The organism is Fischerella sp. JS2 (assembly GCF_032393985.1).
GTDB lineage: Bacteria > Cyanobacteriota > Cyanobacteriia > Cyanobacteriales > Nostocaceae > Fischerella.
This window is the reverse complement of record NZ_CP135918.1, coordinates 6,632,230-6,747,572: the sequence shown is the minus strand read 5'-3', so window position 1 is coordinate 6,747,572 and position 115,343 is coordinate 6,632,230. Positions and strand designations below refer to the sequence as shown.

Annotated in this window: 95 protein-coding genes, 1 other RNA gene and 1 pseudogene (2 of these 97 only partly in view); 51 read left to right on the top strand and 46 right to left on the bottom strand. The window is 41.6% G+C overall.

The window, feature by feature from the left end:
* The 3 genes from RS893_RS28925 to RS893_RS28915 all read left to right on the top strand — a co-directional run.
* Positions 1–2,505, top strand: the 3' portion of a protein-coding gene (locus RS893_RS28925; protein ID WP_315789002.1) for an AAA-like domain-containing protein. Its footprint begins 1,899 nt before the window's first position; the window shows 2,505 of its 4,404 coding nt (coding positions 1,900–4,404); the start codon falls outside the window, past its left edge; it ends in the stop codon at positions 2,503–2,505.
* A 467-nt stretch (positions 2,506–2,972) separates the two neighbouring features.
* A complete protein-coding gene (locus RS893_RS28920) occupies positions 2,973–3,557 on the top strand; it encodes a thylakoid membrane photosystem I accumulation factor (RefSeq protein ID WP_315789001.1) in 585 nt (194 codons plus the stop codon).
* Between the two features lie 192 nt (positions 3,558–3,749).
* Positions 3,750–4,361: a hypothetical protein gene (locus RS893_RS28915; RefSeq protein WP_396336392.1), complete on the top strand. Its 612-nt coding sequence runs from the start codon at positions 3,750–3,752 to the stop codon at positions 4,359–4,361.
* Positions 4,362–4,466: 105 nt separating this feature from the next.
* Here the strand turns inward: RS893_RS28915 and RS893_RS28910 are convergent.
* Together RS893_RS28910 and RS893_RS28905 are read right to left on the bottom strand one after the other, a co-directional pair.
* Positions 4,467–6,180 (bottom strand): annotated as a pseudogene (locus tag RS893_RS28910) (diflavin flavoprotein).
* Between the two features lie 179 nt (positions 6,181–6,359).
* Positions 6,360–8,081 (bottom strand): diflavin flavoprotein, encoded by a 1,722-nt coding sequence (locus tag RS893_RS28905; protein WP_315789000.1) that lies wholly within the window; start codon positions 8,079–8,081, stop codon positions 6,360–6,362.
* An 852-nt stretch (positions 8,082–8,933) separates the two neighbouring features.
* Here RS893_RS28905 and RS893_RS28900 point away from each other — a divergent pair.
* From RS893_RS28900 to galT, 6 genes are all read left to right on the top strand, one after another.
* Positions 8,934–9,308, top strand: a complete 375-nt coding sequence (locus RS893_RS28900; RefSeq protein ID WP_315788999.1) for a hypothetical protein — start codon at positions 8,934–8,936, stop codon at positions 9,306–9,308.
* Complete coding sequence (locus RS893_RS28895; protein WP_315788998.1) at positions 9,295–11,286, top strand: sensor histidine kinase; 1,992 nt, start codon at positions 9,295–9,297, stop codon at positions 11,284–11,286. Before RS893_RS28900 ends, RS893_RS28895 begins: the two co-directional genes overlap by 14 nt.
* Positions 11,287–11,312: 26 nt before the next feature.
* Positions 11,313–14,816, top strand: coding sequence for a PAS domain S-box protein (locus RS893_RS28890; RefSeq protein ID WP_315788997.1), 3,504 nt, complete (start codon positions 11,313–11,315; stop codon positions 14,814–14,816).
* A gap of 14 nt (positions 14,817–14,830) precedes the next feature.
* Positions 14,831–15,211 carry a response regulator gene (locus RS893_RS28885; RefSeq protein ID WP_315788996.1) on the top strand — a complete coding sequence of 127 codons (381 nt, stop codon included), beginning with the start codon at positions 14,831–14,833 and terminating at the stop codon, positions 15,209–15,211.
* A 361-nt stretch (positions 15,212–15,572) separates the two neighbouring features.
* Positions 15,573–16,412 carry a dienelactone hydrolase family protein gene (locus RS893_RS28880; RefSeq protein WP_315788995.1) on the top strand — a complete coding sequence of 280 codons (840 nt, stop codon included), beginning with the start codon at positions 15,573–15,575 and terminating at the stop codon, positions 16,410–16,412.
* A gap of 148 nt (positions 16,413–16,560) precedes the next feature.
* Complete coding sequence (gene galT / locus RS893_RS28875; protein ID WP_315792133.1) at positions 16,561–17,667, top strand: galactose-1-phosphate uridylyltransferase; 1,107 nt, start codon at positions 16,561–16,563, stop codon at positions 17,665–17,667.
* Between the two features lie 69 nt (positions 17,668–17,736).
* Here galT and RS893_RS28870 read toward each other — a convergent pair whose 3' ends face one another.
* The 4 genes from RS893_RS28870 to RS893_RS28855 form a co-directional block, all read right to left on the bottom strand.
* The gene (locus RS893_RS28870; RefSeq protein WP_315788994.1) at positions 17,737–20,208 is read right to left on the bottom strand and encodes a filamentous hemagglutinin N-terminal domain-containing protein; all 2,472 of its coding nucleotides are present in this window, start codon (positions 20,206–20,208) and stop codon (positions 17,737–17,739) included.
* A 721-nt stretch (positions 20,209–20,929) separates the two neighbouring features.
* Positions 20,930–21,241 (bottom strand): hypothetical protein, encoded by a 312-nt coding sequence (locus RS893_RS28865; protein ID WP_315788993.1) that lies wholly within the window; start codon positions 21,239–21,241, stop codon positions 20,930–20,932.
* Positions 21,242–21,569: 328 nt separating this feature from the next.
* Positions 21,570–22,778, bottom strand: a complete 1,209-nt coding sequence (locus RS893_RS28860; RefSeq protein WP_315788992.1) for a glycosyltransferase — start codon at positions 22,776–22,778, stop codon at positions 21,570–21,572.
* Positions 22,779–22,923: 145 nt separating this feature from the next.
* Positions 22,924–24,558, bottom strand: coding sequence for a cyclic peptide export ABC transporter (locus RS893_RS28855; RefSeq protein WP_315788991.1), 1,635 nt, complete (start codon positions 24,556–24,558; stop codon positions 22,924–22,926).
* A gap of 260 nt (positions 24,559–24,818) precedes the next feature.
* Here RS893_RS28855 and RS893_RS28850 point away from each other — a divergent pair, with 260 nt between their 5' ends.
* Both RS893_RS28850 and RS893_RS28845 read left to right on the top strand, forming a co-directional pair.
* Positions 24,819–26,471 (top strand): B12-binding domain-containing radical SAM protein, encoded by a 1,653-nt coding sequence (locus RS893_RS28850; protein WP_315788990.1) that lies wholly within the window; start codon positions 24,819–24,821, stop codon positions 26,469–26,471.
* A 524-nt stretch (positions 26,472–26,995) separates the two neighbouring features.
* Positions 26,996–27,988 carry a glycosyltransferase gene (locus tag RS893_RS28845; RefSeq protein WP_315788989.1) on the top strand — a complete coding sequence of 331 codons (993 nt, stop codon included), beginning with the start codon at positions 26,996–26,998 and terminating at the stop codon, positions 27,986–27,988.
* A gap of 244 nt (positions 27,989–28,232) precedes the next feature.
* On the opposite strand, the gene RS893_RS28840 is transcribed toward RS893_RS28845, so the two are convergent.
* Positions 28,233–29,228 (bottom strand): glycosyltransferase, encoded by a 996-nt coding sequence (locus RS893_RS28840; RefSeq protein WP_315788988.1) that lies wholly within the window; start codon positions 29,226–29,228, stop codon positions 28,233–28,235.
* 372 nt (positions 29,229–29,600) lie between these two features.
* Here RS893_RS28840 and RS893_RS28835 point away from each other — a divergent pair, with 372 nt between their 5' ends.
* The gene (locus RS893_RS28835) at positions 29,601–30,533 is read left to right on the top strand and encodes an NmrA/HSCARG family protein (RefSeq protein WP_315788987.1); all 933 of its coding nucleotides are present in this window, start codon (positions 29,601–29,603) and stop codon (positions 30,531–30,533) included.
* Here the strand turns inward: RS893_RS28835 and RS893_RS28830 are convergent.
* The 5 genes from RS893_RS28830 to holB form a co-directional block, all read right to left on the bottom strand.
* The gene (locus RS893_RS28830; RefSeq protein WP_315792132.1) at positions 30,518–30,604 is read right to left on the bottom strand and encodes a hypothetical protein; all 87 of its coding nucleotides are present in this window, start codon (positions 30,602–30,604) and stop codon (positions 30,518–30,520) included. The genes RS893_RS28835 and RS893_RS28830 overlap by 16 nt on opposite strands.
* A gap of 101 nt (positions 30,605–30,705) precedes the next feature.
* On the bottom strand, positions 30,706–30,963 hold the full coding sequence (locus tag RS893_RS28825; RefSeq protein WP_315788986.1) for a hypothetical protein: 258 nt from the start codon (positions 30,961–30,963) through the stop codon (positions 30,706–30,708).
* Positions 30,941–31,162: a hypothetical protein gene (locus RS893_RS28820; RefSeq protein ID WP_315788985.1), complete on the bottom strand. Its 222-nt coding sequence runs from the start codon at positions 31,160–31,162 to the stop codon at positions 30,941–30,943. The genes RS893_RS28825 and RS893_RS28820 overlap by 23 nt, the downstream gene beginning before the upstream one ends.
* A 49-nt stretch (positions 31,163–31,211) precedes the next feature.
* On the bottom strand, positions 31,212–31,430 hold the full coding sequence (locus tag RS893_RS28815; RefSeq protein ID WP_315788984.1) for a hypothetical protein: 219 nt from the start codon (positions 31,428–31,430) through the stop codon (positions 31,212–31,214).
* A gap of 151 nt (positions 31,431–31,581) precedes the next feature.
* Positions 31,582–32,547: a DNA polymerase III subunit delta' gene (holB, locus tag RS893_RS28810; protein WP_315788983.1), complete on the bottom strand. Its 966-nt coding sequence runs from the start codon at positions 32,545–32,547 to the stop codon at positions 31,582–31,584.
* 251 nt (positions 32,548–32,798) lie between these two features.
* On the opposite strand from holB, the gene RS893_RS28805 reads away from it, so the two are divergent.
* Positions 32,799–34,379 carry a M48 family metallopeptidase gene (locus RS893_RS28805; protein ID WP_315788982.1) on the top strand — a complete coding sequence of 527 codons (1,581 nt, stop codon included), beginning with the start codon at positions 32,799–32,801 and terminating at the stop codon, positions 34,377–34,379.
* 249 nt (positions 34,380–34,628) lie between these two features.
* The gene (locus RS893_RS28800) at positions 34,629–36,086 is read left to right on the top strand and encodes a GTP-binding protein (protein ID WP_315788981.1); all 1,458 of its coding nucleotides are present in this window, start codon (positions 34,629–34,631) and stop codon (positions 36,084–36,086) included.
* Between the two features lie 86 nt (positions 36,087–36,172).
* On the opposite strand, the gene RS893_RS28795 is transcribed toward RS893_RS28800, so the two are convergent.
* Complete coding sequence (locus RS893_RS28795; RefSeq protein ID WP_315788980.1) at positions 36,173–36,454, bottom strand: DUF3288 family protein; 282 nt, start codon at positions 36,452–36,454, stop codon at positions 36,173–36,175.
* Between the two features lie 318 nt (positions 36,455–36,772).
* On the opposite strand from RS893_RS28795, the gene RS893_RS28790 reads away from it, so the two are divergent.
* The 3 genes from RS893_RS28790 (at position 36,773) to RS893_RS28780 (ending at position 40,148) form a co-directional block, all read left to right on the top strand.
* Positions 36,773–39,232 carry an ATP-dependent Clp protease ATP-binding subunit gene (locus RS893_RS28790; RefSeq protein ID WP_315788979.1) on the top strand — a complete coding sequence of 820 codons (2,460 nt, stop codon included), beginning with the start codon at positions 36,773–36,775 and terminating at the stop codon, positions 39,230–39,232.
* Between the two features lie 294 nt (positions 39,233–39,526).
* Positions 39,527–39,850, top strand: coding sequence for a hypothetical protein (locus RS893_RS28785; RefSeq protein WP_315788978.1), 324 nt, complete (start codon positions 39,527–39,529; stop codon positions 39,848–39,850).
* Entirely contained in the window at positions 39,840–40,148 is a 309-nt protein-coding gene (locus RS893_RS28780; protein ID WP_315788977.1) for a hypothetical protein, read from the top strand. The genes RS893_RS28785 and RS893_RS28780 overlap by 11 nt, the downstream gene beginning before the upstream one ends.
* A 1-nt stretch (position 40,149) precedes the next feature.
* Here RS893_RS28780 and RS893_RS28775 read toward each other — a convergent pair whose 3' ends face one another.
* Positions 40,150–40,497: a hypothetical protein gene (locus tag RS893_RS28775; RefSeq protein ID WP_315788976.1), complete on the bottom strand. Its 348-nt coding sequence runs from the start codon at positions 40,495–40,497 to the stop codon at positions 40,150–40,152.
* A 12-nt stretch (positions 40,498–40,509) separates the two neighbouring features.
* Between RS893_RS28775 and RS893_RS28770 the strand changes: the two genes are divergently transcribed.
* Both RS893_RS28770 and RS893_RS28765 read left to right on the top strand, forming a co-directional pair.
* Positions 40,510–40,815 (top strand): type II toxin-antitoxin system Phd/YefM family antitoxin, encoded by a 306-nt coding sequence (locus RS893_RS28770; RefSeq protein ID WP_315788975.1) that lies wholly within the window; start codon positions 40,510–40,512, stop codon positions 40,813–40,815.
* Positions 40,787–41,104, top strand: coding sequence for a Txe/YoeB family addiction module toxin (locus RS893_RS28765; RefSeq protein ID WP_315788974.1), 318 nt, complete (start codon positions 40,787–40,789; stop codon positions 41,102–41,104). The genes RS893_RS28770 and RS893_RS28765 overlap by 29 nt, the downstream gene beginning before the upstream one ends.
* Before the next feature lie 45 nt (positions 41,105–41,149).
* On the opposite strand, the gene RS893_RS28760 is transcribed toward RS893_RS28765, so the two are convergent.
* The 3 genes from RS893_RS28760 to RS893_RS28750 all read right to left on the bottom strand — a co-directional run bounded on the left by RS893_RS28760 (position 41,150) and on the right by RS893_RS28750 (position 44,941).
* Positions 41,150–42,247: an AI-2E family transporter gene (locus RS893_RS28760; RefSeq protein ID WP_315792131.1), complete on the bottom strand. Its 1,098-nt coding sequence runs from the start codon at positions 42,245–42,247 to the stop codon at positions 41,150–41,152.
* A gap of 118 nt (positions 42,248–42,365) precedes the next feature.
* A complete protein-coding gene (locus RS893_RS28755) occupies positions 42,366–44,117 on the bottom strand; it encodes an ABC transporter ATP-binding protein (protein ID WP_315788973.1) in 1,752 nt (583 codons plus the stop codon).
* Positions 44,118–44,290: 173 nt separating this feature from the next.
* A complete protein-coding gene (locus RS893_RS28750; RefSeq protein ID WP_315788972.1) occupies positions 44,291–44,941 on the bottom strand; it encodes a hypothetical protein in 651 nt (216 codons plus the stop codon).
* A 304-nt stretch (positions 44,942–45,245) separates the two neighbouring features.
* Between RS893_RS28750 and galE the strand changes: the two genes are divergently transcribed.
* The gene (galE, locus tag RS893_RS28745) at positions 45,246–46,244 is read left to right on the top strand and encodes a UDP-glucose 4-epimerase GalE (protein WP_315788971.1); all 999 of its coding nucleotides are present in this window, start codon (positions 45,246–45,248) and stop codon (positions 46,242–46,244) included.
* 114 nt (positions 46,245–46,358) lie between these two features.
* Here galE and RS893_RS28740 read toward each other — a convergent pair whose 3' ends face one another.
* The gene (locus tag RS893_RS28740; protein ID WP_315788970.1) at positions 46,359–46,949 is read right to left on the bottom strand and encodes a hypothetical protein; all 591 of its coding nucleotides are present in this window, start codon (positions 46,947–46,949) and stop codon (positions 46,359–46,361) included.
* A 491-nt stretch (positions 46,950–47,440) separates the two neighbouring features.
* Positions 47,441–48,634 (bottom strand): FtsW/RodA/SpoVE family cell cycle protein, encoded by a 1,194-nt coding sequence (locus RS893_RS28735; protein WP_315788969.1) that lies wholly within the window; start codon positions 48,632–48,634, stop codon positions 47,441–47,443.
* A gap of 678 nt (positions 48,635–49,312) precedes the next feature.
* On the opposite strand from RS893_RS28735, the gene RS893_RS28730 reads away from it, so the two are divergent.
* The 3 genes from RS893_RS28730 to RS893_RS28720 all read left to right on the top strand — a co-directional run bounded on the left by RS893_RS28730 (position 49,313) and on the right by RS893_RS28720 (position 55,590).
* Positions 49,313–49,933, top strand: a complete 621-nt coding sequence (locus RS893_RS28730) for a cysteine hydrolase (RefSeq protein ID WP_315788968.1) — start codon at positions 49,313–49,315, stop codon at positions 49,931–49,933.
* Between the two features lie 275 nt (positions 49,934–50,208).
* Complete coding sequence (locus RS893_RS28725) at positions 50,209–51,672, top strand: PAS domain-containing sensor histidine kinase (protein ID WP_315788967.1); 1,464 nt, start codon at positions 50,209–50,211, stop codon at positions 51,670–51,672.
* Between the two features lie 135 nt (positions 51,673–51,807).
* Positions 51,808–55,590 (top strand): carbamoyltransferase C-terminal domain-containing protein, encoded by a 3,783-nt coding sequence (locus tag RS893_RS28720; RefSeq protein WP_315788966.1) that lies wholly within the window; start codon positions 51,808–51,810, stop codon positions 55,588–55,590.
* Between the two features lie 227 nt (positions 55,591–55,817).
* Here the strand turns inward: RS893_RS28720 and RS893_RS28715 are convergent, their stop codons facing one another.
* The 5 genes from RS893_RS28715 to RS893_RS28695 all read right to left on the bottom strand — a co-directional run bounded on the left by RS893_RS28715 (position 55,818) and on the right by RS893_RS28695 (position 62,399).
* Positions 55,818–56,021 (bottom strand): phycobilisome linker polypeptide, encoded by a 204-nt coding sequence (locus RS893_RS28715; RefSeq protein WP_009457010.1) that lies wholly within the window; start codon positions 56,019–56,021, stop codon positions 55,818–55,820.
* A 226-nt stretch (positions 56,022–56,247) separates the two neighbouring features.
* Positions 56,248–56,733: an allophycocyanin subunit beta gene (gene apcB / locus RS893_RS28710; protein WP_102149729.1), complete on the bottom strand. Its 486-nt coding sequence runs from the start codon at positions 56,731–56,733 to the stop codon at positions 56,248–56,250.
* Between the two features lie 65 nt (positions 56,734–56,798).
* Positions 56,799–57,284 (bottom strand): allophycocyanin subunit alpha, encoded by a 486-nt coding sequence (apcA, locus tag RS893_RS28705; RefSeq protein WP_102149730.1) that lies wholly within the window; start codon positions 57,282–57,284, stop codon positions 56,799–56,801.
* 470 nt (positions 57,285–57,754) lie between these two features.
* Positions 57,755–61,168: a phycobilisome rod-core linker polypeptide gene (locus tag RS893_RS28700; protein ID WP_315788965.1), complete on the bottom strand. Its 3,414-nt coding sequence runs from the start codon at positions 61,166–61,168 to the stop codon at positions 57,755–57,757.
* A 499-nt stretch (positions 61,169–61,667) separates the two neighbouring features.
* Entirely contained in the window at positions 61,668–62,399 is a 732-nt protein-coding gene (locus RS893_RS28695; protein WP_315788964.1) for a 2-phosphosulfolactate phosphatase, read from the bottom strand.
* Between the two features lie 237 nt (positions 62,400–62,636).
* Between RS893_RS28695 and RS893_RS28690 the strand changes: the two genes are divergently transcribed.
* The 10 genes from RS893_RS28690 (at position 62,637) to ssrA (ending at position 71,037) form a co-directional block, all read left to right on the top strand.
* Positions 62,637–63,821 carry a class I SAM-dependent methyltransferase gene (locus RS893_RS28690; RefSeq protein ID WP_315788963.1) on the top strand — a complete coding sequence of 395 codons (1,185 nt, stop codon included), beginning with the start codon at positions 62,637–62,639 and terminating at the stop codon, positions 63,819–63,821.
* A 191-nt stretch (positions 63,822–64,012) separates the two neighbouring features.
* Positions 64,013–64,471, top strand: coding sequence for an ATP synthase subunit I (locus tag RS893_RS28685; protein ID WP_315788962.1), 459 nt, complete (start codon positions 64,013–64,015; stop codon positions 64,469–64,471).
* A gap of 98 nt (positions 64,472–64,569) precedes the next feature.
* Positions 64,570–65,325 (top strand): F0F1 ATP synthase subunit A, encoded by a 756-nt coding sequence (gene atpB / locus RS893_RS28680; protein WP_016866288.1) that lies wholly within the window; start codon positions 64,570–64,572, stop codon positions 65,323–65,325.
* 283 nt (positions 65,326–65,608) lie between these two features.
* Positions 65,609–65,854, top strand: coding sequence for an ATP synthase F0 subunit C (gene atpE, locus RS893_RS28675; protein ID WP_009457001.1), 246 nt, complete (start codon positions 65,609–65,611; stop codon positions 65,852–65,854).
* A gap of 197 nt (positions 65,855–66,051) precedes the next feature.
* A complete protein-coding gene (locus tag RS893_RS28670) occupies positions 66,052–66,483 on the top strand; it encodes a F0F1 ATP synthase subunit B' (RefSeq protein WP_315788961.1) in 432 nt (143 codons plus the stop codon).
* 156 nt (positions 66,484–66,639) lie between these two features.
* Positions 66,640–67,185, top strand: a complete 546-nt coding sequence (locus RS893_RS28665; protein WP_315788960.1) for a F0F1 ATP synthase subunit B — start codon at positions 66,640–66,642, stop codon at positions 67,183–67,185.
* A gap of 2 nt (positions 67,186–67,187) precedes the next feature.
* Positions 67,188–67,742 (top strand): ATP synthase F1 subunit delta, encoded by a 555-nt coding sequence (atpH, locus tag RS893_RS28660; RefSeq protein ID WP_315788959.1) that lies wholly within the window; start codon positions 67,188–67,190, stop codon positions 67,740–67,742.
* A 167-nt stretch (positions 67,743–67,909) separates the two neighbouring features.
* Entirely contained in the window at positions 67,910–69,430 is a 1,521-nt protein-coding gene (gene atpA, locus RS893_RS28655) for a F0F1 ATP synthase subunit alpha (protein ID WP_315788958.1), read from the top strand.
* A 99-nt stretch (positions 69,431–69,529) separates the two neighbouring features.
* Positions 69,530–70,477, top strand: coding sequence for a F0F1 ATP synthase subunit gamma (locus RS893_RS28650; protein ID WP_315792130.1), 948 nt, complete (start codon positions 69,530–69,532; stop codon positions 70,475–70,477).
* A 171-nt stretch (positions 70,478–70,648) separates the two neighbouring features.
* Positions 70,649–71,037: a transfer-messenger RNA gene (gene ssrA / locus RS893_RS28645) on the top strand.
* A 267-nt stretch (positions 71,038–71,304) separates the two neighbouring features.
* Here ssrA and RS893_RS28640 read toward each other — a convergent pair.
* The 3 genes from RS893_RS28640 to petB form a co-directional block, all read right to left on the bottom strand.
* Positions 71,305–71,748, bottom strand: coding sequence for an anti-sigma regulatory factor (locus RS893_RS28640; protein ID WP_315788957.1), 444 nt, complete (start codon positions 71,746–71,748; stop codon positions 71,305–71,307).
* A gap of 610 nt (positions 71,749–72,358) precedes the next feature.
* Entirely contained in the window at positions 72,359–72,841 is a 483-nt protein-coding gene (gene petD / locus RS893_RS28635; RefSeq protein ID WP_016866281.1) for a cytochrome b6-f complex subunit IV, read from the bottom strand.
* A 271-nt stretch (positions 72,842–73,112) separates the two neighbouring features.
* Positions 73,113–73,760, bottom strand: a complete 648-nt coding sequence (gene petB, locus RS893_RS28630; protein ID WP_102152826.1) for a cytochrome b6 — start codon at positions 73,758–73,760, stop codon at positions 73,113–73,115.
* Positions 73,761–74,332: 572 nt separating this feature from the next.
* On the opposite strand from petB, the gene ctpA reads away from it, so the two are divergent.
* Positions 74,333–75,580, top strand: coding sequence for a carboxyl-terminal processing protease CtpA (gene ctpA / locus RS893_RS28625; protein WP_315788956.1), 1,248 nt, complete (start codon positions 74,333–74,335; stop codon positions 75,578–75,580).
* A 63-nt stretch (positions 75,581–75,643) separates the two neighbouring features.
* Here the strand turns inward: ctpA and RS893_RS28620 are convergent, their stop codons facing one another.
* A complete protein-coding gene (locus tag RS893_RS28620) occupies positions 75,644–76,330 on the bottom strand; it encodes an MBL fold metallo-hydrolase (RefSeq protein WP_315788955.1) in 687 nt (228 codons plus the stop codon).
* Between the two features lie 155 nt (positions 76,331–76,485).
* On the opposite strand from RS893_RS28620, the gene RS893_RS28615 reads away from it, so the two are divergent.
* Complete coding sequence (locus tag RS893_RS28615) at positions 76,486–77,976, top strand: site-2 protease family protein (RefSeq protein WP_315788954.1); 1,491 nt, start codon at positions 76,486–76,488, stop codon at positions 77,974–77,976.
* A 72-nt stretch (positions 77,977–78,048) separates the two neighbouring features.
* Entirely contained in the window at positions 78,049–78,198 is a 150-nt protein-coding gene (locus tag RS893_RS28610; RefSeq protein WP_315788953.1) for a hypothetical protein, read from the top strand.
* Between the two features lie 276 nt (positions 78,199–78,474).
* Here the strand turns inward: RS893_RS28610 and RS893_RS28605 are convergent, their stop codons facing one another.
* The 3 genes from RS893_RS28605 to RS893_RS28595 form a co-directional block, all read right to left on the bottom strand.
* Complete coding sequence (locus tag RS893_RS28605; RefSeq protein WP_009455349.1) at positions 78,475–79,038, bottom strand: phycobiliprotein lyase; 564 nt, start codon at positions 79,036–79,038, stop codon at positions 78,475–78,477.
* Positions 79,039–79,186: 148 nt separating this feature from the next.
* Positions 79,187–79,867 carry a HEAT repeat domain-containing protein gene (locus tag RS893_RS28600; protein WP_315788952.1) on the bottom strand — a complete coding sequence of 227 codons (681 nt, stop codon included), beginning with the start codon at positions 79,865–79,867 and terminating at the stop codon, positions 79,187–79,189.
* A 325-nt stretch (positions 79,868–80,192) separates the two neighbouring features.
* Positions 80,193–81,650: an MFS transporter gene (locus RS893_RS28595; RefSeq protein ID WP_315788951.1), complete on the bottom strand. Its 1,458-nt coding sequence runs from the start codon at positions 81,648–81,650 to the stop codon at positions 80,193–80,195.
* Between the two features lie 77 nt (positions 81,651–81,727).
* On the opposite strand from RS893_RS28595, the gene RS893_RS28590 reads away from it, so the two are divergent.
* Positions 81,728–82,240, top strand: coding sequence for a phosphoribosyltransferase (locus tag RS893_RS28590; protein ID WP_315788950.1), 513 nt, complete (start codon positions 81,728–81,730; stop codon positions 82,238–82,240).
* A gap of 172 nt (positions 82,241–82,412) precedes the next feature.
* Positions 82,413–82,790: a type II toxin-antitoxin system HicB family antitoxin gene (locus RS893_RS28585; protein ID WP_315788949.1), complete on the top strand. Its 378-nt coding sequence runs from the start codon at positions 82,413–82,415 to the stop codon at positions 82,788–82,790.
* A 55-nt stretch (positions 82,791–82,845) separates the two neighbouring features.
* On the opposite strand, the gene RS893_RS28580 is transcribed toward RS893_RS28585, so the two are convergent.
* Complete coding sequence (locus RS893_RS28580; protein ID WP_315788948.1) at positions 82,846–83,772, bottom strand: AEC family transporter; 927 nt, start codon at positions 83,770–83,772, stop codon at positions 82,846–82,848.
* 101 nt (positions 83,773–83,873) lie between these two features.
* Here RS893_RS28580 and RS893_RS28575 point away from each other — a divergent pair, with 101 nt between their 5' ends.
* Positions 83,874–84,671: a D-alanyl-D-alanine carboxypeptidase family protein gene (locus tag RS893_RS28575; protein WP_315788947.1), complete on the top strand. Its 798-nt coding sequence runs from the start codon at positions 83,874–83,876 to the stop codon at positions 84,669–84,671.
* Between the two features lie 71 nt (positions 84,672–84,742).
* Here RS893_RS28575 and RS893_RS28570 read toward each other — a convergent pair whose 3' ends face one another.
* On the bottom strand, positions 84,743–85,231 hold the full coding sequence (locus RS893_RS28570; RefSeq protein ID WP_315788946.1) for a GNAT family N-acetyltransferase: 489 nt from the start codon (positions 85,229–85,231) through the stop codon (positions 84,743–84,745).
* Positions 85,232–85,509: 278 nt separating this feature from the next.
* On the opposite strand from RS893_RS28570, the gene RS893_RS28565 reads away from it, so the two are divergent.
* Positions 85,510–86,103: a restriction endonuclease gene (locus tag RS893_RS28565; protein ID WP_315788945.1), complete on the top strand. Its 594-nt coding sequence runs from the start codon at positions 85,510–85,512 to the stop codon at positions 86,101–86,103.
* Between the two features lie 18 nt (positions 86,104–86,121).
* On the opposite strand, the gene RS893_RS28560 is transcribed toward RS893_RS28565, so the two are convergent.
* The 3 genes from RS893_RS28560 to pcrA are packed head-to-tail and all read right to left on the bottom strand — an operon-like array spanning position 86,122 to position 89,800.
* The gene (locus tag RS893_RS28560; RefSeq protein WP_315788944.1) at positions 86,122–87,108 is read right to left on the bottom strand and encodes a site-specific DNA-methyltransferase; all 987 of its coding nucleotides are present in this window, start codon (positions 87,106–87,108) and stop codon (positions 86,122–86,124) included.
* A gap of 44 nt (positions 87,109–87,152) precedes the next feature.
* Complete coding sequence (locus tag RS893_RS28555; RefSeq protein WP_315788943.1) at positions 87,153–87,425, bottom strand: helix-turn-helix domain-containing protein; 273 nt, start codon at positions 87,423–87,425, stop codon at positions 87,153–87,155.
* Between the two features lie 38 nt (positions 87,426–87,463).
* On the bottom strand, positions 87,464–89,800 hold the full coding sequence (pcrA, locus tag RS893_RS28550) for a DNA helicase PcrA (RefSeq protein ID WP_315788942.1): 2,337 nt from the start codon (positions 89,798–89,800) through the stop codon (positions 87,464–87,466).
* 207 nt (positions 89,801–90,007) lie between these two features.
* Between pcrA and RS893_RS28545 the strand changes: the two genes are divergently transcribed.
* Complete coding sequence (locus RS893_RS28545; protein WP_315792129.1) at positions 90,008–91,294, top strand: sensor histidine kinase; 1,287 nt, start codon at positions 90,008–90,010, stop codon at positions 91,292–91,294.
* Positions 91,295–91,369: 75 nt separating this feature from the next.
* Here RS893_RS28545 and RS893_RS28540 read toward each other — a convergent pair whose 3' ends face one another.
* Complete coding sequence (locus RS893_RS28540; RefSeq protein WP_315788941.1) at positions 91,370–92,074, bottom strand: phosphatidate cytidylyltransferase; 705 nt, start codon at positions 92,072–92,074, stop codon at positions 91,370–91,372.
* A 148-nt stretch (positions 92,075–92,222) separates the two neighbouring features.
* Between RS893_RS28540 and RS893_RS28535 the strand changes: the two genes are divergently transcribed.
* Positions 92,223–93,575, top strand: coding sequence for a lipid-A-disaccharide synthase-related protein (locus tag RS893_RS28535; protein ID WP_315788940.1), 1,353 nt, complete (start codon positions 92,223–92,225; stop codon positions 93,573–93,575).
* A 165-nt stretch (positions 93,576–93,740) separates the two neighbouring features.
* Here RS893_RS28535 and RS893_RS28530 read toward each other — a convergent pair whose 3' ends face one another.
* Positions 93,741–95,456 (bottom strand): sensor histidine kinase, encoded by a 1,716-nt coding sequence (locus tag RS893_RS28530; protein WP_315788939.1) that lies wholly within the window; start codon positions 95,454–95,456, stop codon positions 93,741–93,743.
* Positions 95,457–95,741: 285 nt separating this feature from the next.
* Here RS893_RS28530 and RS893_RS28525 point away from each other — a divergent pair, with 285 nt between their 5' ends.
* Entirely contained in the window at positions 95,742–97,307 is a 1,566-nt protein-coding gene (locus RS893_RS28525) for a GTP-binding protein (protein WP_315788938.1), read from the top strand.
* Between the two features lie 8 nt (positions 97,308–97,315).
* On the opposite strand, the gene RS893_RS28520 is transcribed toward RS893_RS28525, so the two are convergent.
* Both RS893_RS28520 and RS893_RS28515 read right to left on the bottom strand, forming a co-directional pair.
* Complete coding sequence (locus tag RS893_RS28520) at positions 97,316–99,235, bottom strand: KAP family NTPase (protein ID WP_315788937.1); 1,920 nt, start codon at positions 99,233–99,235, stop codon at positions 97,316–97,318.
* A gap of 193 nt (positions 99,236–99,428) precedes the next feature.
* Entirely contained in the window at positions 99,429–100,898 is a 1,470-nt protein-coding gene (locus tag RS893_RS28515; protein WP_315788936.1) for an MFS transporter, read from the bottom strand.
* Between the two features lie 923 nt (positions 100,899–101,821).
* Between RS893_RS28515 and RS893_RS28510 the strand changes: the two genes are divergently transcribed.
* The 5 genes from RS893_RS28510 to RS893_RS28490 all read left to right on the top strand — a co-directional run bounded on the left by RS893_RS28510 (position 101,822) and on the right by RS893_RS28490 (position 106,886).
* Complete coding sequence (locus RS893_RS28510; RefSeq protein WP_315788935.1) at positions 101,822–102,604, top strand: sterol desaturase family protein; 783 nt, start codon at positions 101,822–101,824, stop codon at positions 102,602–102,604.
* Between the two features lie 156 nt (positions 102,605–102,760).
* Positions 102,761–102,982 carry a hypothetical protein gene (locus tag RS893_RS28505; protein ID WP_315788934.1) on the top strand — a complete coding sequence of 74 codons (222 nt, stop codon included), beginning with the start codon at positions 102,761–102,763 and terminating at the stop codon, positions 102,980–102,982.
* Positions 102,983–104,236: 1,254 nt separating this feature from the next.
* A complete protein-coding gene (locus tag RS893_RS28500; RefSeq protein ID WP_315788933.1) occupies positions 104,237–105,208 on the top strand; it encodes a GTP-binding protein in 972 nt (323 codons plus the stop codon).
* A 190-nt stretch (positions 105,209–105,398) separates the two neighbouring features.
* Positions 105,399–106,454: a WD40 repeat domain-containing protein gene (locus RS893_RS28495; protein WP_315792128.1), complete on the top strand. Its 1,056-nt coding sequence runs from the start codon at positions 105,399–105,401 to the stop codon at positions 106,452–106,454.
* 156 nt (positions 106,455–106,610) lie between these two features.
* Complete coding sequence (locus tag RS893_RS28490; RefSeq protein WP_315788932.1) at positions 106,611–106,886, top strand: hypothetical protein; 276 nt, start codon at positions 106,611–106,613, stop codon at positions 106,884–106,886.
* A 293-nt stretch (positions 106,887–107,179) separates the two neighbouring features.
* Here RS893_RS28490 and RS893_RS28485 read toward each other — a convergent pair whose 3' ends face one another.
* On the bottom strand, positions 107,180–107,491 hold the full coding sequence (locus RS893_RS28485) for a hypothetical protein (RefSeq protein WP_315788931.1): 312 nt from the start codon (positions 107,489–107,491) through the stop codon (positions 107,180–107,182).
* 323 nt (positions 107,492–107,814) lie between these two features.
* Between RS893_RS28485 and RS893_RS28480 the strand changes: the two genes are divergently transcribed.
* The gene (locus RS893_RS28480; RefSeq protein WP_315788930.1) at positions 107,815–108,219 is read left to right on the top strand and encodes a CHAT domain-containing protein; all 405 of its coding nucleotides are present in this window, start codon (positions 107,815–107,817) and stop codon (positions 108,217–108,219) included.
* 305 nt (positions 108,220–108,524) lie between these two features.
* On the opposite strand, the gene RS893_RS28475 is transcribed toward RS893_RS28480, so the two are convergent.
* A complete protein-coding gene (locus RS893_RS28475; RefSeq protein ID WP_315788929.1) occupies positions 108,525–110,330 on the bottom strand; it encodes an N-acetylmuramoyl-L-alanine amidase in 1,806 nt (601 codons plus the stop codon).
* A gap of 162 nt (positions 110,331–110,492) precedes the next feature.
* On the opposite strand from RS893_RS28475, the gene RS893_RS28470 reads away from it, so the two are divergent.
* Complete coding sequence (locus RS893_RS28470; protein WP_315788928.1) at positions 110,493–112,130, top strand: CTP synthase; 1,638 nt, start codon at positions 110,493–110,495, stop codon at positions 112,128–112,130.
* A 132-nt stretch (positions 112,131–112,262) separates the two neighbouring features.
* Positions 112,263–112,688 carry a hypothetical protein gene (locus RS893_RS28465; RefSeq protein WP_315788927.1) on the top strand — a complete coding sequence of 142 codons (426 nt, stop codon included), beginning with the start codon at positions 112,263–112,265 and terminating at the stop codon, positions 112,686–112,688.
* 123 nt (positions 112,689–112,811) lie between these two features.
* Here RS893_RS28465 and RS893_RS28460 read toward each other — a convergent pair whose 3' ends face one another.
* The 4 genes from RS893_RS28460 to prfB form a co-directional block, all read right to left on the bottom strand.
* Complete coding sequence (locus RS893_RS28460) at positions 112,812–113,267, bottom strand: diacylglycerol kinase family protein (RefSeq protein WP_315788926.1); 456 nt, start codon at positions 113,265–113,267, stop codon at positions 112,812–112,814.
* 146 nt (positions 113,268–113,413) lie between these two features.
* Positions 113,414–113,941 (bottom strand): rRNA maturation RNase YbeY, encoded by a 528-nt coding sequence (gene ybeY / locus RS893_RS28455; protein WP_315788925.1) that lies wholly within the window; start codon positions 113,939–113,941, stop codon positions 113,414–113,416.
* Positions 113,942–113,981: 40 nt separating this feature from the next.
* Positions 113,982–114,137 (bottom strand): DUF3285 domain-containing protein, encoded by a 156-nt coding sequence (locus RS893_RS28450; RefSeq protein WP_315788924.1) that lies wholly within the window; start codon positions 114,135–114,137, stop codon positions 113,982–113,984.
* Positions 114,138–114,314: 177 nt separating this feature from the next.
* The gene (gene prfB / locus RS893_RS28445) for a peptide chain release factor 2 (RefSeq protein ID WP_315788923.1) occupies positions 114,315–115,343 on the bottom strand; it runs 91 nt beyond the window's last position. Within the gene, positions 114,315–115,343 belong to an annotated coding region that runs on past the window's edge; the region does not span the whole gene.

Sequence of the window (115,343 nt, the reverse complement as noted above, 5' to 3'; positions counted from 1 at the left end):
AGTGATAATACAATCAAACTTTGGGATCTCACTACAGGTCAAGTTATCAAAACTCTGAGTGGTAATGAAAGTGAAAAAACCATTGCGTTTAGCCCCGATGGCAAAATAATTGCTTCTGGCGGTTATGACAAAACCATCAAACTTTGGGATGTTACTACTGGTAAAGTCTTCAAAACCCTATCCAGTCAAAATAATTCGATTTATGAACTAATATTTAGTCCTGATGGCAAAATCCTTGCTTCCCGCAGTCTTAACAACATTATCCAACTTTGGGATCTCGCTACAGGTAAAGTCATCAAAAACCTCTCCGAACATACTGATTTGGTAAATAGCATTGTATTCAGCCCCGATGGCAAAATCCTTGCTTCCGGTAGTTCGGACGATACAATCAAACTTTGGGATGTCACTACTGGTAAAGCGATCAAAACTCTGACTGGGCATGTCGATAGGGTCACTAGTGTAGCATTTAGTCCAGATGGCAATATGATTGCCTCTGGTAGCGATGACAAGACAATCAAACTTTGGGATGTTACCACTGGTAAAGCCAAAACTTTCACAGGAAACAGCAGTTCAATCAATTCTGTAGCATTTAGCCCTGATAGCAATACTATTGTTTCTGGTAGTTATGACAAAACAATCAAACTCTGGGATGTCACTACTGGTAAAGCGACCCAGACCATAAATGGGCATGATAGTAGTGTCACAAAGGTAGCATTTAGCCCGGATGGTAATCTGATTGCTTCTACTGGTTACGACTACAAGATTAAAATTTGGGACTTCACCAATAGTCAAAATATTAAAACCTTAAATGAGCATGAATCTGGGATCAGTAGCATCGGATTTAGTCCAGATGGCAAAATACTTGCTTATAGTATTTCTGACAACAGGATCAAACTCTGGATCAAACTCTGGGATGCCAATACTGGCAAAGCTACTAATAGCCTTTTAGAAGATAGCGCTGGTGTTATAAGTGTTGCATTTAGTCCAGATGGCAAAACAATTGCTTCTGGTAGTGGTGACAAAACCATTAAACTCTGGGATGTGACTACTGGCAAAACCATCACAACTCTAACTGGGTATGATTCTTATATTAGTAGTATTGGATTTAGCCCGGATGGCAAAATACTTGCTTCTGGTAGTTACAACAGGATCAAACTCTGGGATATTGCCACCAGCAAGGAAATTTTCAGTTTATCTGATCACAGTGGTGCGATCGCAACTCTCAAATTCAGCCCAGATGGCAAAATACTGGCTTCTGGTAGTGATGACAAAACCATCAAACTTTGGGATATTGCCACTGGTAAAATCATCAAAACCCTCACCTATGGCAGTTCGGTGACAAGCATTGCATTTAGCCCGGATGGTAAAATACTTGCTGCTGGTAGTTCTGATAAAACAATCAAACTCTGGGATATCGCTAGTGGAAAAGTTATTCAAACTCTCACTGGACATAGCAATCTTGTCAAAAGTGTCGTGTTTAGTCCAGATGGCAAATTTGTAGCTTCCGGTAGCAATGACAATACCATCAAACTTTGGAACGTCGCCACTGGCAAAGAAATTCGCACCCTCACAGGACATACTTCTTTTGTCACCAGCCTTGTATTTAGCAGTGATGGTAAAGTCCTCGCTTCTGGAAGTGCTGATAAAACAGTCAAACTTTGGCGTTTAAATATAGATGATGTCCTCTCGCGGGGTTGCAGTCAGTTACAACAATATTTCATTTCTCATCCAGAGACTTTAGAAAAACTCAAAGTTTGTCAAAATCAATCTTTGTTTTTAGCAGCAGCCCCTACTTTAGTTGCCCAAGGTGAGAAATTAGCAACAGAGGGTAAATATGAAGAAGCAGTTGCTAAGTTTCAAAAAGCGAAAAAGTGGGACTCTAAGTTAGATATTAATCCCGAAGTCAAAGCAGCCCCTGCTTTTGTGACTCAAGGTATTGAACAGGCAATCCAAGGTGATTTTTCTGGTACTTTCAAAAGCTTGAAACAAGCACAGAAACTCGACCCTAAAATCGATCTTGATCCATATACTGAAGGTGTGCAAGATAACGCTGAATTCGTTGCCAAACAGCTAACAGCAGAAGGTTTAATTAATAAACAAAATTTAATTCCTAAAGCACAAGAGTCTTTAAAACAGGGTGATTTCACAAAAGCTGTGGCAACACACACAGAAATTGAAAAATTACAACCATCCAAACAAACCTTGGCTATTTCTTGGAATAGTTTGTGTTGGGAAGGTAGTTTACGTGGTTACGCTAAAGATGTGATGTTTGCCTGTGAAAAAGCTGTGTCCCTCGTACCTGATGATGGTAATATCCGTGATAGTCGCGGTTTGGCAAGGGCATTAACTGGCGACACCAAGGGCGCTATTGAAGATTTTGAAGCATACATCAAATCAATTGATGATCCCCAGGCGAAAGTAAAACGGCAAAGTTGGGTAAAAGATTTAAAGGCTGGTAAAAACCCGTTTACACCTGAGGAGTTGCAGAAGTTGCAAGGCGAGTAGAGGAGGTGGGGAGGTGGGGAGAAAACAATTCAAAATTCAAAATTTAGGAAGAGGGTGGGGGGAGTGTGAGGGGTGATGGGGAGGTGGGGTGATGGGGAGATGGGGAGAGATCAGAAGCGATCGCACTCTTAAAAAACAAGGCAGAAAGCGATATCATTCCCCATAAAAAAATTTCAGCACCAAGCATGAAAAAACCTCACCCCATCCTATCGAATACCCCTCTCCTTAGCAAGGAGAGGGGCTAGGGGTGAGGTTACTTTCTAGGCTACAAGGGAAAAAGATTTGACTTGTTTTTCTATTCATAGCGGGTGGGATTCGCCGCCAGTCGGGTAATTTCATGAAAAATAAGCGATCGCGTCAATCCCAGCACAAGAAGCGTTATCTTAAAAATTGGTAGCAAGCGTCATAATATGATGTGCTGAATTCAGCATCCACTGACAAAAATAGAGGTTAAAAGGTTCCTTTTGATGAAAGGCATAAAGTTGCAATTTTTACCAATTTTTTTTCTTAACTGGCAGTGTTTTTTGTCCGTTTTTTTGCTGCTTGTGTGCCTGTTTTTCCTAAGTACGCCACCAGCTTTTGCAGGTCTTAAAGATGACAAGTATGATGGCAACGTCTTTGTAGTTTATGCTGGTAATGGTTCACTGGTTCCACCCAGAGCTACACTAGCAACAGCCTTAAAGGAACATAAACCAGCATTATTGGTTTTCTATGTTGATGACAGTAGTGATTGCAAAGAATATGCAATTGTTGTCTCACGTTTGCAAGCATTTTATGGTATTGCTACAGAGATAATTCCTGTCAATGTAGATACGATTTTACCCACGCAAACCTATAATTCCACAGAGCCAGGTTATTATTACTCTGGTAGCGTTCCACAAATTGCCCTGTTTGATCAGTCCGGAAAATTAGTCTTGAATAAGACAGGTCAAGTACCGTATGAAGAAGTAGATGCTCGACTGCGGGAAGTGTTTGATTTATTACCAAGTTCCAAATCATTGGAATTAAAACGGCGTTCCTTCAATGAGTTAAATAGTGAGTTGACACAATAAATCTCGGGGCAGACAAATTTAGTCTGCCCTAAATTTTTAGTACAACTTGCTACTGCATATTCAAAAAGTATCAGAGAAAATATCCAAATCAGCATAGAAAGTAAAGGAGAATAACCAATGACAAATGACTAATGACTAATGACTAATGACAAATGACAAATGACCATTGACCAATGACTAATGAAGTGCTTTATGGTGTCAAAGGTTTATACTACAGAGGATTTAATTAAAATTTTGGCAGCCGAACGCCAAGCTTGCTTAAAGGGCGATCGCCTCAAATTAGAGGTAAATGTCTCTGGCAATCCTGTTATTGATCAATTTATTAGAACAGATGGGCTACAAAAGTTCACTGCCTATCAAGATTTTAAAGCAGCTATCCATGAATATCAAAAAGAATATCTCGTCTCTGGCATTATTTGGCGTGAGGTAACTGTTAAAGGCAAAACCATTAGTTATCCCGAAGTAGACTCGCAATTGATAGCTTTATCTGGTGACTTAGATATATTAAAAGCGGCAAAAAATTCGCTTTTGAAATTTTGGAATGAAGTCACTTTAGAAATGAATTTATATTTGAGTGTTAATAATGGTAAGCAATATCAACAAATAATTAAAGCTGACGTTGATAGAATTGCCCAAAGAACAGAATGGGCAAATATATGTTGTTTTGAAAAATCTAACTTTTTAGAAATAATTTTGCAGTTGGGATGGGGTCAACCACAAGAAGCATGTTATAAACGAGGTTTTCCTACGTCAGGCAGTGAGTTTATTCATGCTGTCAATCCTGGCAATTATCCAATTGGTTAATTTATTTGTACCCTTGACTAGTTCACTCTGGAACACCTTATTCTGACGGGTTAAATTAGTAGTTGATGATTCCAAATAACCACCAACTACCAACCAACAACTAAATTAATAATGATTGCCGGCTTTGCGATGATGGATAGCCGTTACGCTATCGGGTTGCAATAACTTACCATTGTCAACAACGGCATAAACAACCCAATGATCGCCGCATTCCATGCGTTTGTTAACTGAACATTCCAGGTAAGCTATAGAGTCAGTGAGAATGGCAGCGCCGTTATCTGCAACTGCTGTGGAAAAGTCCTTAAATCTATCTTCTCCTGGGGCAAAGTTTTTGCGGAAGTGTTTCATATAATCTTGGTAATTTTCTTCACCCAAGATATTCAAAACAAATTTGCCGCCTGTATGCAGAATAGATTCAACAGCTCGTTCTTTGGCGATCGCAACAGAAATTCCCGGGGGATTGAAAGTTGCTTGTGATACCCAAGCTCCCAACATACCCGTAGAAACTTCACCTTGCTTAGCTGTGACAACGCAAACAGAACCAACGATGCGACCGACAGCCTGTTCCATAGGCGTAGCTGCTGCTTGGGTCAAACGTGGTTTTTTCGCTCTTCTTAAGGCTTGAGCAAAATCTGTCGCCATTTCTTCACATTCTTTGAGGGTGACATCTGTAGGTTTAAACCTTGCTTTTAAGGTTTCAAACCCAAACTTATAACCAGCATCTTTGAGTTTGCCTTCAATTAAATCAAAGGCTTCACCACTCCAACCGTAGGAACCAAAGACACCAGCCAGTTTGGTGTTGTCACCAACAGCGAGAACAATACCCAAAGCTGTATGAATCGGTGTAGGTGCATTCCCACCAATAGTAGGAGAACCCATAATAAAGCCATCACACTTTTCGATCGCAGCGCGAATTTCATCAGGTTGAGCAAATTCGCAGTTAATCGACTCGACAGCAACTCCACCTTTAGTTAGTCCCAAGGCAAAGGCTTGGGCAAGAGTGGCAGTATTACCATAAGCTGAAGCATAAAGCAAGGCAACACTAATTTCACGCTCAGTTTGTGACTGACTCCAGATTTCGTAAGCTTTGGCTAATTCCAACAAGCCGTAGCGAATCAATGGCCCGTGAACAGTAGCATACATTCTCACTTGTAGTTCTGATAATTTCTCTAAAGCAGCTTGCACGTGAGTTGCATGGGGAGCCATCAAACAGTCAAAATAGTAGCGCTGGTCTTCTTTGAGCAGATCCCAGTCTTCATCAAAGACTTCATCACCGCAAAGATGCGCTCCAAATAGCTTATTTGAGTAGAGAATTTGAGTTTGCTCGTCGTAGGTACAAAGTCCTGTTGGCCAGCGCGGACTGGGGATAGGAAAGAATCTCAAAACATGACCCTTACCCAAATCAAGGGTTTCTTTCCCTCGCATCGTCATAATTTTCAGTTCACGATTGGGGAAAGTTGCTCGTAAATTAGCAGCACAGGGAAGGGAACAAACAAAAGTGAGTTTGGGAACTAGATCTAAAAGTGCTTTGAGCGTGGCGACGCGGTTAGGATTAAAGTGACCGATAATCACATAATCCAACCGTTCCCAATCATTCAAACACTGCCTGAGTGCATCTAAATAAATTAAGCTGAAAGTTTCCGGTGGTGGATCGATAACTGCAACTTTATCACCACTGATTACGTAAGAGTTAGAGGTTGTACCTCTAGCTAGTGCATATTCAATTTCAAACCGCAGGCGTGTCCAACTGCGCGCGCAGCACAGTTGTATTTGTCGCAATTGGTAAAACCTGCACATCACGAGGATTGGGATTGGTCATAGGTATTTACGTGAGGGGAGGGGATTTTTGGAGATAGGAGTGTGGGGAGTCTGAGGAGTGTGAGGAGTGGGGGAGTGTGAGGAATGTGGGGAGTGGGGGAGTGGGGGAGTGTGGGGAGTAAAGAAGATATATAATGCCTTTTCTTCTCATACCCTCACACCCTCATACTTCTCACACCCTTAGTAATAGTTGCCTACCTTACGATGGCGAACTGCTGTTAATCCGTCGGGTTTGGAAACTCGACCATCAGTGACGGTGCAGTACAATAACCAGTGGTCGCTGCATTCCATGCTGCTCTTGACTTCGCATTCCATGTAAGCAAGAGCGTCTGTGAGAATTAGGGAACCGTTTTTAGCTGTTTGAGTTCTCACTCCCGCAAATCTGTCTGCACCAGGAAGCAGACGCTTGAGGAAGTGTTTTTTCAGTTCCTGATAGTTTCCTTCTTCTAGCACATTGAGGACAAATTTATCGCCGACTTGCAATAGGGAGTCAATTGCTCGGTCTTTGGCGACAGAAACTGTAAATCCTAAAGGTTGTAAACTAGCTTGGGCTACCCAAGAAGCAAGCATCGCGCCTTGGACACCGTTCTTGTTGGCGGTAATAATGTAGAGTCCGCTGCTAATCCGACCTAGTGCTTTTTCTAAATTAACGTCGATAGACTTAATTTGCTTGATGTTGCGTTCGCGGACTAGCATTTGTCCCAAGTCAGTACCTGCTTCTTCACACAGTTGGTATGTGACTGGGGAAGGAGTTTCTTTTATACGAATTGCTGGGAAGGCTTCTTTGACGCCAAAGTCAATGAATCTTCTGCGTAACGGATCGATGGGTTCATCGTCACCGCCGTAACATTCAAAAAACCCAATGACTTGCTTGTCTTTGACTACACCCAAAAGCGCACTAATTGCAGCTTGTGCCGCAGCGTTGGCTGTTGGTGGCATACCAACAATAATCCCAGATGAGCGACCTGCTAATTCTTGGATTTCTTGGATTTCTGCGGTTGTCAAATCCATGATTTCCACACCAACGCCAGTTTTCTGGACGCCTTGAGAAATCGCTTGAGCAATGCGATCGCCATAGCCATAATCAGAGACATAAAACATCCCAACAATTGTCTCTGTCTTGGCTTGTCTTTGGCTCCAACCTTGGTAGCACTCTTTGAGTATACCTAGATGGTGGTAGAGTAGGGGACCATGACCGTTAGCAATAATTTTGATGTTGCCTAGTTCGTTCATTTTTTTCATTGCATTCAGCAGCGAACGAGCATTCGGCCCCATCAGGCAATCATAATAAAATCTAAAGTCGGGTTCAATTGCCTCTAGGTTGACATCAAAAGTGTCATCACTACAATAGTGCATCCCAAAGGCGTCACAGGTGAACAGAGTTTGGGTTTTGCGATCATAGCTGAAGATGGTGTCTGGCCAATGCAGGTTAGGCGCACTCACAAATTCAATTTCGTGTCCCTGGCCTAAGTCTACGCGATCGCCACTTTTGACAATTCGCTTTGAGAAGGGGTCATGAACTAAATTTTCCAGAAACTGGAGTGCAACTTTCGACGCTAAGACAGTGGCTCTGGGTGCTAATTGGAGAACGTCTTCAACCAAGCCACTATGGTCTGGCTCTGTATGGCTGACAATAATGTAATCAATTGCTTTTGGGTTAACCAGTTTCTTAAGAGTCTCTAAATACAGGTGGCGAAACTTGGTGTGAGAAGTATCCACCAAGGCAATGCGATCACCTTTAATTAGATATGAATTGTAAGTTGTACCGTTTTGGAGACCAAATTCGATATCAAAGCGATCACGATCCCAATCAAGCGAACGAATCGCCGTTGTGTTAGGAGCGATTTCGACAGTTTGTATAGTAAGTCGTTTATGTTGAGCGTTCTCTGTGAGAGCTACCATTAGTCGTCTCCGAGCACAAATCATCAGTCTGCTTTTCTAACTTTATTTTGCTCATAATTATTTTTGTAAAGTTGTTCAAAATTGTCTTTTTTCAAAAAGTCAATTTGTAGCCAAAGTGTCTGTTTTTTGGCATAATCAATTACCGAAAAACTGTAGTTAATTCTTGTTTTTTAGCGTGGATTATAGCAGAGAATTAGCGATTTACTCTATAATTTTTTCCTACAAACAAAGTAAGCAAAATAATATTGCTGCTCCAAATTCTGTAACGAAAAGCATAATTTTGGCAACCGTTGTATCTAAAATTAAAATGTTGATTGTTGATGGTTGGTTGGCAAAAATTCAAACTGAGCGATCGCATCCAGTTCATCAAAACCATCAAAAATGATGATTTATACTTTCAGCATGTCTAGTATTATTGATTTTTGCTGACAATCCTGATTACTCTACTAACAAAATTGGCTTTACACAAATTAAGGATGAAGAACGAACCGCCAAGACGCCAAGAATTAAGTTTTTATATTAAAAGAGAAAATAAAATTATCCTAGCGAAAGCTTCTAAAATAGTTAGGTTCAGTCTTTTCTCCTTCGCAGACTATTAAAAACCTTTTCCTCAACTCTCGAACATCAACCTTTCTTCGTGAGTAACCTCGATAGGAACTTCCTCTTGAGTGTCTATTATTCAGTTGGGAATTCCTCTTATTCATGAGAGATGCTCATTGAACTGACGCAAATCTCTAATGAAGGGAATTGCAGATTTTTGTGAGAGCAATCATAGTATTGCCTTGTTAGATCATACATACAAATGGGCATACTGACTCCTAGAAGTGGACATCTGACAGGTCGCCAGTAAATATGGATACAGCAGTAGATTTAACACTCGCAATTCCCGGATATTGTTTAGGTGAGGAACTCTATTATGGTTCCAGGACAGTGGTTTATTGGGAACTGCGAGAGGCAGATCGACAGCCTGTGATCATTAAACTGCTCAGACGAGACTATCCCACCTTTGACCTGTTAGAGTTTCGCAACCAGTATGCGACCGCCAAAAATTTAGAGATTCCAGGAATTGTTCGCTTCTACAGCATGGAATTATACCGTGGTGGCATGATCAGCGTTAACTCAGTTCCGAAACAAGGGACAGAGTTTACTATTACGATTCCAGTCAAAGCTAAAGTTGAGAATTCAAACGTTTTAGTAGAGACGGAGGTGTTTCATGTCCCCAGTTAGTCTCAAAAAGATTCTTCATAAACAAGAATTGTGGTCTTTTGTTCAGGAATTAGCCGCTACGCTCAACATTGCTATTGCTGTTGAGGAGATAGATGGCAGAAACTTGATCAGCATTGGTAAGCCTACTTCCGACAATCGATATCCAGTTAAGGTATCAGGAAAAGTTATTGGTTGGGTTGTGGGAGGAGAACAGGCTACTTTACTCGCAACCTTGCTCTCGTTTCTGGCAAAACAGGAAGCGGAGAAAAAGGAACTCGCCAAAGAATTACTAGAGCGATATCAAGAAATAGATTTGTTTGAAGACATCTCGACTCAAATCACAGCAAGTTTAGATGTGCGACAAATAGCTCAACTCGTACTCCAAGAAATAAGTCAATTAATTGAATCCTCTGCCGGGATTATCCTGCTGTTGAGTCCCAATGCAATGGCTTTTGAAAGCATTGCCGAATTTGGACTGTTTTTTGCTCACGGCTACCCAGAACTAGGCAAAGGAATCATTGGCAACATTGTCCAATCTAACCGGGCAGAACTGATCAATGATGTCCAGGCAGATCCTCGATTACAGGGACAGGAAAATTTTAGAGCTTTGATTTGTGTGCCATTGCGAACCAAGGAGCGGGTACTGGGAGCGATCGCCATTGGTACGCAAAAAACCGATGCTTACACCACCGAACACCTCAAACTGGTTAGTATCTTTGCCTCGCAAACAGCGATCGCGATTGAAAAGGCTTTACTTTACGAGCAAAGCTGTCAAGCAGCCGCCGAGGCCAAAGCCCAAACAGAGAAACTTCAGCAAGCCCTTCAGGATTTACAACTAGCACAAACTCAGTTAATCCAAAGCGAAAAAATGTCAAGCTTAGGGCAACTTATCGCCGGAGTTGCCCACGAAATCAACAATCCGGTCAACTTTATTTGCGGTAACTTGAAGTATGTTGCAGAGTATGCCAAAGACCTGCTGCAATTGCTGCAAGACTATCAAAAATTTTTACCTGTTGCTCCTGCCGAACTGCAATCAGAGCTAGATAGTATCGATGTGGAATTTCTCATGCAAGATCTTCCGAAACTGCTGGACTCGATGAAGCTTGGTACTGATCGCATTGTCGAGATTGTGCAATCTCTGAAAAACTTCTCTCGGCATGACGAAGCCCAAATGAAAGCTGTCAACATCCACGATGGCATCAACGGGACACTCATGATTCTCCGCCATCGTCTCAAAGCCTCTGCCTATCATCCCGAAATTACAGTTGTCAAAGAATACGGCAAACTTCCCTTGGTTGAGTGCTACCCCGGTCAATTGAATCAGGTATTTATGAACATCCTAGCGAATGCGATCGACGCCCTAGAAGAAAAAGTAGGGTGTAGGACATGGAGTGGAGACAATTCAGAACAATCCACTTTACCCACCATTTACATTCGCACCGAAATCCTCGACGATCAGTGGATTTCGATTCGCATTGCTGATAATGGGCCGGGCATGACGGAGGATGTGATACAGCGCATTTACGATCCCTTCTTCACCACAAAAGAGATTGGCAAAGGAACAGGTTTAGGCATGGCAATTAGCCATCAAATTGTTGTGGACAGGCATCGAGGAATTCTCCAGTGTCGTTCACAACCAGGTCAAGGGACAGAATTTTGGATTCAGATTCCGGTGAATTGTTCATTAGAACATATTTCTGACAGGCAAAGTCTCATAATTGCTAACTCAAATAAGGCGATCGCTTCCCAACCCCACACAATCGATGCAGACGGCTTCATCCCCTCAACTAGTCCAAAACTTCAACCGACCGATCTGCTAATCCGTCACATCCAACTGATCCAGAGGCTATCACAGCAAAATCCCGACATTGGCGATTCATCTTCCAACCAAATTTACCAAATGTTCCAACGTAACCCGATTTCGTTAAAGCTATATACCACATTATTGTCCCAATTCTACTGTCCTAACCCTGTCTATCCGTCCCACAAAGGAAATTAACCCAATCCAAAATGGTATAACCAACAATGTCTGAGCAAACAGTTACTCTCAATGCCACAACTTATCAATTCATGATTCAGGAGTTGGCAACCTTACGCCAGCAAGTAGCTGAGTTAGAAGCAAAATTAGCGGTACAGTCCCGGAAAGAATCAAATACCCTCCAAGAAGCAGAAAATTTTTTTAGGCTGTCCTTAGATATGCTATGTATTGCTGGAGTCGATGGCTATTTCAAGCACCTCAATCCAGCCTGGGAAGAAACTCTCGGATTTACGCCTGAAGAACTTTACGCCCAGCCCTTCATCGAGTTTGTCCATCCAGACGATCAAGAAGCAACGATTGCGGCAGCTCAGCAATTACATCATAAAAATGTAATTAACTTTGAGAATCGTTATCGCTGCAAGGACGGTTCCTACAAATGGCTAACATGGAAATCTGTACTCTGGGGTGAAAACCAGATGATTTATGCAGCGACCCGCGACATCACAGAATATAAGCAATCCCAAGCAGCCTTGCGTCAGAGTGAACAAGAACGTCTACGCTCCCAACAAATCTTGAAACACAGCGAAGAACGGTACCGTTCTCTAGTATCTGCCATCTCACAAATTGTCTGGGTGACAACGCCACAAGGAATATGTTTTGAACTATCAGATTGGATAGCTTACACAGGACAAAGTTTAGCTCAAGCAGAGAATGGAGGTTGGATTGATGCCGTTCATCCTGATGATCGCGCCCGCACCGCAGAAGTCTGGGGTGCTGCTGTGGCTAACCGCAGTCTTTATCAAATTGAATACCGAATTCGTTCCAAGGATGGAACTTATCGCTACTTTTGGGTATGCGGCGCCCCAGTGTTGGAAGAAGACGGCAGCGTCCGGGAATGGATTGGCACTTGCACTGATATTCATGATCGCAAGCTGGCAGAAGCGGAAAATCAGCGTCTGAAAGAACGATATCGCTCTTTAGTGACTGCCACTTCCCAGATCGTCTGGGGAGCTACGCCCGAAGGACTAGGGATCAGCAGTGAAATGCTGACTTGGATAGCCTACACAGGTCAGACTGAAGAGGAAGTCGCTGGTTGGGGCTGGCTGGATGCAGTTCACCCAGATGATCATCCCCATTCCTTAGAAGCCTGGAATGCAGCTGTGGCGAACCGAGCTATCTATCAAACCGAGTATCGACTGCGTGGCAAGGACGGCATTTACCGCTACTTCTCAGTTTGTGGCGCTCCGGTGTTGGAAGAAGACGGCAGCATTCGCGAGTGGGTTGGTACTTGCACAGATATTCACGATCGCAAGCTGGCAGAAGCCAAAAATCAACGTCTATTGGAGATGTTAAATCATTCCAGCGATGCCATCATTGTTAGGGACATGACGAACAAAATCTCCTACTGGAATCAGGGTGCAGAAAGTCTCTACGGCTGGACTCGTGAGGAAGTCAAAGATAAATACGCTCACACATTTCTCAAAGCCACCCTTCCAAAACCTCTAGAAGAAGTACTAACAGAATTTTTACAGCAGGGCAGTTGGGAGGGAGAAGTACAACACACCACCCGTGATGGCAGACAAATCATGCTTCAGAGTCGCTGGACGTTGCAACGGGACACCTGGGGTCAACCTTGTGCTGTGTTGGAAATCAATACCGATATTACTCTTCGCAAGCAAGCAGAAATTGCCTTACGACAAATCAATCAAGAACTAGAAGCTAGAGTAGCAGAGCGGACGGCTGCCCTCAAAAATACACTAGCAGAAGCACAAGGTTTAAATGCCATTTTGGATAACTTAGCAGATGGATTGTTGGTGGTAAACATCGCAGGAGAAATTACCCACTTCAATCCTGCTTTTATGGGGATGTATGCCTTGAGTGAAACCCAATTGAACTGTCAAAACTACCGAGAACTACCAATGTCCGGTTTAGTAGATTTGATTGATCAAACCAAGTCTCATCCCCAAGAAGTGTTTGCTGCTGAAGTTGCACTAGCTAAAGAACGCATTGGTCAGGTAGTGGCAACTGCTATCTTCAAAAGAGGAACCGCAAACGAACCAGCTACTTGCTTTGGCTGCGCACTTCTAATCAGAGATGTAACGGTAGAAAAGGAAATCGACAAGATGAAAACTGACTTCATCTCAACGGTTTCTCATGAACTGCGGACACCATTGACCTCTATCCTGGGATTTGCTTCCATTATTCAAGAAAAGTTGGAAACCGACGTTTTTCCAATTCTTTGTGCCGAAGACCGCAAGCTTCAGAAAACGATCAAGCGAGTGGGTGATAATCTCACCATTATTGTTTCGGAAGCAGAACGGCTCACGTCCCTGATTAACGATGTCCTAGACATCGCCAAAATGGAAGCAGGTAAAGTGGAATGGCAGATGCAACCGCTTGATCCCAGTGAGTTAGTAGATTGGGCAACTAATTCCACCGCAGCTTTGTTTGAAACCAATGGCTTAGAGCTAATTACAGAGATTGAACCCGAACTGCCACAGGTAGTGGGCGATCGCAATCGTCTGCTGCAAGTCGTGATCAATCTGATTTCTAACGCGGTGAAATTCACCAACTCCGGTTGTGTCACCTGCCGTGTCAAACAACAGGACAATGGCGTTTGCATCAGCGTCATCGATACCGGCATTGGTATTGCACTCGAAGATCAACCGAAAGTGTTTGAAAAATTCCGACAAGTTGGTGACACTCTTACCGACAAACCCAAAGGCACAGGGTTGGGACTGCCAATTTGTAAACAAATCGTGGAACATCACGGCGGTAGAATCTGGGTTGAAAGCGAACCAGGCAAAGGCAGCACATTTTCGTTCCTAATTCCTATCTATGAAAGTGGCAACGAAAACAGCAGCAAGCTCAATTTAGATGTGCTTGTTAAACAACTCAAAGAACATGTGATTACAACAAAAATTGCCCTAAATGAAAATCGCAAAACTATTTTAGTTGTAGATGATGATGCTAATATCCGGGAACTACTGCGTCAACACCTGGAAACTGAAGGCTACAACGTCCGAGAAGCTAAAGACGGTATGGATGCGATTCAGCAGATAAAAACAACCCATCCTGATTTGATTCTCCTCGACGTGATGATGCCTCAAATTAACGGCTTTGACGTAGCCGCTGTCCTCAAAAACGATCCTCAAACCGCCGATATTCCTATTATTATTCTGTCCATTGTCGAAGATAAAGAACGGGGCTATCACATCGGCATTGATCGCTATCTCACCAAACCTATCCACACAGAGAAACTTATCAATGAAATTGGCTCACTGCTTTCTCAGGGTACTTCTAGTAAAAAGGTGTTGGTTGTCGATAAAAATGCATCAACCCTAAAAATTCTTTCGGATGTACTACAAACTCAGGGATACAACGTCATTGAAGCCTCTAATCCGCAAGAATGTATCCATAAAGCCCTGTCAGCTAAACCAGACATGATCATAATTGATTCTATCCTCTCTCAAGAAGCAGACCTGGTGAAAACCTTAAGGTTTGAAAAAGAGTTGGAAAATGTATTCTTCATTATGCTATCCGAGCGCTAAATGCTTGCAGCCCTATGACGACCCAGAAAATTCTCATTGTTGATGATGAGCCCAACATTCTAATCTTGTTGGAACAAGCCCCAGAAGCACTAGAAGATGAGGGAGTTGAACTAATAACTGCCAGAAATGGAGAAGAAGCCCTCGAAATAATCAAAACCGAAAAACCAAACCTGGTTTTTCTCGATGTGATGATGCCCAAGATGAGTGGTTTGGAGGTTTGCCACGCTGTTAAACATGAACTGCAAATGATTGACATCTACATTGTGATGTTAACAGCAAAGGGACAGGAATTTGATAAACAAAAAGGAATTGATGTTGGTGCTGATCTATATTTAACAAAACCATTTCGCCCTAAAGAAGTACTTGAAAAATCAATGCAGGTGTTGGGCTTTTAAGACCATAGCACTCTGTTTATGCTAATTAGGAAAACACATCACTAGTGGTCTATCGCAAAAGTTTTGATAGGTCAACTTATTTTCTCTTTCTTTGTGTACTTTGCGCTCTTTGTGGTTCGTGATTTTATACCAGTTGGAAAAAAGAATGCAACACATGAATAATTATGAAAACCCCTCCCCAACCCTAAGCGATCTCGCTTGCTTGGAGTGCCGTTAGGCGGATGGGGTTATCTGCCCTTAAATATTTTTTGAATTCTTCTCAAAATTAATGCCATAAACCAGTAGTATTATTACTTATAGAAGATTCCTGATTGTATGAAATCGAGGTATTTTTTTTAACGGACACCAAGCACATTAGACTATGCCTCAGAATTTGAACAGACGCACATTCATCATGGCATCTCTAGCCACAGGTTTTGCTGTGGCAACTCATCCTGTTACTGCTCAAACAATTAAAACAAGTTCTACAGGGTTAGTTGCAGGTGAAGTAAAAATTCCTGTTGCTGATGGTACTATTCCCGCTTATCGAGCCATGCCTGCTTCTGGTACTAGCTTTCCGGTTGTGCTAGTAGTGCAAGAGATTTTTGGTGTTCACGAATATATTCAGGATATTTGCCGTCGCTTTGCCAAATTGGGATATTTAGCGATCGCTCCGGAATTATATGCCCGTCAGGGAGATGTTTCAAAACTCACTAATATTCAAGAAATTATCAGTAAGGTAGTGTCAAAAGTCCCTGATGCTCAAGTATTATCCGATCTGGACGCAACTGTTGCTTGGGCAGCAAAATCAAAAGGTGATGTGAATCGACTTGGTATTACAGGTTTTTGCTGGGGTGGACGCATTGTTTGGCTGTATGCAGCGCATAATCCCAACCTCAAAGCCGGAGTTGCCTGGTACGGACGTTTGGTGGGTGACTCTACACCGCTTCAGCCTCAGTATCCGATTGATGTTGCAGCCTCACTAAAAGCCCCAGTCCTTGGGTTGTATGGAGGTAAAGACGAAGGTATACCCCTGAGTACGGTTGACAAAATGCGGCAAGCTTTAAAAACAGCTAAGCAACCATCTGAAATCATTGTTTACCCAAATGCTGGCCACGGCTTTCATGCTGACTACCGTCCTAGCTACCAGAAACAAGCGGCTGTTGATGGATGGAAGCGTCTTTTGGCTTGGTTTAAGCAACATGGGGTTGGTAATGGGTAATGGATTGAGCAGTCTCCACGAGAAAATCCATGTAAAATTACACCCAATTGGAAGTATCTTTTGACACTAAATGATTTCTTGATGATTTCAGCGATCGCGTATAGTTCAGAAAAGGCAGCAGGCAGTCCCGATGAAACAAGTTTCGCTTATGTACTCCCACACACTGCTAAAGCCGGATGGTCGGCAACTGACCTTATACAGTCGTTACCCGATTCCAGAAAACATCACTGCTACCAGTCCCAGCAATGAACCTGTACAGGCAAATCCGCATTTGCGCTGGCATCCCTTACGTGGTGAATGGGTAGCTTATGCTTCTCACCGTCAAGGCCGGACTTTTATGCCGCCCCCAGAGTATAATCCGCTCGCACCTACTAGTAACACTAAGTTCCCAACAGAACTGCCCCAAGGTAAGTATGATGTGGCGGTATTTTGTAACCGCTTTCCCTCGATGAGCTTAGCTGCACACAATCCACCTACTAGCATCGTGGAAACCTTACCTGCTAATGGGGACTGCGAGGTAGTGGTTTTTACCCAAAACCCCCACGCCTCCCTCAGTTCTCTGGAGTTGGATCACCTCGATTTGCTGTTGCAAGTTTGGGGCGATCGCACTAGTGTCCTGGGGACAAATCCTCATATTCAGTACGTACTGCCATTTGAAAATAAGGGAGTAGAAGTAGGTGTAACTTTACATCATCCCCACGGGCAAATTTACGCCTATCCTTTTATTCCACCAGTTCCAGCACGGATGTTGGAGCAACAACGGCGATTTTACCAAGAAAATCAGCGCTCTTTGCTGGAGGATTTGATTCAACAGGAAATTACCGAAAACAAACGGATTATTTATCAAGATGAGTACGCTGTAGCCTTCGTCCCGGTATGCGCTCGTTACCCTTATGAAGTATGGATTACTCCTATTCAAGCAGTCCCTAGCTTTGATCAGCTAACTCCAGAACAACGCTGGGGACTTGCCAGGGCGTTAAAAACTGTGACTCTTAAGTATGACGGTTTGTGGAATCGCCCGTTTCCTTATCTGATGGCTTGGTTTGCTGCGCCAACAGATGGTGAAGCTCATCCGGAGACCCATTTACATGCTGAATTTTATCCTCCCTATCGAACAAGCAACAAACTTAAGTATCTGGCGGGAACGGAACTTGCTGCCGGAATGTTTGTTAATGATGCTTTACCAGAAGAGAAGGCGAAGGAGTTGCAGGCGGTAGCTGTAAATATCGAGTTTCAAGCTTTGTTAGAGATTTAATACCAATTTGGAAAAAGAATGCAACACACCAATAGTATCAGACCCCTCCTCAACCCTAAGTAATCTCGCTTAGGGTGCTGTTAGGCGGGTGGGATTATCTGCCCCCGGACAAACTGCGGGAGTTGACCAAGAACTCACAGGTGTAGTATTTGCTGCTACCAATACCACCTCCCCAGATTTATCAACTACCCAACCAGTAGCCTCAACAATTTGATTAGAAATTGGCGACTTGGGTAATGACTCTCTCCTTCTTTCCACCTGCCGATGGTCGAGCCTTACCCAAGGCAGTGGTACTGTATTCTGAGTACGGAGCGCTTCATTTGGTAAATATGGCAAGCCGCCACGCCCCGTGATGATAAATTTATTGCCTTGATCAGCCGAACAAGCTTGTGCTATTTGTTGAGTGCGATCGATAGGAATATTTGATAGTTCCACTAAGCCGGAACTGGGATCAACATCTGGAATGTTGATTTGGACATTGCCATTTAACTGGGAATTTGCCCCAGTGGCGGTGATATCACTTAAAGGTGTGGGTTTTAACTGAAACTGCGTGCCAAAGATAGCTTGAGCATTGATGGTGACATTACCCCCCCGGAAGTCCTGAGAGTTGGCAGTAATATCACTATTTTCTTGGGGAACTGCAACTAAATTGTCTGTATCAATATTAATATTGCCACCAGTAACATTGTTTCCAGTAGCATTGGTGGTAATGCCACTGCCACGACGTAAGATTAAAGTCCCAGAGTGTAGGTTGATATTTCCCTGTCCGCCTGTAGTATTAGCAGTGAGTTTGCCTTGATTGTCTAGCAGCAAGTTATCAGTTGTAATATCAAGGTTGCCCGCTCTGCCTGAGCCTTGGCTATTGGCATTAATTTCTGCCCCGTTTTGGACAGTCAACTTCCCTGTGTTAATTCTCAAGTCGCCCGCACTACCAGGCCCTTCACTTCTAGCTAGTAGGGTGCTGGGAACAGTTTGATTGTTCCGACCAATGGCAGAACCTGTCACTGTTACAAAATCCGAGGCATTGATATCTAATGTTCCTGCCTGACCTCGACTACCGTTAACAGCAGCGACTGAAATACTAGCACCGTCTTTGATGACTAAACCCTGGGTGTTGATGATTATGTCCCCGCCTTTGCCTGTGGGTGTGACAAATCCGAATTTTATGGTCTGGGCAAGTAAACCACTAGGGAAATTGATATTTTCTATTACTATTTGACCATTTGTGTCAAATCTGGCACGGGGTAGCACTATTAAACCATTGGCTTCCACGGATTCAAAAGCATTTACTATCAAAGTCCCCCCATTACCAGCACCAAGGGTAGAGGTTAATATCTGTCCACCATCACGGAGAATCAAGTTCTTAGTGGAAATCTGCACCGTTCCCGCATCCCCAGCATCTTTGTCAGTACTGAGACTGCGAACACTGAGGCTAGAAAAATCTCTGCCTCCCAATACCTGCAAAGATTCAGAGGCATTTACAGTTAAATTTCCTCCTGGACCAGAACCGTTAGTAGACGTTTCTATAATTCCACCATCACGAAGAATCAAGCGCTTTGTTGCAATGTTAATGTCACTTGCTGCTCCAGTTGCTTTAGTAACAGTACTTAACTGGCTAGCAGAATCCTGGCTGGAACCACTTACCTCTACAGATTCAGAGGCTGTGATCGTTAGAGGTTGACCTGGTTTATCTCCAGTGGTAACTCCCCCCACTATTGAATTGCTAGTGATTGCAATATTTCTACCACGCAATTGCATAGCACCGTTGCCTTCACCTGTTGTATCAATGAAAGCCGCTTGGGATATTTGCATATCTTGGAAGTGTTGCACGCCATCATATCCTAAAGCCCAACCTTCAACTATTGGAGTCAGGTTGACAAAACTGTTAGGGGCGACACTTCCTAGCTCAATTCGTCCTGCGGGTGCAAACAGCCTGCTACCCTTAACTGATACATCACCACCCAACATTGCTAAAGTTTGACCAGGCAGAACTTGTAAATTAGATCCTTCTATTTGGATTGATTGAGCAGTTTGGCCAAACTGTAAACCGATGGGGAGATTGACTGTTAGTAACGGTGCTGTCTGGGGATTAGTAGCACTGAATTGAGTGCCATCAGCAAAGTTGATACTATGGGCTGTACTGGCGAAAAAAGAGCCGTTGATGTTTAACGAGGCATTTGGGCCAAAGACAATACCATTGGGATTAATGAGAAAAAGGTTGGCAGAACCGTTGGTTTTAATTAGTCCATCAATGTTTGAGATTGAGCCTCCCGTCACGCGGTTAATGATGTTCTTAACATCCAAGTCATTGGCAAAAGAGGCTGAACCACCTGTAGGAACAGAAAATTCTCTAAAGCTATGAAAAAGGTTACTGCCAACTTTGTTGCCGTTAATAATTGTAAAGTCTAAGTTATCGGTGGTTGTAACCTGGGTTGATAAAGTTCCATCAGAAGTAACTTGTGCCTGAATCAAATCGGTTTTAACCAGAAAGCATAGGGAAACTAAACTAGCTATGCAAAAATGGTGATTCCGCTTTTTCATAAACAATTATGAATGAGGAATGATTTGATTCAGCATATACAAATTATTTGTTGATAGTCAGTAAGCAGAAACATTGTGAAAATGTTACTTATATGCTTCTAGTTGAAAGATTATATATTAAAGATTACTGTAGGGTGTGTTAAGCGCATATTTTCGAGATGATTTGTTATGAAAACATGACATTTTAGCGCTTAACGCACCGTTAGACAAAGCGGCGCGTTAGGCTAAAGCCGTAACGCACCCTACATTTAGATAATAGCTTTTGCGAAGAGTGCGATCGCTGTCATGATTGCGTAAATTAGTGAAATGAAAAAGCATTTAAGCCAAATGAGAAAGCAATCAGGCATTTTGAGAAAACAATTTGTCATTTTGCTTATTAAATTTGACTTGATCTATTTTCTCGATGCAGTAACTAGTACTTGACCACATAAGTTCTTTAGGGTTGCGACGGGCCAGATCCCCGACTTTTTTAAAAAGTCAGGGATCTCCCAGTTCATATTAATGTGGTGGACTACTAGTGAGGCGATCGCCTCTTTTCATGATCGCCAAGCATAATAACTTTTTGTCCCAGCAAACTCATCAAAGCGTGGTGCGATCGCTTGACTTTTAAGAAAGTCCCTACTTAAGGAAGGATAAAGGGAAAGCGATGACAAGATAGATTCTGCGTTTCATCATGCATCTCCTTGTTTTATACGCTTTCTAACTTTATCACTAATTCATGTCAGCCTCCACATGGTATGCACATGTCTCCCCGCATATATCCTGAAAATCCACCTGGACACGGAACCATGCATCCATCTAATTTCATCGGATTCAATTCCCCTTTGTCTAAAAAGTCACTAGCCTTTGGCTGTGCTACAGCTGCATCAGCTTCATTCTTTTCTACTGGCGTGACTTTAACTACTTCTGATTTAGTTAGTTCTGATGTAGTCACTGAAGTTTGACCTTTAACCTCATCAGCCATTGCAACAGGGCTAAACATCATCAAGAATGAGAGTACAAAAGCGATGATTAAAGAAATTTGGCGTTTCATAATTCTGTGTTTTGTTTAGATACATATACTTGCGGGTTGCCCCTGAAAATAACACCATGAGCAATTTATAAATTTCCGGAAAAGTTTGAAAAATACTTTTACAGTTATCAGTTATCAGTTATCGAAGCAGTTTACTTGCGGGCGAGTCTATTGTTGAGTCTGATAGTATTTATCGAACTCACGTTGAATTTAACTCCTCCTACACCCCTACACTCATTTTCAAGACAGATATTCACGTGCAATTATGCCTACAACGAGGGCATGAAAATTTAACTCCTCCTACACCCCTACACCCTTACACCCCCACACCCATTTTCAAGGCAGATATTCAGTTAAACCTTCTGCCCTCTGCCCTATAAACCCTTCCTTTCCAAGCACCGCCTCGTCCTTGCCAATAACGTAATGCAGAGTCGAGAGTCATCAAAGTATAGAGAAAGGCGATGATTGGCAAACAGAAAGCTAACCACAAAGGACATTGATAAAAGCGAATCATCGGGAAGTAAGCCAAACTCATTAGCAACCATGCTGATAAACCTGTGAGTGCGACTAACCAATTTCCTGTCAAAGCACCGACGATCAAACCCAGTGGTGGAACTATATAAACCAAAATCATCCCAACCAGGGTTCCAATTAATAGCAACGGCGAGTAGTTCATTTGAGTAAAAGCAGTCCTCGCAACCATGCCCCAAATTGGAGACAGGGAGGGATAGGGACGGAGGCTGTGAGTTGAAGAACTGAGTCCTAGCCAGATTTTGGGGGAGTGGGGGGATGGCAGAGAAGAGGATTTAACTGATTTGATAGCATGAGCAAGGGCACAATCGTCAATTAATGCTTGCCGAATCACTTGCAAACCACCGATGCGCTGGAGTGCTGCTGTGCGAATTAGGATACAACCTCCCGCAGCTGCTGCTGTTGATTTTTGGGGATCATTTACCCAGCGAAAGGGGTAGAGTTTTTGAAAGAAAAACACAAAAGCTGGAATTAAAAGTTTTTCCCAAATGTTTTCACATCTAAGTCGTACCATGAGGGAAGCAAGATCTAAATTTTCCTGTTCTGCCTTGGCAACAAGTTGATATAGGTTTGTTGGATCATGTTCAATATCTGCATCGGTAAGCAGCAAGTAATCTGATTCGAGTGTTGCTGTAGCTTTGTTAATACCTTGTTCCATTGCCCAGAGTTTGCCACTCCAACCAGGAGGTAATGCTTGGGCAGTAATAACGTGCAATTGTTGGTCTTTATTTAAAGCTTGGGCAGTTTGTTGAGCAACTTTAGCAGTTCCGTCTGTGCTGTGATCATCTACCAAGAAGATGGTAAACAAACCTGGGTAGTTTTGGCGAAGGAGCGATCGCAATGTTTTTGGCAACAAATCTGCTTCATTACGTGCTGGAATTACTGCACAAACTGATGGTAATTTTTCTAAGTGAGTTTCTGTGACTTCTAATTGTTGGTCTGTCTGCCAAAATTGTCCCCACAGAGTTAGTAATCCTATCCAAATTAATAAAGATACAATTACTATAGCTAGTTCTATTTTTTCCATAAATTAAGATTATTTTTAAATAACGAACACTGATGCACAGCGATGTAGACGCCCCTAAGGGCGGCTTCCCGTAGGGTACACGGATAATTTATCGGTATGTATCTGGGATTATTTGTATTCTAAGAAAGTTCAATTTAGTTATCTCTCAGTTCTGAATAAAATTATGCGTGTCAAATTCAATTTTTCCATATTCAAGTTTAACAATTCTATCTGCTAGATGAAAATAGCGATCATCGTGGGTGATGACCAATATTGTTTTACCTGTATCCCTGAGTTTTGGCAGTAGTTCTTTGTAAAATATTTCCTTGAATGCTGGGTCTTGATCTGCTGCCCATTCATCAAATAAATAAATGGATCGATCTTCTAGGTATACAGTCAGTAATGCTAGTCTTTTACGTTGTCCTTGAGAAAGAGCAGTAGTAGAAAGTCTACCATTTTTAACTTTCACTTTATGCTCTAACTGTAAAAGTTTGAGGTACTCTTGGACTTTATGATATAGACTAGAATTTTCTAATCCTAAAAGTTCATCAAATAAATAAAAGTCAGAAAACACTACAGAAAAATGTTGACGATACCATTCTCGATTTTGTTCAGTAATTAAATCTTGATCTAGCCTAATTTCTCCCGCTTCTGGAATATAAAGTCCAGTAAGCAATTTAGCTAAAGTAGATTTACCGCTACCATTCCCCCCGACTATAAATACAATCTCTTGTGGATAAAGTGTCAGGTTGATAGGACCCAAAATAAAACTTTTGTCTTCTTCTGCTGTATGATAAGCGTGAATAATATCCTTGAGTTGTAAACGATGCCAAACAGTCTTAGCAGCAGGTGGAACTGTTGATACTTCAGCTCGATGAGTTAGAGATAGACCCAGTGATTCTATTTTTTGTAAGGCAATGCTAGCTTTACTCAAAAGCGGAAGTTTACTGATGATATTATTCATTGGCATCATCAAGTAAGTGAAGGTCAAGATATAGCTAGAAAGAGTTTGCGGATTGATGGCTAGCAAATTAGGCAGTGCAAAGATGACAAAACCCATCGTGAAAAAGAAGATGAGTTGACCCCAACTGGTGGTTATGGCAAAAAAGGTAAAACCATTAATGTTGTGACGACGGTATTTAGTAGCAGTTGATTGCAGTTTTTTGTCTAAAAAGACTTGACGTCGGTTATAGTGGAGCTTAAGTTCTTTGACACCTTCAGTAATAGTACGGAATTGGTCAAACAGTACATCTTGATCTTCACGAGCTAAGGTGAGTAATTTCTTACCTTTGTTCAAAAACCACTGACAGCTAGCAATTGCTACTACAGATAGTCCTGCAACCATAAGCAAGACTAACCAAGATAACCAAGTGATGTAAACAACACAGCCTAAGACGATCGCTAAATTAATAAATAAAAAAGGCATCTGATAAACCCCATCAGCAACTGCTTGAATATCTTCGGTAAGGGTTGCTAACAGGCGGGGATTTCCTAGTTGTTCTAAATGACTCAACTCGGAGGAGAGAATCTGACAACTCAAACGCATCCGTAGTTGCAAGACTGCATTTTGAGATAAGCGAATCAGCATCACTTGGGAAATAATGCTGGTGATCAGCGCAACTAATGCCAATCCTACAAAACCCCAAATTATAATTTTTAAGGAAGAACCGGGGTTATTAGTAGCAACATTGCTGATAAGGGCAATTAAAGCAGCACTGCTACCACCGCTGAGAAAGCCAGTTGTGATCGCGATCGCGATCATTTTCCAAGAAGAACGCAGCAGAAAAGAAATCAAATGCATGATACTTGTTTACAAACCACTTTAGTTGGTGCCCCTTGGGGAAATTTTATCTTTTACAGTAAAAACTTATAAAGTTATCACACCAGGTAGTTGCAATCACCACTAATTCTGCTAATAGATTAGTTAAATCAGTGAACAGTTATTAGGTTTATGGCGGGGGTCACACAAGCTGTTTTGCCAGTCATCTGATAACTGTACAGACGCGAGGAACATCGCGTCTCTAACTGATAACTGTTAACGGTTTTGTGGGGAGAAACGGAATGAGTGTGAATCTCAAGTCTTTGGCAGATCAAATTCCTGTGGTAAATTCGGAAACTGCTTCTATTAAAACAACTCCCTATCTACCGCTTAACCATCGGCGCATTCTCTGCATCTTTCCCAAGTACAGTCGCTCTTTTGGCACTTTTCATCATGCTTACCCGCTTATGGGGAGAAAAGTCCAAGCTTTTATGCCTCCACAAGGTATTTTACTAGTTGCTTCTTATTTACCCCAAAAGTGGGAAGTCCGGTTTATAGATGAAAACGTGCGAACAGCAACAAGGACAGATTACCAATGGGCTGATGCGGTAATTGTCAGTGGGATGCACATCCAGCGACCACAGATTAATGAAATTAATCGACTTGCCCATGCAGAAGGCAAAATTACTATTTTAGGTGGTCCTTCAGTCTCTGGTTGCCCAGAATATTATCCTGAGTTTGATATTTTGCATTTGGGTGAGTTGGGAGATGCAAGCGATCGCATAATCGAGTATTTAGATCACCACACAGAACCTCCCCAACAGCAAATTCGCTTTGAAACTAAAGAACGCTTACCCCTTAGTGAGTTTCCCATCCCAGCTTATCACTTGCTGGATCTCAATCAATATTTCCTCGCTAATATTCAGTTTTCCAGTGGTTGTCCCTATCGCTGTGAGTTTTGTGATATTCCCGAACTTTATGGACGCAACCCCCGCCTGAAAACACCAGAGCAAGTGATCGCCGAACTCAATACTATGCTCGAACGTGGTAATCCAGGAGCAGTCTATTTTGTAGATGATAACTTTGTAGGCGATCGTCGTGCCATCATGAATTTGCTGCCATACCTAATTGACTGGCAAAAGCACAATGGCTATCCCATCCAGTTTGCTTGTGAAGCCACATTGAATTTAGCTCAAAGTCCCAAACTTTTGGAAATGATGCGCGAAGCCTATTTTTGTACAGTCTTCTGTGGCATTGAAACCCCAGAACCAGAAGCCCTCCACGCTATTTCTAAAACTCACAATCTAAGTATGCCAATTTTGGAAGCAGTAAAAGTTTTAAATAGCTATGGTATGGAAGTTGTATCAGGAATCATCATTGGCTTTGATACAGACACACCAGAAACCGCAGACCGAATTCTCGAATTTATTCGTCTGTCTCAAATTCCTATGTTGACAATTAACCTATTACATGCATTACCAAAAACTCCTTTGTGGCGTAGGCTAGAACAAGAAGGGCGACTAGTATTTGAGGAAAATCGTGAGTCGAATATCAAGTTTTTAATGCCCTATGAACAGGTAGTAGAAATGTGGCGTCGCTGTATTACAACAGCCTATGAACCAGAATTTTTATATCAGCGATTTGCCCACAATGTAGAACACACTTACCCTAATCGCATCAAAGTTCCCAATAGCCCCGCTCGCACTTCAGGAGCTAATCTCCGTAAAGGTTTAACTTATATGGTAAATATTTTGCTCCGGGTAGGGTTATTTGGTAACTATCGTCAGACATTTTGGAAAATGGCACTACCGCAATTAAAAGCAGGTAATATTGAGAACTTGATTCACGTCGGACTTGTGGGTCATCATCTCATTAAATTTGCTCAAGAATGCGCCAAAAATGAAGAATCGGCTTCGTTTTATTCCCAAAAGATACGTAATGCAGTTCATACCTAAATATAACGACTCGACTAGATAAGTTTTGACTCTTTGCGAAGGGTTAGATCCCTGACTTTTTAAAAAAGTTGGGATCTGGCCAACCTATCAAAATCAATTTGGTGAACTACTACTGGTCTGTTTCATTAGTTCTGAAAGGTAAAAAACGAACCGCAAAGACGCCAAGTACGCCAAGAGAAGAGGACGAAAGGGTAATTCATTAAATTATATAACCCATCTCAATTAATGAAACAGACCACTACTCTAATTCATTAGATCAAGCACGGCTTGTTTTTTATAATAAAAAAAGAGCGTTGCATATTTGTGGGATGATTTTATTTTATATTTTTAGACAAAATTAATTCTTAGCGTCCTTGGCATCTTGGCGGTTCATTCCTCATCTCCATTTTATGCAACGCCAAAAAAAGGGTACTAATTCCATCGTCTGTGCAAAATTTTGATTGGGGAATGCTCGATTGTGATCACCAATTCATCTAGGCACAAACATGTAGATAAATAAACACAACTAAATAAAAAATTAAACTATGGGACAGACAAGAGTATTTCAACCTCAAGAAAGATTACCAAGTTTTTCTATTGTCCTAGAAACAGAAAATTTGGCTAATGCTGACATCAACAAACTATCTGAGTCTCTAAATTCATTAGTAAATCAAGACCTCTCACCTACTCAAGCTAATGAAGTGTTATTAATAGATAGCGGTGATGTTCCTCCCCAGAAGCTAGAACAGCTACGTCAAAAATATTCCTGGATTAAAGTTTATCAAGCACCATCAGGGAGTGGATATTACCAAGCAAAAATGCTGGGAGCTAATCTAGTCACAGGGGAGATAGTAGTCTATTGTGACTCTGACTGCATCTATGAAACTAACTGGTTAAGAAATCTCCTCATCCCTTTCACTCAAAGCGATGAGATCCAAATTGTTGCTGGAGAAACAACAACACAAGCTAGGGGAATCTACGGCACAGCTATGGCTTTGACTTATATTTTTCCCCAATATTCAAAGCAGAAAACTCTCAAACGAACTTCCCAATACTTTCTCAATAATGTCGCTTTTCGCCGCGAATTTCTCCTACAATACCCCATTCCCACCGAACTAGTTCTTTACCGAGGTAACTGTGTAATTCATGCTCACACATTACGTTCCTTGGGCTATACAATTTGGAGACAACCACAAGCCAGAGCAACCCACGCCCCACCATCAGGGCTATCTCACTTTTTCTGGCGTTTCTTATTGATTGGTCACGATTATTACTGGCAAAACCGTTTGCTAGCCAAATCTCAACAGAAATACCGTGACTCTATGGCCCGCTTGCAAGGTAAGTTACGGATTTTATCTGAAAGGATAAGTAAAATGTTTACTCATCAACCAAGTCACATACTTTACTTTCCTTTGGCAATTCCCATTGTTATTACTTCAGTAGTTTTAGTTTTTATAGGTTATGTAATTACCTTATTTCAACCTCATTACTTGCTCAAAGTTTACAATCAAATTTTGGGTGAATTTGAAGCAGCATAATATCTAATCATTAATAGTCATGAATCATCAAAAATTAGTCACAAATGGATAATCCATCTGTATCCATCTGTGTGCATCTGTGTTTATCGGTGGTCGATTTCTAAAACATAACTTTAGCCACCATCTGAAATTAGATCAGACATAAACGTAAGCGTATAGACACCTAGAGGACAACTTCAAGGCAGAATAGCATTTGTATAGAAATAGGAATTAACGAAATGCTGTACTCAAAACCAACCTTTCATTACTTCCACGGAGAGATGACACCATCACCTTCTACCCGCAGATATCTTCCACGCCAATAAATACGTTGTCCAAACGCACCCATAACCCAAACAATAAAACTGAGTGAGTCTCGTAACGGGATTATCCAAAGCCAACGTAAGAGTTTGGGACAGTTCATACTCAAAATACTTACTAGTACTTGCACATAACGAATAATAATCGTGGTAAAGCACACAGCTACTGCCCAACCAGCAAACCCCGACAGTAATAACAGGGGAATACAGTAAACAGTGCCGTAGCAGAACACCATAGCATAGTACTGTGCGCCGCGATTGTAACGAATAGTCCGCGCCCAGCGTAACTCTCGCGTAAACACCTGCTTCAAGTTTTCTCGACCAGTATCCCACTCTAGAATATAGGATGATAGTTCTACTTTATAACCTGCTTGAGCTGCTCTTTTGCCGAGATTATAGTCTGAACCAATGCGGTTGAGGTGCAACCCACCAAAATCAGCTAACGTAGATTTACGAGTAGCTATAGTTACTCCTATAGTAAAGCGTAGACCATCGTCAAGTCTACGAGCTATTAACAAACTAGGAATAAAATCAACACAACGACCAAAGGAAGCAACAGCAGCACCCAGATATTGGGGATTGTGCCCGATATAGGCACTGGTGACAACATCTACTTTCCCATCCAGCAAAGGAGTTACAACAGTGCGGATGTAGTCAGGATTTACTCGGATATCACCATCAGCAAAAATGATTACTTCATGTTGAGACTCTTCCAATAAATAACTCAGGTTGCTATCTTTATAGTTGACTCCTCGTGATTCTAAACCAATAAACAGTCTTACTGTGTCAGGGAAAGTTGCAACCAGCTTTTTTAGTAAGGGAACAGCAGAGTCTTTCGGATCTGTCACTCCAAACAGCACTTCATAATTCGGATAGTTTTGCTTACACAGCGATGACCAATTTTCCCATGCTCCCTCATCTAATCCACTCACCGATACCATAATTGAGACTGGTAGATCTTGGTTATTGGGAATCTGCTTTTGGGTAGATGCAAAAAACTGATGTGTACAAAAGGCACATGATATGTAAAATACCACTGAGCCTAGCATCAGCGTTAGGAATATAATTTCTAAGTTAATAATCATTTTGAGTTGCTTTTGAATACATAGCCCAGAAAAAGTAAGCTTTTCTTGATCTAGCTTCTAATTTCAGATTAACTCTCTAATACCCAAGAACATCCTCAAAAATGCCGAATTCCGCAAGGGCAAGCGATCGCATATATCATTGCTCGCCTTGTAGAAACCGTTAAACTCCGTTAAAGTAACATGTAAAAGTAATATGTCTGGTGAACCTTTATCTAAGTTGTGAAAATTATGCCTTTAGATAATGGTCAAAACAAACAACAAGCAAACGTCGGGAAAGTTTTGCTCATTGGAGTCACAGGTGGCACAGGCACAAATGTGGTTAAGGGATTTCTTGAACAAGGAGTTAATAATTTGCGTGCCATCACCAGGAAAATCGACCTCAGCCGCCCCTCATTATTAAAAATGAGCAATGCAGGAGTCGAGCTTATAGAGGCTAACTTAGATGATGAGGACTCTATTTCACCAGCCTTTGCAGATATTTCGGCTGTCTACTGTCATGCTACCACTGCTGATGCCGCAAAACCTGATCCCCGAGAAGTAGAAAGAGCAAAGCGAGTTGCCCAAGTTGCTAAGCAAGCTAACATTAAACATTTCGTGTATAACTCCGCAGGAGGAGCAGATAGAAAATCCGGAATTCCTCACATCGATCAAAAATACAAAGTAGAACAAGTTCTCAAAGCGGCAGGCCTACCAACAACCATGTTACGAGCCTGCTTGTTTATGGAAGAGTTTTGGAAGCAGTATACACGACCATCTATCCTCAAAGGAGTATTTCCATTTTCCATTCAGCCAGATAAACCCATACATTTAGTTACGACTAAAGATATGGGTCGAGTCGCAGCTTATGTGATCAAAAATCCTTCTGAGTACATAGGTCAAGAGATAGAACTTGCTGGTGATGTGCTGACGCCTCAGCAGATGGCGGCAGAATTTTCCAAAGTGCAGGGAATGACCGTTGTTCACAAGGAAGTAGCACCGTGGATTTTCTTGCTGCTTTTGCGAAAAGACCTGTTTGATTTAATTCAATGGTATCGTCACAAAGGTTATCAAGCTGATGTTGAGCGCTTACGAGCAGAGTTTCCTGGACTTTTAACTACATTTGGTGAATTCTTAGAAGAAACTAACTGGGCAAACTCAGAACTTACCTACGAGAGTTTGTGAAAACGAACTATGAAGCGAATTACAACTGAGGGAGTCAGACGATCGCCTTCTTGATTACGTAGAATCCTCACTGCTTCTGTTTTCCAGATGGCGATCGTACAATTAGTTCCAAATCAATTTTCAGGATATCTAGCTCACTTTGAAGCTAACTCTTTGCTAACATTCAAGCTTGTTAATTTAATAATGCGTCATACTCATCATGAGTACCTAACCAAAACCAGTAATAATCATCTCCCTTTTTTAAAGCCAAAGCACGATATCCACCAGTGACACGGACAGACCAAAGATTTTTGCCAACTTTTTTAAAGTGCAAAGACATGTGAGATTGATTTTCTTGCCAAAGTTGATATGCTTTTGTTGCTTGCTCCCTCACATCCTCCGGTAGTCGGGCATAAGCTTCCCAAAAATCAGGAGTTGTTAAAGATTTCATCTATATCTTGCACTTGGTTTGCTGCAATATCAGCTTCAGCTTTCGCAATTAGTCGATCTAATTTTCCTGATGCCCAGTCAGTTTCGATTTGCTGATCCCATATTTGTTCCAAATATTCTTCCAGCCAAGCAGCTAGTTGACGAATATCATTTTCTGGTAGTTGTTTGATAGCAGCTTCGATCTCTGGCAAAGTACCCATATCTGAGTCGATACCTCAATACATTTTCTCATTTTATCGTGTAGTACAACTACACAAATATTTCTACTAGTTCAGGTTGGTCTTGCCAAACATCAAATAATAGGTTGAGTTTGGAGAGCCTTTCTTCATCACTTAAAGTTTGTGAATCTTCAGTTATTTGCTTTGAAGAAATTACAAATTCAATGAGAATTTCTGTACCATCAGGAATATCATTAATTTGTTCTAAGAGTTCAATAGTTTGACCGCGTTTGATACCTTTAATTTTCATTTGATATGTACTCATTTTTTGCAAATTGCAGATCAAATTAACACTCGTGCTTCAAAATAATTTTATAGGATCTATTTGGGCAAGAGGTCTACATGAGATATTGCACCAGGCGATTTCTAATCGCCTGGGCTAGATGCAAGCTCTCAATCTACTAAATTAATACTCTAGTACCAGGCGGATCTACTTGACACAACCGAATAAATGTGCATTCCCACACTAGACGCGGCTGGGCATAACAAAGTAAAGATTTACGAGCTTGTTCTAATAGTTTGATTATTTGGGGTTGATGCCACTGGAGCCAATAAGACTGCTGGAGATAATCGACTAGCCATAGTTGTGCTTCTGTATCGAGAGCTTTATCTATATCTCTGGCTAACTCTAAGGCTTGGCGATAGTTTTGTGGTACTTTGGTGACAGCTTGGAGTAGTTCTGAAGGAATGGCTTGTAGTTGTTGATAAGCAGCGATCGCTTCCCCAGGGCTACCACCAGCAATACTCAACACCGCAGGATGTTGGAGAATTTCCTCATGACCCGTACGTGTTAATATCTCAGCCATTGTGGCTGTGTCTAAGCGATAAAAGGGAATACGTTGGCAGCGTGACACCAAGGTCGGTAAGATTGACTCTGGTGAAGGAGCAATTAATATCAGTGTTGCCTGTCCTGGTTCTTCTAAAGTTTTCAGTAGGGCATTTGCAGCGGCTTCTGCCATTGTTTCTGCCTGTTCCACCACCACCACATGCCTTGGTGCTTCCAAAGGTGGACGAGAGAGAAATTCGGTAATCTCACGAATTTGTTCTAGGCGAATTACTGGTGGTGCTTTGCGCTTGAGTCCTTTGGCGGCTGCTTCTGCGGCGGTGAGGCGCTGTCCTTGATACTGGTAGGTTGGCTGTAGCCACAGGACATCGGGATGGTTATCTTTTTGCAGTTTAGTACGGACAACATCTGTATTGTCATGAGCATCGGTAAACAATAACTCTATAAAGCACCGTGCTGCTAAACTGCGTCCTACACCATCCGCCCCAACAAACAAATAAGCTGGTGCTACTCGATTGCTTTTTACAGCTTGCGTCAGTAATTGTACTCCTTGTGGTTGTCCGATGAGTGAGGAAAATGTCATTAATTTTAGTTGTTGGTTGTTAGTGGGTAGAGACACGAGGAACATCACGTCTGTACACTACTAGTTAGTGGTTAGTGGTTGGTTGTTCACTTTTCATACTCCTCACACTCCCCACACTCCCCATCACCCCACCCTTCTCGATTTGTAAAGATTACATGGTGATATAACAAAGTGATGCGATCGCTCTGGGCGGTTGTTGTAATTCCTCATACATTAAGAAGAAGAGCCTGTTTGCATAGGTAGACCTGATCATGAAACGACGTTGGAAGTCATTATTCCTGGCCGTGAGTTGGGTAATGCTAGCTATTGGGACATCTATTTTAATTATCCTGACACAACCGCTAGCACCCACTCCTGCCCAAGAGCCTACTGTTGTAATTGAAACTCCCAAACCTACGCCGACACCAGAAACAAGTGAGGACAAAAAGCCAGACTCAGCAGTAGCAGAACCAGCACCCACTCCCGAAGAAATTGCCCGTCGGCAAAAATTGATCGAAGCAGACAAGCTATATTTGGCGGGAGAGTACGCAGCAGCCGAGAAAATATATCGCGAGGTGAAAAAACCATTTGCACAAACATCTCACACACTACAAATTAAACCAGCAATCGCTGATGTCAATCAACTGTCTCCAGCAGGCAAGGTATACTGGCGAGAGGTACAAGCTGGTATTGTCAGTAAGCTGCAAACTAGAATTTTTGTTCCCCTAGAACTTTTAGTTCAGCAGTATCCAGAGTTTATTCCTGGTCAAATTAAATACTCTGAACTACTGCAAGAATACGGTGACAAAAAAAAAGCATTAGAGGTTTTAGAACGGGCTGTAACACTTTATCCAAACCAAGCAGATTTAATTAAAGCAAAAGTTACAACCCTAGCAAGTAACAAAAAATGGATGGAGGCATCTATAGCAGCACGACAATTTGCAATTCTCAATCCTAATCACCCCCAAGTAGCTGAATTTAATAAACTAGCAGAAGAAAATCTCAAACGTTATAAATCTCATATTCGAGCAAAGGTCAGGGGTAACACGATCGCTAATATTATTACTGGTGCTTTAGGATATGCTCTGACTGGTAGCCTTGTTGGACCATTTTCTGCCCTAGATTCTACAATATTATTGCTCCAGGGCGAAAAGGCTGTGGGTGATTCGGTAGCAAAACAAGCAAAAAAACAACTACCTTTAGTTAAAGACCCACAACTTGTAGCATACGTTAATTCTATCGGGCAAAAACTGGCAAAAGTCGGCGGACGCGATGAATTTAAGTACGAGTTCTTTATGATTCCGGAAGAATCCCTCAATGCCTTTGCCCTACCCGGTGGTAAAATTTTCGTTCACGCTGGTGCGATCGCCAAAACCAATTCCGAAGCAGAATTAGCTGGGTTACTTGGTCATGAATTATCCCACGTCCTGCTTTCTCACGGTTTCCAATTAATCACCCAAGGGAATCTCATCGGCAACCTCACTCAGTATCTTCCCTTTGGCGGTACTATCGGACAGCTATTTTCACTAACTTACAGCCGTGACATGGAACGTCAAGCAGATACTCTGGGTACGCGTCTGATTGTTAGTAGTGGTTACGCTGCTGATGGTGTGTATAACTTGATGAACACCCTCAAAGAACAACAAAAATATTCTCCTCCTAGTTGGTTATCATCTCACCCAGGCAGCAAAGAGCGAGTGGAATATCTACAAGAATTGATTACAACCAACAACTACAATCGTTATGCCTACGAAGGTGTAGCCCAACATCTGGAAATGCAAGCCAAAGCCAAGCAGATCCTCAAAGAAAAAAAAGAACATAAAAGGGAACAGGAAACAGGGAATAGACAATAGGGAACGGGGAACAGCCCCCTTAAAAAAGGAGCAATAAATTTTACTCCCTCTCCACCTCCTCAAGGAGGTGGGTAGTTTACTTTACAAATGCCATAGTTGACATAATTGATTGTCTGTAACAGACAAGTCATTATTGCAGATAAATAGCTAAAGTTAAAAAAGACAGTTATTTATTCCCTTACAACTGCAAAAATAAAATTCTTTGTGTCCTTTGTGTCCTTTGTGTCCTTTGTGGTTCGTTAATAAAACATGACTTCCATATTGCCCCTACCAGATCCTCATCAAAGTAATGCATCTAATTGGGAAAAAGAACTAGATAACGCTATTTTTAGCTTTGAAGATATTCAGGCAGAACTGAACTACAAACAAGCACAAACAGCGCTGCGGAATTTAGTAGCCAATCTAGACCTTTCTTTGGAAGAACAAGCAGGATTAGAAGCACAAATTAATGATTTAGAAACCATGCTCAACAAACTGGACAGCATGGTAGTACATATAGCTGCCTTCGGAATGGTAGGGCGGGGTAAATCTTCTTTATTAAATGCTTTGGTAGGGCAAGCTGTATTTGAAACCGGGCCTTTACACGGTGTGACTCGCAATGCCCAAAGAGTAAACTGGAGTATCACCGAAGAAACTGTTGGCGACACAGAACGGGCCTTACGAGTCACCCTCTCTGGAACTGGTCAGTCGCGAGTAGAATTAATTGATACACCAGGGCTGGACGAAGTGGATGGTGACACCCGCGCTGCTTTAGCAGAACAAATAGCCAAACAAGCAGATTTAATTTTGTTTGTGATTTCTGGTGATATGACCAAAGTTGAACACGAAGCCCTTTCTCAGTTGCGGGAAGCAGGTAAACCGATGTTGCTGGTGTTCAACAAAGTAGATCAGTATCCAGAAGCAGACCGGATGGCAATTTACCACAAAATCCGTGATGAACGGGTACGGGAATTACTCTCACCAGATGAAATTGTCATGGCAGCAGCATCTCCACTAGTACGGACAGTAATTCGTCGTCCTGACGGTAGTAGGGGTGTGCAGATGCGCCAAGGTAATGCCCGAGTGGAAGAATTGAAGCTGAAAATTTTGGAAATTTTACAGCGAGAAGGTAAAGCCTTGGTTGCTCTCAATTCCATGCTTTATGCGGACAATGTGAATGAACAATTGGTCAAGCGTAAACTCATGATTCGAGAGAATGCTGCTAATCAATTGATTTGGAAAGCTGTGATCACAAAAGCAGCTGCGATCGCACTTAATCCTTTAACAGTAGTGGATATTTTGAGTGGTGCGGCAGTAGATGTTGCCTTAATCCTGGGTTTATCTAAACTCTACGGTATTCCGATGACTGAACCAGGAGCCGTAAAATTACTACAGAGAATTGCCTTAAGTATGGGTGGGATCGGTGCAAGTGAATTATTAGCCAATCTTGGTTTAAGTTCACTCAAAACTTTACTTGGTATTTCTGCACCCATCACAGGTGGCGCATCCCTCGCACCTTATGTATCGGTAGCACTGACACAAGCAGGTGTAGCTGGTGTTTCTTCCTATGGAATTGGGCAAGTTACCAAAGCTTATTTAGCTAATGGGGCAACTTGGGGTCCAGATGGACCCAAAGTGGTAATTAATAAAATTTTGGCAACCCTAGATGAAGAATCGATTCTGAATCGGATTAAAGAAGAATTGCGGGCTAAAATCAAGCGATTTTAGATTTATGCCTGATGTGAATTAAAACTTCTCATCTCAGGTTTAGCTTCTCACCGCCATAATATTATAGATATAGAATTAAATTCAAATTAATTCCAATCTTGTTCTTCTTTCTTAGAGCGACTTTTGTAAATGCCGCCAATAGCATGAATGGCACGAGTTTTCTCAAATAGCTCTACTTCAGTTAGACCCCACTGTTGTAATATTTTATCTAAGTCGCTTTGAATGTCTCTAGCACCGGGAAAGCCGTGATAACGAATTCGCAGCCTAGCCAATTCAGCCAAGTTATATTCTGTCGCCTCACCAGCTAGTAGACTATCCACAATCGAGCGATCGCGATTATATAAAGGATGTTGTTGGTCTTTGGTCATTGGTCAAGAGTCAATTGTCATTAGTTATTGGTCAAAAGTCATTGGTCAAAAGTTACTATTTATTCTCCCCACACTTCCCACACTTCTCACACTCCCCACACTCTCCTTTCCCATGTCCTCCTTGTCCTCCTTGTCTCCCCTATCCCCCCCTCCCCTATCCCTAAAAGACGGCTACCCTACCTAAAATCTTACGGCTCTCCCCACTGCCGTTAAACTTTAAATAAAGATACATTGTCTTTAAGAAAAGTAGACAAAAGTTCAGGTGAGGGTGAAAGTGATTTTACCCAAAGCCCAAGCAGCAAGGGAGCAAAACCCGTTATGTTTGAACATTTCACTTCCGAAGCTATTAAAGTAGTTATGCTCGCTCAGGAGGAGGCCAGAAGACTGGGTCACAACTTCGTTGGAACTGAACAAATTCTCCTGGGTTTGCTGGGAGAAGGAAATGGGGTTGCTGCCAAAGTGCTGACCGAATTGGGCGTTACTCTCAAAGAAGCACGTCGCGAAGTCGAAAGAATTATTGGTCGGGGTTCTGGCTACTTACCACCAGAAATTCCTTTTACCCCGAAGGTAAAAACCTTATTTGAGCAGTCGTTCAAAGAAGCTCGTAGTTTAGGACATAACTATATTGGTACTGAACACTTACTGTTAGGATTAACTGAGGCTGGGGAAGGAGTCGCAGCTAAAGTCCTACAAAATTTGGGGGTTGACCTCAACAATATCCGCACTACAGTTATTCGTCTGTTGGGTGAAGTGACACCCACGACTGTAGGTGGAGGTGGTAGTAGCAGTCCTAGAAGAAACCAAACTTTGACTTTAGAAGAGTTTGGTAGAAATCTCACCAAACTGGCACAAGAAGGTAAACTCGACCCTGTAGTTGGTCGTGAGAAAGAAATTGAACGTGCTATCCAGATTCTTGGTCGTCGCACGAAAAACAACCCGGTATTGATCGGTGAGCCAGGAGTTGGTAAAACTGCGATCGCTGAAGGTTTAGCACAACGCATTCACAACCAAGATGTCCCCGATATTTTGCAAGATAAGCAAGTTATTAGTCTTGATATGGGGTTACTGGTAGCTGGTACTCGCTTCCGTGGCGATTTTGAAGAACGCCTCAAGAAAATCATGGATGAAATTCGCTCTGAGCGTAATATCATCCTGGTAATCGATGAGATTCACACCCTCGTTGGTGCTGGTGGTGTAGAAGGTGGTATGGATGCTGCCAATATCCTCAAGCCGGCATTAGCCAAGGGTGAACTCCAGTGCATTGGTGCAACTACCCTCGATGAGTATCGTCAGCATATTGAACGCGATGCTGCGCTAGAACGGCGTTTCCAACCGATCATGGTTGGTGAACCCTCAGTAGAAGATACAATTGTGATTCTCCAAGGCTTGCGTTCAGTTTACGAACAACACCACAGAGTGCAAATTACTGACGAAGCATTGGTTGCAGCCGCTAATTTGTCTGACCGCTATATTAGCGATCGCTTCTTGCCAGATAAAGCAATTGACTTGATTGATGAAGCTGGTAGCCGTGTGCGTTTGCGGAGTTCGATGGTGAGTGCCAATCGCGAAATTAAGCGAGAATTGGCTACTGTAACTAAAACTAAAGACGAAGCCGTCAGAGCACAAGACTTTGACAAAGCTGGTGAATTGCGCGATCGCGAGTTGGAACTGGAAGCTAAATTAGCAGATAAACAAAATAACAAATCTGTCAACCCCCTGGTTGTCAGCGAAGAAGACATTGCTCAAATCGTCGCTGCGTGGACTGGTGTACCAGTCAACAAGTTGACCGAATCTGAGTCGGAGATGTTGCTGCACTTAGAAGACACCCTGCATCAGCGTCTCATCGGTCAAGAACAAGCAGTCACGGCTGTATCCCGTGCTATCCGTCGCGCCCGTGTCGGCTTGAAAAATCCCAATCGACCGATCGCTAGCTTTATCTTCTCTGGCCCTACCGGAGTTGGTAAGACTGAATTAGCAAAGTCTTTGGCAGCTTACTTCTTCGGTTCCGAAGAAGCAATGATTCGCCTGGATATGTCAGAGTTCATGGAACGTCACACCGTTTCCAAGCTGATTGGTTCACCTCCTGGTTACGTAGGCTACGACGAAGGCGGACAATTGACCGAAGCAGTCCGGCGCAGACCATACACAGTGTTGCTATTCGATGAAATCGAGAAAGCACACCCCGATGTCTTCAACATGCTGCTGCAAATTTTGGATGACGGTCATCTCACCGATGCCAAAGGTCGGAAAGTAGACTTTAAGAATACTCTGATTATCTTGACTTCTAACATCGGTTCACGAGTCATTGAAAAAGGTGGTGGCGGTTTAGGCTTCCAGTTCAGCGAGGACGAAGCCGAAGCAAGTTACAACCGCATTCGTAACTTGGTAAACGAAGAACTGAAAAACTACTTCCGTCCCGAGTTCCTCAACCGTCTTGATGAAATTATCGTCTTCACCCAACTCAAGAAGGAGGAAGTCAAGCAAATTGCTGAGATCATGCTCAAAGAAGTTGCTGGCCGCTTAACTGAAAAAGGCATAACTTTAGAGGTGAGCGATCGCTTCAAAGAGCGTGTACTTCAAGAAGGCTACAACCCCAGCTACGGTGCTAGACCGTTACGTCGGGCAATTATGCGCCTCTTAGAAGATTCTCTGGCAGAAGCATTGTTGTCTGGACAAATTGCGGAAGGTGATACAGCCGTTGTTGATGTTGACGATGACGGTCAAGTGAGAGTCAACAAATCAGAAACCAGAGAGTTAATGTTAGCGAATGTGGGCTAATATTTATACGTTCATATTGTTCCGCTAAGATTGTTGAAAAAGAGTGTCGCTCCTATGTAGCCTAAAGAAGCGACGTATCTAAGCCTCTAGCAACATGGGGTGAAATGGTGATTTTTAAAACCCCTGGTCATAATACCGGGGGTTTTTTATATGATTCTTTCGTTTGTGGGTATTGCCCACTCACCCACAAAAGAATATTATTTGCTGATACCAAATTGTCTTTAAAAACCTCACCCCGCCTTTGGCACCCCTCTGGTGAACTCGCAGAGAGGAGATGGGGGTGAGGTAATATCTATGAATACAACTCAGTATGAGGTATACAGTTGTACTATGATTGAAAATCAAAATTTCCATTTAATTAAAGAAACTGCCAGTGCCGATGATAGAGGTAGATTAACTCTGGGTGCTGTTGCCAAAACAAAGAGTTACCGAGTCTTAATTAATGAAGTTGGGCAAATTTTGCTAGATCCAGTTGTTAATTTTCCAGAAAGAGAACTTTGGATATGGCAAAATTCTGTTGCTCGTAATTCCCTAGAACTTGGTATCAAACAAGCCTCTGGCGAACTTCATGATTTGGGTTCATTTGCTCAGTATGCAGATTTAGAGATTGAAGAATAGGTGTTGGGTAAATTTCCGTTTAGTATTTACGACTGAGGCAAAAGAAGCTTTAGCTAGGTTGCAAGAAACAGACTCTAAGAAGTACCAAAAAGTTTTAAAAACGCTAGGTTTGATGGAAGTAAACCTAAGATATCCTGGTTTAAATACTCATAAATATGAATCACTGTCAGGCCCGAATGGTGAAGAAATTTTTGAAGTTTATGTAGAAAGTAAAACACCTGGAGCTTTGCGAGTGTTTTGGTATTATGGGCCCGAACAAAGAGTTATAACTATTGTTGCTATTACGCCCCATTCTTAAGTCAAGTGAATGCGATCGCTGGACTAGGAAAAACTTGGAAGTCTTGCCATACAAAGGTTTTAAAATTACTGAACATTTTTGACATAGTTGCGGAATGTAAGTTGAAACAAGAAATTTCTCTGACTTTTCTCGTTATCTTCTTGGTGAAGCGATCGCTTACTAATACCAATTCACTAAAATCATGAAACAGATCTAAACCCTGAAAGACTACTGCATCTAATACCGATTCAAAAAATGTTTGCAACACATTTGAGAATATGAGAATATGAGACGCGATAAATCGCGTCTCATATTCTACAATTTGTGCCGACTTACTAAATACTGTTTTATGATATATGTACACAAACATGTACATAAGCTGATGTTGTCCTACAAAATCACATCCCCAACCGATGCGAGAAATGACTTTTTTAAGTTGTTAGACCTAGTAGTAGAAAATCATCGAGTGTATATTATTAACCGCCGTGGTGGTGAAAATGTCGCCTTGATTGCTGAGTCAGACTTGGTAAGTTTAGTTGAGACTGTTTATCTTTTGCGTTCTCCTGCTAATGCTCATCGTTTACTGGATGCAATAGAGGAATCAAAAACTGGAAAGATTCAACCTCAAACTATCGCAGAACTTCAGCAGGAGTTGGGGATTGAACAAAAAGAAGAAAAAGAAAGCTGAAGCTGAGGAAATTAAGCCAGTTGTAGTTAATCGTAGTCCTGGTTTTAGTTCTAAATTCAAAGAAGATTTAGCTTGGTGGTTCAAGCAAGATTTTCAGAAAGGATCGAATATATTGGATTTGGTAACGGCTGTCATGCAAGATCCTTTTGAGGGTATTGGAAAACCAGAACCATTGAAGTATATGGATGCAGAGATTTGGTCACGGCGAATCGATTTAGAACATCGGCTTGTCTATCGAGTCGGAAACACTCAGATTGATTTTCTTACTTGTCGCTATCACTACGAATAATGTATTTGTGTGCGATCGCCTATTTTTTCTTATCCCTTGCTGAAATTACTGCAAAGTAGACTCATTGATTAACACCTCTGGTAACTTCTCATCCTCAACAGAACTAATACTTCCAGGGAACTCAGCAAAACCATTGATCGCATCTTTGATAAAACCAGCTAAAGGAACAGCAAGCAGTAACCCTAATAATCCGCCAACATAAGTCCCGATTAGTAAAGAGATGATCACCCAGATGGGTCTAAGACCAGTAAAACTACCTAAAATGCGGGGTGCGATCGCTTGGTCAACTAACTGATCAAGAATCAGGGATAGAACTAAAACTTTGATAGCTAACCAAATGTCGTGGGTTGCGAGTATAAAAGCGATAATAAAATAACTAACAATATCACCAAAAGGAACTAAGCTCAAAATTCCCACACCCAAACCAAATACTAAACCAAATCGCAGTTTCAGGATTAAAAATAAGATAGTTTCTGTTACTCCCAACATTAAAGCTAAAATCACCTGACCAATCAGAAAGTTCTGAAAATTCTTTTGAAGAGATTGCTGTATCTGCTGAGATAATTCAAAAGGTATTTTTGTAAATATTCCTTTCCAAATCCTTTCACCATCTATTAACATATATACTGTTAATACAATAGTGATTAAAGCTTCGGAAACACTATCAATAGTATCTCTAATAATACTAAATAGCTTATCTCCCGCTTGTTCTAATTCATTAGGCAAACTATTAATTGACTGAGTAAATATCTCACTGAAATTAATATTTAATCTGTGACTTGCTGCCCAATTGTTGAGAAATTGAAGTTTTTGTTCAGTAGTATCAATCCATTGTGGAACTGCTTTAGTCATTTCATTTAATTGTTGTAGAGCAATGGGTAACAAAGTAATACCCAAGCTGATCACAATTACTAACGTTAAAATCAAAACTAATAAAACTGCATATTTACGTTGCATTCCTCGTTGCTCAAGAATTGCAACAGGGTAGTCCAAAATAAATGCTAACAAAGTAGCCAAAACTAGAATAGTGACTATTGGTTGAAAATATTGAAACAATTTAAAAGCCAACCAACCATTGAGAAAAACTAATGGAAAGAGTAGCGTCAAAATCAACCATCTTAGTAGTTTATTTAGAGAAAGCATCATTTTCAATGAACCGTTGCGGGGGATAGAAGGGGTGGACATAGATAGATTTTTCATTTGTGAGCAGCTTGGAAACATATTTTTCTGCTGTGAGACTATACCTTTTCCCTGTTCCCTCCTAATGCAATAATTCCTCGACTTGATGTTGACTCCACAAAGTTCTATAAAGACCTGGTTGTTGTAATAATTCTGCTTGTGTCCCTGTTTGGACAATTTTGCCTTTATCCATGACAAAAATTCGATCAGCAACAGCTGCGGCTGAAAGTTGGTGGGTAATAAAAATCACAGTTTTACGTTTCGTACCACCAGAAAGATTGTTCAAGATTGCTGTAGCTGTTTGATTGTCAACACTGGAGAGGGCATCATCTAAAATCAAAACTGGGGCATCAACTAGCATTGCCCTTGCTAAAGCTGTACGTTGTCGTTGACCGCCAGAAAGAGTAATACCACGTTCACCAACTATAGTTTCGTATTCCTGGGGAAAATTTAATATTTCTGGATGAATTTGTGCAGTTTTGGCAGCTAATTCTACTTCTTGCTGTTCTGCTAAGGGATCGCCATAGCGGATGTTATTTTTGACAGTGGTACTGAAAAGAAAACTATCTTGAGGAACGTAGGCGATCGCACTGCGTAAGTCTGCTAAGGCAATTTTAGTAATATCTACTCCATCTAAAAATAACTGTCCTTCGTCAATATCCAACAGACGAGGTAAAGCATTAGCTAAAGTTGATTTCCCTGAACCAATAGCCCCGACAATTGCGACAGTCTCTCCTGGGGCGATACTAAAGCTAACTCTATCTAAAGCGCGAGTGGAAGCACCAGGATAAATATAACAAAGGTTTTTTGCTGTCAATTTCCCTTGCACTTGCTCTATTGGTAAATGAATTACATCTGATTCGTCTTTAATTTTGGGTGTGACAGTCAAAATCGATTCAATGCGATCAACACTCACTTCACCCCGTTGGTAGGCGGTGATGGTGAATCCTAACAAAGCAGTGGGAAAAACCAAACGCTCTACATACAACAGCAGCGCGACAAAACTACCAACATCAAGGGTTCCAGAGGCGATGCGCGTTGCTCCCAGCAAGATGATGACAAGGGAGCTAATATTGGCTAATCCACCAACTAAGGGAAACAGTGTATTGCGGCTTTTTGCTAGTTTGAGGTTAGCTTGTAATAAATTCTGATTCTTTTGGGCGAAAGCACGCCGTTCGTTTTCTTCTTGGGCGTAGATTTTGATTAAGGCAATACCACTGATATCCTCTTGAATCAAATCGCTAATGTCAGAGAGTTGATTTTGCACTGCTAACTGTTGATTACGAAGGCGATCGCTAAACAGATGCACCAAATAAAACATCAAAGGATACACTGCTAACGCTGCCAGTGTCATGTCTACACTAATTGAGAGCATGACTGGTAATGTTAAAACATAAGCAAACACGGTATTTGCCAGGCTCAATACTGCAAAACCCAATAATCGCCTGACGTTATCTACATCACTAGTGGCACGACTAATCAAGTCACCAGCAGTGTTGGTAGTAAAATAAGATGGCTCTAGCTTCAGTAGGTGTTCAAAAATTCGTTGTTTGAGTTCAAATTCTACTTGACGTCCCACACCAAATATCCAGATGCGCGACGCCATCCGAATAAACCACATCGCTGAAGTCAGCAGGATAATTGGTATTACGTAATTGGATAACTGATTTAAGCTAAATGTGACTGAGAGTTTGTCAACTGCTGAGCGAATCAACAAAGGAATGTAAACACCTAGTCCATTGACAGTTAACAGAGCGACAATACCTAATGTCGCTTCCCGCCAGTGGGGACGCAGGTAAGTAGCAAGTACAGCAAGGCGTCGTGTTTTTGCCATTCCAGCAATTTGCAACGATTGTGATGGTAGAATACGCCAGTCAAAATCTGGCTATCGGTGAGATAGATCAGTGAAAACTGATAACTGATACCTGATAACTGAATTATTGTTAAATAAGGCCAGTCAGCTACAAATGTAGCATTGTGGCCTCTTGAATTGCAGTTTTATTTGCTTTATCGCTGACCACCACGCAAGAAAAAGTAAATTTGATTGAGATAACTTTCCCAAACTCTTGTTGTCAACGCCAATGTGTCCGCATTGGGTACAAAATCTTCCAATTGCAACCCACGTCTGCGAACTTCAGTTGGAGTTTGCAACAGATACGAGTTTAATTGCGCGTGTGAAAGAATGCTATCATCCACTACATCTGACACGTTCGCCACAGTGGAGTTTTGTTTAAATGCCACCAATGTTCCAGATGTCGGTGTTCCTAAAGCCAGATCTGGATTAGCAAATTTGGCGATCGGTGACTGAACTAAAAAATAGGCAACTGCTGGCGTACTAGCCAGCAGCAAAATCGTTAATGCCCAAGCGACATATAATCCTCCAGGCTTTGCGATTCCACCATCTTTTAAATTCTGGGCAGCAAAAATCATTAATAAAATTGATGCTCCTAAAGGTTTGAGTGGAAAGGATACTACTCTCCACAAAGAAGCAATGGCTGGTTCTGTAGGGTTAACAAATGACAGAAGTACAACAGCAGCCAAAATCACTAGAAATAATCGCCCTACAAAAGTTCCTTTCGGATAAAATCTCTGGAACAAAGAGACTAGAACCGCTAAAAGAAGCAGCCAAAGAAGAACCCGGCTTAGAAGTACAAACATAAGTGAACTCTCAAATCTTCTGGTGCGGTCAGCCTAGCATTTTTGGGCATTTGAGTTATTTTACCGTCAAATAGTAGTATATCGCACTGTTACTTGACCGAAAAATCCCTCAGCACGCCACTTCCCAAGGGCAGAGATATATCTCCGCACTAGGGGGTGACTCCCCCTCACACAAAGACCACCGTCGTAGTGATTTTAGAGCAATTTTTTTCAACTGACCGCAGTTTTTGTAATTTTCCAGATCAGTAATTGGGTTTAAGTAGATTAATTTAATTAAGTAGTTGTCTCAGAAAAAGGAAGAACTATGTCGCCTGGAAAGCCCACCATTTTGGTAACGGGAGGGGCTGGATATATCGGCTCCCATGCCGTACTAGCTCTATTGCAGGCTGGTTATGAAGTGTTAATTCTGGATAATCTGGTGTATGGACATCGGGATTTGGTAGAAAAAGTTTTACAAGTAGAACTTGTAGTCGGTGATACAAGCGATCGCGTTTTGTTGGATCAATTATTTCAAAGTCATGATATTGCGGCAGTGATGCATTTTTCTGCTTATGCCTATGTGGGCGAATCGGTTACTAACCCTGCCAAATACTACCGCAATAACGTTGTCGGAACCCTCACCTTGCTAGAAGCGATGCTGGCAGCTTCTGTAAATAAATTTGTATTTTCTTCTACTTGTGCAACTTATGGAGTTCCCCAGACCATACCCATTCCCGAAAATCATCCCCAAAATCCCATCAATCCTTATGGTGCTACTAAGTTGATGGTGGAGAAGATTCTGTCTGATTTTGATACTGCCTATGGTTTCAAATCAGTCATTTTTCGCTATTTCAATGCTGCTGGCGCTGATCCTAATGGGAAGTTGGGAGAAGACCATATTCCAGAAACCCATTTAATTCCCTTGGTACTACAAACAGCTTTAGGTAAGCGCGAATCAATTTCTGTTTTTGGTACGGATTACCCCACAGACGACGGTACTTGTATTAGAGACTACATTCATGTAACTGATTTAGCTGATGCTCATGTTTTAGGCTTGGAATATTTGTTAAGAGGTGGTGACAGCGAAGTTTTTAATTTAGGAAATGGCAATGGTTTCTCAGTCAAAGAAGTGATTGAGACTGCTAAGTCCATAACAGGTCGTAATATTAAAGTTGTAGAATGCGATCGCCGTCCTGGTGATCCACCTGCTTTGATTGGCAGTAGCGACAAAGCTCGAACAATCTTAAACTGGCAACCACGGTATTCATCCCTCAAAGAAATTATTACTCACGCCTGGCAGTGGCATCAACAGCGACATAAGTAATAGGGGATTGCGGGCAAAGGGGAAGGGAGAGTGTGCGGAGTGTGAGAAGTGTGGGAAGTGTGGGGAGAATAAATAGTAACTTTTGACCAATAACCAACGACAATTGACAATTGACTAATCCTTATTCACCCGTCGCACGACAAATAGCAACATGCCCATGCCAAAAAAACCTAAAGCTGCGATCGCCCAAATAGGAACTCCCTGAGTTGGTTCTTCAGTAACATTTTGGTTGACATTTTTAACAACTTGTGGAATTGATTCTGTTTGTGCTGTTCCAACTGCCACAGTAACCCTATAGTTTAACTCAAATGGTTTAAATTTTGACCCTGCTGTTGGTTTTCCCCGCAACAGCAGTTGGTAACTACCTGGTCTGGGAAAAGTAATATCAGCACCAGGTATTCCTTTGTAGCGTTCTGCCGAGATTGATTTTAAGGTTGGTTCCAGCAGTGGCGGTTCTCCAGAGGCATGAGGTTCAGCATAAATAAGCAATTGACAATCACACTGTGCTAGCGGAATCACCTTACCACCTTTACGTGTGAGAGCAAACCACGCTCTTGTTACTTCTCCAGCACGAGGAGTATCATTTGGTTCAATGTGTAAGGTTGCACCCACACCTACTGTTGTTTTGACTTTGTGAGCAGAAGCAGGGTGAATTCCAAAAAGGAAATTAACAAAAATAAACAGTAATAATAAATAATTAGACATGGCTCAGCGAGGCTAAGAAATAGCTTGATAGCAGTTTTGTTTGTTTAACGTAAGGTCGATAAATATTATTCAGGCTAATAGCATTTCGCAAAATTAATTATTGATACAAATCCTCTACGCGCTTGTGCTACAACTCTTGGAATCCCCTAAGTTAGCACTGTCTTCCTTGTCTGTAGTAAGCCTCAAATTTCACCCAGAACTCAAGTTCTGGGCTAATAGCTCGATTCCATGAAAATGGAGTGAACCTCCTTGCTTAGCACTTTCGCTATCAGCCTGCGATTCATATCGCAGGCGAGTTAGTGCGAATTGAGCTATTAGCCTACAATTTATTGCAGAGATTATGCCGCAAAATCAAAGGTTTTACGCCGAGGTGTTAAACTCCTCACGAATTGACCAACACTTCTCATAACTGTGTACACCAGCACGCATGAAAATACTTTTTCCTTTTCTTCTGCTCTCTCTGTGCCTTCTGCCTTCAAGACAGATCTTAATTAAAACTTTTTTCTTTGTGTCAATCTTTCTGACCTATTTCTCCGTCCTCCTCGTAAAGGTATCACCTCAGCTTCACTGCTTTCTCTTGCTACCCTAATCAATAATCCAGCTGCTACTAAACTGGCAATCATGGAATTACCACCATAACTAAACATCGGTAACGGTAAACCAGTAGTTGGTAAAGCACCTGTGGTAACACCAATGTGGAGTAATGATTGTCCTACCATCAAAATTGTTACACCGATCGCTATTAATCTATATGTAGGATGAGTTGTCTTAAGGGCAACTATTAACCCTAAAGTTGCGAATAAACCTAACATTACCAGCAACACAACACTACCGACAAAACCAAATTCTTCCGCAAATACAGAAAAAATAAAATCTGTATCCTGAATTGGTAAATAAAATAGTTTTTGTTGAGAAAGTCCAAAGCCAGCACCCCAAGTATTACCGGAACCCACCGCTAGCAAACTTTGCACCAACTGATAGCCATCCCCAGTTGCATCAGCCCAAGGATTGAGGAAAGACATCACCCGTTTACGTTGATACTCTCGGAAGCTAACACTGAGTACAGCCAACAGGACTCCACCAATAGCTGTTCCTCCCAGATACTTGTAAGGTAATCCAGCTGCTAAGGCAATTAGCCAAATAGTCATACCGCAGAGTGAGGCGGTACTTAAATTTGGCTGTGCCAAAATCCCTAAAATCACAAGACAAAAAATACCCAACCAAGTCAAACGCACACGCCAACTCAGTTGTTCCCATTGCCCAAAAACTCTAGCACTTTGCAGCACCAAAAAGGGTTTAATTAACTCTGAAGGCTGAATCGGAACTGGCCCTACTAACCTACGAGCTGCACCAAGCTCATTCTTTCCCACTCCTGGAATCATAGTGACGAAAATTAACCCCAGTAGCAGAAATATAAACCAATGGGATATCCCCAGAAACTTACGTAAGGGTAAGTTCACAACAATGTTGAAGAGTATTAAAGCAACTAATACCCAAAGAAGTTGACGTTTAAAGTAGTACAGCCCATCATCATGACGAACGTCAGCAACGGCATAAGACGCAGAAAACAGCATGACTAAGCCTACGAATAGCCAAACCAACGTCAACCAGCGTAACAGGCGTGCCTCTAGTGCCCACTCAGACACAGACTCATCAAATAACGGAATAAAACGGCGTAGGTTCACGACTTCAATAAGGTGTAAATTTTGTAGTTAGTAGACGCGTACTCCCCTAGAAGTTGCCCTACGGGCGTCTATTGAAACTTCTATGGTGTACGTCCATATAGTAGTTAGTAGTCAACAATAACAAACAATAATCAAAAAACAACTATCAAGTCATAAACTCTTTCATGCAGCCACAGTGCCAGTTGAGTACACAAAGTAATTAAGAATTTAGTCCTGTTGCACATACGAAAATTATTTTGACAGAATTCCTACTTTCAGAAGATGCGATCGCATTTCTATACTCTAAATTTTTGTAAGTTCATCCTCTGTTGTCTTGAATGTTGCCAAACTTAACAAAATTTCCTCAATAATAATTTGGGATGTAATAGACGTCCCTACTACTTAACAAGTATTGCCTATCTATAGACTTTTCATACATGAGTCAATTCAGTTTATAGATGTATTTAGCTTATCTTCATACAAACTTTTAAGGAAGATAGGCTAACTTCAAAGAAATTACTGATTTAAGTAATTAAAGATGATTAGTAAAATTTTATTCATCAGAGGCTACTACTGTTGCATTATTAACTGCATCACAACCCTCTGTAGTTATTAACATGTCAAACTAATTGCTATTCACCACTACGACAGCAAAAGAACTTATTTTCCCAAATTTAAATTCATCAAACAGATACACACATGGAAGCTCAAAATACAGCACTTATCTTAATTGGATATCAAAATGATTATTTTTCACCCAATGGAATTTTATATGGAGTAATTGAGGAATCATCGAAGGTGACAAACGTGATAGCGAATACTGTTCATCTTCTTCAGTATCTTACTTCTACGCCTGCACTGATTATAACGACTCCTATCTTCTTTACGCGTAACTATGAAGAATTAATCGAGCCGATTGGTATTCTAAAAACGATTAAAGAAGTAAACGCTTTTCAGATGGGAACTCCAGGTTCAGAAACGATTGAAGTTTTACAACCTTTTCAAGACAGAATTCTAGAAGTACCTGGTAAACGAGGATTTAATGCCTTCATCAATACCAACCTTGATGAAATTCTCAAACAGCGAGGAATCACAAATATTGTTCTAGCTGGTGCAGTAACATCCATATGTATTGATTCCACTGGAAGATCTGCTCACGAAAAAGGCTATCACGTGACAATTTTATCTGACTGCACTTCAGCCCGTACTGTATTTGAGCAAAACTTTTACTGTACCAGTATTTTTCCGCTTTATGCAGATGTCATGACTCACATAGAATTACTGAGTCGTCTAGAAACAAGAGTTTTACAGAAAAACTAAGTTGGTTTCATGATAAATTTTTCTGACAATTATTTATTAAAATATTCATGCAATTGAATAAAATTTGAGTGAAAATACTACATTTTCACTCTATTTAATCATTTTTACTGTTGTTGTGAAAATAAATAGAGATCAGAAATAAGAATTGACAAAGAATATTTTCCAGTTGCTTGAATTTTTTAACAGTAATTAGTCACGTTTTTGAAAGAGATGATTGAATTTTCCTTACTGTTATATCATCCGAAAAAGCTCATATAATTTTATGAAACAAATTTATGAAGCCAGAGTTTTTAGTTGATAATGAACTGCACACACAGATTCAGTACCGTTTAATTGAGCAAATATCAGAATCAGAACGACGTTATCGGGAATTGGTCGAGAATCTGCGTGAAATTGTATTTAAGTGTGATAAAGCAGGGAATATTACACTTCTGAATAAAGCCTGGACACTTACCTTAGGTTATAGTGCATCAGAATGTTTGAATCGCCCAATTGATGATTATCTCCATGCTGAGGATCGAAAGCTTTGGCTGAATTTTTTGGCTCAAATAGATACTAAACAAGATGTTGCCTGTTGGGAATTACGTTTTCATCATAAGAATACAGAGATTATCTGGTTAGAATTAGCCGCTCGTTCCGAAGATCCAGGAGAAATATGTGGCTCTTTAACAAATATCACTGACCGAAAACGGGCACAGGCTGCTTTGAAAGAGGCAAATGAAGCGTTACAGATGCGAATTGAGCAACTTCGGGTTGAGAATCGTGAACGCAGGCAAACAGAAGCAACACTTCTCCAATCAAGAGAGCAATTGAAGCAGCAAAAACAGCAGCTAGAAGCAACTTTAAAAGAACTGAAACAAACTCAAACTAAACTGATTCATGCCGAAAAAATGTCAGGTTTAGGCATGTTAGTTACTGGAATTGCCCATGAAATTAATAACCCAATTAACTTTATTTATGGCAACATAATTCATGCAAATGAGTATGTCAAAGATTTATTGGATTTAATTTGTCTTTATCAGCAGCACTATTCTACTCCTGTAGAAGAAATACAGAAAAAGATCAAGAAGATAGATTTAAATTTTTTACTAGCTGATTTGCCTCAAATTATGTCTTCCATGCAAATAGGGGCGGAGCGTATAAGCGAAATTGTATTGTCACTTCGTAATTTCTCCCGTTTAGATGAGGCGGAGATTAAACCTGTTGATATCCATGAAGGAATTGACAGTACTTTAATGATTTTACAAAGTCGTCTGAATGGAATAAATCATAACCCTATTCATGTGATTAAAGAATACGGTGAATTGCCGCAGGTAGAGTGCTATGCAGGACAACTGAATCAAGTATTTATGAACTTGCTCAGCAATGCCATTGATGCCGTTTTGTTTTGTTGTGCAAGCCAACTAAGTAATGGGGAAATTCAGCATCAGGTAATGTACGAAGGAGATCAGGAACAATCTTCCTTTACACCTACTATTAAAATTCACACAGAAGTCATTGCAGATGAGCATGTTGCAGTTCGGATTATTGATAATGGTATCGGCATGACAGAAGAAATTAGAAAGCAAATATTTGATCCATTTTTCACAACAAAACCTGTGGGTAAAGGGACAGGGTTAGGTCTTTCTATTAGCTATCAAATAGTTGTAGAGAAGCATGGTGGGATATTGGAGTGTTCCTCGGAGTTAGGCAAGGGAACGGAGTTTTTGATTAAGCTGCCAGTCTCGCTTTCACACTAAAACCTGATTTTGATACTGGGTCAGTTAAAACTATTAACTCTACTTGTAATGGTAGTCCGATAGAAATCTTTTGCTGGAAATAGTTGGGCAGAAATATTCGATTTAGTGATGGTTGTTGAGTGAGGAGATAAAGCAATGACACAATATCATATGGGAATTAATTTAGGACATGAGCGATCAGTTGCGATCGCAAAAGATGGTGAAATTGTAGTCGCAATTGAACAAGAAAGGCTTGATCGCCACAAATATAGTCCTGGATACATGCTCCATTCTCCTGGTGTGGCTGCCCAAATGCAAATTCCGGCGGAAGCCGTGCGTTACTGCTTGGATGCCTGCAACATTACCCTGAGTGATCTGGCAACAATTACTGCAAATATGCCTGGTCACGATTGCGCGCCTGATATTCTCCGCCGAGTACTGCCTGCTGAGATCGTGGATAAAGTGATACGAATTCCCAGTCATCACTTGGCTCATGCTTACTCAGCCTACTGGCCTTCTGGATTTGATCAAGCTCTAATCTTGGTCGTCGATGCTTCAGGTAGTACTACCCCTGCTCATTACACTGAATCTTATACTCTATACGAGGGACGAGGACAGACAATTACAACGCTGCATAATGAGACAGTAGCAGCTCACTTGGCTCAACTTTCAACCCTCGGTTTTGTTTATGAGTACATCACACGTAAAGCTGGGTTTGTCACCCAAGTTGGTGATCAGATTCAGCACGCGGAAGCAGGAAAACTCATGGGTTTGGCTCCTTTTGGAGGAGAACAACCCAACTGGCATCGCTGGATTCAGACAACTGAAGAATCTTTTAGCCTGAAAATTTCTGCCTACGATATCTTTTTGGAAGTCGCTGCACTGGAAAAACGCTATGACACAGGAGAAGGCAAACCTTATCTCCGCCCTTATCTGGTTGACCTAGCATATAAGGTGCAGAAAGAACTAGAACAAGCATTGTTGCATATTGTCAGTCTGGCAATTAAACGCACAGGACTGCAAAAACTTTGTATTGCTGGTGGTGTAGGCTTGAACTCTGTTGCTAACTACGAATTATTACGGCAACTCCAACTAGATGATATCTTTATCTTTCCAGCAGCAGGTGATAGTGGGATTGCTGCTGGTTGCGCCTTATGGGCATACAACACGATCAGCGCTGGACAGAAGCGAGTACCCTTGACTCGGGCAACCCTTGGTCGCCTTTATGACTTTGATCAAGTGCGTCAAGCTATTCGACACTTCCAAGACTCCATTGAAGTTGAGGAGTTAACCCCAAATGAGATGATTACTCGTAGCGCTCAAGTGCTGGCACAAGGCAGTATGGTGGCTCGCTTTGAAGGAGGTGCAGAGTATGGGCCCCGAGCGTTGGGACATCGGTCGATTATCGCTGACCCCACTTTCAAACGCATGAAAGATATTTTGAATATGAGGGTAAAATTCCGTGAGGCATTTCGTCCCTTTGCACCAGTCATTCCTTTAGAAGCCGTTTCCCAGGTATTTGAACAAAATGTGGCTGCACCTTTTATGCTGCTCGTATCGCCGATAAAGCCGGAGTTTCACGAGCAGATCCCAGCCGTGACTCATGTGGATGGGACGGGACGAGTGCAAACAGTAACAGAGCAGGACAATCCATACTTTTATCGACTATGCTACAAATTAGTGGAAGAACGACAGGGAATACCTGTATTACTTAATACAAGCTTTAATGTTGCAGGACAACCGATTGTGGAAACGCCCTTGGAGGCGATCGCTACATTCTTAGGAACGGATATTGATTATTTAGCGCTGGAGAACTTCTGGATCTGCAAACGCCGTGTTCCCATTCATAGTTACGAGGATCACTTGGCAAAAGTTGGTGATGTTGTGCTTCCTTATGGACTTCCTCCAGGTGTTCCCGATGTCACTGATTTAATGGCAAAGCTTGATCAGGCATTATTCTTTGGCCAAACCGATGGCTGTCCTTGGTCTCTAGAAGAATTACAAGTACTCTCTGCTAAGGGCGCTCAATATAAAGAAACAAGTTTGCTCTTTCCTAAGACACCTTTTTACGGTTTCTTCCAAACCAAGCTTTCCAGCGATGTAATTTTATTACTAAACCCTCTAAGTAAATCTACTTTTGTCGATCTCAAGCAGCAAGTACCGCCCTCAACCTATACCTTTGAGGAAGTCAAGCTATTGCTAGCTGTTCTGAATGCGCCTGAGAGTTGGCTAGAACAAATGCGAATTGATTTGCGTTTGACTCACTTTGAATTCACCCAAAGGATTGAATGGGCGAAGCAACAACTCGGTATTTACAGATTAGAACCTGCATACTCCTGCGTTAAACCATTACCTCAAGATTCCCCATTACCCTCAGCGTCAGACCAAACCTTTGCACCTTTTGAGAATGAAAACTTCTCTGCCCAACGGATTCTACGCAAATTGTATGAATGTTTACACCAAGCGGGCTACAACGAAGCTAATATTTGCAATTTGTTGGGTGTTTCTTCCCAGCAACAAATTGAGCCGACATACCTACACTACTATGATCGCTACCGTCTACCTCAATCCATACTAGGAGACTTGATTCGTCTGTTCTTACTGCGGTGTGCATTGACAAAATCCAGACTACAAGAAATTTTTGGGGATGAGGTATTCTCAACTCTATGTAGCTTGGGCATGTTAATTCAGCGTGAGCAAGATTGGGCTTCACGAGTCGATTTATTTGCCGTCGCGGGACTGTATGTGGCTACAGATCATCGCTACATGATATTGGCAGAAGATCATTTTGATGAAGATATTGTCATGTACGTAGGTATGGATAGTATGGGATTGGTTTACACAGCTCCCCAATATCCAGTCAATCGAGTTTTGGATCTCTGTTGTGGTAGTGGAATTCAAAGCTTAGTGGCAAGTCGTTATGCCCAAGAAGTTATCGGAGTTGATATTAATCCACGGGCAATTCGCTTTGCCCGATTTAACACTCAACTGAATGGGATATGTAATATTAACTTTTATCTCGGAAATCTTTACGAACCAGCCGGAGGTTATTTCGATACAATTTTGGCAAATCCCCCCTTTGTTCCTAGCCCTAGTCAGGAATGTTGCTTTCGTGATGGGGGTACAGGTGGTGAAGAAATTTTGGCTCGAATTATTATTGAAAGTGCAAACAAACTTGCACCTCAAGGTAAGCTGTTTATTGTTACAGATTTAGTGAATCTCCAAGAATATGAATCTAAACTAGGGCAGTGGTGGCAAGGAGGATCAGCCCACACATTGATACTGAATACTGCTGATCGCAATGATATTTTGTTTTCAGCTCCCCACTGCCACACACCTTTTAATCAGACGTTAGAGCAATACAACATTAAGTTAGACCAGTGGCTGGAGAATTTTCATACTACAGGTTTAAAGGCTGTTAACTTTGGTTATATTCTCATCTATCAGGTCGATGCAACTCATCAAGGTTCCTATTACAGTCGCACAATCCACAATCCCAATCAGCCAATTCACCAGCAAGTACAGGAATATTTCCACCAACGGCAGTTATTAGAAGAACAACAGATCGACGATTACTTTCTAGCGCTGTCTCCTGATTTACGATTCAGACTGGAGACTAACCCCAGAACAGGAGAGCGTCAAATCGAGTTATTCTCTCCGAATAATCCCTATTTCACTACTTACCCCATCAGTGAACAAATGTACCGTCTGTTGCAAGATATCAATAAATGCCAGCCTAAATGGGCAGCCTATGCAACGGCAATTAATAAAGATTGGCTTTATCAATTGATTTATAAGGGCATCCTTTATTTAACTTCTGAAACTCCAAATGTAAACATGAATCGGCGATTGAACGATCCGCCTTCCACAGAAGGATTGAAAATAGAAGAATTGCAAACTAAAACAACCCCAACCTGTATTTCGTCTTATTTACGCTAGTGGTCTTGATCCTCTCTTTCTCTTTTTTCCTCTGCGCTGTCTGTTGAAGAGCTTTGAGGTTCCTTCCGGGATGCTGCGCGTCTACAAACTTTTCGCTGCTTCCCCTGCGGTTTTTTTATTTAACCCCTCAAAGTTAGGTTGCCAGACTACTAGCAACACAAAAAAGAGGTCTATTTGACCTCTTCACAACTCCCTACAATCAATAGTTTGGTCAATTAGGAATTAAATTAAGCTAAACCAGTATTTGTTCCTTGCTTGCCAGTAGCTAATTCTACTTTAACGATTTTACCACCCATTTTTTGAATACGTTGCTGTTCACGGAACCAGTTGTCATAGGGAACTAATTTAGTGAAGAAAGTATTTTGCAATTCCCGCTGAGTACGAATTCTAGTTTGGCTAGGAACACAAGCAGTAATTTTAAACATCCTCATAGTCTTAAATCTCCAGTGGCGAAGGTGAAAACTTTTTTATTTCAAAATTCTGAGTGCAAAACTATCTTTATTCACTCCAAGTCTGGAAATCAACCATCAATACCAGATCGTTAATACTCATCATTCATTAATTTAGCTTGATAAGCAATAAAACGCCCTAGCACTCATGATCGATTTCCAGACCTTCACTTAAGTCGCACCTAAATTATTAAGCGCAAACTAGCTCCTAGCTCAAGCCAGAGCAGATATAGTCTAGGTAAACACCCATTTCTTTGCCAGCGTCTGGACCAACCAAGCTAGCGGTTACTTCTTTAACTGCTTGGATAGCTTGTACGGTTGCACCAACGGGTACACCCAAGGAGTTATAGGTTTCTTTCAAACCGTTCAATACACGCTCGTCGAGGATGGAGGGATCGCCAGCCAACATAGCGTAGGTAGCGTAACGCAGGTAGTAATCCAAGTCACGGATACAAGCTGCATAACGGCGGGTAGTGTACATGTTACCGCCAGGACGGGTAATGTCAGAGTACAACAAGGACTTCGCTACAGCTTCTTTCACAATCGCAGCAGCGTTAGCAGCGATGGTGGTAGCAGCACGTACGCGCAGTTCGCCAGTTGAGAAGTAGCTCTTAAGCTTCTCGAGAGCTCCGGTATCGAGGTACTTACCTTGAACGTCCGAAGAGTTAATTACAGCGGTAATTGCGTCTTGCATGTTGTTATTTCCTTATTTCCAACCGTATTGCAATACTTCTGTTTCAACAGGAGAAACAGTTTCACCTACGACATAGCACCAACGAGGTAATCAAAGTAAGCGCCAGCTTCAGCAGCGTCTTCACCAGACAACAAAGAAGCAGCAACGTTCTTCATTGCGCTTACACCGCCTGCAACAGCATCGATAGGAGTGCCGAGAGATTTGTACATTTCACGAACGCCTACAACGCCAATTTCTTCGATGGGGGTCACATCACCAGAAACTACACCGTAGGTGATGAGGCGGAGGTAGTAATCCAGGTCACGCAAGCAGGTAGCGGTCATTTCTTGACCGTAAGCATTGCCACCAGGAGATACAACGTCAGGGCGTTTTTGGAACAGCTGATCACCAGCTTGCTTAACAATCCGCTCGCGGTTGTCGGTCAAAACTTGAGCAATACGCAGACGGCGCTCACCGCTGGTAACAAAGCTCTTGATCCGATCCAGTTCGCCGGGGCTGAGGTAGCGGGCTTCTGCATCTGCATTCACGATCGCTTTCGTGACGATACTCATTAATGGATTCCTCCAGTACTAATGAAACCAGAATTTAGATTACACTGGTGCGACTTAACGCTTTAATAGTAGCTTTATTTTCTCGTTCTCTAGATTCAACAGTCAAATAACTACTGAAGCTATTATGTTTCGAGACTGCCTGAGTAATCGTAATTACGCAAGCTTTGGAACTCAGCTACCTTCCGGAATTATTTTCGGGCATTATGCTGAGCAATTATGACTGCTTTTAACAGTTTGTAACATTCTTTTTCATGTTTGCTTCCCTAATCACAATCTGAAAACAATGTTACGAAAGATTACAAAGAAGAATTAGGGGAGAATTTTCTCCCCTGATTCCCCATCTCTCTTACATGCTCAGCTTTTATCAGTGATGTTATCAGTAAACAGTGTTGAGCAATGGGTAGAAAGCGTTTATTACGCTAATCCCCACCATACTCCTGTTAACTGTTCACTAATAACTGGTCACTGATTTAACCTCCTTGAGTGTAACGTCCAGTTAGCACCGAGGGTGACAAGCTAGACCAAGACTGCTTGACTAAGTCAGCTGCTGCTTTAACACTACCGAGGTAGTTACCCGCAGGTAAGGATGGGAAGCGCTGATAAGGCACAACATCCTCACCAAAGTAACGAGCATACTCTGGACTGTTCACCATCGCCTCTACAGCTACTTTCAAGCCACTATCAGCCAGTAGTTTATTGTACTGACGAATTTCGGCTTGAGTTGCTGGCGCACGCCCTAATAGGTGACGGAAGAGGAATTCAATCACCTTGGTATTGGGATAGGGAGTGTAAAAGCGTTTGCGATAAATTTCCGAACTAGCCAAGTCACGTACAAATTCGCGTACAGAGATTTCTCCGTTCCGCAGTTTACTTTCTAAGTCTGTACGGCGGAAATACTCAGGCACTTGACCGCTAAATACATCCATTACCTGAACGTAAATGGCATTGATGACCTGTTGTATTTCTGCTTGGTTTGCCCCTACAGTTATCCGGTAAATCCGCGCAGGCTTGCGACGAGTTGTACCTACACCCACTTCTACAGACTGTCCACGACCATCGTTGTAAGAACGACCTAGTTCAATAAACAGTGGCTTGCTCTTGTCAACAGCCCTTGCTTTCGCTGCCATGTCTGCGATCGCCTTCGCCATAATTGGCATGTTAGCGGCATCCATACGCGGCTTGGTCGTCTCAAAGCTAGGAACAACAATATCCTTGCTTTGTTTGGTCAGTTGGTTGTACAGCCTTTGAGTATTCGGGAAGTTCGCTGCTGGTAAGGTTGTAAAGCGGTTGTAAGGAACTGTATCTTCACCAAAGGCTTGGAGATACTCTGGGGTATTTAACATCGCCCGGATGAAGGCGCGAATACCCTGAGTTGCGAGAATCTGGTTATACTTCCTAATCTCTGCTTGATCTAAGGGGGCACGTCCCAGAAAATGCTTAGTACCTAGCTCAATTACCTTGGTGTTCGGGTAGGGTGTATAAAATTCCTTTAGATATAAACCAGAACAACCTAACCCTTCAATGAATTCCTTGACAGTGATTTCACCATTACCTAGCTTGCTTTCCAGTACTTTAAACTCTCTGGAAGAAGCAACGTAGGGTGCGATATCCCGCTCAAAAATCTGCCGATAGGCAGCACTAATGACGTTTTGAACAGCGACTTTGTCGCCAGTACCAGCTACCAACTTGAAGATTTTCCTTTGTTCGCGCTTCTTGCTGACACCTTGGTTGATGCGTGACTGAATATCTGGTTCTGTTCTTGTTGCGGTAACAGCACCCATTTGTACAAACATGGGTGTTTCTTCCTTGTCAACTTTTGTACCGACATCTTCACGGATGCTACCAACACGTAGTTTCCGCAATGCTATACCACCAGGAGTAAGATAGCGTTCGTAAGGAACTGTATCTTCACCAAAGGCCTGGCTGTATTCTTCGCTATCAATAATGGCGTCAATCAGCCCATAAAAGCCTTTCTTAGAACAAATATCAAAGTATTTGTTATTTTCTTGACGACCATAGGTCGGACGACCTAACAGACGACGGTGAATGTACTCGATCGCCTTACACACATAATATGGTGTCCAGTAGAGCTTGCGGAACAGATCCGACTTCGCTAAAGCACGAACAAATTCGCGTACAGAAATTTCGCCGTTTTCCAGCTTAATTTCCTGAACTTTTAAGCGCTGTCCTTCGTAGACGTCACGACCAAATACTTGTAGGTAAGCCCCACGAATTACTGCTTGGGTAGAGCTTTCGGAGTATTTGACACTTGATCCTTTGCCAGTTCCTTTGCTCAAGGTTCTGGGAATTTGATCTAAGCGGAAGACTTTTGGCCCCAAAGTACCAGGAAACTCACCACGAGCCGCTGGGTTACTATTTTGGTTATTAATTCCTGGCCCTTGGTGAATCAGGATACGCTTGGTATCCTTACCAAAAGGAGCAGGACGGCTGCTGGGGTTACGAGTTTCTTTCGGGAAAATCGCTCCAAATTGAATTTCTAGGGGATCGTTACCAGAACCGTAAACATGTTGGTCAGGTAGCGGCTGGTTATAGTCTGCAAAAGTTGTGAGAAATTGGGGTACTTTGCGGAAAGGCGCGCTGTATTTGAACAGGTCTTGCTGTGGGCCCCAGTTCCGACACTCTTGAGCTTCTTGACCTAGACCCCGAATGTAGGGTACTGTTTCCTCACCAAAGTAGTCTGAGTACTCATCAGAATCTACTAAAGCATCAACTAATGCCGATAAACCACCACGGGAAACAATATCAAAGTACTTTTGTACTTCTTCCCGGCTGCTTGGTCCCCGTCCCAATATATGACGGAAAGCAAGTTCTAGGGCGCGGCTATTTATAAATGGTTCGTAAAATTGTTTCCGGTAAAGTGGAGATTTAGCAAGGCGGCGGACAAACTCTTTCATTGAGATGTCGCCATTTTTCACCTGGGATTCTAGATAAGAAATCGACAAGCTGTAAGCGCGGGTGATATCACGCTCGAAGATTTGCCGATATGCTGCTTTGACTACTTCGGTTTTCTCAGCAGCAGACAAACCAGGCTTCATCACAAATTTTTGACGCCGCTCTGCCGCATTAAAGTAAATTTGGGGCAACTCTAACCCTTGTTGATCACCAGAAGGGCGTTGCCGCAGTTTGTTAGAAGGGCTGGGTGCTTTGAATTCTGTAATCAAAACATCCATGTACTGAGACACAATATCAGCTGCCTCAGTGTCTCTGCGGAAATAGGAAAGCGCAGCAGCTTTCAATTCCTGTAAAGCTACAATTGTAGCTTCACCAGAGCAAGCGTTTTCAATGATTTCTCGCAGACCACGCGTATTGACAGCGATAATGTTGGGGTCACCAGCAACGATCGCATAAGTAGCGTAGCGTAAGAACCATGATAAGTCCCGCAAGCTCTTCGCCATGTTGGCTGGACCATAACGGGCAATGTTAATTGGCCGGAAACCTGGTGGGACTGGCCCACTAGGTGAAGAGTTAAAAATGGAACGTAAATTTTCTAGAAACCCACCCCGAGTTTCCACGTAGGTAACAGTTCCGAGTTTCATTGCGTCTCTAACATCCGAGGTAGATGCAGCTGCTGCTACCGCCATCGCCAATTCTGGCTCTCTGGGTTTTTCCAAAAAAGCCATTGGCGAACCACCAACAAAAATTCGGTTGGCAGCTCGAGAAACAATAATTTCGGAATTGTCCGTGAGCGTCTGGGCAATTTCTAAACGTTTTGCACCAGATGCAAAATAGTTTGCCAGTTCATTTAGCTCCCCGGCTCCCAGAAAGCGGTCTTGCTGCTCCGCTTGGGAAATTGTTGATACAGCTAGGGTTTGATATAGTTGCGGACGCGCAACTGAGCTTCCACCACTTGCCTTAACACTCATCGGATTTGTAAAACTCCCATCATATGCGTTTATGTGTTAAGTCTGGGTCACTTTAGGGCTTGACACATCGGTATTTTCATGCTTCCCCTGTGTCGCCTGCTAAGTTGCCAGAAAAAATTAACCCAGTCAGCTTTTAGATTAGAACGTTTTGGGATTTATCAGGGGCTTTATTAAGAAGTATGTAGAAACTGTAGCGTTGATGTATCAAATCTTGAAGGTAGATGTTTTGGTTTTCTGAGAAAAAATCTAAGTTTTGTATCTGTAGGTAACGAAACCCCAAAAATACCAAGATTTTGTCTGTAGGAGACTATGAGTTTTTTAGAAGGCAGGAGGCAGAAGGCAGAAGGAGAATCCCCATAATAAATTTAGGGACTTGTGAACCTTTTGACAGAGGGAAAATAAATTTCTCCCTTCTGTCCTCTGCCTCTGTTTGGTCAATTGTCAATTGACGAGTTCAGATGAGACAAGGAAGAAATTTACCATCAAATTGACCTTTATACTATTCACTAAAAACTAGCGATTGTTTAACATAGACATTTCCCGTAAACAAAGGTACACAATCACTCACGTTGAAAGCGGCTGCGATTTCTACATCTGATTCAAATCCACGGGCAATTAATTCTTTGCCAGAACTAGATTTTTTCAAAGACGCTAACAAATTCTTCTTAACAGCATGAAAAGCTGACACAGCAATTTCTGCTTCCGGTGATAAATTGCCATTGAGATAACTAAGAATTCCCCCTGCACCAATCAAATCTTCAAATGCAGGTCTTAGATTACCATCTCTCCACCTTTCACCTGCGGGAATAACTGCTATTTTGGCACCATATTTTTGAGCGAATTTAGCCACCACTTCGCAGTTTCGTAAGCATCCAGCTAAAGTAGGTGTTTTACCAGTTTGTAAAGTCAGGGAAGAACCATTAGGTGATGGCAAAACCAGTTTAGTTTCTGCTGGAATTTTTGTTAGCGATGCAGGTGAGAGAGAATAGCTATTTTGAGAAGTGCGATCGCTTGCCAATTGCGCCTGTAAAGATTTGGCATAATCAAGTGCTGACTCATCTTTCCAGTCGTAGGGAAAAATGATCGCGCCGTTGTTTGTGGCAATTTCCACAGAAGTAGAAAAAGACAAAACATCAACTATCACAACCACATCGCTAATGGGAGCAAGTTGAGTGACACCGTGATCTCCCCATTCGCAGCGCAGGTCAAATTCTGATTGATTAAAAATCATTTGTGGCTTGAAATAGTATTGTTAGCGAATTTTTGAAAGTCCGCCTGCAATTGGAATTGCAAGCTAATAGCTTAAGTCCGTTGAAACGGACTGAATATCAAGACTAAGAAGCTACATTGAGTCCACTTTAGTGGACTTCTGCTATCAGCCAAGAACTAAAGTTTTTGGTAAACAGTAGGCGATCGCATTTGACAACCACAAGCGTTAAACTCAAAAATGCTGCCATGAAAGCTTGTTATGTCCGACTCCCAAACTGTTAGTACTGCTGTTGCGAAACTCTACGATACCTATCCTTTTCCACCAGAACCGTTGTTGGATGAACCACCCCCTGGCTACAACTGGCGCTGGAATTGGTTAGCCGCTTATAACTTCTGCACTGGGCAAAAACCCAAAAGGCAAGACATCCGCATTTTAGATGCTGGTTGTGGTACAGGAGTAGGAACAGAGTATTTAGTTCACCTCAACCCTCATGCTTCTGTAGTCGGAATTGATCTGAGTGCTGGTGCTTTGGATGTCGCCAGAGAACGCTGCAAACGCTCAGGAGCAAATCGCGTCGAGTTCCATCACCTCAGTCTTTACGATGTGGCACACCTTTCAGGTGAGTTTGATTTCATTAACTGTGTGGGGGTACTGCATCACTTAAGCAACCCGATTCGCGGTATTCAAGCCTTAGCGAGTAAACTAGCTCCAGGCGGCTTAATGCATATTTTTGTGTACGGGGAACTAGGACGCTGGGAAATTCAACTCATGCAAAAAGCGATCGCCCTGATTCAAGGTGAAAAACGCGGTGACTATCGTGATGGTGTCCAAGTAGGGCGACAGATCTTTGCCTCACTACCAGAAAACAATAGAATTGTCAAGCGAGAAAGAGAGCGCTGGTCTTTGGAAAATCAGCGAGATGAATGCTTTGCTGACATGTATGTCCATCCTCAAGAAATTGATTACAATATAGACACGCTGTTTGAACTCATCGACGCTTCCGGATTAGAGTTTATCGGCTTCTCAAATCCTGGTTTCTGGCAATTGGAGCGACTTTTGGGCAAAGCACCGGAATTGATGGTCAGGGCAGGTGAATTGAGCGATCGCCAACTTTACCGTCTGATAGAATTGCTAGACCCAGAAGTCACCCACTACGAATTTTTTCTTGGTCGTCTACCCATCACCAAAGCCGACTGGTCAAACGATGGTGCTTTAATGGCAGCAATTGCTGAGCGTAATCCCTGTATAGATGGGTTTCCGAGCCAGTGTGTATTCAATTACGACTACCAAATCGTACACTTATCGGCAGCCGAATTAAAATTTCTGCAAGCCTGTGAGGGGAACAAAACAGTCGCAGAAATTTTGCGGGATGATGTACAGCTAGAGTTAAAGCAAGTGCGATCGCTCCTAAAAGACCAATTGCTCATGCTAACACCAACCTGAACAATATCTAGAGGTGATGATTGTTATTTGTTGTTTGTTGTTTGGAACATTTAAATCAATAACCAACAACCAACAACTAAATAAATGGCTAAGTTAATTGTTTTTTTCTAAAGTATTGTTACCTGCTCGTGATATGATTTAGCTGGCTGAATGTGCAGTCAACATAATTAGCTGTACTGGTTTCAAGTCCCGTGAGCTTGTCTGATCAATCAACTGATCCCACACCGACAACACGACAAGATTCAATGCCTGGTTTTGAGGACACAGAACCAGTAAACTCTATGCAAGAGTTTTATAAACTCTATCAAGAGTTTTTGCTAATCACGCTTGTCTTGACGGGGATTGTTTTTATCTCTGTGTGGTTTTTTTATTCCCTAAATATTGCCCTTAATTATCTTCTTGGGGCATTTACGGGTATGCTTTACATGAGGATGTTGGCAAAAGATGTTGAGCGCTTAGGCCCACAAAAGCGGCAACTGAATAAAAATCGGTTTGCCCTGTTAGTAGTGATAATTCTGCTGGCATCCCGGTGGAATGAACTGCAAATCATGCCCATATTTTTGGGATTTCTGACATATAAAGCCACGCTCATCTTTTATGTAGTTAGAGAAGCTTTTATCTCTGGCTTGCCAAATATTCCAAAACCTTAAAAAGGCTCAATGTGAGTTTGCCTTAAGTAAATCCACACCAGGCTTCTAGTTTCTGTTCTCCAGCTTAAGATTGGAGAATTAGTTGATTTGGGAAGAAAATGCTCAATTTTCTGAACTTCTTCAATTCCTTCACCCTTGCCGAATTAGAAGTAGGACATCATTTCTACTGGCAGTTGGGTAATCTAAAACTACATGGACAAGTTTTTCTTACCTCCTGGTTTGTGATTGCCATTTTAGTAGTGGCTTCAATTGCTGCTACTCGCAACGTCCAAAGAATTCCTAGTGGCATACAGAATTTTATGGAATATGCCCTAGAATTTATTCGGGATTTGACGAAAAACCAGCTGGGTGAGAAAGAGTATCGTCCTTGGGTGCCTTTCATCGGCACATTATTTCTGTTTATTTTCGTATCAAATTGGTCGGGCGCTTTAATTCCTTGGAAGCTCATCAAACTGCCATCTGGTGAATTGGCGGCTCCAACCAATGACATCAATACGACAGTAGCACTGGCGTTATTGACTTCTTTAGCTTACTTTTATGCTGGTTTTAGCAAGCGCGGTCTGGGTTACTTTAAAAAGTATATCGAACCAACACCGGTTCTATTACCAATCGCGATTCTAGAAGATTTCACCAAACCTCTTTCCCTAAGCTTCCGTCTTTTTGGAAACATTTTGGCGGATGAATTAGTGGTGGCGGTACTAGTTCTATTAGTCCCTCTATTTGTTCCTCTGCCGGTGATGGCTCTTGGCTTGTTTACCAGCGCCATTCAAGCCCTAGTTTTTGCTACCCTTGCAGGAGCTTATATTCACGAGGCGATGGAGGGACATGGTGGTGAAGAGCATGAGGAACACTAGATACAGTGAACAGTGAACAGTGTAGACGCGCGCAAGCGGCTTCCCGTAGGGTACAGTTATCATGCCTATGCTGGAGGGTAAAAAAGTGCGACCAACGCCTTTGAGCAATTGGTAGAAGTACCTTCACCCAAGCGATGAAATTGATAACTGATAACTGATAACTGTTGAAGTCCTCAGTTGATGTAATGATTTAGATGTTGGAGACTGGAAATTAAATTCAGTTTCAACTCTAAGAAACAAAATTGCAAACCGTTTGTTTTTTACTTAAGGTAAGGAAAATAACATGGATCCATTGATTTCTGCTGCTTCAGTTCTTGCTGCTGCTTTAGCAATTGGTTTAGCTGCGATTGGTCCTGGTATTGGTCAAGGTAATGCCGCAGGTCAAGCAGTAGAAGGTATCGCCCGTCAGCCAGAAGCAGAAGGAAAAATTCGCGGTACACTGCTGTTAACATTGGCATTCATGGAATCACTGACAATTTATGGTCTGGTGATTGCGTTGGTATTACTGTTTGCTAACCCATTTGCCTAATCTCTAAAACTTTTCCTTGATTTTTGGAGACGTGATGACTCATACCAATTTTGGATTTGAGATTTTCGCAAAATCTCAAAATGATACTAAATTATCCCAGTTTGGTATCACGTCTCTGAGTCTAGATTTACCTTGAATCAAAGGTAAATCAAAATTGCTAGCCACAAAAACTGCTGTTACAGCCAAAAAGGAGAGAAATGTTTGATTTCGATGCTACCTTGCCCTTGATGGCATTGCAGTTCCTGCTGTTGGCAGCTGTTTTAAATGTGATTTTCTACAAGCCATTGACCAAGGTACTGGACGATCGCGATAATTATATCCGAACGAATAACCTTGAAGCTCGGGAACGCTTGGCTAAAGCCGAGCGATTAACCAAGGAATATGAGCAACAGCTAGCAGAAGCGCGCAGACAATCTCAAAATGTCATTGCCCAAGCTCAAGCTGAAGCTCAAAAAATTACTGCCGAGAAAATCGCTGAAGCACAAAAAGAAGCTCAGGCGCAACGAGAACAAGTGGCTCAAGAAATAGAACAGCAGAAGCAGGAAGCTTTAAGTTCCTTAGAGCAACAGGTAGATGCCTTCAGCAGGCAGATTTTGGAAAAACTCTTGGGGCCTTCTTTAGTCAAATAAAGTGATTGTTGATAGTTGACAAGATCGGTTCCAAACAGTACATGCGCTGCGGGGCTTTTGTCCGGTGAGCGCTGAATTGAGTGTCACATATGGGCACTTTTTTCCTTTGGGGAAAGTTCTAACTTTACGATTAGCAAGGGAGCAGCGCAGTTGTAGATGGGTATTGTAGGAAGTGTCTTATTATTAGCCACAGAGGCGGCAGAAGCAGAATCGCCAGGCGGTTTTGGTCTAGACTTCAATATTCTTGAAACCAATATAATTAACCTGGCAATTCTAATTGGTGTTTTATTTTACTTTGGGCGTAAAGTTATCAGTAACACCCTCAGCGAGCGACGCTCAAATATTGAAACTACAATTCGGGAAGCAGAAGAGCGTGCCAAAGAAGCAGCAGCCCAACTTTCCGACGCCCAACAAAAGTTGACTCAGGCACAAGCAGAAGCGCAACAAATTCGCAAAGCTGCCGAAGAAAACGCTCGCTCAGCTCGTGAAGCAATTTTAGCGCGGGCAGCAGAGGAAGTGGAACGAATGAAAGAAACAGCCGCCCGCGATTTAGATACAGAAAGAGAGCGAGCATTTGCCGAACTACGGCAACGGGTAGTAGCAATGGCATTGCAAAAAGCCGAGTCGGAACTCCGCAGTGGAATTGGCGACGATGCTCAACAAAGCTTGATTGATAGCAGTATCGCGCTACTGGGAGGCTAAAGATGAAAGGCAATGCAGGATTAGGAGAAATAGCCCTGCCTTATGCAGAGGCTTTGATGTCGGTAGCACAGTCCAGAAATTTGACAGAAGAGTTCGGCGAAGATATTCGGGCTTTGCTGAACTTGTTGTCTAGCAGTGAGGAGCTACAAAAGTTTCTTAACAACCCCTTTATCCAGGTTGAGGATAGAAAAGCAGTTCTCAACCAGATTCTTGGTGAAGGTGCTAACACTTATTTCCGTAATTTTTTAATGCTGTTGGTAGATAGACGGCGCATTATGTTGTTGGAAGATGTTTGTCGACAATATTTAGCGCTTTTGCGGCAGATCAAACAAACAGTGTTAGCAGAAGTGGTTTCTGCTGTTCCTCTGAGTGAAGCACAAGCCTCAGCAGTGAAACAAAAGGTCATCGCCATGACCAATGCTCGCGAAGTAGAACTAGAAACTAGAATCGACCCTGACATTATTGGTGGTGTAATCATTAAAGTAGGTTCTCAGGTAATCGACGCTAGTTTGCGGGGTCAACTGCGTCGCCTGTCTTTGCGCTTAACAAGCGCCTAAAGTAATTTTGGATTTTGGATTTTGGATTTTGGATTCAAAAATGCTAATTATTTTGCTTGCTCCGCAACAAGTTTATAAGCTATCAATCTTCGTAATCTAAAATCTAAAACCTAAATTCTAAAATTATTTTTAACTCCTGTTGTCTCACCAAAAAGTAAGATAAACAAATGGCAATTAGCATCAGACCTGACGAAATTAGCAGCATTATTCAGCAACAAATCGAGCAATACGACCAACAAGTCAAAGTTGCTAACGTTGGTACAGTTTTACAAGTAGGTGACGGTATTGCCCGTGTTTATGGTCTAGAAAAGGCTATGGCTGGGGAATTGTTAGAATTTGAAGATGGTACAGTCGGCATCGCCCTCAACTTAGAAGAAGACAACGTTGGTGCGGTGTTGATGGGTGAAGGTCACTCAATTCAAGAAGGCAGCACCGTCACCGCTACTGGCAAAATCGCTCAGGTTCCTGTAGGGGAAGCCTTGATTGGACGCGTTGTCGATGCTTTGGGTCGCCCAATTGACGGTAAAGGTGAAATTAAGACAGCAGAAAGCCGTTTGCTTGAATCTCCTGCACCTGGTATCGTTGCTCGTCGGTCTGTACACGAACCAATGCAAACTGGTATCACTGCTATCGACGCGATGATTCCCATTGGTCGTGGTCAGCGGGAATTGATTATTGGCGACCGTCAGACTGGGAAAACAGCGATCGCGATCGACACTATCATTAACCAGAAAGAAGAAGATGTAATTTGTGTTTACGTGGCAGTTGGTCAAAAAGCTTCTACTGTCGCCAACGTCATCCAAACATTACAAGACAAAGGCGCGCTAGACTACACCGTCGTTGTCGCTGCTAACGCCAGTGACCCTGCGTCCCTACAATACCTGGCTCCTTATACTGGTGCGTCAATTGCTGAGTACTTTATGTACAAAGGCAAAGCGACCCTAGTAATTTACGATGACCTCTCCAAGCAAGCCGCAGCTTATCGTCAAATGTCCTTGCTGTTGCGTCGTCCACCCGGACGGGAAGCGTATCCTGGAGATGTTTTCTACCTCCACTCCCGCTTGTTGGAACGGGCAGCTAAACTGAGTGACGAATTGGGTAAAGGCAGTATGACAGCCCTACCAATTATCGAAACCCAAGCAGGTGACGTATCTGCTTACATCCCCACCAACGTGATTTCCATCACTGACGGTCAGATATTCTTATCTTCTGACTTGTTCAACGCTGGTATTCGTCCTGCTATTAACCCTGGTATTTCTGTATCCCGCGTGGGTTCTGCCGCTCAAACTAAGGCAATGAAGAAAGTTGCTGGTAAGTTAAAGCTAGAGTTGGCTCAGTTTGACGAATTACAAGCTTTCGCTCAATTTGCTTCTGACCTTGACAAAGCAACCCAAGACCAGTTGGCACGAGGTCAGCGTTTACGGGAACTTCTCAAACAGCCTCAAAACTCGCCCTTGGCAGTGTATGAGCAAGTAGCCATTCTTTATGCTGGTATTAACGGTTATCTCGACGATATTCCCGTTGATAAAGTCACAACCTTCGCTAAGGGTCTGCGGGAATACTTAAAGACCAGCAAACCACAGTATATCCAAGGTGTGCAAACCCAAAAAGCACTAGGTGACAGCGAAGAAGCAGCTTTGAAAGAAGCAATCAACGAATATAAAAAGACCTTCTTGGCAACAGCATAGGAAATCGGTAAAAGGTAATGGGTAATGGGTAATAGCAAAAACTTTTACCCAATTACCAATTATCAATTACCAATTACCAATTACCAATTCATAAAGATTATGGCTAATCTCAAAGCAATACGCGATCGCATTCAGTCGGTTAAAAATACCAAAAAAATTACAGAAGCCATGCGGTTGGTGGCTGCTGCAAGGGTGCGTCGTGCCCAAGAGCAAGTATTAGCCACCCGCCCCTTCGCTGACCGCTTGGCACAAGTACTCTACGGTTTACAAGCTCGTCTCCGGTTTGAAGACGCTAACCTACCCTTACTGAGAAAACGGGAAGTTAAGTCAGTAGGAATATTGGTCATTTCAGGCGATCGCGGTCTTTGTGGTGGTTACAACACTAACGTTATCAAACGGGCCGAAACTCGCATCAAGGAACTCAAAGCAGAAGGCGTAGATTACAAGTTAGTACTGGTAGGACGAAAAGCTACACAGTATTTCCAACGTCGTAATCAACCAATTGATGCGATTTACACTGGTTTAGAGCAAATCCCTACTGCTGGTGAAGCTTCCAATATTGCCAATGAATTGCTTTCCCTGTTTCTATCAGAAAGCGTAGACCGCGTCGAATTGATTTACACTCGCTTTGTCTCTTTAGTAAGTTCACGTCCAGTAGTACAAACTCTGCTTCCTCTTGACCCCCAAGGTTTAGAAACCGCAGATGATGAAATTTTCCGTCTCACCACTCGTGGTGGTCAGTTTGAAGTCGAACGGCAGAAAGTCACCACTCAGACTCGTCCCCTTCCCCGCGACATGATCTTTGAGCAAGATCCAACCCAAATTTTGGATTCTCTGTTGTCTTTGTATCTGACTAACCAACTATTACGAGCATTACAGGAATCTTCAGCTAGCGAACTGGCTGCGCGCATGACAGCTATGAGCAATGCCAGCGATAATGCTGGCGAATTGATCAATAACCTTACTCTGTCTTACAACAAAGCACGACAAGCTGCAATTACTCAGGAAATTCTTGAGGTTGTAGGCGGTGCTGAAGCACTTACCTAAGATTTGATCTTTCGCAAAAATGACTTTTGCACTTTGTTGGGTAAAGGTTAAAAGGGAACGGGAAAAGGATTTTATCCTTTTCCCCTTAACCTTTGACCTTTTTCCAACTATAAAGTGGCAAAGTGGCACATTTAAAAACGGCATACTATAATAAGACTATGCGATCTTCATGGGTCCGTACCGGTTTTGACAGGCTGGCGAAAGCTACTCTGTGATTCAGGTCGAGAGTGAGTCATCTCTCGTAAATCCAAGGCTCAAAAAAAAGTAAATGCGAACAACATCGTAAAATTTGCTCGTAAGGAAGCTCTTGTAGCTGCCTAATAGCCTCTTATAGGTTCGAGCGCTTCTAGTCTGACTCCGTTAAGGGCTAGAGGCAAACCCCAACGGATGCGCTGATAAGTTCTCTCTGGTGAACTTGTTAGCAAAGACTTTGCCAGAGTATCCTACCGTTCGGGATAATGAACGTTCCCCGCCTTGAGGGTTAGAAAGGCTAAACCTGTGAATGAGCGGGGGGTCAATACCCAGTTTGGACAGCAGTTCGACTCTGCTCGGATCCATTAAATAATAAGCCAGTCCACCTAAGTTAATGAGGTGGATTTTGTTTTATCAAAAAATTCGAGTAGTAGCGATCGCTTCAATATTTAATTGATACAAGAAAAATTAAATAACGTTAATATAAACTTGTAAATCAGATATTATATTAAGCTCGTAGTTGAAGATTAGAAAACTCTCTTCTGCTACATTTTTATTTGCAGTGATCGCTAAGTTTTTAGATTTATATATAATTTACAAGTAACTATTTGGAATATTAAATTTAAACAAAAACCTTATTGCTGCTTTAGTAGACCATACTTAACGATCAGCAAGCAATTTCTGCCATCCGCACCACGTTCATAGACGACTTGATCGACCAAGCGTCGCAACAGGAACCATCCATACCCACCGACTTGCAGAGTACCTGGCTCTGGTTCAGTGATCGCATCAGGATTAAAAGGTTTGCCATAATCCCAGATTCTAATCTCTAGTCGATCCATCCATAGAGAAACGTCTATATCAATGGTTGTTTCTGGAGGGAGGGTATGATGAGCATGGCGGACGGCATTAGTAAAACCTTCTGCTAATGCTAGGTTAAGGCGATGAAGTTGACCTTCTGACCAATCAAGTTTAGATAAATGTTGCAAACAGAATTGTTCAAACCACTGTTGCACCCGGTTTAGAAGCTTGAGTTCGCTCTTCACAGTCAGATGGTCTTGCTGCACTATGCTAAGCATTGACCTTGGCATATATATGTAGGTGAAAAATTTTGGAAGAAGATTAGCATAAATATGTTTTGTTGTTTATTTTTGGAAATAACCCCACCTTTTGCAACTTTGTCAAATGGGCATTATCGAAACGCCCTTGTAGCAAGCTGCTTTGCATCTACAGCAACTTCTGTAAAAGTAAGGTTTTCTGGCAAAGGCAACTGGCGTTACCTAGCGTGGAAACCTCCTGTTTTGTGTGCTGCCTCACCTCAACTACCAACTTCCTTTATTACTTGTCATATGTGATTTAGAGTACTCACCAATTACTAAATACTATAAGGTCAAGTTGAACCATGATATTATTTAGTCTCAATAACGTAAAATAACTTGAAACTGGCTGCTATCATTAACCATGCTCTTATGTTTGACTAAATTCCAGTTATTTATATCTACTATCATTTTATAGGTTATAGATTTTGGAATAGTATTGTAATCCAAAATTTATAATCAGAAAAACTTACAGATCTAAAACACAAACTGGATTATCAAAATTAACACCTGTAGACTTCTCAATAAAAGTACATCTGCACTTGCTGAGAAAACCCACAGGCGTCAAATTAGGTTTATGGTGACTTAAAGTTTAGAATAATCCCAAAGTCAAAGATTTATCCAATGGGAAAGTAGCACCAATACCTAAGTAGAGGGTAACTAAAGTACCGAAAAGAAAAACTGCTGTCGCTACAGGACGACGGAAGGGATTTTGAAACTTGTTGACATTCTCAATAAAGGGAACAAGGATCAGTCCCAGAGGTACAGATGCCATCAACAATACTCCTAAGAGTTTGTTGGGAACTGAGCGCAAAATTTGGAATACAGGGTACAAGTACCACTCTGGCAAAATTTCTAGCGGTGTTGCAAAGGGATTTGCTGGTTCTCCGACCAAAGCTGGGTCTAGTACAGCTAGGGCCACAATGCAAGCGAAACTTCCCATGATTACAACTGGAAAGACGTAGAGTAGGTCATTGGGCCAAGCGGGTTCGCCATAGTAGTTATGACCCATACCTTTGGCTAGTTTGGCTCTTAAGGTAGGATCGCTCAGATCTGGTTTCTTTAGTGTTGCCATTTTTTTATGTGCTCTCCTGCTGACATCGAGTTAAAGCATTTGTTTAAGCCTCGAGCTTCAGGCACTAGCTTTCAGCTTAAGATGCAACTGTTTGTTTTTTTGTCTTCTATGTGTCAATAAGTTTGTTATTTTTTATTTCAGTTTAAAACAAACAACTGAATCTGAAAACTGAAAGTCAGTACCTGATAACTTTAGGGAAGAAGCATTCATGCTTTCAAGCTCTGTGGCTGGTAGGCTAACTGCCACAAAGAATGCTTCATCCCCACATAAATTACAATGGGCCGGAAATCCCTTGTTTGCGAATCATCAAGAAGTGAAACAACATGAAGACGGCAATTAGCCAAGGCAATACAAAGGTGTGGGCACTATAGTAACGAGTTAGTGTTCCTTGTCCGACGCTAGAACCGCCGCGCAGCAGTTCAGAAATCAAAGTGCCAACTACGGGAATTGCTTCTGGTACACCGCTAACGATTTTCACCGCCCAATAGCCAACTTGATCCCAAGGCAGAGAATAGCCAGTGACGCCAAAAGAAACGGTAATCACCGCTAGGATGACTCCACTGACCCAGGTTAACTCGCGGGGCTTTTTGAAACCGCCAGTGAGGTAAACCCGGAATACGTGCAGAATCATCATCAGCACCATCATGCTGGCAGACCATTTGTGGATGGAGCGAATTAACCAACCAAAGCTCACTTCATTCATGATGTACTGCACAGAAGCATAAGCTTCCGTTACAGTTGGCTTGTAGTAGAATGTCATGGCAAATCCAGTGGCAAACTGGATTAAAAAGCAAGTGAGGGTAATTCCACCCAGGCAGTAGAAGATGTTGACATGGGGAGGGACGTACTTGCTGGTGACGTCATCAGCGATCGCTTGAATCTCCAAGCGCTCCTCGAACCAGTCATAAACATTGGCCATACAATCTCAAGTTCCTAGAAATCGATCGCGGTTAATAAATCTCCCAACTTACCGGGGATTGGTGATTGGGGAGTAGGGAGCAGGTATCGGGTATCGGGTATCGGGTATCATCTGGCTTAGTTCCTAAGGCTCAGTCCCCTATTCCCTATTTCCTATCCTGAGTACCCAGTCCTTTTTTGCAAAGAGGAGAAAAGCTCGGTTGTTGATGAGCCTTAAGAGTGTTAATAATTTAAAAAAAACTTAACACTCTGCAAAGATGGAATATATTGCGTTCTCTTTGCACCCAATCAAAAAATGCTGGACACAAAGTAGATTTTATCGTTTGTAGAGGGGGATTTGCACCGAATCAGAAGATTAAACCTCTTGATTTCACAATCCACCACTTCTATAAAAAAAGTAACATAGTCGACAGATAGATTTCATAAACCGATTGCAAAAGTAAGAGAGTAAAGGTTAGAGGGTAAAGATTCTTTTCCTTTACCCCTTTCTCCTTACCTGACTTTTGTCAGAGGTCTCAATTAAGGTACTTGCGTCGAAACTCAGCAATTTTGGGTAAAAAGTGGGATTAAAAAATGGGGTTAATGTATAAGCAGGTTTTTCGGGTTGGATTGTCACTTTTTGTAGCGTTTTGGTTAGGATTTTGCAATTTTTGTCAACCAGCAACGGCATTGACACAAGAACAAAAGCTGGTATCGGAAGTATGGCGAATTGTGAACCGCACTTATTTAGATGACACGTTTAATCATCAAAATTGGGCGGCTGTGAGGCAAAAAATTCTTTCCACATCTCTACCAGACCAAAAATCAACATACACAGCAATTCATGAAATGCTCAAAAGCCTTGATGACCCCTTTACCCGTTTTTTAGATCCAGAGCAATACCGGAGTTTACAGGTAAATACTTCTGGAGAACTGACTGGGGTAGGCTTACAAATTGCTTTGAATCAACAGACAGGCGGTTTGGAAGTAGTGGCTCCGATTGCAGGCTCACCAGCAGAAAAAGCAGGAATTAGGTCGCGCGATCGCATTGTCAAAATAGAGGGTATTGCTACACAAAACCTTACGCTTGATGAAGCTGCTGCGAGAATGCGTGGCCCAATTGGCAGTTTAGTCACGTTAGTTATCGAACGAGACGGAGAAGGGCAAAAAGAGTTTCGAGTTATGCGCGATCGCATTTCTCTAAACCCTGTAGTCGCAGAGTTACAAAATACTCCAGGAGGACTCCCATTTGGGTATATTCGCCTCACTCAATTTAATGCTAATGCTGCTACAGAGTTGGCACAAGCCATTAATAGTTTAGAGAAAAAAGGCGCATCTGCATACATTCTGGATTTGCGAAATAACCCTGGAGGCTTACTACAAGCAGGGATTGAAGTAGCACGTTTGTGGTTAGATTCTGGTACGATCGTCTACACAGCCAATCGCCAAGGAATTCAAGGCAGCTTTGAATCATTTGGCCCAGCACTCACGAATGATCCGCTAGTTGTTCTGGTCAATGAAGGCACAGCTAGTGCTAGTGAGATTCTCGCTGGTGCATTGCAAGATAACGGTCGTGCCATACTCGTAGGGGAAACCACCTTTGGTAAAGGCTTAATCCAATCCTTGTTTGAATTGTCGGATGGTTCTGGTTTAGCAGTCACCATTGCCAAGTACGAAACCCCAAAACATAGAGACATTAATAAATTAGGTATAAAACCAGACAAAATAATTGCCTCTGTGCCAATTACTCGCGAACAGATTGGTACAGAAGCTGACTTGCAATATCAAGCAGCAATGGAAGTGCTGACACAACACTCTGTGCTGGCAGGTGGGGCAGGTTAATGAAGGATGAAGGATGAAGGGTGAAGTATTGGTATTTATCCTTCTGCCTTCTGCCTTCTGCCTTCATATAATCGCTTGCGTCTGCAATAGTGCTGCTAAATCTAGACTGGCTAAGCATTCATATGCATTACTTATTACACGTTTGCCTCTAAGAAAACCCGTGTTTGCTCCGGGGCAAATGTATTGAAGTGTTTCAGGAGTAAAGCGTTCTAAAAGCATTTTGATGCTCTTTATTTGCCTATGCCAGTGAAAAGTCTTAGCTGTTCGTAATGGAACTGGATCGCCTTGCTGGTTGGGAAGTAAGTGACGTCCAGAAAACAGCACACCCCCAGACTGACTATAATAAAGGCAAGATGAGCCGGGAGAATGCCCACACGTCCAAATCACTTTTGTGATGGAATCAAGGACAAATTCCTGACTAAAAGTAGTTACAGTTACCTCAGGCAAGAGATATGCTTCTTGCTCTTGAATTAAAACTTGACAATCGAAGGCTTGCTGATATTCTACTGTCTTACCAATAGCCCCCCTGTGGGTGAGAAATAACCAACTTATACCGCCATGCGCTCGCATAAAATCCTGGTAAGTTTGGTCAAAGGCAGGACAGTCAATCAGGATATTGCCTTCATTTCTGACAATAAAATAAGCTGTTCCCCCTAGTGTGTCCCGATTTGGCGGAAATGCAAAAATAGTATTTAGGACTTCTTGTGGTGGCTTGGCTGTATGATTTGATTCTTGAGACAAGGGACACATGAGAAAAACAATTTCCTTGAGGAGTCTTAACAAATCCGGTTTAAGTATAAAACTTCTCACCAATTAAAAAGTGGGATAGTGTCTATCTTGTGGCAATAATAGTGGTGCGGTTGACCACAAGTTTGGACTGACATTTCAAAATAAACAAAAATCACATGACAGTTTGGTTTCTGATTCTACTGGGACTAATTACTTATCTAATGGTGCAACGTAGTGTTGCTCGCCTCACCCAGACACCTGTCTGGTTATTGTGGTTGGTATTAATGACTCCAGCACTGTTGTGGACAGGATGGACAGTAATGCATGGAGAAAAACAACCACTACCGCGATCGCTAATGATTTGGCCATTAGTCATTTGTCCTATTTTATACTGGGTGCTATTTCAATGGGGACGCCAACCACAGCAAGACAAACAAACTGAAACTCAAGTGCCACAAACAGAAGTCACAACAGTCCCTAGTACAGAACCAACTCCCGTGCGTCCCATTCAGCCAAACGAAGAACAAAAACTGCGAGATTGTTTTCCTTGGTCTGTATATTACATCCAGAATATAGAGTATAGACCTCAGGCTGTAATTTGCCGAGGGCAGTTAAGAAGCAAACCAAACGAAGCATACCAAAAGATTAAAGAAAATATAGAAACAAAATTTGCAGGTCGATTTTTAGTTTTCTTTCAAGAAGGTGTAAATGGCAAACCCTTCTTTGTACTTGTTCCTAATACTCTAGCTACCCAAGGTAATACACTTAGAAAAGAAGAACAATTAAAACAATTTAGTTGGTCGTTCTTGCTATTGTTAGCTACTTTAGTAACAACTACCAAGGTTGGATTAGGAATTGCTGGTGTTGAATTGACAATCCGCCAGTTTCAATCTAATCCAAGCCTGATTTTGCAAGGATTACCCTATGCCCTAGCTTTGATGTTTATTTTGGGTGTCCACGAACTTGGTCACTATTTAATGGCAACGAGATGCTATAAAATTCGCTCAACTCCGCCTTACTTTATTCCCATGCCATTTTTCTTGGGAACTTTTGGTGCATTTATAAAAATGCGTAGTCCTGTACCGAACCGTAAAGCTTTATTTGATGTGAGCATTGCCGGGCCTTTGGCAGGTTTTGTAGTGACATTACCGTTATTGATTTGGGGTTTAGCTCACTCTAACGTTGTGAGTCTGCCAGAGGAAAAAACAGGACTATTAAATCCTGATGCGCTCAATCCCAAATATTCAATTTTACTAGCACTGCTCTCTAAGCTGGCTTTGGGTAATCAATTAACACCACAATCAGCTATTGATTTACATCCAGTAGCTGTAGCTGCTTGTTTAGGACTAATTGTAACTGCATTGAATTTGATGCCAGTGGGACAGTTAGATGGGGGTCATATTGTCCATGCAATGTTTGGGCAAAGAAACGCTATTTTAATTGGTCAAGTTGCTCGTCTACTACTGCTGTTGTTGTCTTTAGTGCAACCAGGATTTTTCTTATGGGCATTGATTTTGTTGTTCATACCCTTAATGGATGAACCTGCTTTAAATGATGTAACGGAACTGGACAACCAACGTGATATTTGGGGATTGTTCGCAATGGCTTTGTTAGTGATGATCATCCTACCATTACCACAGGCGATCGCTAGTTTGTTGCAAATCTAAATTTGCAGATTAATCAGACCCAAATTATGAGTAAATGGGAAAATCCTGAAGAATGGCAGCGATTAAGAAGTAGTGAGTTTCTGTGCGATCTGCCAAAATGGAAAGCCCCTTGGTATTGTGGCTGAACTAGAAGCATCATACCTCACTAGTGTTGAAGATGCTCCTATGAAAGAAGCGATCGCCTTAATGACAACTGCAATTGAATCTCACAAAGACGCTTGAAATAAAGTTTATATTTTAACCTGAGAGTTCATAAATATTAGACCTCTTGCATGAATACTCAAAACCCCACCCCAACCCTCCCCTTACTAAGGGGAGGGAGTTAATAATATTGTTTCCACTTAAGACAGACAATTGAACCCACCCGCAAGTAAAATGCTTCTATCAGTGATCAGTTATTGATCACAGTTAACTGATTACTGTTAACTGATCACTGATCACTGTAAAAGTGGGTTTTGGCTATTAGCCCGCACTTTAGTCGTGGGCTATATGGTAGCACTAACTTGATGCTGAATTGGCTGCTTCCGAAGCTTTTGCTGGTGCAGCACCACCCATGCGAATTTCAGATGTGAACGAAGCCATACTAAAGCCACCGAAGCGCTTCAGGACGCCGACTCGCATTCGTAAATTAGGGCTAGCAAACCAGAGGCGCTCTTCAGACCACATTGTTTCGTATTCTGTAATTAAGGTCAATGCGTCATCATCACCAATCTTATAGCTGCCAGCAACAGGCATTTTCTCAGCATAGCCCATTTCCCGCAACAACTTGCCTTCGTTGGGGTTATCTTCATTCGGTACTGGAACTAATACCGTAGAACCCTTATGATCTTGTTCATCCCATTCCATCGTGCCGTTCCAAGTCACTCTCGCGCCACAAGAAGCACGTTTAGGGTCAATTTCATACTGTTCACACAGTTTGATTACCTCTGGATGATCTGCTGCCAGCATTTCTATAAAGATATCTGATTTACCAGACTCGGATTGTTTAAAAGCTAAGTGATGACTAGTACGATGGGAAAACCATTTACCTGCACTTAACTCAAAAAACTCTTCAATACTCATGAATCAAATTACCTTATGTCAAATTCTTGATGATCCCACTTATTACAAGGTAGCAGGAACAGGGAAATAGGGAGATGGGCAAAAGGGGACAAGGGGGACAAGGGAGAATGAAAAAATGAAATGCTCTTGTCTCCCTTTCTATGTGTCCTTACGCTTGATAGCCTGCTTCCTCTAATCTCTTGAGAGAAATTCTGGCAGCTTCAGCAACGTTTTCGTGACTGTCTTTTTCTAGGTACCTCAACGCGGAGACACTTTTAGGAGTGGGAAGCTGGCCCAGAGTTTCAGCTAAACGTTGTCGCACCAACCAATCATCTGATTGAGCAAAACGTAAAACGCGATCTACCGCGTTGATATCTTTAATTTCTCCCAGTGCTGCGATCGCTGCTTGTTGTAGTACTACTTCTTCACTATCGAGGGCTTGGTAAAGGATTTCACGGGCGCGAGTGTCTTTTAAATTACCTAATGAGACAGCAGCACTAAAGCGAACTAACCAGTCAGTATCTTCGTAAAAGGCTCTTGACAGAGGCTCAAAGGCTCTACCATCACCCAAGTATCCTAGCGCACCAGCAGCATCAGCACGAATGCCATAGTCTGGGTCGGTTTCCAGAATTTTGACCAAAATAGAGTAGCACTCCGAAGTTTGTTTAATGCCTAAGGCAAATATTGCCATTGATCGCAATTGCAAGGACTCATCATCCAACACTTTTTTAATTAAAGGTACAGCCTCCTCTGCTGGTATGTCTCTCAATGAGGCAAGAGCAACCATGCGATCGCGTAGATTCGGACTGTCTAACTGAGCGGAAATTTCCTCTAAGCTTGGAACTGCCATTTGGTTTAATTGGCTTTTTCTACTTAATATATATTAAGTATTATTACGTCTTTTCATATACATTCACCCTCTTTGGGTGGATTGTTAGTCAGTTGTCAATGGTCAATTGTCATTTGTCATTGGTAAGAGGGAACAGGGAATAGGGAACAGGAAATAGGAGATAGGTAATTTCTCCCTTCCCTTGTCTTCCTTGTCCCCCTTGTCCCCACACTCCACCCTACGGGAAGCCTATGAGCGTGTCTACACACTCCACCCTTACCTTAAGCCTATGAACGTGTCTACACACTCCCCATCTCCCTTGTCTTCCTTGTCCTCCTTGTCTCCCCTATCCCCTATCCCCCCGTCTGTTCCTTCTTTCCTGAAGTTTGAGTAAAATTTCAGCGTGCATCTCACGGGTAATTGGGTAAAAATACGCCAAAACTAAACCACAAATTAAAGCTACTGCTGGTAAGGGACCAATTGAAACACGAATCACTTCCAACACTGAATCTGGTTGGATTGGTGCAGGTATTTCTGCTGTAGGTTTAATGTATCCAGCTGCACCCAGTCTTTGCAAAACTAAGTTCACAGCCAACCCCAAACAAATTTTTTGCAAAAATACCATGAAACTATAAAAAATACCTTCCCGACGCTGTCCTGTTGTTAATTCATCTAGTTCGATCACATCTGGTAGCATTGACCAGGGAATTAAATAAGCTGTTGATACCCCAAAACCAGCTAAAACTGCTAAACAGTACATCAACACAATCTGATCTGGCTTGACGAAAAACAGCCCAGCCTGAGCGATAATCCACAAAGTCATGCCCATATAGTACACAGCTTGTTTGCCAACACGCTTACTAATCGCACTCCAGACAAACAACATACTCATCGCAGTTCCTTGCACAGCCAATAGTACTGAGCTAATGTGCCATTGGGGAAGACGCATCCAACTAATGACAAAATAAGGAATAATACCAGCTGTGAGTTGGACTGCTAACCAGGAACAAAGATATATCCCAACTACAAACAAAAAAGGGCGATTACTAAAAGCAATTTTAAGTTGTTGCCCAAAGGGAATAGAGACAGTTTGTTCTGTTTCTGGGTGTAAATTTGCCACAGCTTGAGCGCGTTTTTTCGTTCCCCAAACACACCAATATATTGGTAGAACAGAAATAATCGCACAAATCACTCCTATGAATAAAAACTGTAAGCTGCGGTTATTAGGAACTACTAAAGAAATAACTAATCCAATAATTAAAGCCAGAATGCTCCCACCAATCGAAAAAGCAAAACGAAAACTATTGAGGCTGGTACGTTCGTCGTAGTCTTGGGTTAGTTCTGCGGTGAGAGCAGTGTATGGTAAATTAACAACTGTATAGAAAGCATTAAACAAAATCGAAATCGCAGTGTAATACCAAAATAAACCCCACTGATTCACATTTTCGTTATTACTAAAGTGAGGTACAATCCACTGCAAAAAAAAGAAAATCCCAAAGGGAATGGCCCCCCAAATCATCCAAGGATAGCGTCTCCCCTGACTACTTTGAGTGCGATCGCTCAATACCCCCACCATTGGGTCGTTGACTGCATCCCAGACTTTACCGACAAGTTGAGTTTGTCCTGCTAATTGGGGATTCAACCCAGCAACATCTGTCAGGAAAGGTGACAAATAAGAGATCCCAATCATGGCAGTAATTGCCGTACCCAAATCTCCAGCACCAAAAGCTAGCTTCGTACTCAAATCTAGTTTTTCATTCTCAGCACTGTGCTGGAAATTACCATCAGGGGGAGAATCGCTCATATTACACTACGCTCATACATTAAGATAAAAAGTTTAATTTGACATTTAATTAATAGCTACAACTAACGTTCCCTACTATGCCAGACCTTTACATTTCTTGGTCAGATTATCACCGCAAAATAGAACAACTGGCTGCTTTAGTCTATCAATCAGGTTGGGAGCTCAATCAAATTATCTGCCTTGCCAGAGGTGGACTAAGGGTGGGAGATATTCTCTCCCGTATTTATAAGCAGCCCTTGGCAATTTTAGCAACATCATCTTACAGTGGCCCAGGCAAGCAAGAAAGGGGATATTTAACCTTTTCTCGGCATTTGACAATGACTACAGAAAAGTTAGGTTCGCGCATTCTTTTAGTGGATGACTTGGTAGATTCTGGGGTGACTTTGAAAGAGACTATACCTTGGCTAAAGACGTATTCTGATGCTCCAATAGAGGAAATTCGCACTGCGGTAATTTGGTATAAAGCTTGTTCAGTAATAAAACCTGATTACTACGTTGATTATTTATCAGATAATCCTTGGATTCATCAACCATTTGAACACTATGAATTTATGAAGCCGGTGGAACTATTGGAAATGGTTAGTAGTTAGTGGTCATGAGAAGTAGGGATAGGGAGTATTTCAACATCCTCTCACTACTAAGCCGTAGACTTTTCATCTGATGCGATCGCACCTCTGCTCGATTAGATCCTCTCTACTAAGTGCATTTAATCAATGTCAATAATAGAATATAGCCACAATCAAAAATTTAAGAGTAATTTCTATGACTACGAATTTGCTCAAAAATTCTACTGATAACGTATCCAAACTTAATTATTCAGTATTGATTGCAGAAAAAGAAGGCGGTTTTCAAGCAACAGTTTGGGGTTTACCAGAGTGTCAGGTATTTGCAACGACACGAGAAGATGCATTGAAAAATTTGCATGAACTTGTCAATTCTCGTTTACAAAATGTCGAAATAGTAACTCAGGAAATTGAAGCACCAAAATCTGAGCATCCCTGGATAAAATTTGCAGGCAAGTACAAGGATGACCCACAATTTGATGATATGCTGGCGGATATCGAAGCATATAGACGTGAAGTAGATGCGGGGATGGAAGAATATTATCGTCAACTGGATGCTGAGGAAGAAGTTAAGTGAGTTTGTGGATACTTGATATAGATACTCTCTCACTTTTCCAACGTGTCTAGCGTTGCTAACCTACAGAAAATAGCCACAGCCACAGAGGTAGAGTAATTAATAATACTATTGCCCCTACTGCTAAGGCAGTGACTGCTAGATTGCGATCAAGATTGAAGGTTTCAGCAAGTACTAATGTGGCAAAAGCTGGAGGCATAGCCATTTGCAAGACTATGACCAAGGCGGCTTTGCCTGTTAAACCAAAAAATGGTAAAATAAAGCCCAAAATCAGGGGAACTAACAACATTTTTATTCCCAAGCTGATTCCTGCTTGTGGTAAGCTATGCCAGGAATTGAGCTTGCTTAATCGCATCCCGATTAATAACAGCGACAAAGCTACGGCAGTCCAAGCGAATTTATCTAGGTAAAATTCAACTGGGGCAGGAATTGCTACTTGCCGTAATATTAAACCGAAACCAAAACTCCATAAGGCAGGATTAATAATAATTGCCTTAACAATATGTCTAAAATCATGGACACTGCCGCTAAAACGTGCCGCTAAGGCTACACCTAAGCCATAAGCGCCCAGTGTAGTACCGAGTAAATCGTAAAATAGCGCCCAAGCAAAATATTGAGTGCCCACTATTGCTAAGGTAACAGGATAGCCTAAATAACCAGTGTTACCTACCATTGCCGCTAGGAGAAAACTACCCTGAGTTGGTTGCTGGAGATTGGTTTTTGTAAAAAGAGCTTGCCATTTGATCCCAATCCAGGCTAAAAATGCCCCAAGGAAAATGGCTAAGTAGGCGATCGCAGGTGCAATCCAAATCTGCCCTGACAAGTCTGTTTGATATAGAAACGCTACAATACTGATCGGTACTCCTACCCAAAAGAGGAAATGACCTAAGCGGGTGGGAACAGTAGCAGGTAGTTTGCATCCCAAGAAAAACCCTAGCAAAACTAAACCCACTAATTTGACATATAGTTCTAAGAGATTTGTCAAGACGAAACTCGAAATTAAATATCTAAAATGATACCTATTGCCTTTATTCCTCTCCAGTCTACAATCTGTTATGAATACTCAACAAAAGCAGGAGTTAACCCTTGAAGAACGCTGAGTTTTCTGGAAAACCGCGAAACTCATCGCCTGTGTCTGGTGAAGATATTCCAGCAGCTTTACGCGATACTCCTGATGTCGCACCCAAAAGGCGTCTATCCCTCTTAGTTTTGGGAATTGGGGGAGTGCTTATTGTTGCGCTGTTGGCTGTAATTAGCGGTTTTTTGTTTGCCTGGACTGCACCGAAAAAAAATGTAGTTTCTCAGCCTTCCCCCAATAACTCAACTCCTGCGAATTCACAAAACAACAATACTGATCAAGTTCTCGGACATCTGCCATACACAGAAGCACCAGAATCAGAACTAGCACCAATTTCGGCAGATGGACGGCAAAGACTGCGAAAAGTAGCTGCCCAAAAATATCAGGAGATGGTGGCAGCAGCACGGAGTGCTGGTGTAATTTTGACACCTATTTCTGGTTTTCGTTCAGTTAAAGAGCAAGAACAATTATTCTTTGAAGTAGGCGCGCAACGCAATCAAACCCCAGCCCAGAGGGCAGCTTTGAGCGCTCCTCCTGGTCATAGCGAACATCATACAGGTTACGCTGTGGATATTGGGGATGGAACAGTACCAGCCACTAACTTGAATGAAAATTTTGAAAACACCAAAGCTTTTCAATGGCTACAAACAAATGCTGCTCGTTTTGGCTTTGAGATGTCCTTTCCCAAAGATAATCCCCAAGGTGTGAGTTATGAACCTTGGCATTGGCGTTTTGTAGGCGATCGCGACAGCTTAGAAACTTTCTACAGAGCCAAAAATATTAAGCCGACTCAAACGCCGCAATGAGGGAGTGGGGGGAGTGTGAGGAGTGTTATTCAACTGATAACTGATAACAGTTAACAGTTAACTGTTAACTGTTAAATATGTCGTCCCATAATTACTAAATCCCGTTCTACACTATCCAATTCTGCAACCTTGGGTAGGTATCCCCAATTTTGAAAGCCAAATTTTGCAAATAGTTGTAAGCTTGGATGGTTATGAGCAAAAATAAAACCTAATAAATTCTTAATGCCCAAGCAGGGACTTTGGTTAATTGCTTGAGATAGTAGCTGCTTTCCTAAACCGTGGCGATGATACTTAGGAGCTACGTAAATACTAACCTCAGCAGTAGCATGATAGGCTGGTCGTCCGTAAAAAGATTGTAAACTCAACCATCCAGCCGCTACGCCTTCGACTTCAATTACCCAAAGTGGATTTTTTGAGGGCGATCGGGTACTAAACCAAGTACGACGACTTTCTACAGACACTGGTTCTAAATCAGCAGTTGCCATGCGTCCCGGAACTGCGGCATTATAAATTGCTACAACTTTTGGCAAGTCAGCTTCAGTCGCATGGCGAATAATCATTTGCTGTTTCAAGAAAAATTTAGAAAATATTTAAAAAATCATACAGTGTATTAATCACAGACAGGTAAGTCAAAAGTCAGCAAATCTTGTTTTCCTTGTCTCTAATTACCAATTACCCATTCCCGCAATGGGGCGACTTTCCTCTCCACAGCCAAAAAGCCAGATGAGTTGTATAGGGAATTTTTTAAGGTTAAATGATGTAGAAACAAAGCTTAACTCTCGCAATAAATAGGCAAAACTGCACTACTCTGGCTTAACTAACTCAGTGAGTAGTCAGTATGAAAATTGTGCAAGAAGTTTCTCTAATCAGTGTTGGAAGTTTTGAAGAATCAAGCGATTGGTCTATCATTAGAGCGGAAATTCGTGATGCTATTTCTCTAATTGTTCATCCTCCTGGTACATCCAGCTTTACCATCAATCCAGTAAAGCATGGTAATGGTGTCAAGCCAATTAAAGAAGCTTGTATGATTGCACTGAGGGATAAATTTGGATGGAAGTTGGAAACTTCAATTAACTATGCAACCAGATCACCAGGAAGAGTGGATGCAACAAAAGTTATTGACAACCATCTTTTTGCACTTGAGTGGGAAACAGGCAATATTTCCTCAAGCCATAGAGCAGTCAATAAAATGGTTCTGGGATTGCTACGTGGTATTTTTCTAGGTGCTATCTCGGTACTTTCAAGTAGAAAAAATTACCCTTATTTAACTGATCGGATAGGCAACTATGAAGAGCTAGAGCCATACTTTGATGTTTGGCGCTCAGTCCGACTTGAAGAGGGTTTTCTGGCAATCTTCGTGATTGAACATGATCAGATAGATCCTAATGTACCAACAATTACTAAAGGAACAGATGGTCGTGCTTTAGTTTGAATTTTTCTGTAGTAAAAGCTATGTAGAATAAGGAATTGGCAGTTGTAATGTATTTGTTTTGCGTTGCTTCAATTTTTTGTTTCCCCTTGCCGATTCCCATTGCTCTATTATTCCATTAGCCAAATCAGTCAATCGTTCTATTGCTGGCTCTGTATCACCAATTTCCGAACCAATCCAGTAACGGTGTAATTTTTCTGCTGCATAGAATGTAGTGCCAGAACCCCCAAATGGATCAAGCACAAGCTGCTCTGGATTGGATGCCATTGCAATAATTCGCTCTAGCATAATGGGAGCCAGTTCATTTGGAACTCGTTTTTTATGCCGACGATGCCGAACTGGTGGAATATCAGTCCACATTTCCTCTGCTAATGTCCATAAAATTTCTGTAGGATCAGCGTCAGGGACATCTTCCCAAACATCCTCCGGCGTATCCCAGACATCCATCAAATTAATACCCTTTTCATTGAGTTTTTTTCGATGTCCACCATAGTCACGAATTTCTCCACCACAATGCCGACAAACTTGAATTGGTGTATAAACTTTGTTGAAGACAGCTGGTTCTCCTTTAGTGTAATAGATCAGTCCGTAGTGAGCAGGAGACATCTTTTTACCTCTGGGAAAAGCCTTCGGCATTCTGCAAGCAATCCAATGCCGAAACCACATCCCCTTCTGATTGAGATATGCACCGTACTCTATGCACCATTTAGGCAGGTTGAAGACAAATAAACTGCCACCAGGTTTAAGTACTCGAATGCTCTCGCCAAGCCACTGTTTTGACCAGCCTAAATACTTATCCACCTCCATCTGATCACTGACACCTTCACCATATTCTTTACCAAGATTAAAAGGTGGATCAGCAAATACAAGGTCTACACACTCATCAGGTAACGCTGACAGAAGTTTAAGACAGTCTCCTTGATAGAGGATACCATGCTCACTCATATAAACCTGTTGCAATCCTTTTTGAGTTGCAACATCAGGTGCGATCGCTTGAAATGGGAGCATTGACTTAACCTTTAGTACGTTAGTGTAGCTTGAGTCTACAAACTCTATTGACAATTGTAAATAGATTTTTTTTGAGAAGTTGTACTACGTGGCTGATAGGGTTTTCCAGTAGGTTGATTCTTATATCTTTCTACCTCAACAGCTTCTACGTAGTAGTAACGCCCAAGTTTGCAAGCTCCAATTTGACCATTTTTGATGAGGTTGTGAACTCGCTGACGGGTTACATTAAGTAATCTGGCAGTTTGAGTTACAGAAAGTAATTGGGAGTTGTCATCTGAACGGAAGTCTGTCATACGATTAGGAGTACTTTGAATCACTGGAGTTATTTTTTTCCATATTGCACCCTCACTCTCTCCTAATCCACTCGTTGCAACTGTGCAACTTGAGGATCAATAATTTTTTGACCAAGCTGATCAAACTTAATTGCTACAGAAACTTTTCTCCCAGAACCAAAGACGTGTGTAATTTCACCTTCGCCAAAGATTTTGTGCAGGACGCGATCGCCCACTTGCCAATTTTCTGCAACGCTTTTTCTGGCTTTGGTTTCGCGCTGTGGGATACTACCGTTAGCTGATTTGGCGTAAGTCATGCTACTAGGACGATGGGTAATTAATAATTCTTCGGGTAGTTCGTCGAGGAATTGCGATCGCACGGCGGGTTCCCGATTACCATAGAGGCGGCGTTCCCGCGCGTGGGAGATAAATAATCTTTCTTGGGCGCGAGTAATTCCCACATAACACAAACGGCGTTCTTCTTCCAAAGCCGAGGGATCGTTCATGGAACGGTAGTTAGGAAATAGTCCCTGTTCTAACCCCACCATATACACCACAGGAAACTCTAAACCCTTAGAAGCGTGGAGAGTCATCAGGGAAACGGCTGCTTGTCCTTCTTTGAGATTATCTAAATCGGAACTGAGGGCTGCACTAGCCAGGAAATCTCCTAAAGAAACTTCTTCGTTTTCCTCTTCAAATTGGCGTACGGCGTTGAACAATTCCTGGACGTTTTGGACTCTGTCTTCTGCTTCGTCTGTTCCCTGGCTTATTAAGTCTTGCACATAACCAGAGTCTTCTAATATACCTTGTAAAATATCCGAAGCTGTCACGGTTGCTAATTGTGCTTGCCAACGACTAATCATAGCTGCAAAGTTATTTACAGACTTGGCAGAACGCCCAGCCAAGGTATTAACTGATGTTTCATCACTCAGTATTTCCCACAGAGTCGTTCCTAATTCTTGGGCAGCACCAACTAAGTTGTCAATAGTAGCTTTACCAATTCCACGGCGCGGAGTGTTAATTACCCGTAATAAACTGACTGTATCAGCTGGGTTAGCGATCGCTCTTAAATAGGCTAGTACATCTTTAATTTCTTTGCGATCGTAGAACTTTAACCCACCAACAACAGTGTAGGGAATTTGCGCCCGGACTAAAAGATCCTCAAAGGGGCGAGATTGGGCGTTGGTGCGATAAAGTATAGCAAAACTTCCCCAGTTTAATTCCGGATTTTCTCTTTCTAAATTGCGAATTTGATTGATGACAAATTCGGCTTCCGCAATTTCATCATCAGCTTTGAAAAAATAAATCTGTTCGCCTGCACCTCTGGTAGCGCGGAGAACTTTATCAATGCGTTGGGTATTATTTTCAATTAATTGGTTGGCAGCTTGGAGAATATTTTCACAGGAGCGGTAATTTTCTTCTAACTTTACCATTGTCCTAGTATCTTCATCCGGCAAACCATCACCAAAATCTTGCTGAAACTCCAGTAAAATAGTAAAGTCAGCCATTCTAAAAGAATAGATTGATTGGTCAGCGTCACCGACAACAAAAACCGAGCGATCGCGCCAATCCCAATTATGCTTATTTGTTTCACCATGTGTCACTAATAACCGAATCAAATCATATTGAGTCCGGTTAGTATCTTGATATTCGTCTACTAAAATATGGCGAAACTTACGATACCAATAACCTAACACCTGCTCATTTTGCTGAAATAATTTTACAGGCACAAGAATTAAATCATCAAAATCTAAGGCATTATTTTCTGCCAATCTATCTTGGTATTTACTATAAACTTCTGCGATAACTCTTCCTCGATAATTTGGCTGTTCTGTCTCATATTCTTGGGGTGATAAACCTTTATTTTTGGCGTTGCTGATAGCGTAGCGTACTGAACGTGGTTCAAATTTTTTATCATCTAAGTTTAACTGCTTAGTGACGATTTCTTTCACCAGACTTTGGGCATCAGATTCATCAAAAATAGAAAAATTACGATTCCAACGACGTCCTTTTTCATCTTGGTATTTTTCGATATCAAAGCGGAGAATTCGAGAAAACAAACTGTGGAAAGTACCACACCATAAATCTTTGATATAAGAACGCCAAACTCTAGATTTTAGCCTGACTTGGTCGTATTCTGGCAGTAAGTCAAAATGCTCACCAAATTCTGCGATCGCCAATTGTTCAGCAAATAATTTTTGGATACGTTCTTTCATTTCCCGTGCAGCTTTGTTAGTGAAAGTCACTGCCAGGATATTTTCAGGATCGACACGATGTTGCAAAATCAGATTAGCGATGCGGTAAGTTAACGCTCGTGTTTTGCCGGAACCTGCACCAGCAACAACTAGCAAAGGGCCACAAAAGTGTTCAACAGCGCAGCGCTGACTGGGATTGAGGTGACTGAGAAAGTCAATAGTCATTAGTCAAGAGTCAAGAGTCAATGGTCAATTGTCAATTGTCAATTGTCAATGGTCAATGGTCAAAGGTTATTAACTACTATTAACCACTAACCACTAACCACTAACCACTAACCACTAACAATCATCACGCAAAATATATTTTTTCACGCTAACTTGTTTATTTTGACAAAAAATATTCCTTAAAATAGATGAGCTATCACTTTTTATATAGTGCATGAACTCAAATGTACCGGAGATTATACAGTGGATTCTTTTAGTAGTTTTTTTTACAGTGGTAATTTTATCCCCCACGGTCATTGTTACCTATGGAAGCCGGAGTTAGTGTGGCTGCATATCTTAACAGATTCGCTCATTGCTCTGTCTTACTTCTCAATTCCACTGACACTAATTTATTTTGTCCGTAAAAGGCAAGATGTGCCATTTAGGAGTGTATTTATTTTATTTGGGGCATTTATTATCTCTTGTGGCACTACTCATATTATGAACATATGGACGCTATGGCATCCTAATTATTGGTTATCAGGTAGCATTAAAACTGTCACGGCTATAGTTTCGTTTTATACTGCTTTAACCTTAATTCCTCTAGTTCCCCAAGCACTTGCCCTTCCTAGTCCAGCGCAACTAGAAGCGGCGAATAACGCTTTACAAAACGAAATTACCGAACGCAAGCGGATAGAAAGCGAGTTACGCAAATATAAAGAAAATTTAGAAGAATTGGTTGAACAACGCACAGTTGAACTTGCCAAAACCAATGAACTACTCCAGCAAGAAGTCACTCAACGTCAGCAGTCTCAAGAGAAAATGGCATTATTGGTAAAAGAATTAGAAAGTACCAACAAAGAGTTAAACGATTTTGCATATATAGTATCCCATGATTTAAAAGCACCGCTTAGAGGAATTAGTTCGTTATCGGAATGGTTATTAGCTGACTATGCAGATAAATTTGATCATGAAGGTAAGGAATTAATTAATCTGTTAATATTTAGAGTCCACAAAATCTATAATTTAATAGACGCAATCTTACAATACTCACGAGTTGGACGCATTAAAGAAGAAATCAGACGAGTAGATTTAAATGATGTAGTCACAGAAGTAATTGCATTACTGCAACCCATTGAAAATATTCAAATTGAAATAGCTAACCAATTACCTATAATTAAATTTGAAAAAACTCGGATAGAACAAGTATTTCAAAACTTATTGAGTAATGCAATCAAATTCATAGACAAGCCACAAGGTAAGATCACAATTGCTTGTACCGAAAAGAATGGATATTGGCAAATAAGTATCACAGACAACGGGCCTGGAATTGAAAAACAACATTTTGAGCGAATATTTAAAATTTTTCAAAAATTATCAGATCACAAAAACCCAAATAGTACCGGCATAGGGCTTGCGATCGTTAAAAAAATTATAGAAATGTATGAAGGCGAAGTTTGGGTGGAATCAGAGTTAGGTGTAGGTACTACATTCTTTTTTACACTGAAGAAGTAGTAATCTATCTGTGTTTATCGCCTTGCACGGTGTTCGCTTTTCAAACATAACTTTTTGTCATCTTCCTAATTTAAATTAGACAAAACTTGTTGTTGCAATAACTGTAGCTGGAATTAAAAGATTATCTATTTCTTTTGGACTACATCCTTCCACTAACATAGCAACAAGAGCAACTATGAAAATCCGGCTAATATTCAAACTACTGGGAATAATCAGCCACACGAAAAATATACTAGCCGCAAAGGCAAAAATAAACATTGCCAGGCTTCCTTCCACTGTTTTATTGCTCAATATTTCATATTTCCATCTACCATATCTTGAGCCAATAATTGGTGCAAAACCATCACCCCAACCCAAACATATCATAGCAACAATTCCAGGGAAAGTTTTGTAAAATAAAGTTCCACAAATAATAGCTACAACTACAAAATAAAGTGGCCCTTTGAGTAATTCACCTCTGTCACCTGTACGAGTCATGGTTTTGACTGCCTCATCATTAGAATCGGCAAAAAAACCTTTTTGTACCAACAGAATTAGCCAGACAAACATAATCAAAATATTCAAGTATTTTGACCAATGTAAATCACTATATAATGGCAAAAATATAATGATGGAACCAGCACCAATATGTGTAATTTTGCGGCTAATATCCTGAGGTAGACCAAAACGAGTAACGCAGAAATTCATCAACGCTACCAGCCCAAAGACATAAATAAAAGTCAGCACAGTTACGATTAAATTTCCAAAGGGCGGACTGATTCCTAAGGTAGTAGATAGCATACTCAGCAATTAATGTTTAGATATGGCATAGACTTGATCTTCCCAAAAAGAGTAGCCTTGCTCAAGCTGCTGAGTTTTTATTGTGTATTTATTAACCTGATCAAATAACATGTAAAATAATCTAGCTTTTGCCTGCTGCTATCTACTTATGAGTGAAGTGTCCGCTTTAACCCCTAACTCTCAAATTCAAGAAAAAAATTCTCACCTGCGGTTGTTAGTTTTGAGTAATGGTCATGGAGAAGATGCGATCGCAGTCCGGATAGTACAGGAACTTCAGCAACAACTGCACCCACCAGAAATTTTTGCTTTGCCTTTGGTAGGTGAAGGATACGCCTATCAAAACTTAAGTATTCCCCTGATTGGTTCAGTACGTGCCATGCCTTCTGGTGGATTTATTTACATGGACGGATGGCAATTTCTACGTGACCTGGGTGGGGGATTAATACAACTGACTTTTAACCAAATTCTAACTATCCGCAGTTGGGTCAATTCTCAACAAAAATCTGGTAAAAATCATGCCATCTTAGCTGTGGGGGATCTTTTGCCGTTATTGTTTGCTTGGATGAGTGGCACTAAGTACGCTTTTGTAGGCACAGCAAAATCAGAGTACCATGTACGGGATGAAAAGGGATTATTAAAACGCGATAACCTACTGGCACACTTGGGGCATTTTTCTGGTTCAGTTTACCATCCTTGGGAACGTTGGTTAATGAGCCATCACCGTTGTAAGGCGGTATTTCCTAGAGATTCGTTAACAACGAAGATATTAAAAAAGTGGTCTATTCCTGTCTTTGATGTGGGAAATCCCATGATGGATGATTTAGAACCAACCTTTCCCACAGCACGATTTTATAGTAGTAATAGCGAAAAAAGAGAATTGGGTCGACCGCTAATTGTCACTCTTCTACCAGGTTCGCGTCCTCCAGAAGCTTACGCAAACTGGCAGAAAATTTTGCTGGCGGTGTCTGCATTAATAAGTATGCAGCAGACCCATAATTGGGACAAATTCGTATTTTTAGGTGCGATCGCTCCTAGTTTACACTTTGCTAGTATGCGCCAAATTCTCCAATCTCACGGTTGGTATCCTCACCCAGATTGCCCTGTGACAATTCCTGATGACAATGCATTGACTTTTTACCAAAAAAATGCATATTTCATCTTGACCCAAAAAGCTTATAACGACTGCCTGCATATGGCAGATATAGCGATCGCGATGGCAGGAACAGCAACAGAACAATTTGTTGGTTTAGGTAAACCAGCAATCACTATGCCAGGAAAAGGACCACAGTTTAATTCCAAGTTTGCACAAACACAAAGTCGACTTTTGGGGCCAAGCGTCATTTTAGTAGAAGAACCCCATGAAGTTACCCAAGCAGTGCGATCGCTTTTTGCCAATCCGGATCAATTGCATGTCATTGCCGAAAATGGCCTGCGACGGATGGGTAAAGCAGGTGCAGCAAGGCGGATTGCAGAATGCTTGATAGAAAGAGTTGGTTGTTAGTTGTTAGTTGTTAGTGGTTAGTGGTTAGTGGTTAGTTGTTGGTTGTTGGTTGTTTGTTAGAAATCAGTGGACAGTTGATAGTTAAAAGTGAGTGGTAGAATTTGATAACTGATAACTGATAACTGAATAACTGAACTACACTCCCCACCTCCCCACACTCCCCTCTCACCTTCTCACAACTGGTAAAGTGACCGTAAATTCTGTACCCGTATTGAGTTCGGAATTAAAAGTCAATTTACCGCCGTGTTTTTCGACAATTATCTGATGCGTAATCGCCAAACCTAAACCAGTACCAATACCTCGTGGTTTTGTTGTAAAGAAAGTGTCAAATATTTTATCTTGATTTTCTGTAGGAATACCAGGGCCATTATCTGCTATTCGCACTACTACCCAATCACTATTCATGGATTCTGTAGAAATAGTAATCATAGGTAAAAATTGTTGATCTTGAGCAACTTTTTCTTCTAAAGCATCAATCGCATTAATTAACAAATTCATAAATACTTGATAGAGTAAACCTGTATAACCTGTAACAGGTTGAGTGTCTCCATAATTACAAACAACTTGAATACCTTTTTTCAGACGATTTTGCAAAATTAATAGTGTACTGTCTATACAAGCATGTAAATTAACCGACTGAGCTTCACAGTTATCCAAACGAGAAAAATCTTTTAAACTCCTGATGATGTCTCGTGTTCTTTCTGCCCCAAATTCCATTGACTTGATGAGTTTTGGTAAATCCTCTTCAATAAATTCAAAGTCAATCTCTTCTTTTTTCGCTTCTATTACTTGGTTAGGATCAGGAAATTCAGCTTTATATGTTTGCAATAAGTCAAATAAGTCGTTGATATAAGTTTTGGCACTGCCTAAATTGCCATAGATAAAATTTATGGGATTATTGATTTCGTGAGCAATACCAGCAATCATTCTGCCTAAGCTAGATAGCTTTTCGCTTTGAATGAGTCGTGCTTCAGCCTCGGCTTTTTGTTCTTTTAAAAGATATTTTACTTGTTGGATCAACTGGTTAAGAGAATCAGCAAGAGTAGCGACTTCATCTTTTGTTGTCACGGATACTTGCAAGTCAAAATTGTTTTCTTGGGTAACTTTTTGGGCAACATAGGTGAGGGTTTGCAAGGGACGTACAATGATAGTACTTGTGTAGATAGCCAAAGTGGCAGCGATCGCAGTTGACAGTAGAATGCTACCGATGATAATTAGAGCTTGCAGTACTGATGCTTGGTTTTGGGCTTGGTCAGCATCTTCTTGGCGATCGCGAACTGTTTTGGCAATTTTGTTTAACTCCTGGCTAAATTTATAAAAATCAAGTGCAGTTGTATTTTGACTAAATTGCTGAATTAATTTTTGGGCTTTTGGCACTTGCTGTGGGCTAGAAGCGAGTGACGAAATCTGATCTAGAAGCGTCCTCAGTTGCTGGAAATAAAGGCTAACAGTATCGTCATACTGTTTTATTAATGCCTGTAAATCTACTTGTGATGTACTTTGACTAAATTCTTCCAATTGAGAAAATAACTTTTCAGCTTCTGCTACATTAGTTTTTAAATCAGAAGTTTCCTGTAGCAGCCTTGGCTTGTGATTCAAAAAAGGTACAATTCCTTGTTGGTAGGACTGGATTTCTAACAATTCTCCTTGAAGAGTACTAAATAAATGACTTTCTTCATCCGCCATCATCATTTGATATCTGGCTTGTTGGAAGTAATTTCTACCAATCAATAATCCCGCCGTTGTTCCTAAAACTGCAACTCCCAGGGAAAGACCATATCCAAGAATAATTTTTTGTCGAATACTGAGCTGATGGAACACTCGTTTAACCAGGTTGTAGTAATGCTCTGGCAAATGTTTTAATTCAGATAATGGGGTCATGATCTAGTTAGATGTTGCAGTTTTCCATCTGGCGGATTTCTAGCATAAAAAAATCTTGTTATTAGCAGCTAAGTATAAATTTAATATGTAGATTTTTCTCAGTTTATCAAAACATACTTCTCTCGACCCTGGTGAAAAATACTGAAACTATTAATATTAGAAGCAGGATAAAGGATGAAGTATGAAGGATTAAGTGTGAAGGATGAAGTATTAATTTTAATACTTCTGCCTTCTGCCTTCTACCTTCTGCCTTCTACCTTCTGCCTTTTTTAGCCTGTGCCATCCATGCCTCTATCGCGTATCGTTACGCTTATTGTCGGTCTCATCGTCATTTTGGGACTTTGCCTGTGGCTGATTGACTCTCTGTCACGGCTTTATTGGCAGTTGTCCTACTCTCCCTTTTTGGGCAATTTACTCCTGTTTTTGATCATTGTCTTAATTGCTGCTTTAATTGCTGCCTTTGTCTATTACGTATTGGTACTCCAGGCTGGCGAAGCGCGATCACGCCGTGCCAAAAGACAACGTCAACAAGTGCAAATCCCCGCTGCCAAATCGGAAGCAGCTTCTTCCACCCTACAAGCTGTGAAGCAACAAGTAGCCCAAATTCAAGATGAAGTTGCCCGTCAAGCTTTACTCAGTAAATCGCGAGAAATTGAAGCCAACCTCAAACGAGGTGAAATTCAAGTCGTGGTGTTTGGTACTGGAAGTGCTGGCAAAACTTCTTTAGTAAATGCGATTTTGGGACGTATGGTAGGCAGGGTAGACGCACCTATGGGAACTACCACAGTAGGAGAAACCTATTGTATGCGCTTACGGGGTTTAGAGCGCAAGATTTTAATTACCGATACGCCAGGAATTTTAGAAGCAGGCATAGCGGGTACTGAGAGAGAACAGCTAGCCAGAGAACTAGCAACATCAGCAGATTTACTGTTATTTGTAGTTGATAATGACCTCAGACGCTCGGAATACGAGCCTTTACGAGCATTAGCAGAAATTGGAAAACGCTCTTTATTAGTACTGAATAAAACAGACCTGTACACAGAAGAGGATAAAGAAGCCATCCTCGCTAGATTGCGGCAAAGAGTAAGGGGATTTATTGCGGCTGGCGATGTGGTAGCAATTTCTGCGAATCCTCAACCCGCTCAGCTAGAGACTGGCGAAATGTTCCAACCAGAGCCAGAAATTATACCCTTACTGCGGCGAATGGCAGCAATTTTACGGGCAGAAGGTGAAGATTTAGTAGCAGATAACATTCTGCTGCAATCACTGCGGCTAGGAGAAGAAGCGCGCAAACTCATTGATAGCCAACGTCGCCGCCAAGCTGACAAAATCGTAGAACGGTTTCAGTGGATTGGGGCAGGTGTGGTGTCAGTTACACCATTGCCAATGGTAGATTTACTGGCAACAGCTGCTGTCAATGCCCAAATGGTTGTAGAAATTGGCAGAGTTTACGGTTGTGAATTAAACATGGAACGGGGACGGGAATTGGCACTGTCTCTGGCGAAAACAATTGCTGGTTTAGGGATTGTTAAAGGTGCATTGGAGTTACTTTCTACGGCTTTGCAACTTAATGTCGGTACTTTTATTATTGGTAGAGCAATTCAAGGTGTGACAGCTGCTTATCTAACACGCATTGCTGGTAAAAGCTTTATTGAGTATTTTCGTAACGATCAAGATTGGGGTGATGGCGGGATGACAGAGGTAGTGCAGCGTCAGTTTCAACTAAATCGCCGTGATGAATTTATGAAGGCATTTATCCAAGAAGCGATCGCACGAGTTGTAAGACCTTTACAAGGAAATGCTGAACTAGTGGAAGAAGAGGAAGAAAAGAGACTAGGAAGTGGAGATTAAGTTGCTAGTTAGAGATTTATATTGTTTTCAACTATCTTTTGCAGCGATCGCTTCACATCTTCTTTTGCCTGACTTTGCCAACAATATAATTTTTCAGCTAGCTTTGGCACTTGCTGTAGGGAGTTTTGCACAACAGCATCTTGCAGTCGTTGTAAGACTATTGCTTCCAATTCTTTTAGGTGTTGGGTACTAAGTTCCTGTTGGGGAATAACTTCATGTTCCTGATTCAAAGATATGATTTCGCTAACAATTGTCGATAAGGCATTCCCGCTTGACATCGTATATTTCAATGTCTCAAATCGCTCTTGTTCATTCAGCCGCCGTAACAATCGTGAGATGATGCGTTCAATTCTCATATCATTTCCGAAATCAAAGATGCCTTCAGCTTCATCTTCAGAACACAAAAGCTGATCGCCTACATCAAAAAAAGCTTGTACGATTGAGGAAATAAAATTAACAGGAATCTCTGTTTCAGTGTAAACTTCCAAATGCTCTAGAAAAGCTCGTACTTGAGTTGTACCATCAAGACGTTGTTGATGAGCAAGTTCTACAAGTTTTTCCCCAAACGCTTTTGCATCCGCAGCCAAGTTCAAGATTGCTTTTGCATCAGTATGAGAAAATTCACCTGTTGTTAACGCCAGCCGAAAATAGTTGGCAAACATTTCTAAACTACATATACGCAAGTGCTGACGCCAGACTGACTCATGTTTGGCTTCATAGTGGATGTCATAATAAACAGCTTCTAACTTAGGAAAAAGATGAAATAGCAGCCGTTTGACAGGTTCTCTATCCTTATCTTCTAATTGAGCTAGCCAGGAATTATGAAAATGTTTGAGTTCATCTATTGTCGGAACTAAAGCATCTTTACTACCTATATATCCTGCAAAAAACTGAGGATTTTTACGGATAATTTCATAAATCATGGGACGAAAAACTCGCAGCGACTCAATCGCTACAAAATCAGCTGGATTGACTTCACCTTCTACCACTGGGTAAGCCACGGTTAAGATATTGGTAAGCCGAACAATGTCGCGGGGAGTATTAATAAAATGATCTATACCTTGAAAGTAAACATTACCCCAATGGATGCGGGTGCGATCGCACATCTGCTTGGATGTATTAGCAAATATGGCATTGAGTTTTTCAAAAAGCAGCCTACGAATTAAGATTTTGTCTGGAAGCGGCAATTCAAAAGCAGTTTGAATAATTTTATCAAGATAAATTTCCCCAGAAATACCCTGCGTTTCGGCAATAAATTTGTAGACAACATCTTTATTGAAGGCTAGAACATAAACAACGTTAGTAAAATTTGGAATCGCCTTTAGAAGGCGAAATAATTGCATAATATCGTCAGTATTCAGTCGATCAATATCGTCAATCGTTACCACTACGCGGGGATGTTGCTCCTCTAAGGTATCTTCCAATTCTTCTTTTAATTCGTAAGTATCTTTTTGCTTCTCTTCCAATAATTTAATTACTATCTTACTAGCTTGAGCATAAGGAATAGGAATTTCAGAAACGGCTTTCATAAAATCGGCTATGCGTTTTCTAAAACCTTTTGGTACTGCTTTCAATTGACTCAAACTAATCTGTAGTTGATTAATAAAGCGCCTGGTAATATCTTCGTCTCCACTTAATAACCAGGGATTAAAAGGAACAATAACCAATTGCTCGTTCTCTGACTTCTGTTTCAGGTAGTGAGTTAAAAAGTTTAACAGCGTTGATTTGCCAAATCCCCAAGACCCATGAATTGCAATCACGAATCCTTCAGGAAAATTCATTTTACAAATACTATCAGCTAGATTCCTAGCAAAGGGTGCGTATCCTAATCGATCCTGTTTAGGATCAGTTAAAGGATTATCTGCAAATAGCTCATTAATATTTTCAGATTCGCTCCTTGAATCATTTTCATTTGTTGTTGACACCATCAGCCTTCCCCTCTTATACCAATTTTGAATTTTAGATTTTGAATTTTAAATTTTGGATTGAGAGTCTTTGCCAAAAGGCTATATTCGCATCATAATCATGCTGCATAAAAAAATGAAATCCTTCCCCCTGAAGGAAGGAAGGATTTTGTAAGTAATGAATATGAGTTTGTTATATCCGAATTTAACCCTTGTGTTAAGCAGCCATTTTCTCTGCTGAAACTAATGCTAATTTTGCCCTAAAGGGTAGGATTTTTCCCATCACATGAACAATAGGCTTGCTGCGTGGTTCTTGTACAAATACCAGAGGTAACAGCGCAACTAATCGCACAGCACCTGAAAGGGCAAATAATCCAGGTAAGCCACCAATAATATCTAGCTGGGCTAACAAACCACCAATTGTCGAACCTAAACCACCAGTAACACCAGTAACAGCTGCTGCGATCGCAAAATACTGAGAAGGACGAATCAATGGTGCCATTTCCATCTGAATATTACTGTTGCACAACTCGATCGCTGCTCCAAAACCACCAGTCACTAAGTGGATGAGCGGTAGCCATAGCCACATAGAAATTGAGTTATTCCCAGTCCCCAACCAGAATAAAGGTGTTACTGCTATTAAAATGCCAACTAACAATAACAGTGGCCGATTTCCTACCTTGTCCGCCAGCTTACCCCAGAGTACTAACATAACTAAGTTGGCTCCTGCTAGCAGGCTAGTATAAATTGTGACTGTACTGAGATCTAAGCCTAAGTTTTTCAGCATGTAAAGGTTAAAAAATGGGGCGCTGAGGTTCATTGCGAACGTCCACAGGCCAAAATAGAGCAGAAATTTCAAGAAATTGAGGTCTTTTAGGATACTAAACGCTTTTGGTTGCTCACTGCTAGAAATTTCCTCCTGTTGGGATGAAGCTTCCCTAGAGTGGAAATTTTGCGGATTGATATCTACCATCCAAAACTGACATGCCAAACTAACTAGACCAATTACTACTCCTAGCAACAACAGTATGCCGTAACCTTGGATTGTGCCGCCAGGCCAGGCGGAGACAGCGAATCCAAGCAATGGCACAGACAAGAGATTAGCCAAGCTAGCAGCACTATTGCGAAAGCCAAAATAACGCCCTCGCAAGCGAGGGGGAACTAAAGCAGCCATCCAACTAAACCAGGCGCAACCGCCCAAGGCTCCTAAAATATTGGTGACTAGAATTATTCCCAGTGTCCAGATTACTAAGTGGTGGGGTGCGTTATTAGAACAGGAGAACCAGACAATACCCGCCACTAAAATCAACCAAAGTAGCCTAGAAGGGCCGAAAATTGCCAGAGTATACCAATGGCGGCTAGAAGTGCGATCGGCAAGATGAGCCCCCAGTGGTTGCAAAAAATTTACCAGCAAGGGAATTGAAGACAGCAAACCAATCTCCACTGGACTAGCACCCAGTTGGAGTAAAAAGTTAACCAGCAATACACCGCCGGTAATATTGGAAAAAATGGTAGCAAACACTCCATCTAGGGTAGATGCCTTCAGGCTAGTTCGAGTGGCTTGCTTAGAAATTTTCGGCGGTGAGTCTGTCTTGAGTATCGGGTCTGATACTGTTAGAGGTTGTAGTAGTTCTATACGAGGCAGGTGTTCTAGTACTTCTTCAGTAGAGGTAGATAGAGTCTTCACTAGAGGAAAATATTAATCTTAGTTATGTTAAGTTGAACAAGCAAAGATTAGCCCACCTGTCTCGGTGGTTATAACCTGAACGATACGATGACGATCAAGGTTGAGTAACAGCCAGAAGAATGATAGATTTTTTAATCTATCGAAATAAAAAGCGAAATAAAAAGTAAAATATAATGTTCTGTCTAAAGACTCAAGCGTCTATGGTTACGAATAGTTAAACATTACAGCATGTTAAGCACAGAAAAGAAGATTTTAAGTACTCAAGTACCTGTTAATTTCTTTTAAACCATAGTTTTCCGACTCACAAGATATCGCCAAACTATAGGCTGGGCTTGGAGAAGGTAAGGAAATTTATGAGTAGGGAGTAGAGTTACTCTTTGTTATGTAATTGTAACATTATATTTCTGATCTATTCACAATTATAATTGTTTGGAAATAATTTGCAATAATCTAGAAAAATTTAAATATAATAGACCTCTTACATATAATCATAAAAACCCCCCTCAATCTCCTGGTTAACGAGGGGAAGATTTGGTTACTTACCTCTTTGTTAGCGCTTAGGGTTAGGGTGGGGTCATCCGCTAACAGGATTTTAGATTTTGGATTTTGGATTGACCCTACGGACGGGTCTGCTTTCTTGGGAATTTTGGATTTTGGGGTTGGGATTGGTTCCACGGATAAATCCGCTTTCTTGTACCATCAAGGAATGATTGGTCAAAAATATTTGTGCAAGAGGTCTGATTTAGATCACATTGGCATATATTTGACCATCTTGATACGTCCGGTTGTTTGGGTTTTCCTCTAAAGCAAGCATCCCATCCACCTTTACTGATAGGATGAGAGTGTCAAACTAACACTGCTTGCGATAGAAGTTAGAAATCATTAAAAATGTTACGCTTCAATCTGTAAATTAACTGAATTGAGTGCAAACTTTGTTCTTGATTTTAGAGAAATTCGGGTTATACTGGTTGGCATTTTTCGGCATTATTCTAGTCCGATACTTTCTCATCGCAGGGGGAGCATACTGGTTCTTCTATTCGGTGATGGGAAAGGCTTTTGTGAAGCGGGGGTTAAATCTGAAATTTGCCCAGTGGAAATCAATTCGACAGGATGTTGAACTCTCGGTTCTCTCTGCGGTATTTTTTGGACTTTGCGCCGCGCTTATTCTCTCAGCATACGATTCGGGCGTAACACTCTTGTACACTTGTGTAAATCAGTATGGACTGTGGTATTTAGGGGTTAGCTTTGTTGCAGTACTTATTCTTCAAGATACATACTTTTACTTTATTCATCGAGCGTTTCACTACCCTTTACTTTTTAAGTGGCTGCACTATGGTCATCATCGTTCAGGACATCCAACACCTTGGACATCCTTCGCGTTCGACTTGCCAGAAGCGATTGTACAAGGTCTTTTTTTTGTAGGGATTGTCTTCCTGATTCCACTTCATTTCATCACCTTGATTGCCGTACTGATGACAATGACTGTATGGGCTGTGTTGACTCACCTTGGATTTGAACTGTTTCCCTCATGGTTTTTCCGCCAATGGCTTGGCAAGTGGTTGATTGGTTCGACGCATCACTCAATACATCACCGTAAGTATAGAGTACACTACGGGCTATACTTCACATTTTGGGACAAACTGCTTGGGACTCACGACCCTAATTATGAGAAGGAGTTTGCCTCTCCTCCAAGTAAAGTAATCTAAGGACAAAATTTCATAACTCTACGCTCCTTTGCACCCTCCTTTGGAACCTTTGCCTGTAAAACACTACGAATTGTTTTTCAACCTTAACTTTTGCTGAAACCTGAATCAGAACACTTTAGTTAAACTTTGAAAGAATTAATTGAATAAGTTTGAACTATGAGTAAAAAAGTTAAGCAAGAATTAGAAAGAGCGAAAACAAAGTTTTCAGATGAGTATCTTAATAAAGTTCTGACTTCAAATGGTCAAAGCATTGCGGACTATTATATATTCTTAATTCATCCAAAAGATTTGACAGGATTGATTTACTATTGGTGGCAAGGACAAACATGGATATCAATGGATGATGACGATTTTAATTTAGCTTGGATCGACTTTTAAAAAAGAAATTATGTTTTAATTTTTACAAATATAGTGGAATTAGAGAAATATGAAGAAAAACTTAAATTAAATACTTACTTAAGATAATGCGATCGCTTCACTAAAATTATGAGAAATAAGAAACCTGATGCTTGCTAGTTATGTCAAGCTTAATGAATTAAAAACTATATTTTTTATAGTATATGAAGTTAATAAAGTCATTTTTTCTAGGAGCAATCGTCACTTTTGGAGTTTTGCTCACAGACTGTCACCTTCAGCAATTCCAAAGTTGAATTACTTGTACTCCTAATTTCAATAGTTAGTTATTAGTTATAGGTATTTGGTAGGATAGCACGATTGTGTGCTTTTATAGATTGACGCGAGCATAATTATTATCTTTATCAAAAAAACTTAATGATTAATAAGAATAAACAGTTAAAGTTTACATAAAAAACTAATTTTAGTATCAATACAGTCAATTTATAAGCTTTTTTTAACTACTTGTTGATGTTTAGAAAATCAATAAAAAGACTAAAATTTAGTCATGCACTAATGTCGAATTTCAGGTGTGTCAAGCTAGCTCTTGACGAGGGGAAATCTCTGCTTTTTATTTGCATTGCTTAAGAGTTGACCAAAAATTGTTATTATATGTGTTTTATGTTATTTTTTATATTTATCTAAGTAACAAAAACTAACATATAAGTTAATAAGTGTTACTTTATACTATTTATATTTATTATGCCCGTTATACTGTTTTTCAGGTTCTACCTGGGAATTACTTAGAAGTGGCTCTGCCACTTCTTTTTCTGCAAGCTATTTTGCAAATGAATTTTCTCACTAGTTTAACAGTCGCATCATTTATTGAATTCTATATATCGATACAAAAAACCACAATAAATGTAAATATGATATATAGATTTATACAGATTTATACGTTCTAAATACTCACCCTGACTAAATCGCCAAATTTAGGGCGAAATTTTTTATTATGTAGTGCGGATCGCCACCACTTTCACAACCAGGAGTAGTACAATGAGCGATCGCGCGACACATCCACATAAACACTCTCATATTTACCAAAAAACATCATAATTCAATGATTTTTCATGAATGATGAAAAGTGAGGTGAAGAAAAAGCTAGCGGTAGATCAATTAGCTTGGTGCGATCGCGGATTGTGGCTAAAGCTGCTAGATTCCTTTTCAAGGATCTGGTCAAAACTCTAAAAATTAACTAGAGTGAATACGATTATCATTTAAAAAAAGGGTATCTGGGATATGGTCACTAGTGTGACAACAGACGTAGTTCCAGTAACAGTTCTTACAGGTTATTTGGGAGCAGGAAAAACAACTCTGCTCAATCGTATTCTCACCCATGAACACGGCAAGAAAGTGGCTGTGATTGTTAATGAATTTGGAGAAGTCGGTATTGATAATCAATTAGTTATTGATACAGATGAAGAAATCTTTGAGATGAACAACGGCTGTATCTGCTGTACAGTGCGGGGCGATTTGCTTCGCATCATCGGTAATTTAATCAAACGCCGTCATAAATTTGACCATTTAGTCATTGAAACCACTGGGTTAGCTGATCCTGCGCCAGTCATTCAGACATTTTTTGTCGATGAAGATATGCGCGAACAGTTAGAACTAGATGCAGTAGTAACGGTGGTAGATGCTAAGCACATTTGGCAGCATTGGGAAGCCGACGAAGCGCAAGAACAGATTGCCTTTGCGGACGTTATCTTGTTGAATAAAACTGATTTGGTGACACCAGATGTGCTAGATGAATTAGAAAGGCGAATTCGCGGGATGAATGCAATGGCAAAAATTTACCGTACCCGCAATTCTGAAGTAGGAATGGATGCACTTTTAGGTGTGAAAGCCTTTGATTTGGATCGGGCTTTGGAAATAGATCCAGAATTTTTGGGAGAAGATGCCCACGAACACGATGAAACTGTGGGTTCTGTGGCTTTAGTTGCTGAAGGCGCACTTGATGGAGAGAAACTAAACAACTGGCTAGCTAAGTTACTGCAAACCCAAGGGCCCGATATCTTTCGCATGAAGGGTATTTTAAATATCGCCGGAGAGGACGATCGCTTTGTCTTTCAAGGTGTGCATATGATCTTTGAAGGCAAACCCGACCGCCCCTGGAAAGAAGGCGAAACCCGTAAAAATGAACTAGTATTTATTGGTCGTAACCTAGATGAAACCACACTCAAACAAGATTTTCTCGCCTGCTTAACCTGAATAAAGTTGGGGAGGTGGAGAGAACCGGAGGTGGAGAGAGTTTAACTCTAAGTTCTCCCCATCACCCCTACCCTACGGGAAGCCTATGAGCGCACGGCAGATGACGCCACGTGACGCCTCTTTCTTTATGCCGGGAGAAGAGTCCACCGCACTGCCTCGTCTACACCCCATCCCCCCATTCCCCACCACCATGAAACCCTCAACTCTCGATTCCAAAGAATTTGACCAGTACTTTTGTGGAACACTTTCAGATTACGTGAGAGCGATCGCTTGGTCGCCGCAAGGTACAATGCTTGCTGCTGCTTCTGCTGCTGGGGAAGTAACACTATGGCAAAATGACAATTTCACAACTTTGCAAACTGGCAATGATCAATCTGTTGATTGCCTGGCTTTTTCCCATGATGGCCAATTTTTAGCTGTAGGTGGTCAAGATGGTCTGGTCAAGATTTGGCAAGGAACAGAATTAATTGCTACTTTAGAAAATACTCCGGCTTGGGTTGATCAACTAGCTTGGAGTCCCAACTCTCACCAGCTAGCTTTTAGTTTCGGGCGGCGCGTGCAAGTATGGAATGCTGATACTCGTGAGATTGTTGTAATTCTCAATTTTGAGTCTTCATCAGCATTGGGTATTGATTGGCGTAGCGATGGTAATTACCTTGCCATTGGTGGTCATCAGGGTATTAAGGTATGGAACTGCCGAGACTGGAACCAAGCACCATATATTTTGGATATACCTTCTGTCAGTATTGCTATGGCGTGGTCGCCTGATGGCAAGTATCTAGCTTCCGGCAATATGGATCGCACTATCACTGTAGTTGAAAGCCAGTTACTAGTCTCTGGTAATGACCCCCAGCCTTGGGTGATGCGCGGCTTTCCGGGTAAGATTCGTGAAATCGCTTGGTCAGATATTGGCAATCAAAATGATGTACCGATTTTAGCTTGCTGTAGCGTAGATGGTATCGTTGTTTGGGAAAAGTCGCAGGATGAGTCTTTAGGTTGGGAAGCAACTGTATTAACCAATCATGTAGATGTAATTAATGCGATCGCCTTTGCACCTAATAGTTTGCTACTGGCTTCCGCAGGCGCTGACGGCTGGGTTTGTCTATGGAAAGATGCCAAGCAAGTATCGCAAATTCTCACAGGATCATCAGATGGCTTTTCTTGCCTCGCTTGGCATTCCCAAGGCAAGCTACTAGCTGCTGGTAGTAAAGAGGGTGAATTATTTATTTGGGCAAAAACGCCATAATACACACCCATTAACCATCTGTGTGCATCCGTGTGCATCGGTGTTCGATATTATAAAATCTAAACACCGATTAACAGCACAATAGGAACAATTATTACTCATGACGAGTCGCCAAGGATTAGCTATGCTATAGTCCTATAGGGTTTTTTGTCAATTATGAACATAATCAAACTAATTTTACTTGCTTGTCCTGTAGTCCTTGCTTCCATGCTGTTCGTAATCAATCCGGCGGCGGCATCTGATCTCAAGTCTATACCTGCTGTCACACAACAGGTAACTTTGGTATCTGCACAACCTGTTCACCAATGGGTTGCACCCAACTTATCTAGTGACTCTCAAACCATTATTGATCAACTTGGTTGCAGTTGTGCTAGTTGTGTGCAAGCCAAACTTCAGATGGAAGGCAAACTATCACTTTCTGATTTACTTTGATCAAAAATAGAAAAGTATGAGCCCATAGCTTTCGGCTATGGGGATAAGCCCGTAGGCAATTAAAATCGCCGTTAAACTTATCGTTAAACTTATTTTTATAAGGTATTACAAAAAAATTAAGGAATCATATCAAATCTGTTAGCAAATAATACCAATATTGCTGGCAGTGGTTGCCTTAAAAGACACAAACCTCAGTGATTTTTCACTGAGGCTATAGAGGATTGGTTAAATATATTTGACAATTAGGAAATGATTAAAAGGCACAATTTGAAGTTGGAACAACAGAAAATGCCTTAACGACCGTAATAGTAGTCATCATCACGATCGCGACGGTAATAGTAGTCATCATTGCGATCGCGGCGGTAATAGTCATCACGGCCACGACGGTAGTAGTCGTCGTTATAATAATCGTCGCCGTTTATTTGAATTTGTTCTTGATAGCTGCGAGTTTCCGAGGTTTGAACATTAGTACCACCATTGATAGCAGCACCATTTTGATAAGTTGTTTGCTCATTGTATTGCTCTTGGTCGCCAGCGAAAGCAGCAGCCGGAGCGATAAGCATTGTAGCAGCTACTAGACTCAAGGCTAAAGGTTTGTTCAGCATATTTTTAGACCTCATCAGTCGTATGTTGCTGGAATTAAAGATGTCGTTGCAAACTTAGGAATAATTTGGCGGATACCCAAAGATTCAACAACATTTCATGCCTTAATTAAATAGTAGCTACTCTGGCAAAATATGAGAAAAAAATCACCAATTGTTAACAGATAAAAACGCTGGCACAGGTGTGATCGCATGTTTTCAAGCGTAGAGAACACAGAGGAATATTTCTTGTCTGAACAAATATAAACACCCCTCATACCCCTCATACTCCCCCCACCACTCCACTCTGTCTATACTAAAAATGAATCCACCCTTTCTCTGTGTCGATGAATAGCAACGCAAACGTCAAAAAAATCTTGATTTTGGCTGCAAATCCTAACCAGACAAAAAGTTTGAATTTAGCTGAGGAAGTGCGTGAGATCAAGGAAGCGTTGCAGTTGTCAAAGTATCGCGATCGCTTTATTCTCGAACAAGAATGGGCGGTGCGTCCGAGGGATATTCGGCGGGCGATTTTAGATTTTCGACCAAATATTATTCATTTTTGTGGGCATGGTGCGGGAAGTCAGGGTTTATGCTTAGATGATGAGGCGGGAAATCTCCAGTTTGTCACTGGGGAAGTGCTAGCAGATTTATTCAAAAATTTTGCTACACAGTTTGAGTGTGTGTTGATTAATGCTTGTTATTCGGAAGTGCAGGCGGATGCAATTGTCCAACAACGGATATTAACTTAGCTGCAAACGCATAATCCATCTATGTTTATTGCCTTGCACGGTGTTCGATATTTCATCCCCTGATTGTGGGCATAATTCCGTGGAGGTTCTCTCTTCAAACAAGAAAGTTCTCACTTGAAATGAAAAAGTTCTTGTTTTAAGCTTGGATGCTGTCGCTTGAAATGAAAAAGTTCTTGTTTTAAGCTTGAATGTTGTCGGTTGCAACGAGAACATTGTCGATTCACTCTTGAAAATAAGCGATCGCTAAACTTCCATACCGCCTTAGAGCACTCTCGAGATCCCGACTTTTTCAAAAAGTCGGGGATCTAGTTCACACTTTTAAACCACTCGACAATTCCATCAGCTACAGCTTTTGCTAATTTCTTCTGTTCTTTCTCATTCGTCACCCATTCAAATTCATTGGGGTTACTCATAAAACCCAACTCTAATAATATTGATGGCGCACTCGCCGGACGTGTCAGCGCTAAGTTATCCCAAAACACACCGTAAGAAGGCCGCTTTCTGGTTTTAACTAAATAATTCTGCATAAATATTGCTAAGTCGTGCGCTTGGGGATGATACCAAAAAGCTGCTACTCCTTTAGTATTTTCCGCATCGCCATCGTCGGGGAGGGAGTTGTAATGAACAGAAATAGAGATTGCTGGTTCTTCTCTATCTATGATTGCTTGGCGTTCAGGAAGTGAAACTTCTTTGTCATCTTCCCGCGTCATCACCACTGTTGCGCCTCGCTTCAGCAATTCATCCCGCACTAATTTTGATACTTTTAAATTCACATCTTTTTCTAAGTAGCCATTTGGGCCACTAGCACCCGATTCTTTCCCACCGTGTCCTGGATCTAGTAATATCTTGATGCCAGATAAAGGTTTTTGTTTGCTGCTACGAACGGGGGCGTGACGGAGACTCAAAACTAAGCTTGTACCTTCGTATTTCAGCTTATATCCCCATTGTTGATTTTTTTTGAGGTTAAAGGTGTATTGCAACTGTTCTGGCTTCACCTGCTGCCAATCTAAGCGAGAAATTAGGGAGTTATCGTCCAAGCGAATAATATCAGTTTGAGCGGAGGTGTTGTAGAGAGTGAGAGTAAAAGTTTTATTACTCTGTTGTACGCTGACAGGGACGGGAATTTGCAGAGGAAAAACCATCTGTGTCATGTTAGATTGTGGACGATAACCAACACTACGAATGATTGAGCGGGGAGGAACAGCCCCTGGTATAATAATGGTTTCTTTACTATTGATCCAACCGCCATAGTCCAAGCGCAACCATTCTCCTTCCCTAGCTGTGACTGCTGCACGTGTACTTTTAGGTAGCGGCGTCAGTCGAGAATAATCTGTACTCGGACCAGTACGAGCAACACCAGCATCGGCTGTGACTTCCACAACTGGCAATTTTGCAGGTGATAGGATAGTGATTTTTCCTGTTCCTTCCTGATTTATCGTTTTGCCATTGAGCGTCAGTTGAAACTGAGGTTTACCCAAATCTACGTCGTTGGTTTTGTCTGAAACGGGGGAATTAGTCTCATGTGCTGTAGTGCAACCCTCGTATTTGCTAGCGCTACGGTTAACAGAAGGTTGATTTCTTCCTGTCAGTGCTGCCAAATTGCTTGGTAGTTGTGCTTGTTGGGGTTGGGGTGAGAGGGAAATTGTTTGATTACCCAATTTTACAGATACATTGGCGTTGGGAGTGGCGATCGCACTCAAACAAATTAGTTCCCCTGGAAGTCTAGCAATGTCAACTGCTGGAGTCAAAGAATCTTTGGCAAAGGCTAAACCCTGTGGTATTTCCGGTTGGGTGGCTAGCCTTGTTACCTGAATCTGAATTGTTTGTTTTTGGTAGTTGACACTAAAAGTATTTTCTCCTACCTGTAAAGGTAAACTAGGGGCAAAATGGCCAGACTGACTGCGCTTGATTGCTTTACCATTGATTAAAACCTGTCCGGAAGCGGGGGCTGTACCAAGAAAGAAAATGCGATCAGCACTAGTTTGGTAATTTGGGGGAGGATAAACAACCCGCAAATAGGGATATGGCTCTTGAGCCAAGACAACTACGGAGGAAGCGACTATAAAGCCTAATATTAAAAATCCTAAAATTGATTTCACGCCAAAATACATTAAGATTCACAACAACAAGAAAGGCAGAAGGCACAAGTATGAAGTGTGAAGTATGAAGTATGAAGTGTGAAGTATAAAATTTAAATTCTTATTTTCATCCTTCAACCTTCAACCTTTATCCTTTATCCTTCATCCTTGAGAAGTTACTAGAAATTAAGAGTTATGACTAAGTTTGTGTTTGTTACCGGCGGTGTAGTTTCCAGTATCGGCAAGGGCATTGTAGCAGCAAGCCTGGGACGTTTGCTCAAATCTCGGAATTATTCGGTCTCGATTCTTAAGCTCGATCCATACATTAATGTTGATCCAGGAACGATGAGTCCTTTTCAGCATGGAGAAGTGTTTGTTACCCAGGATGGCGCGGAAACAGACTTAGATTTAGGGCATTACGAACGCTTTACTGATACCTCCATGTCGCGTCTCAACAGTGTAACTACTGGCTCTATCTACCAAGCAGTAATTAATCGAGAGCGTCGCGGAGATTACAATGGTGGCACAGTGCAGGTGATTCCCCACATCACTAATGAAATCAAAGAAAGAATTGAAAGAGTTGCAAAAGACACAAATCCTGATGTAGTGATTACAGAGATTGGTGGGACGGTAGGAGATATAGAATCACTGCCGTTTTTGGAAGCAATTCGTCAGTTTCGCAAAGATGTAGGACGGCAAAACGTGTTATATATGCACGTCACCTTAGTTCCCTGGATTGCTTCGGCGGGGGAAATGAAAACTAAACCCACACAGCACTCTGTGAAAGAACTGCGTTCGATTGGTATTCAACCAGATATTTTAATTTGTCGATGCGATCGCCCCTTACAAACCGGACTAAAACATAAATTATCTGAGTTTTGCGATGTCCCCGTAGGCTGTGTAATTCCCGCGATCGATGCTAAGAGTATTTATGAAGTACCGCTAATTTTAGAACGGGAAGGACTAGCACAGCAAACACTGGAGTTGCTAAATATGGAGCAACATCAACCAGATTTAACTCAGTGGCAAACTCTAGTAGAAAGACTTTATAGTCCCAAACATCGCATTGAAATTGCCATTGTTGGTAAGTATGTACAATTAAGCGATGCTTATCTTTCTGTTGTAGAAGCACTGCGTCATGCAGCGATCGCTATGAGTGGCGATTTGCGTCTGCGGTGGGTAAACTCAGAAAAACTAGAAGTTGATGGAGCCGAGAATCACTTAGCTGATGTTGATGGTGTAATTGTACCCGGAGGTTTTGGTGTTCGTGGAGTTGATGGTAAAATTGAGGCCATCAAATATGCTCGTATTCATCAAATTCCCTTCCTGGGTTTGTGCTTAGGGATGCAATGTTCTGTAATTGAATGGGCAAGAAATATAGCGGCATTTACGGATGCTCATAGTGCTGAATTTGAGCCTCATACAGAAAATCCAGTCATTAACCTGTTGCCAGAACAGCAAGACGTAGTGGATTTGGGCGGAACAATGCGCTTGGGTTTGTATCCTTGCCGCGTTTTGCCGAATACCTTAGCATTTAGTCTTTATCATGACGAAGTGATTTACGAAAGACATCGCCATCGTTACGAATTCAATAACGCTTACCGCAACCTGTTTTTAGAATCTGGTTATGTGATTAGTGGCACTTCTCCCGATGGACGTTTAGTAGAAATGATAGAATTACCCAAGCATCCTTTCTTTCTGGCTTGCCAATTCCATCCGGAGTTTCAATCTCGTCCAAGTGCGCCCCATCCTCTATTTAAAGGCTTTATCGAAGCTGCGATCGCTCATTCTCAATCCTACGAAGGCAGACACGCACCTGTTTCAGTTTCCTAAATTTCTTTACAATCAACTGCCATTTTCCAGAAAATTTACGCAAAACTTTCTGGTAGATGAAGATTTATACTCTGCTAAGAGGGTGCTGTACAACAATATGCTCCTGATATATTCCGCATGTAAGGAGACTTTGTGGCGTACTGGGTAAAAATTAGTTACGAGAGGAAAGAATATGTGGTCAATTTTGAACGCGTAAGTGCCTTTTGTTATGAGCAAAATGGTAGAGTAACATTTTGGCTACCTGATTGTGCTATTCCGATAGTGATCAATCCTCAAAGTAACCAACAAGACTACCAAAAAATTCTAGAATACATCCAATACGTCACCGAAGCGGAATTAGAAAATAGCTACTGGGTGAAAATCTACTACGAGAGAAACGAGTATGTAATTAACCTCAACTGTATCAGTTCTTTTTGTTATGAACCGCCGAACGGCAGAATCACATTTTGGCTGCCAGACGGCATTATTCCAATTATTATTAATCCCGTCAGTAACCCAGAGTCTTACGAGAAAGTTGTAAACCACATTCAAAAGACAACTGGGCATTTTTTGTCTTAAATGAAGGCAGTCCCAATGAAACTTTCTCGTGAGATTTGACGAGGCGCACAGACGTGTCATGACACGTCTCTACATTGCTGTATTGTGTTATAGGGTGTTTCCTTCTGTAGGAGAAAGAAATCTCTAAAAAGCCGACAAAATTAAGGCTAACAAAGGAGGGAATAAAAGTGCGATCGCTACCAAAACTGCCACACAAGCCGAAATCAACACAGCACCAGCAGCACAATCTTTGGCAATTTTTGCTAGTTCATGGTAGGTCTGTTTGACTGTTAAATCAACTACCGACTCAATTGCTGTATTTAATAACTCTAACGCTAAAACTAAGCCACTAGTTATACTGATTACTGCTATTTCCACTGCTTTTAATCGTAGAAAAATGCTTAATCCCAGCGCTACTACGCAAATAACAACGTGAATACGAAAATTGCGTTGAGTTTGAAAAGCGTAACTTATCCCACACCAAGCATACTTAAAACTCACGAATAGATTAGCAGCAACTTGCCAGGAGAATTCTCGCTTTTTACTGACAACTGTTTCTAAGTGGTTTGAAGTTGGTGGTGGTGAAACTGGTTGGGACATAGTTTAAAAATTACAGCAGCAGAGTGGTTGAACTGGGAATATGTGTCGATTTTAATAATGAAATCGATATTTCTGCCAATTTTCTACTGAATCATTATATAAAGAACAACTAGGAAGCCGCACTTTAAATATACAGGCAAAGGATACTATTCTATGTCAATAGAAATACCTATTGACTTCAGTAATTTTACTTGCTGTTTTAGCATTCTTTCTAAACTTTCCTCGTCCGGATGATCCCAGCCCAGCAAATGTAACAATCCGTGACTTGCCAACCAAGCTAGTTCTGTTAACAAAGTATGCCCTTGCTTTTGAGCTTGTTGCTGTGCTGTATCAATAGAAATAACAATATCGCCAAGATATAGAGGCATAGAAGCTAGTGCTTCACTTGGTATGGGAGAGTTTACCTCTAATGCCGCAAAGGATAAAACGTCTGTAGGCTTGTTTTGTTGACGATACTGAGCGTTTAATTCTTGCATTTCAGAATCGTTGGTCAAACGCAATCCAATTTCATAATTTGCCGCAGACGAAATACTTGGTTGTAATATTTTCAACCAACAATTGAACCAATTTTCCCATGTTTGCTCTGTAATAGGGATGTCTATATCCTCAGTCTTTATACTTTCAGATTGCAAATATTCACTTAACCCATTCTGTACATATACTTCAACTTGCACCAGCCGAAAAATCTCCTGTAGTGAAAGTGATAGTTTATGATCAGCGAGTCAGATAAGCAAGACCGACAAGGACAGCTAACAGCCCGACGGTAGTCAGTACAAAATGCTTAAGGGAAGTCAGTCGCTTTTGCACCATGTTTCGCATCGCGAGTTTGACATAGCTGGGTTGACGTTCATCAGAAGGAGAATTGCTCATAATGATTTGATGACAATTATCTTCTTTCAATGTAACAGTTTGTTTAGTTAATGGTTAGTGGTTAGTGGGTACAGACGCGAGGAACATCGCGTCTGTACATTAGTGGTTAATGGTTAGTGGTTGATAACTAATAACAATTACCAGTTACCTATTACCTACTAACTACTAACTATTAACTTAGACTGCCGCTTCTACCAACTGATTTTCTTGCCGCAGATAAGCTTGGATGAACATATCTAGTTCACCATTCATTACATCAGCGATCGCAGTTGTTTCGACATTGGTACGTAAATCCTTTACCATTTGGTAAGGATGAAATACGTAGTTACGGATCTGATTGCCCCAAGAAGCTTCCACCATATCACCGCGAATTTCAGCAATTTCTTTGGCGTGTTGTTCTTGAGCAATAACTAGCAACTTAGCTTTTAAGCGAGCAAGGGCTTTTTCTTTGTTTTGCAATTGACTGCGTTCTTCTGTACAACGCACAGCTATACCTGTGGGAATGTGAACAATGCGTACAGCAGTTTCTACCTTGTTGACATTCTGCCCACCTTTACCGCCAGACCTAGATGTGGTGATTTCTAAGTCTTTTTCTGGAATCTCCAATTGCACCGAGTTATCTAATTGGGGCATAACTTCTACCCCAGCAAAACTGGTTTGGCGTTTACCATTGGCGTTAAAAGGTGAAATTCTGACTAAGCGATGAGTACCTGTCTCAGACCGCAAGTATCCATAGGCATAACGACCTGTAATTTCTATAGTCGCTGATTTTATACCTGCTTCATCACCCTCGGACTCATCTGTTAAATTTACCTTGTAGCCATGAGTTTCTGCCCAACGGGTATACATCCGCAGTAGCATTTCTGCCCAGTCTTGAGCATCAGTACCACCAGCACCGGCGTTAATAGTCAGAACTGCGCCTTTATCGTCATAAGGGCCAGAGAGTAACTGTTGCAATTCCCACTGATCGAGTTCCCGATTCAGCTTAGTGACATTAGCTTCTGCTTCTTGCAGTAGTGCTTCATCGGTTTCTAACTCTAAAAGCTCTAATACTGCTTTCGTGTCTTCTATACTACTTTGCCACTGTTCGTATTGTTGGAGATGTGCTTTTAAATCATTTAGTTCTTGCAGCGTTCCTTGAGCTTTGACTTGATCTTCCCAGAATTCCGGTTGTGCTGCGATTTGTTCTAAGTCTTGAATTTTAGC

Excerpts from the sequence above, each read along its gene's own strand:
- RS893_RS28920 (WP_315789001.1), top strand. The coding sequence starts at position 2,973 with ATGAAAGGCATAAAGTTGCAATTTTTACCAATTTTTTTTCTTAACTGG.
- RS893_RS28915 (WP_396336392.1), top strand. The coding sequence starts at position 3,750 with ATGGTGTCAAAGGTTTATACTACAGAGGATTTAATTAAAATTTTGGCA.
- RS893_RS28905 (WP_315789000.1), bottom strand. The coding sequence starts at position 8,081 with ATGGTAGCTCTCACAGAGAACGCTCAACATAAACGACTTACTATACAA.
- RS893_RS28900 (WP_315788999.1), top strand. The coding sequence starts at position 8,934 with ATGGATACAGCAGTAGATTTAACACTCGCAATTCCCGGATATTGTTTA.
- RS893_RS28895 (WP_315788998.1), top strand. The coding sequence starts at position 9,295 with ATGTCCCCAGTTAGTCTCAAAAAGATTCTTCATAAACAAGAATTGTGG.
- RS893_RS28890 (WP_315788997.1), top strand. The coding sequence starts at position 11,313 with ATGTCTGAGCAAACAGTTACTCTCAATGCCACAACTTATCAATTCATG.
- RS893_RS28885 (WP_315788996.1), top strand. The coding sequence starts at position 14,831 with ATGACGACCCAGAAAATTCTCATTGTTGATGATGAGCCCAACATTCTA.
- RS893_RS28880 (WP_315788995.1), top strand. The coding sequence starts at position 15,573 with ATGCCTCAGAATTTGAACAGACGCACATTCATCATGGCATCTCTAGCC.
- galT (WP_315792133.1), top strand. The coding sequence starts at position 16,561 with ATGTACTCCCACACACTGCTAAAGCCGGATGGTCGGCAACTGACCTTA.
- RS893_RS28870 (WP_315788994.1), bottom strand. The coding sequence starts at position 20,208 with ATGAAAAAGCGGAATCACCATTTTTGCATAGCTAGTTTAGTTTCCCTA.
- RS893_RS28865 (WP_315788993.1), bottom strand. The coding sequence starts at position 21,241 with ATGAAACGCCAAATTTCTTTAATCATCGCTTTTGTACTCTCATTCTTG.
- RS893_RS28860 (WP_315788992.1), bottom strand. The coding sequence starts at position 22,778 with ATGGAAAAAATAGAACTAGCTATAGTAATTGTATCTTTATTAATTTGG.
- RS893_RS28855 (WP_315788991.1), bottom strand. The coding sequence starts at position 24,558 with ATGCATTTGATTTCTTTTCTGCTGCGTTCTTCTTGGAAAATGATCGCG.
- RS893_RS28850 (WP_315788990.1), top strand. The coding sequence starts at position 24,819 with ATGAGTGTGAATCTCAAGTCTTTGGCAGATCAAATTCCTGTGGTAAAT.
- RS893_RS28845 (WP_315788989.1), top strand. The coding sequence starts at position 26,996 with ATGGGACAGACAAGAGTATTTCAACCTCAAGAAAGATTACCAAGTTTT.
- RS893_RS28840 (WP_315788988.1), bottom strand. The coding sequence starts at position 29,228 with ATGGTATCGGTGAGTGGATTAGATGAGGGAGCATGGGAAAATTGGTCA.
- RS893_RS28835 (WP_315788987.1), top strand. The coding sequence starts at position 29,601 with ATGCCTTTAGATAATGGTCAAAACAAACAACAAGCAAACGTCGGGAAA.
- RS893_RS28825 (WP_315788986.1), bottom strand. The coding sequence starts at position 30,963 with ATGAAATCTTTAACAACTCCTGATTTTTGGGAAGCTTATGCCCGACTA.
- RS893_RS28820 (WP_315788985.1), bottom strand. The coding sequence starts at position 31,162 with ATGGGTACTTTGCCAGAGATCGAAGCTGCTATCAAACAACTACCAGAA.
- RS893_RS28815 (WP_315788984.1), bottom strand. The coding sequence starts at position 31,430 with ATGAAAATTAAAGGTATCAAACGCGGTCAAACTATTGAACTCTTAGAA.
- holB (WP_315788983.1), bottom strand. The coding sequence starts at position 32,547 with ATGACATTTTCCTCACTCATCGGACAACCACAAGGAGTACAATTACTG.
- RS893_RS28805 (WP_315788982.1), top strand. The coding sequence starts at position 32,799 with ATGAAACGACGTTGGAAGTCATTATTCCTGGCCGTGAGTTGGGTAATG.
- RS893_RS28800 (WP_315788981.1), top strand. The coding sequence starts at position 34,629 with ATGACTTCCATATTGCCCCTACCAGATCCTCATCAAAGTAATGCATCT.
- RS893_RS28795 (WP_315788980.1), bottom strand. The coding sequence starts at position 36,454 with ATGACCAAAGACCAACAACATCCTTTATATAATCGCGATCGCTCGATT.
- RS893_RS28790 (WP_315788979.1), top strand. The coding sequence starts at position 36,773 with ATGTTTGAACATTTCACTTCCGAAGCTATTAAAGTAGTTATGCTCGCT.
- RS893_RS28785 (WP_315788978.1), top strand. The coding sequence starts at position 39,527 with ATGAATACAACTCAGTATGAGGTATACAGTTGTACTATGATTGAAAAT.
- RS893_RS28775 (WP_315788976.1), bottom strand. The coding sequence starts at position 40,497 with ATGTTTGTGTACATATATCATAAAACAGTATTTAGTAAGTCGGCACAA.
- RS893_RS28770 (WP_315788975.1), top strand. The coding sequence starts at position 40,510 with ATGTTGTCCTACAAAATCACATCCCCAACCGATGCGAGAAATGACTTT.
- RS893_RS28760 (WP_315792131.1), bottom strand. The coding sequence starts at position 42,247 with ATGCTTTCTCTAAATAAACTACTAAGATGGTTGATTTTGACGCTACTC.
- RS893_RS28755 (WP_315788973.1), bottom strand. The coding sequence starts at position 44,117 with ATGGCAAAAACACGACGCCTTGCTGTACTTGCTACTTACCTGCGTCCC.
- RS893_RS28750 (WP_315788972.1), bottom strand. The coding sequence starts at position 44,941 with ATGTTTGTACTTCTAAGCCGGGTTCTTCTTTGGCTGCTTCTTTTAGCG.
- galE (WP_315788971.1), top strand. The coding sequence starts at position 45,246 with ATGTCGCCTGGAAAGCCCACCATTTTGGTAACGGGAGGGGCTGGATAT.
- RS893_RS28740 (WP_315788970.1), bottom strand. The coding sequence starts at position 46,949 with ATGTCTAATTATTTATTATTACTGTTTATTTTTGTTAATTTCCTTTTT.
- RS893_RS28730 (WP_315788968.1), top strand. The coding sequence starts at position 49,313 with ATGGAAGCTCAAAATACAGCACTTATCTTAATTGGATATCAAAATGAT.
- RS893_RS28725 (WP_315788967.1), top strand. The coding sequence starts at position 50,209 with ATGAAGCCAGAGTTTTTAGTTGATAATGAACTGCACACACAGATTCAG.
- RS893_RS28720 (WP_315788966.1), top strand. The coding sequence starts at position 51,808 with ATGACACAATATCATATGGGAATTAATTTAGGACATGAGCGATCAGTT.
- RS893_RS28715 (WP_009457010.1), bottom strand. The coding sequence starts at position 56,021 with ATGAGGATGTTTAAAATTACTGCTTGTGTTCCTAGCCAAACTAGAATT.
- apcB (WP_102149729.1), bottom strand. The coding sequence starts at position 56,733 with ATGCAAGACGCAATTACCGCTGTAATTAACTCTTCGGACGTTCAAGGT.
- apcA (WP_102149730.1), bottom strand. The coding sequence starts at position 57,284 with ATGAGTATCGTCACGAAAGCGATCGTGAATGCAGATGCAGAAGCCCGC.
- RS893_RS28700 (WP_315788965.1), bottom strand. The coding sequence starts at position 61,168 with ATGAGTGTTAAGGCAAGTGGTGGAAGCTCAGTTGCGCGTCCGCAACTA.
- RS893_RS28695 (WP_315788964.1), bottom strand. The coding sequence starts at position 62,399 with ATGATTTTTAATCAATCAGAATTTGACCTGCGCTGCGAATGGGGAGAT.
- RS893_RS28690 (WP_315788963.1), top strand. The coding sequence starts at position 62,637 with ATGTCCGACTCCCAAACTGTTAGTACTGCTGTTGCGAAACTCTACGAT.
- atpB (WP_016866288.1), top strand. The coding sequence starts at position 64,570 with ATGCTCAATTTTCTGAACTTCTTCAATTCCTTCACCCTTGCCGAATTA.
- atpE (WP_009457001.1), top strand. The coding sequence starts at position 65,609 with ATGGATCCATTGATTTCTGCTGCTTCAGTTCTTGCTGCTGCTTTAGCA.
- RS893_RS28670 (WP_315788961.1), top strand. The coding sequence starts at position 66,052 with ATGTTTGATTTCGATGCTACCTTGCCCTTGATGGCATTGCAGTTCCTG.
- RS893_RS28665 (WP_315788960.1), top strand. The coding sequence starts at position 66,640 with ATGGGTATTGTAGGAAGTGTCTTATTATTAGCCACAGAGGCGGCAGAA.
- atpH (WP_315788959.1), top strand. The coding sequence starts at position 67,188 with ATGAAAGGCAATGCAGGATTAGGAGAAATAGCCCTGCCTTATGCAGAG.
- atpA (WP_315788958.1), top strand. The coding sequence starts at position 67,910 with ATGGCAATTAGCATCAGACCTGACGAAATTAGCAGCATTATTCAGCAA.
- RS893_RS28650 (WP_315792130.1), top strand. The coding sequence starts at position 69,530 with ATGGCTAATCTCAAAGCAATACGCGATCGCATTCAGTCGGTTAAAAAT.
- RS893_RS28640 (WP_315788957.1), bottom strand. The coding sequence starts at position 71,748 with ATGCTTAGCATAGTGCAGCAAGACCATCTGACTGTGAAGAGCGAACTC.
- petD (WP_016866281.1), bottom strand. The coding sequence starts at position 72,841 with ATGGCAACACTAAAGAAACCAGATCTGAGCGATCCTACCTTAAGAGCC.
- petB (WP_102152826.1), bottom strand. The coding sequence starts at position 73,760 with ATGGCCAATGTTTATGACTGGTTCGAGGAGCGCTTGGAGATTCAAGCG.
- ctpA (WP_315788956.1), top strand. The coding sequence starts at position 74,333 with ATGGGGTTAATGTATAAGCAGGTTTTTCGGGTTGGATTGTCACTTTTT.
- RS893_RS28620 (WP_315788955.1), bottom strand. The coding sequence starts at position 76,330 with ATGTGTCCCTTGTCTCAAGAATCAAATCATACAGCCAAGCCACCACAA.
- RS893_RS28615 (WP_315788954.1), top strand. The coding sequence starts at position 76,486 with ATGACAGTTTGGTTTCTGATTCTACTGGGACTAATTACTTATCTAATG.
- RS893_RS28605 (WP_009455349.1), bottom strand. The coding sequence starts at position 79,038 with ATGAGTATTGAAGAGTTTTTTGAGTTAAGTGCAGGTAAATGGTTTTCC.
- RS893_RS28600 (WP_315788952.1), bottom strand. The coding sequence starts at position 79,867 with ATGGCAGTTCCAAGCTTAGAGGAAATTTCCGCTCAGTTAGACAGTCCG.
- RS893_RS28595 (WP_315788951.1), bottom strand. The coding sequence starts at position 81,650 with ATGAGCGATTCTCCCCCTGATGGTAATTTCCAGCACAGTGCTGAGAAT.
- RS893_RS28590 (WP_315788950.1), top strand. The coding sequence starts at position 81,728 with ATGCCAGACCTTTACATTTCTTGGTCAGATTATCACCGCAAAATAGAA.
- RS893_RS28585 (WP_315788949.1), top strand. The coding sequence starts at position 82,413 with ATGACTACGAATTTGCTCAAAAATTCTACTGATAACGTATCCAAACTT.
- RS893_RS28570 (WP_315788946.1), bottom strand. The coding sequence starts at position 85,231 with ATGATTATTCGCCATGCGACTGAAGCTGACTTGCCAAAAGTTGTAGCA.
- RS893_RS28565 (WP_315788945.1), top strand. The coding sequence starts at position 85,510 with ATGAAAATTGTGCAAGAAGTTTCTCTAATCAGTGTTGGAAGTTTTGAA.
- RS893_RS28560 (WP_315788944.1), bottom strand. The coding sequence starts at position 87,108 with ATGCTCCCATTTCAAGCGATCGCACCTGATGTTGCAACTCAAAAAGGA.
- pcrA (WP_315788942.1), bottom strand. The coding sequence starts at position 89,800 with ATGACTATTGACTTTCTCAGTCACCTCAATCCCAGTCAGCGCTGCGCT.
- RS893_RS28540 (WP_315788941.1), bottom strand. The coding sequence starts at position 92,074 with ATGCTATCTACTACCTTAGGAATCAGTCCGCCCTTTGGAAATTTAATC.
- RS893_RS28535 (WP_315788940.1), top strand. The coding sequence starts at position 92,223 with ATGAGTGAAGTGTCCGCTTTAACCCCTAACTCTCAAATTCAAGAAAAA.
- RS893_RS28530 (WP_315788939.1), bottom strand. The coding sequence starts at position 95,456 with ATGACCCCATTATCTGAATTAAAACATTTGCCAGAGCATTACTACAAC.
- RS893_RS28525 (WP_315788938.1), top strand. The coding sequence starts at position 95,742 with ATGCCTCTATCGCGTATCGTTACGCTTATTGTCGGTCTCATCGTCATT.
- RS893_RS28520 (WP_315788937.1), bottom strand. The coding sequence starts at position 99,235 with ATGGTGTCAACAACAAATGAAAATGATTCAAGGAGCGAATCTGAAAAT.
- RS893_RS28505 (WP_315788934.1), top strand. The coding sequence starts at position 102,761 with ATGAGTAAAAAAGTTAAGCAAGAATTAGAAAGAGCGAAAACAAAGTTT.
- RS893_RS28500 (WP_315788933.1), top strand. The coding sequence starts at position 104,237 with ATGGTCACTAGTGTGACAACAGACGTAGTTCCAGTAACAGTTCTTACA.
- RS893_RS28495 (WP_315792128.1), top strand. The coding sequence starts at position 105,399 with ATGAAACCCTCAACTCTCGATTCCAAAGAATTTGACCAGTACTTTTGT.
- RS893_RS28490 (WP_315788932.1), top strand. The coding sequence starts at position 106,611 with ATGAACATAATCAAACTAATTTTACTTGCTTGTCCTGTAGTCCTTGCT.
- RS893_RS28485 (WP_315788931.1), bottom strand. The coding sequence starts at position 107,491 with ATGCTGAACAAACCTTTAGCCTTGAGTCTAGTAGCTGCTACAATGCTT.
- RS893_RS28480 (WP_315788930.1), top strand. The coding sequence starts at position 107,815 with ATGAATAGCAACGCAAACGTCAAAAAAATCTTGATTTTGGCTGCAAAT.
- RS893_RS28475 (WP_315788929.1), bottom strand. The coding sequence starts at position 110,330 with ATGTATTTTGGCGTGAAATCAATTTTAGGATTTTTAATATTAGGCTTT.
- RS893_RS28470 (WP_315788928.1), top strand. The coding sequence starts at position 110,493 with ATGACTAAGTTTGTGTTTGTTACCGGCGGTGTAGTTTCCAGTATCGGC.
- RS893_RS28460 (WP_315788926.1), bottom strand. The coding sequence starts at position 113,267 with ATGTCCCAACCAGTTTCACCACCACCAACTTCAAACCACTTAGAAACA.
- RS893_RS28450 (WP_315788924.1), bottom strand. The coding sequence starts at position 114,137 with ATGAGCAATTCTCCTTCTGATGAACGTCAACCCAGCTATGTCAAACTC.